This is a genomic window from Micromonospora sp. WMMD737, from assembly GCF_049179055.1.
GTDB lineage: Bacteria > Actinomycetota > Actinomycetes > Mycobacteriales > Micromonosporaceae > Micromonospora > Micromonospora reichwaldensis.
The window spans coordinates 1,201,073-1,316,415 of the sequence record NZ_JBMHMH010000001.1 but is presented as its reverse complement, the minus strand read 5'-3'; the positions used below and the strand labels follow the sequence as shown (position 1 = coordinate 1,316,415).

Genomic DNA, 115,343 nt, shown 5'->3' with positions numbered 1-115,343 from the left:
CCGGCGTGATCTCCTGGCGCAGCGACATCGAGCAGATCCCGCCCACGCTGACGCCGCACAGGTACACCGCGGTCAGCAGGGTGACGCCGCGTACGCTCCCGACGACGCCGATGCCCACGATGGCGAGACCGCACACCGCGTGCGCCCCGATCCAGGTGATGCCGAAGCCACGCCTGCGGCGCAGCGGCGCCACCAGCAGCGCCCCGACGACCGTGCCGAGGGCCGCCAACCCCAGCACCGTGCCGACCGTGCCGTCGGAGCCGCCGAGGTCGTGCTTGACGTGGTAGACGAGGACGTCGGTGAAGCCGTACGTCAGGAAGATGAAGACCGACAGCAGGACGGTCAGCGAGCGGAGCACGGGCTGCCGCCAGAGGAACCGCGCACCGGCGAGGAACTCGGCCAGCCGGCCCTCGCGCGCCGCCGCGCCGCCGGCCGTCGCACCCTCGTCGGACCGCCGCAGCCGCACCAGCCAGAGACCGAAGGCCGACAGGGCGAAGCTGGCCGCGTTGATGGCGATGGCCGCCGTGGGGCCGAAGCGGGCCGACACCACGCCGGCGAGCAGCGGCCCGAGCACGGCCGCCGCCGCGTACGTCGCCTGTAGGCGACCGTTGGCCTCGGTGATCCTGGGCCGGTCGACGAGGTTGCGCACCGCCGTCACCGCGGCGACCTGGAACACCATGCCCGCGGCCTCGCAGATCGGCAGCACGACGAAGAGCAGCCAGACCTGCGGACCACCGAGCCAGGCCAGGGGGATGAGGCCGTAGAGCACCAGCCGGGCCAGGTCGGCGGTGATCATCAGTTTGCGTCTGTCGTACCGGTCGACCAGGACGCCGCCGAAGATCCCCGCGCCGACGGACGCGGCACCGGCCGCGGCCGTGAGCAGACCCATCTGGGCGACCGACCCGGTCGCGTGGAGCACGAGCAGCGGCACCGCGATGTAGGCGAACGAGTCGCCGGCGGCGGAAAGCGACTGCGCAGCCCAGTAGGCGCCGAAGTGGCGATCGCGCCACAGGGGACGCCGAACCGGATCGGTGCGTCGGCTCATACCGGCGAGGGTAATCCGATCCATCCTGCGAGCGTTGTCCCTGGCAAGCCGGACGGGCGTCGGCCGGCCGGGAATCAGGGTGAGGATGGCCGTGGCCGCGCCGTATGATCCTTCCCGCGGTGGGCGGCTCCCCGCGGTGCTTCCTTCTCACCCTGTCCTGGCAACTAGCGTCGCGACTCTCCGCCCACCGCTTCGCACGGGGAGGGCGCGAGCATGGATCCGCTGGCGGTGGTGCTGCTGCGACGCGCCGGCCGGGTCGCGGTGGTGGGCACGGGCGCCGCCCCTGCGGACGGTGTCGCCTGGGTGGCCGCGCTCGAGGCCGACCTGGCCGGTCGTGGCTGGCTGCTCCAGGCGGACCTGCGCGCGGCGGCGGTGCGGGTCCGGTGGGCCGACTGGCTGCTGGCGACCATCGACGAGATGGTCGGCGCGGACCGCCCGATGCTGCCGCTCTACCGTTCGTTCCCCGACACCCCGCGCGACGTCGAGGCGGTCTACGTACGGCGGCTGCTGACCCACCTGTTCGCCGTGCCCGGCGCGCCCTGCGTGCTGTGCGGACGCGAGGACGGTGGCGCGCCGCTGGACCCGTGCGGCCATTCCGTCTGCCCGACGTGCTTCCCGCCGGAGCAGGTCACCGCCTGCCCGATCTGTGGTCGCCGGCTGGCGGCGGGCGACACCTACCTCCCCATCGTCGCGCCCTCGGCCCCGGTGCGCCGCCCGCCGCGGCGAGCCGGTGCGTCGGCCGGGGACGCCGACGGGCACCCCGTCCCGGTCGCGCCGCCGCTGCCGGTGCGCCTCGCGGGCTCGAGGCCGACCCGGTCGGCGCCGCGGTCCGGCTCCGGGACGAGCTGGTCGCCCGGCCCGCCGCGCTCAGCGAGTCCGACCGGGCCGACCTCGCGGTGCTGGTGGACGCCACCGCGCCGGGCCGCCTCGACTGGTTGCCCGAGGTGGTGCCCGCCCGGGAGACCCTCGCGCTGGTCGTCGCCCGGGCGCTGCACGCCGCGACGGGCACCCCCGGCCACCGCGACGTGGTCGCCGCGGCCCGGCGGCGGTGGTCGACCGCGACGGACGTGGCGCGGACCCTGTGGGCGTACTCGGGTGGGGACCCGGGGCTGGTCCTGCCGCGGCGCGACGACGAGTCCCCGGCTCCGGGCGTGGCCTGGCGTCCGTCCCACAAGCCCGCCGCCGTCGTGCCGGTCACCCGGGTGCGGGCCCTGCCCCGGCCGCTGCGGCGCGCGGCTCTCGCGCAGCTCGATTCCTGCGGTGCCGCGGGCGCGGCCGAGGATCTGCGCCGGCACCCGACCGTCTGGAAGCGCCTCGGCGAGCGGCTGCACCCGTACGAGAACGTGGCCGCGCACCCGGCGGCGGCCGTCGCCTTCGCCGCGCTGCGCGGCACCCGCACGGTCCGCGCCGGTGTCCTCGGCGCGGCCATCGTGGCGGCCTGCGCCCGCGAGCCCCGGCGGCTCGTGCCGACCTGGCACCCCGACGGCACGCTCACGGTCCGCGTGCGGACCCACGCGTCCCTGGTGGAGGAGGCCCTGACCGGCGACGACGCGGCGGAGGCCGCCCGCCTGCTCACCGAACGTCCGGGCGAGCTGTGGCGCCGGCTCGACCACCTGCTGCGGGTCGCCGGGGACGATCCGGCGGCGTACGCGGCCGTCGAGGCTGCCATGCGCCGGACCGTGGCCCGGGTGGCGCCCGGCGTGCTCGCCGCGGCGGCGGCTCAACTGACCGGCCGCGACCGGACGGTACGGGCGACGGCCGCCGAGCTGGCGGCGACCGCGCGGGCGCGGGCGGCGGCGCGGGCCCGCCGCTGCGAGCAGGTTGGTGCCGCCCCGGCGCTCACCGTCGGCCTGGGCGACGTCCTGCGCGCCGTCGCGCGGGGCGTGCGCGGCGCCGGCCCCGCCTCCCTGCGGGGGGTGCTCCGGCCGGCCGGCGAGGCAATCCCTCCCGCCGAGGCGCCGCCCGGAGGCGGCACCGTCGAGGAGCCCGGCACCGTCGGAGGGTCCGGGATCGTCGGTGGCCGTCCCGGCCCCGGTATGCCCCGGCGGGTGTTCCATCCCCGCGGCAGCGTCGTGACCACCTGGACCGAGCCCGAGCGCCGTCCGCCGGTGCCCGCGCCGGCGATCACCGCGGTACGCGGACTGGTCGACGCCGAGTTGACCGCCCGCGCCGCCCGGCTCGGCCGGTTCGACGTGGCCGTCCTCGACGCCGCCCTGGCCGAGGTGCCCGCGCCGACGCGGGAGCGGGCCGCCTCGGCGCAGCTGGCGGGGTGGCCGCGGGGCAGTGTGCGGGCCCTGCCCGGCGCGCAGGTGTTGCGGTTCTTCCTGCACTGGGAGGACCCGGGCGCCACGCGGGTCGACCTCGACCTGTCCTGCGTGTTCTTCGACCGGGACTGGCAGCGGGTGGGCCACTGCGACTTCACCCGGTTGCGTTTCGCCGGCGACGGCGCGATCCACTCCGGCGACCTCACCTCCGCCCCGGCTCCGCTCGGGGCCACCGAGTTCCTCGACCTCCACCTGGCCCGTCTCGCCGAGCGCGGCGCGCACTACGCGGTGCCGACCGTCCTCAGCTACAACGCCGTGCCGTTCGAGGCCCTCACGGAGGCGCTCGCCGGCGTCATGCTGCCCCTGCCCAGGGGCGGGCAGTTCGACGGGGCCCGCGTCGCGCAGCGGTTCGACCTGCGCGGCAACGCCCGGATGCTGCTGCCGATGGTCGTGGACCTGCGTTCCCGGCGGCTGCTCTGGACCGACCTGACCCTGACCGGCCGTGGCTACGGCCACAGCGTCGACCGCCACGGTGACCAGCTCGCCCGGGCGGCCGCCGACCAGTGGGAGCACTTCCTGGGCGGCCACCACGCCACGGTCCTCGACCTGTTGGCGTGGCACGCGGTCGGGCGTGCCGACCGGATCCTGGTCGGCCACGCGGACCGCACCTACACCGAGGTGCCGGCCGACGTGGCCGCCGTCCGCGCGGCGGCGTCGACGGACACCGGCGGGATCCGCGTACCGCCCGACCTGGCCGGCCGCACGGTCCTGGCCGGCGCCGCCGACCCCGATGCCCTCGACCGCCTGGTTCCCGCGCCCGCCCCGGTCGCGCCGGGCTCGACGGTGGTGACGGTGACCGGCACGCCCGGTCGCCCGTGGACGGTGCTGCGCGCCGGCGACGTGCTCGCCGGGCTGGGCACCGGCTGAGTCGACCGATCCGCGCGGTGCGTGGGGCGGGTATGTAGGCTCGCTTCGATCTTCGCGGGAGGCCAGTCAGTGATCGAACTTCACGTCGAGCCGGAGTTGCTGGAGAAGGCGTCGCGGGTGTGCGGCGACCTGCGCGACGACCTGCGGCGCGGTGTGTCCGACGTCGGAGACGAGACGCGGGCCGCGGTCGCCGGTCTGCCCGGCTGGCGGACCCGGGCGGCGCTGGAGCAGCTGCGCTGGTCGTGGTCGGACGACCTGGCGGGGTTGGACCGCTATCTGTCCCAGGTCGGCGACGCTCTGCAGGGCTGCGCGATGGACTACCGCTACAGCGACGAGGCCAGCGCGGCCCGTTTCGACATCCCCGAGCGGTGACCGCGCGGTGGTGACGTACGCGGACCTGCGCGAGGCGCGCGTCGCCCCGCTGCGGGACGCCGCGCAGGCCTGGACGGACCTGTCGCGGGCCTGCGCGGAGCTGGAGGCGCGGTGCGGGGCCGAGCTGACCGGGCCGCTGCGCTCCTCGGGCTGGCAGGGGCCGGCCGCCGACGCCGCGATGGGTCGGCTCGGCGCGCTCGACGACGAGTTCGAGGTCGCGAGCCTGCAGACGCGGACCGCCGCGAGCGTGTTGCGGGAAGCGGCGGAGGAGTTCGGCGACCTGCAGCGGCGGTTGGAGTCGGCCGTCGGCGCCGCCCGATCCCTCGGACTGACCGTGGACGAGGCCGGGCGGGTGTCCGCGCCGGCGACGGCGGCGGGGGACAGACACGACCCGGACGCGGAGGCGCTGCACCGTAGACATGTCCGGAACGCCGCGATCCACACCGACCTCATCACGCGGATCGTCGCCGAGGCCACCGAGGCCGACAGCCGGATCGCCCGCGCCCTGACCCAGTTGACGGCCGGCGCGCCGGGGCAGTTCGCCTGGGAGTACGACAGGGCCAACGACGGCGCCCTCGCCGCCGCCGCGGCGCTCCAGCTCAGCGAGGACGGCATTCCGGCGCCGGGCAGCAGCCCCGCCGACGCGCACGCCTGGTGGAGCGGCCTGTCCGACGACGAGCGACAGGTCTACCTCACCGCCTACCCGGAGCGGATCGGCGCACTCGACGGGCTGCCCGCCACGGACCGCGACGCGGCGAACCGACTGGCGCTGCGTACGTTCGTCGGTGACGACGTGGGCCGGCACCGCGACCGGGACGACCCACGGCACGCCGCCGCGCTCATGCTGCTGGACAAGCTGGAGGGCGCGGAGAACGCGGCTCCGCACGAACGGCTCTACCTGCTCTCGTTCGATCCGGCGGGTGACGGGAAGGCGGCGGTCGCGATCGGCAACCCGGACACCGCCGCCCACACCGCGGTCCTCGTTCCCGGCGTCGGCACCGAACTCGACGACATCCGTGGCCTGATCGGTCGGGCCGACGACCTGCGGGAGGCCTCGGTCGAGCTTGCTCCCGCCGGCAGCGACGTCTCCGTCGTGGCCTGGCTCGGCTACGACACCCCGTCGGTGGACCTCGACATCGTCAGCGCCGTGTTCGGCGCCAAATCCGAGGCCGGCGCCCGCGCGCTCGACGGCTTCGTCGACGGGCTCCGCGCCTCCCACGACGACGGCCCGTCCCACCTCACCGCCATCGGGCACAGCTACGGGTCGACCGTCCTCGGCGAGGCCGCCAGCAACGGCGACGGCCTCGCCGTCGACGACATGATCGCCGTCGGCAGTCCCGGCATGCGCGTCGAGCACGCCAGCGAGTTCACCATCGACCCGAGACACGTGTGGGCCGGTGCCGCGGCCGACGACACCGTCGTCGCGCGACCGGAGGAGACGATCGGCTGGCTCGACGGCGTACCCGTCGTCGGGGAATGGTTGGTCGACGGCCTCGTCGGCATCCACGGCCCCGCCCCGCACGACCCGGAGTTCGGCGGCAACGTCCTGCACGTCGACACGTCCGGCCACAGCGGATACTGGGCGCAGAACAGTCAGATGCTGCGCTCCCAGGCGGCCGTCATCGTCGGCGACTACGAGGCGGCCGCCCTCGACCACGGCACGGCCCCATGACCCCGCGTCACCGCCCGCCCCGGTGGCGCGCCGTGGCGGTGGCGGCCGTGCTGGTGCCCGCCACCGCCTGCGCGGGCGGGGGACCCGGCCCCTCGTCAGGAAAGGACGATTCGTTGCAGACCAAGGCAGCCGCCGAGGTGAGCACCCTGGCCGAGGCTCGCGCCCGGGCCGTCGCCACCACCGCCGGCGTCACGCTCGACGCCTGGCGGACCAACACCTCGCCCTGCCAGGGCCAGCGGGGCGAGATCGCCGACGACGGACGGTGGACGTTGAGCGGCTTCGCCGGACTCCCGGTCCCGCCCGCCGACCAGATCGCCACGCTGCGGCGCATCCGGGACATGTGGCGGCAGCAGGGCTACGAGATCACCGAGGACCGCACCTTCGCCGACGGCACCCGGGGCGCCGTGTCGATGCGTGACCCCGGCACCGGGATCACGATCAGCCTCACGACGACCGCGAGCCGGGACCGCGTCGCCCTGATCCTGGCGACTGGCTGCTACCGGCCCGCGGCAGGGGAGGACCCGGCCAACGCCTAGGCCGGCTCCCGGCGCCCTCCGCGGGCCGCCCGGGCACGCACGACCACTGGAGCTCAGTGCGCGGTGACCTTCCAGTAGCCGCCGAAGTACACGCGCTCCTTGGCGATGCCGCGCTCGGCGCACAGGTGCCGCCGGACGGTCGTGACCATGGCGGACTCGCCCGCGACGAAGGCGTACGGCGTGCCGGCCGGCAACGCCAGGTCCCGCAGCGTGCGGATCACCACGTCACTGCCGCCCGCCGGTGCGCCGCCCCGGTGCAGCCAGGTCAGCGTGACGCCGGGCGGCGTGCGTACCGCGATCTCGTGGTCTGCCGAACCCACCTCGATCAGCGCGATCGCCCGCGCCTGCGGCGGCAGCGCCTCGACGGCCGCGGTGATCGCCGGCATGGCGGTCTCGTCGCCGACGAACAGCTGCCAGTCGGTGTCGGCGGGCGGGGCGTACGCGGCGCCGTCGCTGAGCACGCCGATCCGGTCGCCCGGGGCGGCCCTGAGCGCCCAGGCGGAGGCCGGTCCGCCGTCGCCGTGGAGCACGAAGTCGATGTCCAGCTCGCGTCGGCCGGCGTCCAGGCGCCGGACCGTGTAGTTGCGGACCAACGGCCGTCGCTCCGCCGGCATGGCCTGCAGTGCGGGCCACCACTGCGCGGAGTCCGGCAGGTGCAGGTCGGCGTCGGGCGTGGGGGCGAGGAAGATGCGCGCCAGGTGGTCCGGCCCGTCGTAGCCGAAGCGGTCGATCTCGGCGCCAGTCAGGGTGATGCGCCGCAGATGAGGCGTGAGTGGCCGGTTCGCGACGACCTCGGCGAGCATCGGGCGCCTGATCACCTCGGTCTCGACCAGTGTGCTGCCGACGGTCATGGTGTCGCTCCTTGGAGGATCGTGAGCTGCTCCTGGCTGCGGAGTTAGGTTAGCCTGACCTTAGCCCGGCCGATCTCCTGCCCCTAACGATCGAAGGCGGAGAATCGAGCCGGGTGTGGAGGCCCGCCCCTTGGTCCGGAGGTCGTCCCGCGCCCCGTCCGGCCGTCGTCGATCCGGTTCGTGTTCCGGCTGCGCCCGTCCGCCCGGTGCCCGTCGCGCTCGCTGGACAGCGGGGGGCGCGCTCCTCGGCGCGGACCGCGTCGCCCCGGTAACCCCAGGTGAGGTGGCCTGCGGGTGCGGTGTCTGGCGGGCTGCGGTAGATCAAGACCGCCCCGGAACGTGTGTTAGGTTAGCCTCCCCTTACCTGCATTGAGGTGTACTTTCATGCGCTCAAACCGCTTCCTGACCGGGATCGTCGCCCTGGCGGCCACGGTGGTGCTCACCGCGTGTGGCGGCACGTCGAAGGCCGACGACGCCTCGGCCGACGGCAGCTCCGCGACGTTCCCCGTCACGATCACGCACGCGCTCGGTACGACGACGATCAAGGAGAAGCCGAAGCGGGTCGCGACCGTCGCCTGGGCGAACCACGAGGTTCCGCTGGCCCTCGGCATCGTCCCCGTGGGCATGGCGAAGGCCAACTTCGGCGACGACGACAACGACGGCGTCCTGCCGTGGGTCACCGAGAAGCTCAAGACACTCGGCGGGACAGCGCCGGTGCTGTTCGACGAGAACGACGGCATCAACTTCGAGGCGGTCGCGGACACCAGGCCCGACGTCATCCTCGCCGCGTACTCGGGCCTGACCCGGCAGGACTACGACACCCTCAGCAAGATCGCCCCGGTGGTCGCCTACCCCAAGGCGCCCTGGGCCACGGCCTGGCGCGACACGATCAAGCTGGAGAGTCAGGCCCTCGGCCTCGCGAAGGAGGGCGACGCGCTGATCGCCGACATCGAGAAGCGGATGGCCGACGCCGCCGGGAAGCACCCGCAACTGGCAGGGAAGTCGGCCATGTTCATGACGCACGTCGACCCGACCGACCTGAGCAAGATCGGCTTCTACACGACGCACGACACCCGGGCCCAGTTCTTCACGGACCTCGGGATGAAGGCTCCGGCAAGCATCGCCGGGCTCTCCGCCGGCACCGACAAGTTCACGCTCGACCAGAGTGCCGAGCAGATCCAGGTCTTCGACGACGTGGACGTCATCGTCGCGTACGGAGACGAGAAGCTGCTCGCCGCCGCGCAGGCCGACCCGCTGCTGTCGAAGATCCCCGCCGTCAAGCGCGGTTCGGTCGTCATGCTCTCCGGCAGCACGCCGCTGGGCACCGCGGCGAACCCGACCCCGCTGGCCATCCCGTTCGTGCTGGACGACTACGTCGCGATGCTCGCCAAGGCCGCCGACAAGGTGTCATGACCACGCTCGACTCGCGCGCCCTGCCGGACGTCGCCGTGGCGCGGCGTCCGGCCCGGGTGCGGCTGCTGTGGTTCCTCGTCGCGGTCGCGGCGCTGCTGACGGTCATGGTGGCGTCGGTCGCGCTGGGCTCCCGCACCGTCGGATGGTCCGACATCCTCGCCGCGTTGCAGGGCGCGGACGGCACCATGGAGCAGGCCGCCGTCACCAAGCGGATCCCGCGGACCCTGCTCGCCGTGGTCGTCGGCGCGGCCCTCGGCCTGTCCGGGGCGGTCATGCAGGGCGTGACCCGCAACCCGCTGGCCGACCCCGGCATCCTGGGCGTGAACATGGGGGCGTCGCTCGCCGTGGTCACCGCGATGGTCACCTTCGGCCTCTCCTCGGCGACCGGCTACCTCTGGGCGGCGATCCTCGGGGCCGGCCTCGCGGCCGTCTTCGTGTACGCCGTCGGCTCCCTGGGGCGCGGTGGCCCGACGCCACTCAAGCTCGCCCTCGCCGGTGCCGCCACGTCCGCCGCGCTCGCGTCGCTGATCAGCGCCTTCGTGCTGCCCCGCAACGACGTGGCCGGTGGCTTCCGCTCGTGGCAGATCGGCGGGGTCGGCGGTGCGACCTACGACAGCATCCGGCAGGCACTGCCGTTCCTCGCCGTGGGTTTCGCGATCTGCCTCCTGTCGGCCCGGGCCCTGAACTCGCTCGCTCTCGGCGACGAACTCGCGGCGGGGCTCGGCGAACGGGTGGCCGTCGTGCGGGCCGTCGCGGCGATCGGTGCCGTGCTGCTCTGCGGCGCCGCCACGGCGGTCGCCGGACCCATCGGGTTCGTCGGCCTGGTCGTCCCGCACGTGTGCCGCCTGCTGGTCGGGCTCGACCACCGGTGGCTGCTGCCGTACTCCGCGCTCCTCGGCGCGTCGTTGCTGACCGCCGCGGACGTCGTCGGCCGGGTGGTGGCGCGCCCGACGGAGATCGACGTGGGTATCGTGACGGCGCTGATCGGCGCCCCCTTCTTTATCTACATCGTCCGCCGGCAGAAAGTGCGCGAGCTGTGAGCGCCACGACTCTCGAGGCCGTCACCCACGGCCGGGTCCGCCGTACGCTCCGGCGCCGCGGCGTGCTCGTCGTGCTGTCCGCCCTCGCCGTCGCCGCGTTCGCCGTCTCGCTGATGGCGGGGCGCACCTTCTACCCGCCGGCGGACGTGCTGGCGGTGATCGCCGGCGAGGACGTCCCCGGGGCCTCCTTCACGGTGGGCACGCTCCGCCTGCCCCGGGCGGTCCTCGCGATCCTGGCCGGGGCTTGCTTCGGGCTCGGCGGCGTCACCTTCCAGACGATGCTGCGCAACCCGCTGGCCAGCCCCGACATCATCGGCATCAGCTCCGGAGCGAGCGCCGCGGCCGCCTTCGCGATCGTGACGCTGCACCTCGGGGAGGCCGGGGTGTCCGCCTTCGCGATCGTCGTCGGGTTGGCCGTGGCGCTGGTCGTCTACACGCTGTCGTTCAAGGACGGCGTCGCGGGCACCCGCCTCGTCCTGATCGGCATCGGCATCGCCGCGATGCTCGACAGCATCACCGCGTACGTCCTGACCCAGGCCGCCGAATGGGACCTGCAGGAGGCGATGCGCTGGCTGACCGGCAGTCTCAACGGCGCCACCTGGGCGGAGACCGTCCCGGTGGCGGTCGCCGTGGCCGTCCTGGCGCCGGTGCTGCTGGGCCAGGCCCGCAACCTCTCCATGATGCAGCTGGGCGACGACACCGCGGCGGCGCTCGGCGTACGCCTGGAGCGCACCCGGATCCTGGTCATCGTCGCGGCCGTCGGTCTCATCGCCTTCGCCACGGCGGCGACCGGGCCGATCGCCTTCGTCGCCTTCCTCTCCGGGCCGATCGCCGCCCGGATCGTCGGCCCGGCCGGCTCGCTGCTGCTGCCCTCCGCCCTCGTCGGCGCCCTGCTGGTGCTCGTCGCGGACTTCGCCGGTCAGTTCGCCTTCGACACGCGCTTCCCCGTGGGTGTCGTCACCGGCGTGCTCGGCGCCCCCTACCTCATCTACCTGCTCATCCGTACGAACCGCGCGGGAGGCTCGCTGTGACCACCACCCACACCTCGTGGTCGAGAGCCTGACGCTCGGCTACGCCGACCGCGTCGTCATCGACTCGCTCGACCTCCTCGTGCCGCCCGGAAAGATCACGGCGATCGTCGGCGCGAACGCGTGCGGCAAGTCGACCCTGCTGCGGTCGATGTCGCGCCTGCTGGCGCCCCGCGCCGGCCACGTCCTGCTCGACGGCGAGCAGGTGCACCGGCTGCCGGCCAGGCAACTGGCCCGTACCCTCGGCCTGCTTCCCCAGTCGCCGACGGCGCCCGAGGGGATCACCGTGGCCGACCTCGTCGGTCGTGGCCGCAACCCGCACCAGCGTGTGTTCTCGCGCTGGAGCCGCGAGGACGACGCCGCCGTGGCGGCGGCCCTGGACGCGACGCAGACGGCGGACCTCGCCGACCGTCCGGTCGACGAGCTCTCCGGCGGCCAGCGGCAACGGGTCTGGATCGCGATGGCCCTGGCCCAGCAGACGGACCTGTTGCTGCTCGACGAACCGACGACGTTCCTGGACGTCAGCCATCAGGTCGAGGTCCTCGACCTGCTCACGGACCTCAACCTGACGCGCGGCACGACGATCGTCATGGTGCTGCACGACCTCAACCTCGCCGCCCGGTACGCGGACCACCTCATCGCGCTGGCCGCCGGCAGGCTGCACGCCGCGGGGGAGCCGGCGCGGGTCCTGACGCGGGAGTGCGTCCGCGCGGTGTTCGGCCTCGAAAGTCAGGTGATCGTCGATCCGACGTCGCAGAAGCCGCTGATGCTGCCGGTCGGCCGCCACCACGTGGCGACCAGCCGGGCCCCCGGCGCGCCGGACGGTCGCCGAGCCCCCGTTCACCGGAGCCATTAGGTGAGGCTAACCTGGCCCTCGATCGCTGGGAGGGCGCAGCTCGTGCACACATCGTCGTTTCTCGTCGGGGCCTGACGCCCCGTGGCAGCCGAGAAGACCAGTGGCGGGACGGTCCTGCGCCGCGCCCTGCGCCGCCAGCGCGGCCGCGTGGTGGCCGGCACCGCACTGCTCTGCACCCACCAGGCCACCGAGGCCCTCGTCCCGGTCGCGATCGGCGTGATCATCGACCGCGCGGTCGCCACCGGGGACGTACGGGCGCTGCTGCTCTCCCTCGCCGGTCTCGCCGTCCTGTTCACCGTCCTCGCCTTCGCCTACCGCACCGGCGCCCGCCTGGGGTACGCCGCCCTGGAACAGGAGGCCCACCTCCTGCGCGTCGAGATCGCCCGCAGCGCCCTCGACCCGCGCGGGAACCGCTCCGGCATGCGCGACGGCGAGCTGCTGTCCGTCACCGCCTCCGACGCCGAGTTGACCGCGCTCGTCGTACGGGTCGCGGGGCTCTGCGCCGCCGCGCTCACCGCCATCGCGGTCTCCGCCGTCGCGCTGCTCGTCATCGACGTCCCCCTCGGGCTGGGCGTGCTCGTCGGCGTGCCGCTGGTGGTCGTCGCCCTGCAACGGATGGCGCCGCTGCTCAGCCGGCGCAGCGCCGCGCAGCAGGAGGCCCTCGCCGCCACGACCTCACTCGCCGTCGACCTCGTCACCGGCCTGCGCGTGCTGCGCGGCATCGGCGCGCAGGACCACGCCGCCCGCCGGTACGCGGCCGCCAGCCGCCACGCCCTCGACGTCACCCTGCGCGCCGCCACCACCAAGGGCCTGCACCTCGGGCTCACCACCACCGTCAACGGCCTCTTCCTCGCGGTGGTCGCCGGGGTCGCCGGCTGGCTCGCGATCCAGGGCCGGCTCACCGTCGGCGAACTCGTCGCCGTCGTCGGGCTGGCCCAGTTCGTCGCGGAGCCCGTGCAGACGCTGGGCTGGTCCGTGCAGCTGTTCGCCATGGCCCGCGCCAGCGCCGGGCGGGTCGCCCGGGTCCTCGGCGCGGAGCCGCTCACCCGGCCGGGTACCGCCGGAGCACCCGCCCCGGCCCCGGCGCGGCTCACCCTCGACACGGTCGGGTACGCCGGACTCGACGGGCTGTGCCTGCGGGTCGGCGCCGGTGAGGTCCTGGGTGTGCTCGCCCACGACCCGAGCGAGGCCGAGGCGCTGGTGACGCTGCTGTCCGGCCGCGTGCCCCGGGAGGACTACCGGGGCACGCTGTACGTCGACGGCGTGCCCGCCGAGGAGCTGCACGTCGACGCCGCACGCGGCATCCTCCTGGTCGAGCAGCACGACGTGGCGTTGTTCGAGGGGACGCTGCGCGCCAACCTCGCCGCCGGCGCCGACGCCGACGAGGCGGTCCTGCGCGCCGCCGTACGCGCCGCGGCGGCCGAGGACGTGCTCGCCGCGCACCCGCACGGCCTCGACCGGCTGCTCACCGAGCGGGGCGCCAACCTCTCCGGCGGGCAGCGGCAGCGGATCGGGCTGGCCAGGGCGCTCGTCGCCGACCCGCCGGTGCTGGTGCTGCACAACCCCACCACGGCGGTCGACGCGGTGACCGAGGCGCTGCTCGCCGAGGGGTTGACCTCGGCCCGCGCGGCGGCGGCCCGCGGCACGGTGCTGATCACCAACAGCCCGGTCCTGCTGCGCAGCACCCACCGGGTGGTCGTGATCGACCGCGGGCGGGTCGTCGCCGAGGGGCCGCACGAGGACCTGCTCGCCAGCGACGCCCGCTACCGGGAGGAGGTCCTGCGATGACCGACGAGTCCGCAGTCGGCGCGGCGCCGAGGCAGCTGCTGCCCACGGCCACCGCCGGGCAGACCTGGGCGGCTCTGCGCGCCGAGTTCGCCCGGCTGCCCGCGCTCAGCGCCGCCGCCATCGTTCTGCTGGTCGCCGCCGCCGCGACCGGGCTGGTCGCCCCCTGGGTGCTCGGCCGCCTGGTCGACGACGTCGTCGCCGGTACCGACACACCCCGCATCGTGGCCTGGGCAGGGGTGATCGCGGTCGCCGCGGTGCTCGCTGGCGTGCTCACCGCGATCGGCGCCGCGCTCACCGCACGCCTCGGCGAGACCGTGCTGGCGCGGCTGCGGGAGCGGGTCCTCGACCGCGCCCTGCACCTGCCGTCGGCCACGCTGGAGCGGACCGGCACCGGGGACCTGGTGGCCCGCGCCGGCGACGACGTGGCCGTGGTGACGAACGTGATCGCCACCAGCGGCCCCGCCTTCCTCGGCGCGCTGCTGTCCATCGTGCTGACCGCGTTGGGGCTCTTCGCGCTGGACTGGCGCCTCGGCCTCGCCGGGCTGGCAGCGGCCCCCGCGTACGCGTTGGCGCTGCGCTGGTACCTGAGGCGCTCGGTGCCGTACTACGCGCGCGAGCGGGTCGCGACGGGCGAGCGGACGCAGGCGATGGCCGGGGCGCTGCGCGGCGCGGCGACCGTGCGCGCCTACCGGCTGGAGGACGCGCACGTCGGCGGGATCGCCGACCGCTCCGCCGCCGCCCGCGACCTGTCGTTGGAGATCTTCAACCTGCACACCCGGTTCGGGCTGCGGATGAACCGGTCGGAGTTCGTCGGCCTCGCCGCCGTCCTGCTCGCCGGGTTCCTGCTGGTGCGCGACGACCTGGCCACCGTGGGCGCGGCGACGACTGCGGCCCTCTACTTCCACCGGCTGTTCAACCCGATCGGCCTGCTGCTCTTCCAGGTCGACGCGGTGCTGCAGGCCGGGGCGAGCCTCGCCCGGCTCGTCGGCGTCACCGCGCTGCCCGCCGCCGTGCCCGCCGGCTCCGCGCCCGCCGCCGCGTCGTCGGGCGGCTCAGCGTCCGTCGCCCCCGCGCCCGACGTCGCGTCGCCCGGCGGGTCCGGGGCTGGGCGGTCCCGCCGGTCCGCAGGCCGGGCCGATACGGCACCCGCTGCGCTGAAGGTGGTCGTCGACCGGCACCGCTACGACGACGGGCCCGTCGTGCTGAGGGACGTCGCCCTCAGCCTGGCGCCGGGCGAACGCGTCGCACTCGTCGGCGCGAGCGGGGCAGGCAAGAGCACGCTCGCCGGTGTCGCCGCCGGAATCATCGCACCGACCCGGGGCGCGGTCAGCCTGCGCGGCGTGCCGCTGGGTGACCTGAACGAGCACCGCGTCCGCCGCGAGATCGCCCTGATCAGCCAGGAGGTGCACGTCTTCGCCGGGACGCTCGGCGACGACCTGCGCCTGGCCGACCCGGAGGCCACCGACGCCGAGGTGAACGCCGCCCTCGACCTCGTCGGCGTCACCGACTGGCTGCGTACTCTGCCGGACGGGTTGGACACGTGCGTGGGGGAGGGCGGGCGGCAGCTCACCGCCGCCCAGGCCCAGCAGCTCGCCCTGGCCCGCCTCGTCCTCGCCGACCCCGCCGTCGCGATCCTCGACGAGGCCACCGCGGAGGCCGGCAGCGCCGGCGCGCGCGACCTCGAGCGCGCCGCCGCGGCGGCCACCGAGGGCCGCACCACGCTGATCGTCGCGCACCGCCTCAGCCAGGCGGCCACCGCGGACCGCATCGTCGTCCTGGAGCGCGGGCGCATCGTCGAACACGGTACGCACGAGCAGCTGCTGGCGGCCGGAGGCGGCTACAGCCGGCTGTGGCGGTCGTGGCGCACGCCCGTTCCCGTACTGCCGTAGGAGCGCGCCGGCGAAGAGGGCGGCTGGCGCGGCTGGACTCGGCGCCGCACCGGGGCGTCGGCGCTACCCACGCCCCGGCGTGAGCCGGGCGAAGTGAGCGTCGATCTCCCTACGGGCGTCGGCGGGATCCAGGCCCGTGGTGAGGACCCGTACGGTGATGCCGTCCAACAGGCTGGTCAGCGCGGCGGCCTCGGCGCGCGCGTCCACGTGCGCGCCGATCCCGCCCTGCGCCCTGCCGAGCGTGAGCAGCCGTTCGAGGTTGCCCCGAAGAACGGTCTCGCTCTCGGTGAGGATCGCCGCGATTCCCTCGTCGACCAGGGCCTCCGCCGTGAGGACCAGCCACACCCGCGCCTCGAAGGCGCGCTCGGCGTCCAGCGGTACGAGTTGCCACGCCGCCTGGCGGATGACGTCCAGGGTGATCGAGCCGGCGGGGATCGTGCGTGCCCGCCGCACCACGCGGGCCGTCAGGTGGTCGATGGCCGCCCGGACCATGAGTTCGCGGGTCGGCAGGTAGTGCTGGGCGGTCGCCAGGGCCATCCCGGCCTCGCTGGCGACGGCCCGGACCGTCATCCCGACGGAACCCGCGCGTCCCAGTACGACGCAGGCGGCTGCGCCGAGATGCCGGCGTCGCTCCTCGTGATCCACAAGCTTGGGCACAGGCCGATCATAGATGATCGGTCATTTGACCGATATAGGTCGGGCGACCTAATCTCGACGGCATGAGCGACCTCCACCCGGATCCCGCCCTCAGGGTCGACACCCCCCGGTTCAGCTACGTCGACATGGCCCTCGTGTTCGCCGTCGGCATCGGGCTGGCCAACTCGGCGGTGGCGGACTTCCTGGCCCAAGGGCCGGCCCGGCTGGGCATGTCGGAGATGACCGCGTCGAGCATCGCCTGGATCCTGATCAACGGTACGCAGTTGGCGGTCGGCCTCGCCGTCGTCCGCCACCGCTTCGGCGCCGTCGCCCGGCCTCTCCGGCTCCTGCGCCCCGAGCGCCGTCAGGTCGGCGCCGCGATCGGCTGGGGCCTGGCCAAGGCCGCCCTCACCCTCGGTCTCGTGCTGGCCCTGCCCGCGGCGCTCGTCGAGGGTGGCGGCGGCGAGGGCGGGTATCCCGTCGGCAGCCTGCTGGCGCAGTTCACCTTCGCGCTGGCCTTCGGCGCCGTCGCCTCCCCGCTGTACGAGGAAATCCTCTACCGGGGCGTCTTCTACCAGGGGCTCGCCGGTCGGCTGCCCGCCGTGGCCGCCATCGTCCTGTCGGCGTTCTTATTCGCCGCGGTCCACCTGCCCCGCGTCTTCAACACCATCAGCGCGCTGCTAGCCGGCCTGCTCTTCGCCTGGCTCCTGCACCGTCACCGCAACCTCTGGGTGCCGATCCTCGCCCACGCCGTAAGCAACGGAACCCTGGTCGCCCTGGCCTTCGCCGCCGAGGCCGCCTGAGCGGCCGCCGCCCGCGTGACGCCGCCCGCCGACGTGGGGGCAGGATGGGGTACGTGCACATCGAGCCGGTCGACGCCGCGCCCGAGCAGGCGTTCCGGCGGGGGATCCTGCGGCAGCGCTGGGAAGACCTGACGTTCCTGCACTGGGCGGTCGCGCCGGAACTCGTCGCGCCGCTGCTGCCCGAGGGCACCCGCCCCGACACCCTCGACGGGGTCAGCCACGTCGGTCTGATCGGCTTCCGGATGGTGGGGCTGGGCCTCGGGAGGGGGCCGGGGATCCCGTACTTCGGCAGCTTCTGGGAGACCAACGTCCGGCTCTACTCGGTGGACGACACCGGCCGGCGCGCCGTGGTGTTCCGTTCGCTCGACGCGTCGCGGCTGGTCCCGGTGCTGGTCGCCCGGGTGACCCTGGGACTGCCGTACATGTGGTCGGCGATGCGGCTGGACCGGGACGGCGACCGCTACACCTACCGGTGCCGGCGCCGCTGGCCCGGCCCGGTGGGCGCGACGAGCCGCATGGTGGTGCGGGTGGGGGAGCCGGTCGCCGAGCCGACCCCGCTGGAGCACTTCGTCACCGCCCGCTGGGGGCTGCACACCCGGGCGTACGGGCGGACGCTGCACCTGCCGAACTGGCATCCGCGCTGGCCGCTGCACCGGGCGGAGCTGCTGCACCTGGACGACGACCTGGTCGCCGCCGCCGGGCTGCCGCCGCCCGCCGGGGCGCCGGTGAGCGTGCTGTATTCCCCCGGCGTACCGGTCCGGTTCGGCCCCCCGGTCGCGCGGGGCCGGGCCCGGACTGCCCAAGTCAGGCAGTCATCCTGAACCGCTGACCTTCGGCTGCTGATGGTCGGTCAGCCGGAACCCGACGCCGCGCACCGCGTCGATGGCCACCCCGGTGCCGAGTTCGTGGAGCTTGCGGCGCAGCCGCTTGACCAGGGACTGCACGTCCGCCCTGCGTTCCCGGCCCTCGTCACGCCAGACCGAGCGGTGCAGCTCGGCGTAGCTCCACACCCGGATCGGCTCGGTGGTCAGGCAGGCCAGCAGGTCGTGCTCGAGGCGCGTCAGGCCGATCTCGCGGCCCCGGCTGCGGGCCGTCGACCGGGCCGAGTCGATCAGCAGCGCGTCGTCGTCGGCGCCCGGCGGGCGCGCGGACGGCGTCGGGGCGGGCCCCGGCGGAACCGCGATCAGTCGGCGCAGCTCGTCGAGGTCGGCGACCAGCAGCAGCGGCGCGACCCCGTCCAGCCGTTCCGCGAGTCGTATCCGCTCGGCCGCCGACGGCGTCACCGCGATCACCAGCGGAAATGGTTCGTCGGCCGGATCTGGTCCGCCCGACGCAGTGCTTTCGTCGCGTGCCCCCACAGCACCCACCCGGAAACTATGGACAGCCTCTGCCCATCTTCGTCAGGACCGTGACAATCGTTGGCAAGCTCCCCATTCGCCGGCCAACGGCTAGTGACAAATTGCTTACGGCAAGTCCTTGATCGTCCATTCTTGTCGATCATAGTGTCCAGACGGGCAGCCGGCGTGACCCGCGCGGTGCCTTGGGGGGCATGGAGGGGCCGGATCCCGCTCATCCGAACGGAGACGAGCCCCTGCACCCTCCATCATGGCTCGTTCCACTCTGGGTCGTTCTGGAGGAGGCACCACCGAATGTTCACACGTCCACCCACGAGGCGCTGGGCCAGATCACTGGTCAGCGCCGGCGCGGCGATGATCCTCGCCGCGACAGGCCTGGCCGCGACAGGGTCAGGCGCACAGGCCTCCCCGTCCGACAAGATCCGGCCGGAGCTCACGAAGGCTCTCCAGGGCAAGACGGAGGGCGACTTCTGGATCCGCTTCAAGGACAAGGCGGACCTCAGCCAGGCCGCCGCCATCAAGGACTGGGCCAAGCGCGGCACCGCCGTCGCGGACGCCCTGAAGAAGACCGCCGCCGGCAGCCAGTCCAAGATCCGGGCCGAGCTCGACGGTACGGGCACGAAGTACGAGACCTTCTGGGCGACCAACGCGATCAAGGTCAGCGGCGGCTCCCTGACGATGGCGCAGAGCTTCGCCGCGCACGCCGAGGTCGAGGGCCTGTACGCCCCGGTCGCCTACAAGGTGCCCGAGGTCTCCGAGGGCACCGACGAGAAGACGGTGAACGCCCTCGAGTGGGGCATCGCGAACATCAACGCCGACGACGTCTGGTCCCAGTACGGTGCCAAGGGCGCCGGCATCACGGTGGCGAACATCGACACCGGGGTCCAGTTCGACCACCCCGCGCTGGTGAACTCCTACCGGGGCAACAACGGCGACGGCACGTTCGACCACAACTACAACTGGTACCGCGCCACCGGCTCCTGCGCCGCGCCCTGTGACACCAACGGCCACGGCACGCACACCATGGGCACGATGGCCGGCTCCGCCGGCGCGAACCAGATCGGCGTCGCACCCGACGTGAAGTGGATCGCGGCCAACGGCTGCTGCCCGAGCGACGCGGCGCTGGTCACCTCCGGCCAGTGGATGCTCGAGCCGACTGACCTCAACGGCCAGAACCCGGACGCGAGCAAGCGCCCGAACATCATCAACAACTCGTGGGGAACCACGCTGCCCTCCAACGACCCGTTCATGGAGGACGTCACGCTGGCCTGGACCGCGTCGGGCATCTTCGGCGTCTGGTCCAACGGCAACAGCGGATCGGCCTGCCAGACCAGCGGCTCACCGGGCAGCCTGGTCAGCAACTACTCCGCCGGCGCCTACGACGTCAACAACAACATCGCCAGCTTCTCCGCCCGCGGCGCCGGCCAGAACGGCGAGATCAAGCCCAACATCGCGGCGCCCGGCGTGAACGTCCGGTCGAGCATTCCGGGCGGCGGCTACGCCAGCTACAACGGCACCTCGATGGCCGCCCCGCACCTCGCGGGCGCGATCGCGCTGCTGTGGTCCGCCGCACCGGCGCTCGTCGGCGACGTCAACGCCACCCGCGCGCTGCTGGACAACTCGGCGATCGACAAGGCCGACACCCAGTGCGGCGGCACCACCGACGACAACAACGTGTTCGGCGAGGGCCGCCTGGACGCGCTCGCGCTGCTCGGCGCCGCCCCGATCGGCGACACCGGCACCCTGGCCGGCAAGGTCACGGACGCGACCACCGGCGCCCCGATCGCCGGCGCCACGGTGACCCTGACCGGCGCGGCTGACCGCGAGCTGACCACCGGGGCCGACGGGACGTACTCGTCCCTGCTCCCGGCCGGCGACTACCAGGTCGCCGTGGCGGCGTTCGGCTACCAGGCGAAGACCACGCCGGCCACGGTCGCCCGCAACGCGACCACGACCGTCGACGTGGCGCTGACGGCGGTGCCGAGCGTCACCGTCAGCGGAACCGTCACCGACGGCTCCGGGCACGGCTGGCCGCTCTACGCGAAGGTGACCGTGCAGGGTCCGTCGGGCGTGTCCGACTACACCACCCCCGTCAACGGCCGCTACAGCCTCAAGCTGCCGGCCGGCGCCACCTACGACCTGAAGGTCGAGTCGCAGTACCCGGGCTACCAGACGGTGACCAAGCAGGTCGTGGTCGGCACGGGTAACGCCACGGCCAACGTGGCGGTGCCGGTGCAGACCAACGCCTGCACGACCGCACCCGGCTACCGCTTCGGCTCCGACGGCGAGTACGAGACCTTCGACGGCAGCACCGTGCCGGCCGGCTGGTCCGTGGTGGACCACGCCGCCAGCGGCCAGGTCTGGAAGTTCACGGACGACGGCGCCCGGGGCAACCTGACCGGCGGCACCGGCAACTTCGCGATCGTCGACAGCGACGAGTACGGCTCCGGCGGCAAGCAGGACACCTCGCTCGTCAGCCCGGTCGTCGACCTGACCGGCGTCACCGCACCGGTCATCCGGTTCAACCAGGACTACAACTGGCTGGGCAGCGACCGCGCCGACGTCGACCTCAGCCTCGACGGCGGGACCACGTGGACCAACGTGCTCCGGCAGGCGGCCGACGTCCGTGGCCCGAAGGTGACCGAGATCGCCATCCCGCAGGCTGCGGGCCAGGCCCAGGCGCGGGTGCGGTTCCGCTACTACGACGCCTCGTACGAGTGGTGGTGGTCGATCGACAACGTCCTGATCGGCAGCCAGCTCACCTGCACGCCGATCGACGGCGGCCTGGTGCTCGGCCACGTCCGCGACAAGAACGACAACGGCTACGTCAACGGCGCCACCGTCACCAGCGACGACCGGCCGGCGGAGAAGGCCACCACCGTGGCGACCCCGGGCGACCCGGGGCTGGCGGACGGCTTCTACTGGCTGTTCTCGACGCTGACGGACACCCACACGTTCACCGCCCGGGCCGGCAACTACGTCAGCCAGAGCAAGCAGGTCGACGTCCAGGCCGACTGGGCCACGGCGGCGAACTTCCAGCTCGCGGCCGGCCGCCTGTCGGTCAAGCCGGCCCAGGTCACCGGTACGGCCCGGATGCCCAGTGGCAAGGTCACCAAGGCGTTCACGGTGACGAACACCGGCGGGGCCCCGGTCTCCGTCGAGTTCAGTGAGCGCCCCGGCGGGTTCGAGCTGCTGCGGGCCGACGGGTCCCGGATGAGCGAGCAGGAGGTGCTCGGCTCCCAGGGCGCGCCGGTGCAGCGGCTCGAGGTCCCGACCTCGTTCGCGGCGAAGACGTCCGGCAAGTCGACGGCGGCGGCGTCGCCCGAGGCCGGCCCGCAGGCCGCGCCCTGGACCGACATCGCCAACTACCCGGCCGTGGTGATGGACAACCGGGTGGTCAACCTGGGCGGCAAGGTGTACTCCATCGCCGGCGGCACCGGCTCGGCGTCCTCGGCGAAGAACTACGCCTACGACCCGGTCGCGCAGACCTGGACCGCGATCGCCGATCTGCCCGGCGCGCGTACCGCCATGACGGTGGGTGTCCTGGACGGCAAGATCATCGCGACCGGCGGCTGGGCGGCGGCCGGCCCGGACGGCACCACCTGGTCGTACGACCCGGCGGCCAACACCTGGACGGAGAAGGCCGACAACCCGGCGCCGCGCTCCGCCGCGGGTCAGGCGGTCGCGGGCGGCAAGCTGTACGCCGTCGGTGGCTGCACCACGGCGTCCTGCACGCCGATGTCGAACGACGTCGTGCGGTACGACCCGGCCAGCGACAGCTGGGAGACCCTGGCGGACTACCCGAAGTCGGTGGCCTTCCTCTCCTGCGGCGGGATCGACGGCATCGTCTACTGCACCGGAGGCAACGACGGCTCCGCGGCGCAGAAGGCGAGCTACGCCTTCGACCCGGGCGCCAACACCTGGACGGCCATCGCCGACGCGCCGGCCGACAACTGGGCCAGCTCGTTCGCCGTGGCCAACGGGAAGTTCCTGGTCGTCGGCGGCTCGCAGGGTGGCGCCATCACCAACGTGGGCTTCGCCTACGACCCGGCCACCTCCTCGTGGTCGAGCCTGCCGAACGCCAACACGGCGCGCTACCGCGGCGGCGCGGCGTGCGGCTTCTACAAGGTCGGCGGCTCCTCCGGCGGCTTCACCGCGACGCGGGACAGCGAGGCGCTGCCCGGCTTCGAGGAGTGCGCCGTCAGCACCGCCGACGTCAGCTGGATGACGATCGACAAGACGGCGGCCACCCTGGCGCCGGGCGAGGCCGTCACGGTCAACGTCGGCATGACGGCGAACGTGGACCAGCCCGGCACCTACACCGCCTCGGTCGCCATCAAGGAGAACACCCCGTACACGGTGGAGCCGGTCGCGGTCACGATGAACGTGCTGCAGCCGACCACCTGGGGCAAGCTGACGGGCACGGTCACCGGGACGAGCTGCCAGGGTGCCAGCTCGCCGCTCCCCGGTGCCACCGTCCAGGTCGACTCGTGGGCGATGTCCTGGAGGTTCTCCACGGACGCCGAGGGCAAGTACGCCTACTGGCTGGACCGGCGGAACAACCCGTTGACGATGATCGTCGCCAAGGACGGCTGGAAGCCCCAGACCCGGCAGACGAGGATCAACACCACCACCCCCACGGTGGAGGACTTCGCGTTGTCTCCCGTGCGCTGCTGACGCCGACCGTCAGCTGACAGATCCGGCCCGCCTGGTTGCGACCAGGCGGGCCGGACCGCGTCGGAGGGCCTCGATGAGGCGGGACTGGTCAGATCGACGCGAGCCGGAAGCCGACCCCGCGGACCGCGTGGATCGACGCCGAGGCGCCCAGCCGGGCGAGCTTGCGCCGCACCCGGCGCACCACCGAGTGCATGTCGGAGCCCCGCCCGAGGTGCACGTTGCCCCAGACCTCGAGGTGCAGCCGCTCGTAGGTCCAGACCTGACCGGGCGCGCCGACCAGGCACCGCAGGAAGTCGTGCTCCAGGCGGGTCAGCTCGACCTCGCGGTCCAGCCAGCGCAGCACCCGGCGGTCGGAGTCGACGCTCAGGTCGGCCGGCGGCGTCCCGACACGCTGCCCGGCCCCGGCCGTCACGACAGGTCCGACTGCCACTGGTCCGGCCGTCACGACCGGTCCGGCCGTCACGACAGGTCCGGCTGCCACTGGTCCGGCCGTCACGACCGATTCGGTCGTCACGACGCGTGGGGTCGTCACGACGGGCACGGGCGGCAGCGCCGGTGTGCCGGGCACGCCCAGGAACGTGCGCGCCTGGTCGACGCTCGAGACGATCAGGAACGCCTCGGTCCCACCGAGCAGACGCGCGAGCTGCCTGCGTTCGGCCGGCGAGGAGGCGATGCCGATGACCAGCGGAGCCACCCCCCTCATTCCCACCCCTTCCGGTTCCCCACCCACCCGGGGACAGATTCAGCCACGACGCTGATCAATAGGTTCACTGACCCTAGTGGTGGCTCGTCTCGCTCCGGTTAAGAACGGTGACGCGTAGGCGTCGATAAATTGACTGCATTCGGCGGGCCGAGTCGGGTCGTGGCCCTTCATGGTGGCTTGACCCTGTTCGGCGCGATGTGTTCTCCGCATGCGCGGGTTTCGGCGACCGACAATGGCCCGGCAGGTGCGGTCGGAAACCCCGCGTCGGTCCGGCGAATCGGCACGCCTCGGCCGGTGCCGCCGGCGATTTCGAGACTCCGGCCGACGCCGCGGCACCGGGCCGGGCGGTGAGCTTCTGGTGCCGGCGCTGGTGGCCCGGTCGACGCGGGCCGGGGCGCGCGCCGTGGCCCGGTCAGGCGCGGGCAGGCGACCAGCCGACGGGGACGAGCCGGGCGGCGTCGGCGCCCTCGCCCTGGAAGAGCAACCCGTCGCGGTCCGCCGCCACGATCCGGTCGACGTAGACGCCCCGACCCTGGCTGGAGGCGTCGGTGGTGCTGCTGAAGCGCAGGTGGGTCGCCCGGTCGGGCAACTCGACCGAGACCTGCCACCAGACCCGGCCGCCGTGGCCGGTGACCGTGCCGTCGCTGCTCCACCGCCGGTCGGCGTGGCGCAGCAGCAGGCGTCCCGGAGCCCACGTCGCTCCGCCGTCGGTGGAGACCTCGAAGCGGGCGCTGTCGAAGCGGGGCTCGGTGTCGTACCAGAGCAGGAAGCTCGCCGTGCCGCCCTGCGCCGGCCGGCGCAGCGGGGCCGTGAGGGTGGCGGTCGCGAGGTCGCGCGGGTCGGCCCGCCACGCCTCGCGGGACCGGGGTCGCACCGGCATCGCCTCGGCGAGATCCCGCGCGACGGCGCGCCGGGCGACATTGTTGCTGCCCCAGCCGCGATCGGGGTGTACCCGGTTGCTGAGCAGGATGACGAACGAGTGCGCGAGCGGGTCGACGACGATCGACGTTCCGGTGAAGCCGGTGTGCCCGAACGCCACCGGGGAGGAGAGCCCCATCATGTACCAGTGCTTGTCGAGCTCGAAGCCCAGCCCGCGATCGCTCTCGGGGTAGGCCTGCTCCAGCGGGGCGTTGTAGTTGACCAGCATCGCGCGCACCGTGTCCGCCCGCAGGATGCGGCGCCCCCGGTACTCGCCGCCGTTGAGCAGGGACTGGCAGAGCACGGCCAGGTCCGCCGCCGTGGAGAACACCCCCGCGTGCCCGGCGACGCCGCCGAGCGACCACGCGTTCTCGTCGTGCACCTCACCCCAGACCATGCCCCGTCCGGCGTACGGCTGGTACTCGGTGGCGGCGATCCGCGACCGTCGCTGCGGTCCCGGGTTGTAGCCGGTGTCGGTCATGCCCAGCGGGGCGGTGACGCCGTCGGCGACGAGCGCGTCCAGTGGGCGGCCGGTCACCCGTTGCACCAGCACGCCCAGCGCGATCAGCCCGAGGTCGGAGTACACGTACCGGGTACCGGGCTCCGCGCCGGGCGTGAGCGGCGTGGCGAGCGCGGCGGCGAACCGCTCCGCCGGCGTCGGGTACCTGCTCCACAGGGGGACGAAGGCGGGCAGACCCGAGGTGTGGGTGAGCAGCATCCGTACGGTGACCGCCGCCTTGCCGCCGGCGGCGAACTCCGGGACGTAGCGGGCGACCGGCGCGTCGAGGTCCACCCGTCCCCGCTCGACCTGCTGCATGACCACGATGGTCGTGAACAGCTTCGACACCGACGCCAGGTCGAAGATGGTGTCGGGCCGCATCGGGAGCTGCTCGTCGGCGGGGAGTTCCACCCCTGCCAGCCCGGGCGGCGGGCCGACGGCGGCGTACTTCACCGCGGCACCCACCGCGGCGTGCTGCACGACCACGCCGTCCTTGGCCGCCAGGACCACGGCGCCCGCGTACGCGGGATGGCCGGGGTGGTCCGGCGTCGGCGCGAGATACGTCGCCAGGTCGGCGGGCATGCGGTCCACGTGCTCGGGGAGCAGGCCGACCTGGCGGGCGTGGCCGGGCCGCAGCGTGTCGTCCCGGAAGTGGATGTCGGCGGGCGTGACGACAGGCGGCGCCGAGCCGGCCGGCGGCGGCGTGGCCCCGGCCGCCGTGGCCGGCAGCGCCGCGCCCAGGACGGCCACGGTCAGGCCGATCGCGAGTGGTCGGAGCGCGGGTGGGCGGAGCGACGACATGGTGGGTTGCCTCCTACCAGCTCATGCCGTGGCCGTAGGGATAGAGCACGGTGCCCGCGCCCTCGGCCGTGGGGATCGTGACGGGAAGCCGCCCACGGGGGGACAACTCGCCGTGCAGCGCGCGGACGAGGGCGTCCATCGCCGCCCGCGTGTACGAGTAGGTCGCCAGGTAGGTGGTCACGCCCGGCAGGTAGGCGACGTCGTAGGGGTCCCGCACCGCGACCACCACCACGGGCTTCCCCGTGCCGAGCAGCGCGGCGACGAGCCGCCGCTGGGTGCCGCGCGGATCGGTGACGGTCGTGTCCCACGCCTTGTTGGTCAGCACGACGGTGAGGTCGTGCCCGGCCGCCAGCGCGGCCGTCGCGGCGATCGTCTGATCCGAGGGCAGGGTCGCGGGCCGGGCGGTGGCCCGGGCGCCACGGGCGGTGAACCCGTCGGCGACGGTCTCGACCGGCGCGAAGGCGGCGCTGTTCCAGCCGGTGACCAGCACCGAGCGCTGTGCGGGGTCCAGCGGCAGCAGCCCCGCGTCGTTGCGGACGGCGGTGAGGGTCGGGTCGGTGACCCGCGCGACGGCGGCGAGGTGCTCGGACGCCCCGACCGTGCGTACGGCCTGCTCGACGTCGACCAGCGGCGACCGGGCGAGGCCCTGCCGGTACTTCATGGCGAGGATGCGCCGGACCGACTCGTCGACCCGCCGCTCGGTCAGCTCGCCGGTGGCGACGGCCCGCAGCACCGCGTCCCGGGCCAGCCGCAGGTCCGGCGGCATCAGGAGCTGGTCGGCGCCGGCCTTGAGCGCCAGCACGGGCACCCGGTCGTCGCCGTACTTGCGCCGCACGGCGGCCATGTTCAGCGCGTCGGTGACGATGACGCCCCGGAAGCCGAGCTCGCCGCGCAGCACGCCGGTGAGGATCGACGGCGACAGCGTGGCCGGGTCGCCGGAGGGGTCGAGCGCGGGTACCACGATGTGCGCCGTCATGATCGATTCGACGCCGGCGCTGATCGCCCGCCGGAAGGGCGGCGCGTCGATCCGGTCCCACTCCTGTCGGGTGTGGTCGATGACCGGCAGGTCGGTGTGGCTGTCCGTGGCCGTGTCGCCGTGGCCGGGGAAGTGCTTCGCCACCGCGGTCACGCCGGCGCCGTCCTGGAACCCGGCGACCTGGGCGGCGGTCAGCTCGGACACCAGGTGGGGGTCGGCGCCGAAGGACCGTACGCCGATCACCGGGTTGCCGGGGTCGACGTTGACGTCGGCGATCGGCGCGTACGGCTGGTGGATGCCGACCGCGCGCAGCTCGCGTCCGGTGATCTTCGCCGCCTCGTGGGCGGCCCGGGGCGACCGCCCGGCGCCCAGGGCCATCGACCCGGGGAACTGCGCGGCGGGGGCGGGCATGCGCAGCACCACGCCCTGCTCCTGGTCGGTGGAGACGAGCAGGGGCACCCGCCCCTTCGCGCCGTCGCCGACGGCGGCTCGCTGCAACCCGTTGGAGAGGGTGGCGATCTGGCGCGGGCTGTCCAGGTTGTGCGACCACGAGAAGTAGCAGACGCCGCCGAGGTGGAACTCGTCGACGACCTCGGCGGGCGTCTCGACGCCGAAGGCCGCGCGGTTGGCGGCGCGGTCGGCGGCCGAGGGTGCGGTGGCGTCGGCGCCGTAGACGTAGGTGGCGAAGAGCTGGCCGACCTTCTGCACCAGGCTCATGTGCCGCAGCGTCGAGGTGACCCAGCCGTGTTCGCCGCCAGGCGGGCGCGCGGGTGTGGCGGAGGCCTGGACGGGCAGCGGTGCGAGGGTGGTCGACAGGGTGACCACCAGGACGGTCGCGGTAACGAGTCGGGCCTTCATCGACGACGACCTCTCAGTCCGGATGGCTGAAACTTAGCTACGCATCGATGAATCGTCAAGAAGGATTGCTACAGACCGGGCCGGACTCCGGCGCGGCCGGCGGCACGGCGAAGGACGCGACCGGACACCTTTTTCGCGACGCGGCGGAACCCGCAGGGCGCCGGTGGTGTCATCAACGTGTCCCCATCGGAGGTACCCCTGAACGACGAAGACCTGGTCACCCGCGCCCGGGCGGGCGACCTGGAGGCGTACGAACTCCTGGTCGCCCGGCACACCGCGTCCGCGTACCGGACGGCGGTGCTGCTCGGCGCGGGTCCGGACGCGGAGGACGTCATCCAGGAGGCGTTCGTGAAGGGCCATCGCAAGATCTCCCGCTACCGGGGAGAGGCGTCGTTCCGGTCGTGGCTGCTGGCGATCGTGGCCAACGAGACCCGCAACCTGCACCGGTCGCGCGGCCGGCGCGACGGGCTCGCCCTGCGCGCGGCCGTCGCGAACCCGCCCGCGGAGATCGGCGAGGACGCCGCCGTCGAGGCCGTCCTCGCCGGGGAGCGCCGGGCCACCCTGGTGCGGGCCCTGCGCTCGCTGCCGGTGAAGGACCGTGAGGTGATCGTGTGCCGGTTCTTCCTCGACCTCAGCGAGGACGAGACCGTGACCATGCTGGGCTGGCCGCGCGGCACGGTGAAGTCGCGGACCTCCCGGGCACTGGCGAAGCTCCGCGCCCTGCTCGACGTCGCGGAGGTGCGCCGTGGATGACCTCGAACGCGAACTGCGCGACCTCGCCGCCTGGCTGGAGACGCCCGACCCGCCCGACGTGACCGCCCGGGTACGCGCACGCCTCGCCGCGCCCCCGCCGAGGCGACGGCGGTGGCGCCACCTCGTCGCCGCGGCACTCGCCGCCCTGGTCGTGGCGGCGCTGCCGCCGGGGCGCGCCGCCCTCGCCGACGCCGCCGCCGGGCTGCTGCGCTTCGCCGGGATCACGATCGCCACGACGCCCGACCCGGCGCGTCCCACCGGCGCGGCCTCGCCACTGCCGACGCAGCGGCCCGCCACCGTGGCCGAGGCGCAGCGGAAGGTGCGCTTCCCCGTCCGCACCCCGACGAGGCTGGGCCCGCCCGAGCAGGTGCTGGTCGCCGACCCCGACGGCGCGGGCTACTGCCGGGTGGCGACGCTGCTCTACCGCGGGGGAGCGCTGCGCATCGACGCCTTCGACGGCCGCCTCGACCTGGCCTTCCACAAGGAGAGCAGCGCGGCGGGTGCCAGCTGGGTCCAGGTCGACGGCGGCTTCGCCGTCTGGATCGGCGCCCCGCACCCCGTCTCCTACGTGGATCGCACCGGCGTCGTCCGGGTGGAGACCGCGCGGCTCGCCGCCGCCACCCTGATCTGGCAGGGGCGCGACGTCAGCTACCGCATCGAGGGCGACCTCACCCGCTCCGAGGCGATCGAGATCGCCAGGTCGCTGGGTTAGGGCGGTCGTGCCGACCCGGGCCCACCACCCGGGGGCCGGGGTCGGGAACCCGGGGGCGCCGGCCGGTGTCCCGACAGTGGGAAAGCACGAGCAGGTCGTCGGGAGGGCGTGAGATGGGTTCAGCGCGCAGGGTGTTGCTGGGGGCAGTGCTCCTGGTGGCCGGGTGTACGACAGCGGGACGGCCCGCCCCGCAGGCCGCCTCCCCGGCTGGTCCGCAGGCCACCTCTACGGCCGCCCCGCAGGCCGCCTCACCGGCCGTGACGGCGTCGGCCGGCGCGGTCGCGGGCGCCACCACCGGCTGCGGTTCCCGGGTCGAGACGGGGCCGCTGCCCGACTGGGCGGACGCCGGGTTCAGTGGGAGCACCCGGACGCCGCACGTCCTCGGCGCGCGCGGCGAGATCGTCGCGGTGCTGTTCGGACACCCGCTGAGCCGGTCCAGGAAGCACGGGACGAACAACAAGATCCTCTGGGTCGCCCGTCCCGCCGCGACGCCCCCCGCCGCGACCACCCCGGACGCCCTGCGGATCACCGCGACCCTGGACGGCGCCGGAACCCGGGTGACCCGGGAGGTCGCCGGCGGTCCGGGGCCGTCGATCGTCGACCTGCCGCAGGCGGGCTGCTGGCACCTCGAACTGCGCTGGTCCGGGCGCACCGACGTGCTGGACCTCGTCTACGCGGACAGCTAGGCCGACGTGCCGGGGGCGTCGGCCGCGGCCGCTCCCGCTCCTCCGCGATCGCCAGTTCCACGGTCGGGCCGGCGACGTACGCCGACGCCACGGCGAGGGCGGCCGGGTCGACCGGAGGGGGCGGTGGCGTCGCCACCACCGGCCCGGGTCGACGCAGGTCGCCCTCGCCGTGGCGCGGTACGTGCGGGAGGGGCTCAGGTCAGGGGGCGCAGCCGGTCAGCTCGGGGCTGGACGGGGTGCCGGTGGAGGGTCCGAAGAAGAGCAACGCGCAGGCGCTGAAGAAGGTCGGGTTCTCCTCGGCGATCCAGTGGCCGGTGTCGGGGGCCACGACGGTGCGGACGTCGTCGGCCACCTGCTGGTAGGAGGCGGCCACGGCGGGTCCGAACACGGACTGGGCGCCCATGGCCATCACGGGAATGGTCAGGCGCTTCGACTGCGCGTGGGCCTGGTTGTCGGCGGCGTCGGCCTTGAACGCCCGGTAGTACTCGTATCCCGCCGTGCGCTTCGCCGGGTCGGAATACGCGCGGTAGTAGACGTTGCGGTCGATCGCCGCCGGATGTTGCGCGCGGTCGAAGAGCATTCCCAGATAGGTGGGGACGTCCTCGTTGTCCATGATGCGCTCGGGGATGGGCGCGGGTGAGGCGTTGAAGAGGAAGTGCCAGCTGATTCCGTAGAAGTTCTCCAGTCCGAATCCCGACAGCGGGCTCTCGACGACGCCGATCCGGGTGACCTCGGTGGGGAAGTCGCGGGCGTAGTTGTAGGCGACCATGGCGCCGAGGTCGTGACCGATCAGGGCCACCTGGGTGAAGCCGAGCTGGTTGACCGCCTGCCGGATCCGGCGCGCCGTGGTGGCCTTGTCGTAGCCGCCGGCCGGGGCGGTGGAGGCGCCCAGGCCGGGCAGGTCGAACGTGATCACGGTGTGCTGCTGGGCGAGGCTGGGCAGCACCTTGTGCCACACCCACGACGTCTGCGGCCAGCCGTGCAGCAGCACCAGCGGCGAGCCGCTTCCGCTTGTGGTGTAACGCAGGGTCGCGCCGTCGACCGTGACGTTGCCCTGGCGTACGCCGTGGCCGCCGACGGGCGCCGTGGCCGGCTCCGGCGGCGGCGCGGGGGCCACGGCCGCGGCACCCGCGCCCGCCCCGCCCACGAGCGCCACCCCGAGCGCGGCCGCGACGGCGATCCGCCTGCCCCGACGACGCGAATCACTGCCGAAAGCTGTCTTCACCGCAGAACTCAACGCAGACAATTGCATGGACACTTCGCTTTCCGTGAGTTGGCGACCGCATCGGGCGGTCGGATCAAACAAAGCGGAAACGGCGGCGTTCACAAGCGCGCCACGGATGCCGATCGAGCGGCTTCGGAAATGTTACAACGGATGTCAAGACGTCGATCGATTGTGGCGTTTCGGCAAAACTCTCCGGCGGGTGCCGTGGACACAAACGTCGATACCCGCTTGCGCGCCGGACGCCCGGCGGTGACGACCGCGACCACGCCTGCCGCCGGGGCGCTCCACGGGCCACAGTCGAGGGTCGCGGCAGCTTTGCCGTGGCTCCGCGGCGCGTGGCAGGATATCGGCCATGACAAGCGACGAGCAGGTGAAAGCCAGCCACCGTAACACCCCGACGAGCGACGCGTTCCGCGCATTCATCGCCTCCGGCTGGGCCAGTACGGATGCGGCACCTGTCCCGCGCGCGGAGGTCGCCGAGCACGCGGCCCGCCGCCGGGCGGCCTTGTCACGCCGGTTCCCGGGCGAGCGCCTCATCATCCCCGCCGGCGGCCTCAAGGTGCGCAGCAACGACACCGACTACACGTTCCGCCCGCACACGGCCTTCGCCTGGCTGACCGGTCTCGGGTTCGACACCGAGCCCGACAGCGTCCTGGTGCTGGACCCCAGGCCCGACGGCCACGAGGCGATCCTGTTCTTCCGGCCGCTCGCGCCGCGCGACAGCGAGGAGTTCTTCGCGGACTCCCGGTTCGGCGAGTTCTGGGTCGGACCCCGCCCGACGATGCGCGAGATCGAGCAGCGGCTGGGCATCGGCACCCGGCACATCGACTCGCTCCCGGACGTCCTGGCCAAGGACGCCGGCGCGACCGTGGTGCGCGTGGTGCGGGGGGCCGACGGCGAGCTCGCCCGGCTCGTCGACGAGACCCGGGCCCAGGCGGAGACGCCCGCGTCGGTCACCCAGCAGCACGAGGCGGACGAGGAGCTGGCCCGCCACCTGTCGGGGATGCGACTGTGCAAGGACGAGTGGGAGGTGGGCGAGATGCGCAAGGCGATCGCCGCCACCCACCGGGGCTTCGAGGCCATCATCGCCGGGCTGCCCGAGGCCGTCGGCAAGGAGCGCGGCGAGCGGTGGGTCGAGGGTCTCTTCGGCCTGTACGCCCGCCACGACGGCAACGGCATCGGCTACGAGACCATCTGCGCCTCCGGCGACCACGCCAACACCATCCACTGGACGAAGAACACCGGTCCGGTCCGCGAGGGCGACCTCATCCTGGTGGACGCCGGCGTCGAGGTCGACTCCCTCTACACCGCCGACATCACGCGCACCCTCCCGGTGACCGGCCGCTTCACCGACGTGCAGCGCAAGATCTACGAGGCGGTCCTGGAGGCGCAGGAGGCCGGCCTGGCGGCGGTCAAGCCGGGCAACAAGTTCAGCGACATCCACGCCGCCGCTAACGTGGTCATCGCCCGGCGGCTGCACGAGTGGGGGCTGCTGCCCGAGGGCGTGACCCTCGAGCAGACGCTGGACCGGGAGAGCGGCGGCTGGCACCGGCGGTGGATGGTCCACGGCACCTCCCACCACCTCGGCATGGACGTGCACGACTGCCAGATGCTGCTGCGTCAGGAGTACAACGACGGCGAGCTGAAGCCCGGGATGATCCTGACCGTCGAGCCCGGCCTGTACTTCAAGGCCGACGACCTGCTGGCGCCGGCGGAGTTCCGCGGCATCGGCGTCCGGATCGAGGACAACGTGCTGGTCACCGAGGACGGTCACGAGAACCTGTCGTCGGCCATGCCGCGTACCGCCGACGACGTCGAGGCCTGGATCGACCGGGTGCGCTCCGGCGCGGGTGCCTGAGCACCCCGCGACCGACCGACCGAGCGACCGGCACGTGCGGGCGCGCAGCGCCCGGTCGTGCCGGCCCCACCGGCCGTCGCGCACCGCTGAGCCCGCCGGGCACCGCGATCCGGTGCCCGGCGGGCGGCGGTACGCGCGCGCCGGCCGCACCCGGCCGGCGACGGGCGCTCAGCCGCCGTGGAAGGTGCAGCCGATCTTCGCGCCGCCGGCCATGCTGACCACCCCGACACCCGGGTCGGTGCTGCCACGGACGAGGCAGCCGGCGTAGCCGTCCTCGCCCACGACGTCGCGGTCGGCCAGGTAGACCCCCCAGTTGAGATAGAGGTCCCGCACGCCGCCCGCGCCGTCGGCGAACGGCTCGGCGGCGGGTCGGACCCGGCGTTGCAGCACGTACGGGCCGTCCAGCGCGGCGTCGAGCCGGGCCTGCCACTCGTCGCCGCCCACCGTCCACCCGGCCAGTACGCCGTTGCCCCCGTGCAGCAGCGTCGGCTTCAGGATCAGCTCGTCCTGCCGGGCCCGGGCGTAGGCGAGCAGGTCGACCTCGGCCCCCTCGGGATCGGTGCCGCGCGGGCGTACGTGCCGGGTCCACGGCAGGAGCCGGTCGAGGCAGGCCAGCTCGTCGGCGTCGAACAGGTGCCGGTGCCGGTCGTCGGAGAGCATGGCCAGGGTGCCCTTGTTGCCGTACAGCTCGGCGTCCAGGCGGCTGAACAGGCCGACCTTCTCCTGCTCCGCGGCGACCAGCAGCGGCTCCACCTGGGCGGCCGCCGCCGGGTCGGCCAGGTCCTCGGGCAGGAAGTAGCGCACGACGACGTCGACGGCGCGGCCCGCCACGGTCGGCCGGCCCTGCGGGTACGTGAACTCGCCGAGGTGGCAGCCGATCCCCTCGATCCCGTACCCGGCGAGCAGCTCGGCGAACACCTCGAGCCGGCCGCCCACGACGGCATAGTTCTCCGTCGTGTCCACCACGGCGACGACGGGCGGCCGGTCCGTGGGGATCATCGGGGCGCACTCGGCGTACATCATCCGCACGATGCAGCCCAGCGTGTCCGGGTAGCGGAGCCCGTGCCGGTCCACGAACTCCCGCAGCGGCGGGTACGCCAGCATCGCCCGGTTGATGTCGGCGGACTCGAAGCCGCCGAGGGCGCTGGTGAGGTTGAACTCGAGCAGCCGGAACCCCGCGCCGTCGTGGTAGAGGTCGGCGCGGCCCAGCGGGACGAGCGACCCGACGCGGGCGCCGCGCGTGATCAGCGCCGTCTGCCGGGGATCCATGCCGACGGCCTCGGCCAGTGCGGTGAGGTCCCCGTCGAACACCCGCTCCGGCAGGGCGCGCAGCAGGTCGTAGACGGTGCGCAGGTCCCGGGCGACGGCCCGGCACTCGCTCTCCGCCAGGAAGGCGGGGGCGCTCATGAACCGCTCCCGGTACGGCTCGAGGATGACCGAGTCCAGGGCGGCGGCCGTCGGGTCGTCCGTCGACGCGCTCCGGGCGACGTGCTCGGCGTACGCGCGGCCCAGTGGCGACCTGCTCACTGCGGGCGGCCGGGTGGTCGTCATGGTGTGTCCTCTCGGGGCGGGTGGCGCGTCCGGTTCGGGGCGGGCGGGACCGGCAGTGGGCGCGGCGGCGATGGTCGTCCGGCGCCGGTCGAGCTTCGTCGGCGGGTGGGCGGACGTGCCATTCCCTCCCCCTTTCGATCTGCCGATACACCGCCGTCGACAATTCGGCCGGACCGTCCGAAATTGCCGGCACGGTGGAGCTGACGAGGATAGTCGCAAATGGTCGTGGCGGCGTCGAGGGCGAAGTGCCGTCGGCGCCGCGCGACGATCGGTGACCCGCCGGGCGACCGCGCGGGCAGCTCTGGCGTACGACCTGCCCGGAGGCCCTCCGAAGTGCCGCGGGTGAATCGGGTGGCTGCCGCCGCACGTGGCCCGTTCGCGGGCTCTGTGACGGTTCACACTCCAGCCTGGACTGTCGCGAGAGTGACGTAACAGCCGGGTCCACTCGGCGTGGCCATCTGATAGCTTCGATGCCGACGGAACGCTGCGGCTGACTGAGCGCAACGGCCGCATTGGTTGTCGTGCAGGTAAACGGGGGCTTCTTCGGTTGATACGTCGAGACTTCTGAGATCAAGGTATATGTCCGATTGTTGTTCGACTCGGCAATTCCGGCCGAACGGATTCCGCCGAACGACTCCCGGTCACGACGTGTTCCGACATCCGCCCGGCGCACCCGTATCCCGACCATCCACCGACCGCGACGCCCCGAGGGCGGCCGCGCCGCCGTGGACGTCGCGCGGGTCGTCCGGGCACCCGCATCCCATCCCTCGCCCGGCGGTCGTGGACCGGCCGGCTCCGGCGCCCTGGAGGCACGCCTTGAGTCTCACCGCGGACGTGACCGACGCCGAGGTCCGCGTCGTCGAACCCGCCACCGTCGCCGTCATCGGCACCGGGGCGATCGGCCAGGACCTGATCAGCAAGGTCCACCGATCCGCCCTGCTGGACTGCCGCCTGGTGGCCGGGCGTAATCCGGACTCGGCGGGCCTGCGGCACGCCGAGCGGTTCGGCTACCCCGTCAGCGCCGCCGGGATCGACGCCGTGCTGGCGGCGGGGGACGCGTTCGACGTCGTCTTCGACGCCACCAACGCGGCGTCGCACCTGCGCCACTGGTCGCTGCTGGAGCCGCTCGGCACGCTTGTGGTCGACATGACGCCCAGCAGGGTGGGCCGGATGGTGGTGCCGACCGTGACCGGAGTGGAGGCGACGACCGGGCGCAACATCAACCTGATCAGCTGCGGCGGTCAGGCGTCCATCCCGGTCGCGCACGCGCTCGCCGCCCGCTTCCCGGTGAGCTACATCGAGGTCGTCTCGACGGTGGCCAGTGACGTCGCGGGCCGCGGCACCCGGCTCAACCTCGACGAGTACGTGGCGACGACCCGGCACGCCGTCACGACGTTCTCCGGCGTACGCGACGTCAAGGCCATCCTCAACATCAGCCCGGCGGTGCCGCCGGCGACGTTCCGGACGGCCGTGCACGCGCGGATCCCCGGCGCCGACGTCGCCGCGGTGCGCGCGGCGGTCGACCCGGTGGCCGAGCAGGTGCGGTCGTTCGCCCCCGGCTACGCGGTGACCGCCTGCACCGTGGTCGACGACCGGGTGACGGTCGCCCTCCAGGTCACCGCCCACAGCGACGTGCTGCCCCGGTACGCGGGCAACCTCGACATCATCAACTCGGCCGCCATCCTGGTCGCCGAGCAGCACGCGGCCCGGCTGGGCCGCAGCGCCCGGACGGAGGCGGCCCGATGAGGAACGTCGTGATCCACGACCCGACGCTGCGCGACGGCCAGCACGCGGTCCGCCACCAGCTCGGGGCCGTCGCCCTGCGCCGGTACGCGGAGGCCGCGGACGCGGCGCGGATCCCGGTGGTCGAGGTCGGCCACGGCAACGGTCTCGGCGCGTCGTCCCTACAGGTCGGTCAGGCCGCGGTCAGCGACGACGAGATGCTGTCGACGGTCCGGGAGGCGCTGCGGCACAGCCGGATGGGCGTGTTCATGCTGCCGGGCTGGGGCACCTCCGACGACCTGCGGCGCGCGATCGGCCACGGCGCCGACGTCGTCCGCATCGGCGTGCACGCCACCGAGACGTCGCTGGCCGAGCGCCACCTCGACGTCCTGCGCGAGGCCGGCGCCGAGGCGCACTGCGTGCTGATGATGAGCCACATGGCGTCCCCCGCCGAGCTGGCCGAGCACGCCGCGCAGGCCGTCGCGTACGGCGCGCAGGCGGTCGGGATCATGGACTCGGCGGGGCACTTCCTGCCCGACGACGTCACCGCGCGGATCGGCGCGATCGCCGCGGCGGTCGACACGCCGGTGATCTTCCACGGCCACGACAACCTCGGCATGGCCGTCGCCAACTCGGTGGCCGCGGCGCGGGCCGGCGCCCTGATCATCGACGGTTGCGCGCGGGGCTTCGGCGCCGGGGCGGGCAACACCCAGCTCGAAGTGCTCGTCCCCGTGCTGGAGCGCAGCGGCTTCGCGACCGGCATCGACCTGTACGCGCTCCTCGACGCCGCCGACCTCGCGGAACGCGAGCTCATGCCCGCACCTCCGGTCACCGCCTCGATGTCCATCGTGAGCGGCCTGGCCGGGGTGTTCTCCGGGTTCAAGCACCGGGTGGTCGAGCTGTCCGGCCGCGCCGGCGTCGACGCGCGCGACGTGTTCTTCGAGCTCGGCAGGCGGCAGGCCATCGCCGGCCAGGAGGACCTGATCGTGGACGTGGTGGCGGAGTTGAGCGCCCGCAGGGCCAACGCGTGACCGGCCGCGCACCGCGGCCCTCAGCAGTGAGGAAAGGCGACATGGGAGTTCCGGACGCAGTGTCCAACGCGAACGGGTCGGCGGGTGTCCCCGTGGCCCGCATGACCTTCGACGAGTTCATGGCCGTCGGCCCCGGCGGCCTGTTCAAGGCCGACGTGCCCGTGGTGATCGCGCTGCCGCCCGACGTGCAGGGGCTCGGCCGCGACGGCGTGGCGAGCCGGCTGGCCGACATGACCGTCACCCTGTTCACCGAGCCGGGCGACAAGAACCACCCGGGGCGCTGGGAGACCCGCGACATCAAGCTGCGCGACTTCTTCGCCGACGAGCGGCACCTGAAGACCCCGGGCACGTGGCACCGGGTGGTGTCGAACATCCGCAACAGCCCGGCCGACGTGAACGCCGTCATCGGCTTCGACGCGGACAAGTTCTTCGGCTACGGCGACTCGCTGTACGCGGCGAACCTGTGGATCAGCCACCGCGGCGTGTTCACCAAGAACCACTTCGACGAGTTCGAGAACTTCAACATCGCGCTGGAGGGCCGCAAGCGGTTCATCATCGCCCCGCCCGGTTCCCGCGAGTACTATCCGCGTTCGGTGCTGCGCGGCTTCGGGGACAAGTCCCAGGTCTTCGACCTGGACAACGTCGACCTGGCGCGCTTCCCGAGGGTGGCGCCCAAGTTGGCCCAGCGCCGTGACTTCGTCCTCGAACCGGGCCACATGCTCTACCTGCCGCTCGGCTGGTGGCACCAGGCCGAGTCGCTGGACGAGATGAACATCAACGTCAATTTCTGGCTGAAGTCGAAGAAGATCCTCCGCAGGCCGCACGCGCTCGGCGTCGCGCTGTACACGTACGCCTACCGGAGGGTCAAGGGTGTCTACAGCTACAAGCCCACCGAGGTGAACTCCTGATGAGCGAGCGCAAGTCCATCACCCCCACCCACCGCTACCGCAACAACGACAAGCTCATCGGTGTGGGGAACACCTTCTGGAACATGTCCGAGGAGCACGGGGTCGCGGGCATCGTCGGCGACCTCTCCGACGGCGTGTTCCGGATGGCCGACGGCCACGAGTTCGTCAACTTCACCGTCTGCTCCTACCTGGACCTCGACACCCATCCCAAGGTGATCGACGGGGCGGTCGCCGCGCTGCGCCGCTTCGGCGTGCTGGACCACTGCATCCCGCGCACCCGCGTGCAGACGACGGTGCTGCTGGAGCTGGAGGAGTCGCTGGGCGAGCTGTTCGACGCCATGGTGATCAGCGCGATCTCCACGGCGGCGGCCAGCACCGGCCTGCTGCCGCTGATCGCGTCGGGGCACCTCGGCAACGGCACCCGGCCGCTGATGGTCTTCGACAAGAACGCGCACGTGTCGATGGCCAACGCCAAGCCGAACTGCGCCGACGAGTCCGAGGTCGTCACCTGCCGCCACCACGACCTCGACTACCTCGAGGACATGTGCCGCACCTACGAACGCGTCTGCTACGTCGTGGACGGCTCGGACAGCCTCGGCGGCTACGCGCCCGTCGAGGAACTGGCCGTGCTGCAGGACAAGTACAACATGATGGTCTTCTACGACGACTCGCACTCGCTGTCGGCGTACGGCGAGCGCGGCATCGGCTACGTCCGGTCGCACTGCCCGGTGCGCGACGACCGCACCATCACCGTCGCGACCCTGAGCAAGGGCTTCGGGGCGGGCGGCACGGCGATCCTGCTCGACGGCTTCCCCAAGGAGACGCGGCGGATCGTCGAACGCTTCGCGGGACCCCTGGGCTACTCGCAGAAGATGAACGCCGCCGCCGTGGGCGCCGCGCTCGCCTCGGCGGAGATCCACCGCACCGAGGAGCTCACCCGGTTGCAGGGGCGGCTGCGGGCCAACATCGCGCTGTTCGATTCCCTGCTGGCCACCGAGCAGTCCGGCAGCACGTACCCGATCCGGGTCGTGCCGATGAGCGACGAGACCGTCGTCGAGGCGGCCCAGCGGGTCTTCGCGGCCGGGTTCTACACCTCGCCGGTGTTCTTCCCGATCGTCGCCCGCGGCACCGCCGGGCTGCGGGTCATGCTGCGCGCGGGCCAGACCGAGGAGCAGATCACCCGGCTGTGCTCCGTGCTCGTCGAGGCGGGCGCCCGCCCGGCCGACGCGCGACCCGAGCCGGTGACCCGGTGACCGGGGCCGCGCGGGCGATCCCGCGCAGCATCCTCTACACCCCGGCGCTGTCGCTGGACCGGGTCGTCAAGGCGTGGTCCTACGACGCGGACGTGCACCTGATCGACCTGGAGGACTCCGTACCGGCGGCCGAGAAGCCGGCCGCGCGCACCGTGTGCCGGGCCGCCCTGGAGAAGGCGCCCCGGCCGGAGAACGTCGCGGTGCGCATCAACCAGCTGGGCAGCGTCGCGGCGGTGCAGGACCTGGTGGCCCTCACGGAGTGTTCGGTGCGGCCCGGCATCGTCATGATGACGATGGTGACGTCGGCGGCCGAGGTGGCCCTGCTGCGGCAGATCCTGGCCAGCGCGGACGCCCACCCGGAGATCTACGTGACGGTGGAGACCGTGGAGGCGGTCACGGAGATCGACGCGATCGCCGGGGCGAGTGACGGGCTGGTCCTCGGCTCGGCCGATCTGGCCGCCACGCTCGGGGTCGAGATCACCTGGGAGGCCATGCTCGCCGCCCGGCAGGCGATGGCGCTGGCCTGCGCCCGCCACGGCACCGCCTGCATCGACACCGCCAACTTCCGGCTCGCCGAGCCGGCCGTCCTGGCGCAGGAGACCGCCCGCGTGCGGGCGCTCGGCTTTCACGGCAAGGCGACGGTGCACCCGGGCGAGCTCGACGAGATCAACCGGGTGCTGCGCCCCCAGGCCGACGACCTGCGCCTGGCGCGCAGGGTGGCCGACGCCGTACGGGCGGCCAACGGCGGGATCGCCGTGCTGGACGGCAACATGGTCGGCCCGCCGTTCGCCCGGATGGCCCGCGCCACCGTGTCGCGCGAGGACGCCTGGGCCGCCCGCTTCGGCACCGAGGGAGCTGCCGGATGACCGGGCCGGTGACGGTCGACGCCGCACAGATGGCGGGCACGCCCCAGCTCGTGCGGGTGATCGACGCGCTGGGCGAGATGTTCGCGGACCTGGTCGCCGGCCGGACCGACTCCCCGGCGCGCACCGTCATCGAGCACGGCCCCCAGCGGGTCCTGCTGGTCAGCCCCGCGGTCTGGGAGCGGCGCGGGGTGGGCAGTGTCAAGATCACCACGCTCACCCCCGACAACCCCGGCCGGGGCCTGCCGCTGATCCACGGGGTCGTCGCGCTGACGGACCTGGCCACCGGGCAGATCACGGCCCTGCTCGACGGCGCGGAGCTGACCGCCGTGCGCACCGGTGCGGTCGCCGCCCTGGCGGCCCGCTGGTGCGCCGCCGAGGACGCCGAGGACCTCGCGGTCATCGGGGCCGGGGTGCAGGCGCGGTCGCTGGTGCGCGCCGTGTCGGCGGTGCGCCGGATCCGCAGCGTACGGGTGTTCTCGCGGACCCGGGACCGGGCGGAGCAGTTCGCCGACTGGGTGCGCGACGCCGTGCCCCACCCGGTGCACGCGAGCGTCTGCGACAGCGCCAAGGCCGCCGTCGCCGACGCGGCGATCATCTGCACGGCGACCTCCACCAGCGACAACACGCCGCTGGTGGAGGCGGACTGGGTGGCGCCCGGGGCGCACGTCAACGTCATCGGCGGCACCCACCCGGACGCGATCGAACTCGACCCCGCCCTGCTGGCCGACGCCGTGGCGGTCGTCGAGGAGCGCACCGCCGCGCTGGACGGCGCCGGTGAGGTGCGCGCCGCCCTGGCCGCCGGCCTGATCGGCGTGGACGACCTGCACGAGCTGGGCACGCTGGTCACCGGCGGGGTGCGCGTCGGCGGGCGGACATCGGTCCTGCGTACGGTCGGGATGGCCATCGAGGACACCGCCGCCGCCGTGGCGCTGCACGAGGGGGCGGCGTCCGTGGCGTAGGTCAGGAGGCGCTCTCCCGGCAGCGGACCATGAAGGAGCGCTCGAAGACGATGACCGTCTCGCCGGTGGACTTCGTGCCCGTCGTCTCCACCGTGACGATGCCCTGGCCGGGCCGGGACCGGCTCAGGCGCTTGTCGAGGATGCGGCTGGTGGCGTACAACGTGTCCCCTACGAACACCGGCTCCCGCAGGCGGACCTTGTCCCAGCCGAGGTTCGCCACCGCCCGCGCGGACAGGGCCTGCACGGTCATGCCGCCGATCAGGCACAGGGTGATCCCGCTGTTGACGAGCACCCGCCCGTACTCGCTGCCCGCGCCGTAGTGCTCGTCGAAGTGCAGCGGGTGCTGGTTCATGGTGAGCAGGGTCAGCCAGGTGTTGTCGGTCTCGGAGATGGTGCGGCCGGGCCAGTGCCGGATCACCATGCCGGGCTCGAAGTCCTCGTAGTCCCCGCCGTGCTCTTCGCGGTACTCGTTGCCCTGAACGTGACGCAAGGTCATCGGCGGTTCTCCCGTGTCGGAGGTGGACGAACCGACGCGGTCCCCGTCGGACGTGAATGTTAGTCTATGTCGATCATCGTTTCGGAGATACCGGCCCCGCGGCGAGCACGCACCGGCGCCGGCCCGACGTGCGATTCCGGGGAGCGTCAGATGACCGTGCGCGAGCATGTCGGCAGTGCGGGGCCGGCCGGGCATCCGTGGTTCGGCACCCACCGCGTGGCGCCGGCCGCGCCGGCGGAGACGATCCGCGGGATGCTCCGCCACGAGCTGCGGGACACGGGCTGGCCCTACCAGCGGCTGCTGCCGGCGGCACCGATCGCCATCCCGCGCGCGTCCTACGCCGAGATCTTCCGGGCGGCCGCCGCGCTGGTCGACCTGCTCCGCCGCACCGCCCTCGAGACGGCCCCCACCACGCAGGGCCGGCTGGCGGCCTACCGCATGCCGCAGAGCGAGGACCAGCTGTTCGTGCGGGACCCGTTCGTCGAGGAGCGCTATCCGGACTGCGTCGTGCGGCCGGACGTGGTCATCGGGCCGGACGGGCCCCAGTTCCTGGAGTTCAACGTCAGCGGCGCGCTCGGCGGCGTGGTGGAGACGCGCAGCCGCCTCGAGGTGTGGCGCAGGCTGCACGCCGACGCGGAGGGCAGGACCCCGTTCAGCTCCCCGGACCCGTTCGCCGTACGCGCCGAGATGTACCGCTCGCTCTGCGCCGAGCTGGGGCTGGCGCCCCGGGTGGCCATCGTCGGCAGCGCCCGGGTCTACGGCGTGCAGAGCCGTTACTTCCAGCTGGAGGCCGACTACCTCAACAACCACGGCCTCACCGCCCGCTTCTTCGAGCCCGAGGAGCTGCCGGAGGCGTGGGACTGCCCGCCCCACCTGCGCTACCCGATCGGGCTGCGCAACTTCACCATCCCGGACTGGCTCGACGCCGGTCTCGACACCAGCTACGTGCAGGACGCGCTCGACAACGGCTGCCTGCTCGTGGGCACCCAGACGTCGACCTTCATGCACAGCAAGCTGACCATGGGCCTGCTCTCGGAGGGCCGGCCGTGGATGAGCGCGGCCGACCGGAGCCTCGTCGACAGGTACGTGCCGTGGACGCGGATCCTCGCGGACCGCCGCACCAGCCGCGCGGGTCGGGAGGTCGAGCTGCTCCCGTTCGTCGTGGCGAACCGGGACCTGCTGGTGCTCAAGGCGGGCCTGGGGGAGAGCGGCAAGCAGGTGGTCATCGGCGGCGAGGTCGACCAGGCGACGTGGGAGTCCGCCGTCGCCGAGGCCGCCGCCGACGGCACCAGCGTGGTGCAGGACTTCGTGGCGCCACGCACGTGCCGGGTCTCGCTCGTCGCCGACGGCGCCGACGAGCCCCACGACGTCGAGGTCGCCCCGGTGATCGGGCCGCTGCTGTTCGGCGGCCGCGCGGCGGGCCTGTTCTGCCGCTACTACGGCGACGGCTCCGCCGGGATCGTCAGCGCCCGGGGGCGCGACAGCGGCTCCGACAACTGCATGGTGGCCGTCTGACCACACCGGACGCGTCGTCGTCCGCCGCGCGGCCCCGACGATAGGGGGTCCGCGGCACGAATGAGGTGTTGTCGCGGTGCGGCCCCCGTGTCACGATCGCTGCCACCGCAAGCCCGTGCCGCGCGGCCCCACGGTCGACCGGCGACCTGTCGGCCCGCCGCCGTCGAACCGAAGGGACCTGCCATGCCCGCCGATCCCGAGGTGCCCGGACCGCCGACCGGGTGGCACCCCGACCGGGCGGTGCCCGCGCTGATCTGGGCGGCCGCGCAACGGCACGGTCACCGTACGGCCGTCGTCGGCGCGGACGCGACGCTGAGCTACGCCGAGCTGCGCCACGCCGTCGCGGGTCTCGCCGACGTGTTGCGGCGCCACGGTGCGACAGCCGCCCCCGTGGCCGTCCTGGCCGACCGGGGCGCCGCCCAGCTGGTGGCGTGCCTGGCCGCGCTGCACGCCGGGGCCGGCTACGCCTGCGTGGACGTCAACCAGCCCCGGGCCCGCGTCGAGAGCCAGCTGCGCGGCTGCGGGGCCGCCGTCGTGGTGACGGATCGCGACGACCCGCCGGTGTCCGGGCAGGTGGTGCTCGCCGTCGACCTGGCCGGCTGGACCGGCGCGGGGGCGGCGGCGGAGCGCGCCGGGGCGCTGGGCGGACCGCCGCCGGTCGCGGGGGACCAGCTCGCCTACACCGTGTTCACGTCCGGCTCCACCGGCGTACCCAAGGTCGTCGAGATCCCGCACGCGGCCCTGGCCAACTACGCGGCCTTCGTCGCCCGGCTGGTCGAGCCGGAACGGGCCGACGGCGAACGGCTGCGCTTCGCGTCGGTGACCAGCCTCGCCACGGACCTCGGGCACACCGCGGTCTTCCCGGCGCTCACCGGGGGAGACACGGTCCACCTGGTGCCCACCGAGACCGCGACGGACCCGGACGACTTCGCCGACTACCAGGACGAGCACCGCGTCGACGTCCTGAAGATCACCCCGTCCCACCTGGCGGCGCTGCTCGACGAGGCGGCGGAGCGGGCCCTGCCCCGCCGCCTGCTCATCTTCGGTGGTGAGGTGTGCCGGTGGGAGCTGGTGGACCAGGTCCGCGAGCTGTCGGACGTGCGGATGGTCAACCACTACGGCCCGACCGAGACCACCGTCGGCGCGCTCACCTTCGAGGTGCCGACCGACCCGGCGGCACGCCCGGGCACCGCCACCGTGCCGATCGGCCGCCCGATCGACAACGCGCGGGTCGCCGTCGTCGACGCCGACCTGCGCCCGGTCGCGGCGGGCGTCGAGGGGGAGCTGGTGATCTTCGGCGCGGGGCTCGCCCGCGGCTACCGCGACGACCCCGCGACGACCGGCGAGATGTTCCCGACCGACCATCCCGAAGGCCGGTGCTACCGCACGGGCGACCTGGTGACCCGCCACCCCGACGGGCTGGTGGAGTTCCACGGCCGCCGCGACGGCCAGGTCAAGATCCGGGGCCACCGCGTCGAGCTGGGCGAGGTGGAACAGGCGGTACGCCGGTGCGCCGGGGTGCGCCGGGCGGCGGTGGTGCCGGTCGCCGGGGCCGGCTCCGTCCCGCGCCTCGTCGCGTACGTCGTGCCGAGCGAGCCGCCCGGGCCGACCGCCCGCGAGCTGCGCGACCAGCTCCGCGAGACGCTGCCCGACTACCTGCTGCCCGGTGCCGTGGTGTGCCTCGACGAGCTGCCCCGGACGCCGAGCGGGAAGCTGGACGTGCGCGCGTTGCCGGCACCCGGCAGGCCCGCCGCGCGACGGTAGCTCCCGACCCGGCCGCCCCGGCTCGGCAGGACGGGTCGGTGGCACCCGCCACGGCGACCGGGTGTCCGTCGGCCTCAGTCGGCGTGCGGGTCGAGTCCGAGCGCGACCCGCCCGATGTACGGGTAGCCGTCGAGCGCTCCGAACGGCTGCATGAAGCCGCCCGCGCGGGCGTCGCGGTACAGCCGGGACAGGGGGTGCCGGCTGCTGAAGGACGCCCCGCCGCAGATCGTCATGGCCCGGTCGACAGTGCTCACCGCCGTCCGGTTCGCCAGCAGCTTCGCGGTCTGCCACCCCCGTACGACGTCGCGGACGGCGGCCTCGGACCGCTGCGCCGGGCCCTCGGCGGCGAACAGGGCGTCCACCAGACGCCCGGAGCGCTCCAGCACCCCCCGGGTGGCCGCCAGGTCGAGTTCCATGGTGGCGATCTCCCGCTGCACGGACGGGTGGTGTGCCGGCGCCGCCCGTCCGGGCTGCCGGGGCACGCGGGTGGCGTGTTCCACGGCGATCTGGAAGGCCGCCTCGGCGATCCCCAGTGAGGCGCCCAGGAGGGGGAAGTTGATCGCGCAGGAACGCGCCAGGTCCTCCGGCGTCGGCGGGCCGAACGGCTCCCCGACGGTGACCCGGTCGGCGGGCACGACGCAGTCCTCCAGCAGGAGCCCGTGGCTGCCGGAGCCCCGCATGCCCAGCGCGTCCCAGTCGCCGAGCACGGTCAGCCCGGGCGTGCCGGCCAGGACGACGGCCTCGGCGTGCCGCCACCCGCCGTCGGGATCGGCGACCCGGACCGCGACGTTGAACGAGTCCGCGACCGCCGAGTTGGTGACGAAGGTCTTGCGGCCGGTGATGACGTACTCGTCGTCCTTGCGGACGGCCTCGGTGAGCGCGCCGTTCCACGTCGCGCCCGGTTCGGTGGAGGCCCCGGCCATGATCAGGTCGGAGCCGCCCAACGCCTCCAGGATCGCGTCGAGCTGCGCCGCCCGGACCCGGTCGCCGTCCGCCTCGGCCCGCTCCCACCGGCGGACCTGCCCCCACACCGAGGCCATGTGCATGTTCGCGCAGATGGCCGTCGACCCGCAGCCCCGGGCCAGCCGGGAGACGGCCACCAGCACGTCGTGCAGGGAGCGGACCCCCAGCCCGCCGTGCCGGGTCGGGGCGCACGCGGCGAGCACCCCGCTGTCGCGCAGGTCGGCGAAGTTGTCGGCGACGAACGTGTTGTCCCGGTCGTGCCGGCCGGCCCGTTCGGCGAGGGTGCCGACGTGGCCCTCGGCGAGGGAGACCAGCTCCCGGCCGGCGGCGGTCGTGGCGGTGAGTTCTCCGAACACCTACAGCATCCTCAGGATGGTGAGGAACTCCTCCGCCCGCTCGGCGTGGGGTTGCTGCGGGCCGTCGAAGCGGGCGCCGGTCTCCGTCGGCACCGGCGTCGGCAGCACCCTCGGGAACAGCGGACCCCCGATGGGGTCACCGGGCCGCAGGCCGTGTTCCCACAGCAGCGGCAGGACGGCGTGCTGCGGCTGGAAGGTGACGCCGTCGCCCACCCACCGGGAGACGAACGCCCGACGCTGCCGCTCGGGGCCGGTGCCGGTGGCGCCGTGCAACGCGGCCGGGTGGAACAGCACGATGTCGCCGGGCGTGAGGTCCCAACTCAGGATCTCGTGGTCGGACACGTCCGGCACCGCCTCGAGTTCCTCGCGCCGGCCGAGGTGGGTGGCCCCCGGGGTGATCGGCACGTAGCGCCGGCCCCAGCGGTGCGAGCCGCGCACCACCTGGAGCGCGGCGGTGTCGGGGGTGCACGGGTCGAGGGGGATCCACATCGCGCACACCTGCTCGCCCGCGATCGGCCAGGAGCTGACGTCCTCGTGGAACGGCGTCGGGGCACCCGATCCGGCCGGCTTGGCGAAGATCTGGTCGTAGAAGGCGGTGATCGTGGCGGAGCCGAACAGCTGCTGGGCGATGCGCGCGGCGGGGGAGAAGAACATGAAGTCGCGGAAGCCGTCGTGGGTCTTCCACATGAAGGCGTCCCCGGCGAACCCGCCGCCACCCAGCAACGCGGTCGCCTGCGCCAGCACGGTCGGGTTGGCGAGCAGGTACTCGACGCCTTCGGCGATCCGGCCGAGCCACCTGTCGTCGATCATGCCGGTGAGCCGGACCACGCCGTCGGTGTGGAACGCGTCGATCTCGGCCTGGGTCAGGTCGCGCGGTGGCGCCTCGGGAGGGCTGATGTCCATGTGCGGGGTCTCCGTCAGGGAAGGCGTCGCCAGTGGGCGCCGAAGAGGGTCTCCTCGTCCGGCAGGCTGACCGGCAGGGGATGTGAGACGTAGGTGTAGTTGAGGAAGTCGCGCCAGGTCACGTTCTCCGACCGGGAGCAACCGCCCCAGCTGCCGCTGGCGATGACCTGGGTGAACGGCATCCCGTTGTCGAAGCTGCCGCTGTTGCCCACGGCGGTCGACTGGTTGACCATCACCCGTCCGGCGCGGGCCCGCTCGGCCAGCCTGACCACCCGGTCGGGCCGGTCGGTGTGGATGCCGCAGCTGTGGCCCTGCCCGATCCGGCCCAGCAGCGTCTCCACCGCGGCCAGCGCGTCGTCGAAGGCGCGGTACGTCGACACGGTGAAGACCGGCGCCAGCTTCTCGCCGAGCATCGGATCGTCGAGCGCCGGGACACCGCCGGGCGCCAGGGGCGGCAGCGGGGCCACCAGGGCGGTGGTCTTGGTCGGCTCGGCCAGGTCGATCCCGGCGGCGGCGGCGAGCGCCGCGGCGGGTCGACCGACCGCGTCGCGGTTGAGCCCCCGCCCGTCCGGCCAGAGCAGCGTACGCAGTCGTGCCGTCTCGGCCGGGTCGCACAGGTGGGCGCCCTGCCGGGCCAACTGGTCGAGGAAGGCGGCCGCGATCCCGGCGTCCACCAGCACGTTGCTCTCCGACGAGCAGGAGGTGCCGTTGTTGAAGCTGCCGCCCAGCACGATCAGCTCGGCCGCGGCGGCCACGTCGGCCGAGTCGTCCACGATCACCGCCGGGTTGCCGACGCCCGCGCTGATCGCCGGGGTGCCGCTGCGGTACGCCCGGCGTACCGTGCCGGGCCCGCCGGCCGCGATCACCAGGTCGGCGGCGGACATCAGGGCCTCGGTGGTCTGCCGGTCGGTGACCGGCAGGCACTGGACGAGGTCCGGCGGGGCGCCGACCGTCTCCAGGGCCCGACGCAGCAGCTCGACGGTGCGGGCCGCGGAGTGCCGGGCCCGGGGGTTGGGGGTGATGACCACCGCGTTGCGGGTCTTCAGCATGGGCAGGGCGTTGCCGACCACCCCGGAGCAGGGCGCGGTGGCGGGGCTGGCCACCGCGATCACCCCGATGGGCTTGGCCAGCTTGCGCAGGCCACGCTCCGGCAGCTCCTCGATGATCCCGCTGGTGACGACGCCGTGCAGGTCACGCAGCGTGCCGAGGACCCGGCGCCGGTAGAGCGTGAACAGGTGCTCCGGGTCACCGAGGCCGGTCTCCCGGTAGGCGAGGTCGGCCAGCGACCGGGCGGTGTCCTCCTGGTAGGCCGCCCAGCCGAGGGCCGCGACCAGGTCGTCGACGCGCTCCTGTGGCCAGAACTCGACCTCCGCCTGGGCGCGCCGGGCGCGGGCCATGGTGGCCCCGACGTCGGGCCGGGCCTCCTCTGTGGACACCGTCGCGTTCCGGCCGCCCGGGGCCGGCGCGCCCGGCGCCGCGGTGAGCGTCGCGGCCGCGTGGGCCTCGCGGAGGTCACCGCTGGACACTGGCGTGCTCCCGGGTCGAGGGCCGCGCCGAGCGCAGCCGGCCGATGGTCTCCTCCAGCATGTCGTCGGTGACGGTGAGGGAGAGCCGCAGGTAGCCCGGCGCGCCCATCACCGAGGCCGGCAGCACCAGCAGGCCGCGCTGCTCGAGCAGGGCCGCGTGTGCCCAGTCGTCCGCGTCCGGCACCCGGGCCAGCAGGTAGAACGTTCCCTCGCTCGGCTGGACCTCGTATCCGGCCTCGCGCAGGGCGTCGACCAGCAGGTCGCGGCGCTGCTCGATCGGCTTGACCTGGAGCGCGTGCTGTTCCAGCTCGGGCAGGGCGAACAGCAGCGAGTTGTTGGGGAACGCCCAGCCGGTGGTGAGGCGGGCCACGGTCAGGGCCCGGCGGAGCACCGCCGGGTCGGGCATGGTCGGCGGGATCGCCACGTAGCCGACGCGCTCGCCGGGCAGCAGCAGCGTCTTGGTGTAGGTGTGCACCAGGAACGTGAACGGGTAGTGCGTCGCCGGGCTGGGACACGACCGGCCGTCGAACACGATGCGCCGGTACGCCTCGTCGGACAGCAGGTAGATCGGCCGGCCGTTGCGGGCCGACGCCTCCCGCAGCACCTCGGCGAGGGCGGCGAACTCCTCGTCGGTGTAGACCGCGCCGGTCGGGTTGTTCGGGCTGTTGACGATGACGGCACTGGTCCGGGGCGTGATCGCCGCCGCGACGAGTTCCGCGTCGGGTCGCCAGGAACCGGGGGTCAACGCCACCGGCCGGGGGACCGCGCCGACCGAGGCGATGATCGGCTCGTAGTAGAACCAGGCGGGGTCGAGGTAGATCACCTCGTCGCCCGGGTCGCAGACGCTGCGCAGGCAGATGGTCAGCCCCGCGAACGCCCCGTTGGTCAGGGCGACGTCGTCGGCGGTGAACGGCAGGGCGAGTTCCCGGCCGAGGGTGGCCGCCACCGACTCCTGGGCCGGCGGGTGGTCGCGGGTGTAGGCGAACCAGTCGGTGTGCTGCGGGCTCAGGTGCCGTTGCAGGACCTCGACCAGGGCCGGCGCGGGAAACTCGTGCGGATCGCCGAAGGCGAGGTCGATCACGCCCGGGCCGCCGCGCAGCCGCGAGTAGGAGGACTGCTCGAGGTAGGCCCCCAAGCGCCGCCCGTACGCGTCGGTCGCGTCGGTCATCTGCCGACTTATCCGGTGCTCCATCCTGCTCCGATCTCCACCCTGATCCGTGGCCGGCGAGGTCGCCGGATTCACACCTTGGCGGGTTGTGCGGCGGGGACTTTTGCGGGCAGCTGACGCACCGACCGCGCGGAGAAGGTCGCGACGGTCACCAGACCGAGCACCCCGCCCGCGATGAGCAGCGTCTGGGCGACGCCGATCCGCTCGGCGACCGGGCCGACGACGGCCAGGCAGAGCGGGCCGAGCACGAACGAGCCCATGGCGTCGTACGAGCTGATCCGCGACAGCGCCTCGTTGGGCACGTGGTTCTGCAGGGCGGTGTCCCACAGGACCTCGAAGATGTCGACGCAGACGCCGTTGACGAGCATCGAGGCCGCGATCAGCCAGACCGGCGCGCCGGCCGCGATCAGCGCGAACGGCGGAAGGAAACCGAAGGTCGCCAGCACCGCCACCCGCATCGGTCGGCGGGGGCGGATCCGCATCGCCACCAGGCTGCCGCCGACCAGGCCCACGGCCTGCGCGGTGACGATCACCGACCAGGCGGTGACGCCGCCCAGCTGCTCCTTCGCGGTCAGCGGGCCGAGCACGTAGATCGCCGAGAAGCAGCCGTTGACGAACGCGAACTGCACGACCACCAGCCAGACCCAGGACCGGGAGCTGAACTCCCGCCAGCCCTCCCGCAGGTCGGCGAGGATGGTGCTGGCGGCGGCCCGGGCGGGGTGCGACACCCGGACACCGGCCAGCAGCAGCGCCGAGCCGAGGAAGGTGGCGGCGGGGACCGCCAGCGCCCAGCCGGCGCCGAGGGCGGCCACGAGCACTCCGGCCAGGGCCGCGCCGCCGATGGTGGTGCTGTTGCGCGACAGCCGCAGCAGCGCGTTGGCCGACTGGAGCTGCTCCTGGGCCACCACCTGCGGCACGACGCCGCGGGAGGCCGGCAGGAAGAGCGCGGCGGCGGCGCCGTTGACGGCGGACAGGGCGATCACGACCGGCAGCGAGGGCCGGCCGCTGACGAACACCACGGTCAGGGTCGCCTGCGCGGCGAAGGCCAGCAGGTCGGAGCCCACCATCAGGCGGAAGCGGTTCATCCGGTCGGCGAGGACACCGCCGAACAGCAGCAGCGCGACCTGCGCCAGCGACCGGGCGGCGAGCACGAGGCCCAGGTCGGTGGCGGAGCCGCCCGGCGCGTCGAGGACGGCGAAGGCGAGCGCCACCGGGATCACGGCGCTGCCCAGCAGCGACAGCGTGCGGGCCAGGAACAGCATCCGGTACGACCGGTCGGCCAGGATCCGGAGGTCGTCGCGCACCTGGCATCACCTCCGGTCGGCCGGTCGGACGGGCTGCGTGCTGGCGCGCCGGTGGCGTCACAAGCGTGCCCATCATGTGGCAGGGAAACGGGTTGCCCAACCCCTAGGAGTCGGAACAGATGTCGTGAATTGTGAGGTCAAACCCCTATAACCGCTCCTCGTGCTGACTAAGCGCTCAGCCGGCCTGGTAGAGATCGAGGATCGGCACCCGCATCGGTGTGACGCTCGCATCCGGTGGAGGCCCCGGACCGCGGCCGGATCACCGACGGACAACGGAGGACCAGTGGGACGGCAGGAGCATCCGGTCGCGAGTGACGTCACGCAACGCGTCGCGCGGCTGTCCAGTTCGGCGCGGGCGCTGCTCGACGAGCGGCTGCGCGCCAGCCGCTCCGATCCGGCACCCGCCAGCGCCACCATCCCCCGCCTGGACGCCGCCGAGGCCCCCCTGTCCTTCGCGCAGGAGCGGCTCTGGTTCATCGAGCACCTGGAGGACGACGCCGTCCACCACAACGACGCCACCCTGCTGATCCTGACCGGCGTGCTGGACCAGGACGCGCTGCGCCGTGGCATCGAGGAGGTCGTCCGCCGGCACGAGATCCTCCGTACCGCCTTCCGCAAGGTCGGCGACCGGGTCGTGCAGACCGTCACGCCGCCCGCCCCGCTGACCATCGACGTGGTCGACCTGCCCGGCGCCGCCGCGCACCCCGACGACCCGGTCCTGCGGGCCGCCGTGCTGCAGGAGATGCGGGTCCCGCTCGACCTCGCCGCGGGGCAGAGCCTGCGGACCGTGCTCTACCGGATCGCCCCCGAGCTGCACGTGCTCGGGGTCACCGTGCACCACCTCGTCTGCGACCTCTGGTCGTTCGCCATCTTCTGCCGCGAGTTGGCCGTCACGTACGCCGCGTTCGTCACCGGCGACGCGACGCCGGACCTGCCCGACCTGCCCGTCCAGTACGCCGACTACGCCGCCTGGCAGCGCACCGCGGTCAGCGAGCAGCGGATGGCCGCGCACCTGCGCGAGCGGGTCGCCGAACTCGCCGGGGTGCCACCCCTGCTCAGCCTGCCCACCCGGGGCGCGCGGCCGGCGGTCCAGCAGTTCGTCGGCGCCTCCGAGTGGTTCCGGATCGGCGCGGCCGACGCGGAACGGATCCGCTCCCTCGGCCAGCGCCAGGGCGCCACCACCTACATGACCCTGCTCGCCGCCTTCACCGTCCTGCTGGCACGGCACAGCGGCCAGCGGGACATGGTCGTCGCCAGCCCCATCGCCACCCGTGAGCAGCACGAGCTGGAACACCTGATCGGCTGCTTCCTGAACATGATCGTGGTGCGGGCCGACCTCTCCGGCGAGCCGACCTTCGCCGAGCTGGTGACCCGGGTCAAGGCCGCCTCCCTGGACGCGTTCCGCCACCGCGACGTGCAGTTCGAGCGGCTCGTCGCCGAGTTGCAGCCGGAGCGCAGCCGCAGCCACCAGCCCCTCGCGCAGGTCGCCTTCGTGCTCCAGAACGTGCCGCCGGGGCGGCTCGACCTGCCCGGGCTGCGGGTCGACGTGCACCAGATGGACACCGGCCGGTCCCGGATGGACCTGACGATGAAGGTCACCGAGACGGCCGACGGGCTGACCGGCGAGATCGAGTACGACACCAGCCTGTTCACGGCCGAGGCGATGCGCGCCCTGGCCCGGCAGTTCGAGCTGCTGCTGGTGGCGGCGGCGCGGGAGCCCGACACGAGCGTGTGGCGGCTGCCGCTGCTCGACGACGCGCAGCGGCACCGGATCCTGCACGAGTGGAACGACACCGCCGCCGACCTCGGCCCCGAGGCGCTCGTCCACCGCCTCGTGGAGGCGCAGGCGCGGCGTACGCCGGACGCGGTGGCGGTCGTCGAGGGCAACGTCCGCACGACGTACCGCGAACTCGACGAACGGGCCAACCGCCTGGCGCACCACCTGCGCGACCTCGGCGTCGGCGTGGAGGACCCGGTGGCGGTGTGCCTGCCCCGCAGCGCCGCCGAGGTGGTGGCGATCCTGGCGGTGCTGAAGGCCGGCGGCTACCACCTGCCGGTCAACCCGCGCGACCCGCAGGCCCGCCGGGACGCGCTGCTCGGGCAGGTCCGCCCGGCGGTCGCGATCTCCGCCGGGGACCTGTGCGACGAGGTGTGGAGCCCGGGCCGGCGGATCATCGACCTGGACGGCGAGTCGTCGCTGACCGCCACGTGTCCCGCCACCGACCCCGCCGTGCCGCTGCACCCGGACAACCTGGCCTACACCCTGTTCACCTCCGGCTCGACCGGGCAGCCCAAGGGCGTGCAGGTGACCCACCGCGGGTTCACCAACCGGATGCTGTGGGCACAGCGCAACTTCCCGCTCGGCGCGCACGACCGGGTGCTGCGCAAGGCGGCCTGCACCTTCGACGTCTCCCTGGACGAGCTGTTCCGGGCCCTGTTCAACGGCGCGGCCAGCGTGCTGATGCCCGAGACGGCGACCTTCGACCCGCGCCGACTGGCGGCGGTGATCGCCCAGCACGGGGTGACCGACGCCGACTTCGCGCCGACCGCCCTGCGCGAGGTGCTGCTCACCGCCGACGCCGCGGACCTGAAGTCGCTGCGGCGGATCGTCTCGGGCGTGGAGGAACTCACCCCCGAGACGCAACGGCTGGTCTTCGACCGGCTCGACGTCACCATGTTCAACCTGTACGGCCCGACCGAGGTGTCGGTCTCCTGCACCGCCTGGCCGTGCGACCCCGACGACGAGCGGTCCTTCGTCCCGATCGGCCGGCCGATGGCCAACGTCCGGGTGTACGTGCTGGACGACGCGATGCAGCCCGTGCCGCCGGGCGTGGCCGGGGAGGTGTACGTCGGCGGGGCCGGGCTGGCCCGGGGCTACCTCGGCAACGCGGCCCTGACCGCGGAGCGGTTCCTGCCCGACCCGTTCGCCGACGCGCCCGGCGCCCGCGTCTACCGCACCGGCGACCTGGCCCGCTTCGGGCCGGACGGCGTCCTGGAGTTCCTCGGCCGGGGCGACGGGCAGCTGAACCTGCGCGGCTACCGCATCGAGCCGGGCGAGGTGGAGTCCGCGCTGCGCCGCCACCCGGCGGTGCGCGAGGCCGCCGTCGTCGTACGCCGGGACCCGCCCGGCGGGGACGCCCGGCTGGTCGGCTACGTCGTCGGCGACGACCTGCCGGGCACCGCGGACCTGCGCGCGCACCTGCGCCGGCGGCTGCCGGACTACCTGGTGCCGGCGGCCTTCGTCAGCCTGCCCCGGCTGCCGCTGACCAACCACGGGAAGCTCGACGTCGCGGCGCTGCCGCCGCCGGGCCAGGACGAGCCCGGCGCCGCCGGGGCCGACGGGCCGCGTGACGAGCGTGAGCGGGTGCTCCTGGACATCTGGTGCGACGTGCTCGGACGCGAGGGCATCGGCATCCACGACGACTTCTTCGACCTCGGCGGGGACTCCCTCACGGCCACCCGGATCGTGGCCATGGCCGGCGCGAAGCTGGGGGTGGACGTCGAGGTGGCGGTCATCTTCGACGCGCCGACGGTCGCGGAGCTGGCCGCCCGGCTCGCGCCCGGGCAGCCGTGACCCCCGGTCCGACCCCTGTGCAGCGAGTGGAGAGCCAGATGACCGAGCACCCCGGCGCCCTGATCCACGAGGCGACCGACGTCGTCAACCTGGGCGCCGCCCTGGCGCACCAGGCGCGGGTCCAGCCCGACAGCCCCGCCCTGCACCTGGTGGCCGAGGACGGCTCCGCCGACACGGTGGACTACGCCACCCTCGACGCCCGGGCCCGCCGGGTCGGCGCGGCCCTGGCCGGGCACTGCCGTCCCGGTGACCGGGTGCTGATGCTCGTCGGGGCGGGTGTCGACTTCCTCGCCGGCTTCTTCGGCTGCCTCTACGCCGGCACCGTGCCGGTGCCGCTGGCCGCCCGGCTCAACCGGGCCAGTGCCCCGGTCGTCGGGCGGATCCTCGACGACGCGCAGGCCACCGCGGTGCTGGCCGCCCGCTCGGTCACGAGCGCCGTCGACCTGACCACGCTCATGCCCGGTCGCCGGCTGCCGGTCCTGGAGCTGGAGTCGCTCGACGCCGCGCCCGCCGGCTGGCAGCCGGCGGTGGCCGAGGGCGGACTGGCGTTCCTCCAGTACACCTCGGGCACCACCAGCACCCCCAAGGGCGTGATGGTCAGCCACGCGAACCTGCTGGAGAACCTGCGGGCCATCCGCCGCTCCTTCGCCTTCGACGACGCGACGGTGATGGCCTCCTGGCTGCCCCCGCACCACGACATGGGGCTGATCGGCACCCTGCTCACCCCCGTCTACCTCGGCGTGCCGACGGTGCTGATGGACCCGGCGACGTTCATCCGCACCCCGGTGCGGTGGCTCCAGGCGATCAGCCGGTACCGGGCCACCATCAGCGGCGGGCCCAACTTCGCCTACGACCTGTGCGTGCGCAAGGTCGCCGAGGCCGACCGTGCCGCCCTGGACCTCAGCTCCTGGCGGGTGGCGTTCAACGGCGCCGAGCCCGTACGCGCGGCGACCCTGCGCGCGTTCGCCGAGGCGTTCGCCCCGCACGGTTTCGACGAGCGGGCCTTCCTGCCCTGCTACGGGCTGGCCGAGGCGACGCTGCTGGTCGCCGGGCGGGCGCGGGCGCAGCGGCCCGTCGTGACCACGGTGGCCGACCCGGACCCCGCCGGACCCGCCCACCGCCCCGGCACGGAGGTGGTCGGCTGCGAGATCCTGCCCGAGGCGGAGGTCCGGATCGTCGACCCGACCGGCCACCCCGTCCCCGACGGCTCCGCCGGCGAGATCTGGGTCCGGGGCGGCAGCGTCGTCGACGGGTACTGGAACCGGCCGGAGGAGTCCGCGCGGACCCTGCACGCCACCCTCGGCGGCGACCCCGACGACGGCCCCTGGCTGCGCACCGGCGACCTCGGCTTCCGCCAGGACGGCCACCTGTACGTGCGCGGCCGGATCAAGGAGACGGTGGTCATCCGCGGCCAGAACCACTACCCGGACGACATCGAGCAGACCGTCCGCGCCGCCTGCCCCCGCCTCGGCGGGCGGATCGCCGCGTTCGGCGTGGACGTCGCCGACGACGGCCACGGCGTGGGCGAGGCCGTGGTCCTGTGGTACGAGACCCGCTCCGACACCGCGTCGGACGACGCGCCGGCCATCGCCGAGGCGGCCCGCCGGGCCGTGGTGACCGTCCACGGCCTGGACCTGCACCGGGTGCTGGCCGTACCGCCCGGCACCATCCCCGTCACCACCAGCGGCAAGACCCGTCGCGGCGACTGCGCGCGGGCGTACGCGGCGGGCAGCGCCACGATCGTCGCGGACGACCCCCTGCGCCCGGCGGCGCGCCCCGCCCCGGCCGCCGCGCCGGCGCAGGCGCAGCGGCTGCGCGCCCTGGCCGGCGGGCTGCTCGACGTCGACCCGGAGCGGATCGACCCGGACCGTTCCCTGCCGGAACTCGGGTTCGACTCGCTGCGGGCCGTGGAGCTGCAACACCTCATCGAGGGGGAGTGGGGCGTCCGCCCCGCCCTGACCGACCTGCTGGGCGACAGCACGGTGGCCGAACTGGCCGCCGCGCTGCCGTCCGCGCCCGCGCCGGCCGACCCGCCGGCCACCCCGGCCGCCGCCGACGGGCCCTACCCGCTGTCGTACGGCCAGCGGGCGATCTGGTTCCAGGGCGCCCTCGCCGAGGACCCGGCCAACCTCAACCTGTGCCGCGCGGTCACCGTCGACGGCGAGCTGGACGCCGCGGCGCTGGCCCGCGCCGTGCGCGACCTCGGCGTGCGGCACCCGGCCCTGCTCACCCGCTACGACGACGCCGGCGCCGAGGTGACCCAGCGGGTGGCCGACGACGCCGAGGTCACGCTGGAGGTGCGCGACGCGGCGGGCTGGCCGGCGGGCCGGCTCGACGAGGAGATCGAGGCGGAACTCGGGGTCGCCTTCGCCGGCCCGCCCCTGCTGCGCGCCGTGCTGTTCCGGCACGCGACGGACCGCCACACGCTGCTGCTCTGCACCCACCACAGCGTCATGGACGTGTGGTCGCTGGCGGTGCTGGTCGAGGACCTGGCGACCGGCTACGGCCGGCACGCCGCCGGGGACGACGCGGTGCCGCCCGCACCCGCCGCCCACCCGGCCGAGTTCGTGGCCTGGCAGCGGTCCTTCCTGGACGGCCCCGCCGGCCGGGAGCTGACCGCGACGTGCCAGGCCCAGGTCGCTGACCTCGTGCCGTTGGACCTGCCGACCGACCGGCCCCGCCCGTCGGTGCGCACCTTCCGGGGCGCCGCCCACGCGTTCCGGCTCGACGCCGACCTGCGCGCCGGGATCGACGCGCTCGCCGCCGCGCAGGGGGTCAGCCGCACCGCCGTGCTGTTCGCCGGCTACGCGGCGGTGCTGTCGCGCTACGCCGGCCAGGCGACGTTCCCGCTCGGCTTCGTGCACGCCGGCCGGGTCCGCGGCCGCTTCGCCGACCTGGTCGCCTACCTGGTCAACCCGCTGCCGGTGCCGGTGGACCTGTCCGCCGACCCGGAGTTCGGCGCCCTGGCCCGGGCGGCCCACGACGCGGTGCTGGCCGCCTCCGACCGCGCCGAGGTGCCGTTCGGGCGGATCGTCGAGGGGCTCGGGCAGGCCGCCGACGCCAGCCGCGGCGCGCTGCTCAGCGCGGCCTTCGCCTACCAGCACGGGCGCGGCACCGACCGGCTCGGCCTCACGCCGATGGTGCTCAACCACGAGGGGGCGCTGGGGGACTGGGCCGGGCTGCGGGTACGGAGCCGGCCGGTGCGGCAGCGGGCCACCTACTACGACCTCTCCCTCTACCTGGGCGAGCACGACGGCGAACTGCTGGGCACCTTCGACTACAGCACCGACCTGTTCGACGCCGACACCATGGGCGTGCTGGCCGAGGCGCTGACCGCGCTGCTGTCCGCGGCCGTCGCGGCGCCGGCGACCCCCGTCGGCGCCCTGCCCCTGCTCGGCGCCGAGCGGCACCGGCAGGTGCTGGTGGAGTGGAACGACACCACGGCCGACTACGACACCGACCGGTGCGCGCCGGAGATCGTCGCCGAGCAGGCCCGCCGGACCCCGGACGCGCCGGCCGCCGTCGACGGCACCACCCGGCTCACCTACGCCGAACTCAACGCGGCGGCGAACCGGCTGGCCCACCGGCTGATCGGGCTGGGCGCCGGCCGGGGCACCCGGGTCGGCCTGCTGGTGCCCCGCTCCACGGTCAGCCTCACGGCCGTGCTGGCGATCCTCAAGACCGGCGCCGCCTACGTGCCGCTCGACCCGTCGTACCCGGTGGAGCGGCTGCGGTTCATGCTCGCCGACTCCGGGGCCCGGCTGCTCGTCGCCGCCCCCGGCGCGGCCGTCGGCCTCCCGGACGTCGAGGTGGTCGACCCGGCCGAGGCGTCCCTCGCGACCGAGGACGACCGCGATCCGCGGCCGACGGCCCACCCCGACGACGTGGCCTACGTCGTCTACACCTCCGGCTCCACCGGCACCCCGCAGGGCGTACTCGGCCTGCACCGGGGCATCGTCAACCGACAACGCTGGATCATGGACCGCTTCCCGGTGGGGCCGGACGAGGTGGGCAGCCACAAGACCTCGCTGAGCTTCTTCGACTCCGGCGGCGAGATGTTCCTGCCGCTCTTCGCCGGCGCCCCGGTCGTCGTGGTGCCCGAGGACGTCGGACGCGACCCGGTACGCCTGGTCGACCTGCTCGCCCGGCACCGGGTCACCCGCCTGGTGGCCGTACCGTCGTTGCTGCGGGCCATCCTCGACGGCGTCGCCGACGTCGGCGGACGCCTGGCGGCGCTGCGCTACTGCCACTCCAGCGGGGAGGCGCTCACCCCCGACCTGGCCGCGCGCTGGCTGGCGGCCCTGCCCGGCTGCGTCCTGGTCGACCTCTACGGCTCGTCGGAGATCTCCGCCGACGTGACCCTGGACGTGGTCACCGGACCGGAGCGGGTCGGCAGCGTCGGGCGGCCCATCGGCAACACCCGGATCTACGTCCTGGACGAGGCCATGCGGCCGGTGCCGCCCCGCTTCGCCGGCGAGGTGTACGTCGGCGGGGCCGGCCTGGCCCGTGGCTACCTCGACCAGCCGGCGTTGACGGCGACGCGGTTCGTCCCCGACCCGTACGGCGACGGCGGGCGGCTGTTCCGCACCGGCGACCGGGGCCGGTTCAGCCACGACGGGCGGCTGGAGTTCCTGGGCCGGGCCGACCACCAGGTGAAGGTCCGCGGGTTCCGGATCGAGCTGGGCGAGATCGAGGCGACGCTGCGGGCCCACCCCGGGGTGGCCGCCGCCGTGGCCGCGCTCGCCCAGGCGCCGGGCGGCGGCGAGCAGCGGATCGTGGCGGCGGTCGTGCCCCGGCAGCGCGGCGGATCGTCGGCGCCGGCCGGAGCCGATCGGGGCGGGGCGCCGGCCACCACCCGGGTGTCGGACTGGCGGCTGCTCTACGACCGGATGTACACCGAGGCCGGTCCCGCCGAGGAGGCCCAGCAGGCGATCTGGACCAGCAGCTACACGGGCGCGCCGTTCACCGACGTCGAGATGGGCGAGTGGATCGACCAGGCGGTCCGGCGGATCCGGGAGCTGCGCCCCCGCCGGCTGCTGGAACTCGGCTGCGGCACGGGCAACCTGACGCTGGCGCTGGCGCCGGACTGCGAGGCGTACGTCGGCACCGACTTCTCCGCCGCCGGCCTGAAGGTGCTCGAACAGCGGCTCGACGCCGAGGGCGTGGACCGGGACTCGGTCACGCTGCTGCTGCGGGAGGCCGACGACATCACCGGCATCGAGGCCGGCAGCTTCGACACCGTGGTGCTGCACTCGGTGACCCAGTACTTCCCGCACCACGACTACCTGCGCGGGGTGCTGCGCGCGGCCGTCACCGCGGCCTCGCCCGGCGGGCGGATCTACCTCGGCGACGTCCGCGACCTCGACCTGCTGGAGGTGTTCCACGCCTCGGTGGAGCTGGGCGCCGAGCCGGAAGCCGGGCTGACCGTCGCCGAGCTGCGCCGCCGCGTCGCCGCCCGGGTGCTCGCCGACGACGAGCTGGTGCTGGCCCCCGACCTGTTCCTCACCGCGCCGGACTGGCTGCCGGGGGTGACCGGGGTGGAGCTGCACCTCAAGCGCGGCCGGCAGGCCAACGAGCTGAGCGCGTTCCGCTACGACGTCGTCCTGCACGTGGGCACCGCCCCCGACGGCGACGCCGCCGGGCCGGTCGAGCCGGTGCGGCTGGACTGGACGCGCGACGGGCTGGACGTCGCCCGGCTGCGGAGCCTGCTGCGCGGCAACCGCAACCGCCCGGTGGAGGTACGCGACGTGCCCAACGCGCGGCTGGTCACGGTCGCCGGCCCCGTACGCCGGCTGGCCGGTCTCGCCGACGCCGACCCGGTGACCCGCCCGACCGGAGAGCTGCCGCCCGGGGTCGACCCGGAGGACTGCTGGAGCATCGGCGAGGCGCTGGGCCGACGGACCGCCGTGGTGCCGTCGACCGCGCGCGACCCGTACACGATGGACCTGCGGTTCTGGCCCGCGTCCCGCCCGGACGACACGGTCGGCTGGACCCCGCCGCGGGCCCGACGCGCCGACTGGCCGGAGCTGGCCAACGACCCGCTGGGCGCCACCGCGCGGCGGGACCTGCTGCACGACCTGCGCACCCACCTGCGGCAGCGGCTGCCGGAGTTCATGGTGCCGCTGCTGCACCTGGTCGACGAGCTGCCCACCACGGCGACCGGCAAGGTGAGCCGGCGCGCCGTCGCGGCCGAGGCCACCGAGGCGCTGGCCCGGCTGGGCGCGGGCGCCACGGCCCGGCCGCTCGCCCCGGCGGCCGGCGGGCTCCAGGCCCAGGTCACCGAGATCTGGCTGGACGTCCTCGGCGCCGGCGCCGTCGGGCTCGACGACAACTTCTTCGACGTCGGCGGCAACTCGCTGAGCCTGGTCCAGGTGCACATCCGGCTCCAGGAACTCCTCGGCCGGCAGTTCCCGCTCGTCGACCTGTACGAGCACACCACCGTGCGCAAGCTCGCCGAGCACCTCGGCGAGCCCGCGCGCCCGGCGACGGACCCGTCCGTCGACCCGGGGCCCGACCGCAACGAGCAGGTGGCGAACCGCCGCCGGTTGATGCGCCAGCGTATTCAGGAAGTGGGAAGTCGATGAGCAGCGAGATGGACATCGCCGTCGTGGGGATGAGCGGACGGTTTCCGGGCGCGGCGAACGTCGCCGAGTTCTGGGAGCTCCTCCGCAACGGCGTCGACGCCGGCCGCGAGCTGACCGCCGCCGAGCTGGACGCCGTCCCGGCCGAGGAACGCGCCGACCCGGCGTACGTGCCGGTGTGGTCGGGCATCGAGGGCGCCGACCGGTTCGACGCCCAGTTCTTCGGCTACTCGCCGACGGACGCGACGCTTATCGACCCGCAGCACCGGATCCTGCTGGAGTGCGCCTGGGAGGCGTTGGAGGACGCCGGCTACGACAGCCGCCGCTTCCCCGGCGACATCGCCGTGTACGCCGGCTGCGGCCTGAACCAGTACCTGCTCTACCACCTGCTGCCCCAGCAGGAGCTCGTCGACTCCGCCGGCCGGCTGGGCATGGCCGTCGCCAGCGACAAGGACAACCTGGCCACCCGCATCTCGTACAAGCTCGACCTGACCGGGCCCAGCATGACGGTGCAGACCAACTGCTCCTCGGCCCTGGTCGGGCTGCACCACGCCATCAGCAGCCTGCTCGACTACCAGTGCGACATGGCCATCGTGGGCGCGGTCAGCGTCAAGAACCCGGTCCCGCGCGGCTACCGGCACGAGGCCGACGGCATCAACTCGCCCGACGGCCGCTGCCGGGCCTTCGACGCCGAGGCCGCCGGCTACCACCTGGGCGACGGCGCCGGCGTGGTGGTGCTGCGCCGCCGGGAGGACGCCGAGGACGCCGGCGACCGGATCTACGCCCTGGTCAAGGGCTCGGCGGTGAACAACGACGGCGCCGGCAAGGTCAGCTTCGTGGCCCCCGGCCGGTCGGGCCAGGTGCGGGTGATCCGCCGGGCGCTGCGGGTCGCCGACGTCGAGGCGGGCTCCATCCAGTACGTCGAGGCCAACGGCAGCGGCACCCTGATGGGCGACTCGATCGAGGTGTCCGCCCTGGAGGAGGCGTACGGCGCGGCCGGCGCGTCGGGCGCCGGATGGGTGATCGGCTCGGTCAAGCCGAACGTCGGCAACCTCGACACGGCCTCCGGCGTGACCTCGCTGATCAAGGCGGTCCTCGCCATCCACCACGGCGAACTGCCGCCGTCGATCCACTTCCGCAAGCCCAACCCGCAGACCTCCCTCGACCGGGGGCCGTTCCGCGTCAACGACATGCTGCGGGACTGGCCCGAGGCCACCGGGCCGCGCCGGGCGGCGGTCAGCTCGTTCGGCGTCGGCGGCACCAACGCGCACGTCATCCTCGAACAGGCGCCGCCGCCCGCGCCGCCGGGGCCGAATCCGCCGGCCGTGCTGCTCGCCGTCTCCGCGGCCGGCGGCGAGGCGCTGGCCGCCGCCGCCGGCCGGCTCGCCGAGCACCTCGGGCGCCACCCCGAGCAGGCCCTCGCCGACGTCGCGTACACCAGCCAGGTCGGCCGTCGCGCGCTGCGCCACCGGGCCTTCGTGGTGGCGACCGACGCCGGCGAGGCGGCCCGCGCGCTGTCCGCCGTCGGCGCGGGCGGGGCGTCGCCGGAGACCGCCACGGTGGCGTACGCGTTCCCCGCCACCTGCCCCGACCTGGCCGCACTGTGCGACGCCCTGCCCCGGCTGCGGGCGGAGGTCGACCGGGTGGCCGGTGAGCTGGGCGTCGACCCGGCCGCCGGCGGGGCGGGCTCCGACGCGGCCACGGTCACCGGGCAGCTCGCGCTCGCCCGGCTGCTGGGCGCCTGCGGCGTGTCCCCGGTCGCCGCCCACGGCGAGGGTCCGGGCGCCGTGACGGCCGCCGTCGTCGACGGCCGCTGGACGGTGGCGGAGGCCGGGCGCGCCCTGCGCGCCGGCGGCCACCCGCCCGCGCCGCCCGCGCCGGCCGAGGCCGACCTGACGCTGGCCGTCGGCCCGGCCGAGGCGTCGACGCTGGCCCTGACCGACGACGCCGGGAGCCTCCGTGGGCTGCTCGGCGCGCTCGGCGAGCTGTGGTGCCGGGGCGTCGAGGTGGACTGGGCCGCCCTGCACGAGGGCGCGTCGCGGCGTCGCGTCGGCCTGCCGACGTACCCGTTCCAGCGGTCGCGGCACTGGGTCGACCCGGTGGCCGTGGCGCCCGTGACCGGCCCGACGCCGGCGGCCCCGGCCGCCGACGCCCAGCCGGCCGCCGGCTCGGTCCTGGAGGAGGCGGTGGCCGCCGTGTGGCGCCGCCGGCTCGGGGTGGACCGGATCGGGTTGCACGACTCGCTGCTGATGCTCGGCGCGGACTCGCTCAGCGCCGCCCGGACGCTGCGGGACCTCGCCCAGGCCTTTCACGTCGACCTGCAACTCGGCGTCTTCCTGCAGACCCCCACCGTCGCCGCGCTCGTCGAGGTGATCGACGGCAAGCTGCGCGAGGCGCAGGAGATCCGGGCCGCGCTCGCCGCGGTCACCGAAGAGGGAGCGTGAGGCCGTGCCCGACGTCAGCTTCATCACCGTGGTGCCCCGGGTCCGGGACCTGACCGCGTACGCGGACACGGCGATGTCCGTCATCCGCCGCACCGACGCGGCGGACCTCGACGGGGTGCTCATCTTCACCGGCAGCGGCGCGGTGCTCGACCCCTGGGTCCTGGCGACCGCCGCGGCGGCCGGCACCACCCGGCTCAGCCCGCTGGTCGCGGTGAACCCCGTCTACCAGCACCCGTTCACCGCGGCCCGGATGGTCGCCTCGCTCGGCCTGCTCTACCAGCGGCGCATCGACCTCAACCTGATCACCGGCACCGCCGTGAGCGACCTGGACGCGCTCGGCGACCGGCTGGACCACGACGACCGGTACGCGCGCCTCGCCGAGTACGTCGAGATCATGATGGGGGTGCTGGGCAGCCGCCGCCCGTTCAGCTTCGACGGGCGGTTCTACCAGGTGTCCCGGTTGCAGCTCACCCCCGGCCTCCCCGCGCACCTGCTGCCCCGGCTGTTCGTCGCGGGGCAGTCCCCGGCCGCCCGGGAGGTGGCCGAGCGGGTGGGCGCCACCGGCATCCAGATGCTCACGGCGGCCCGGCCCGACGCCGACGGGGCGCCGGGCGCGCTGAACTTCGGGCTGCTGACCCGGGAGACGGCGGAGGAGACCGAGCGGGTCGCCGAGGCCCGCTTCCCGGAGGACCCGGACGGCGCGAAGATCACTGCGGTCACCATGGCCAACACCGACTCCGTCTGGAAGCAGCGGCTCTTCGCCGAGGCGGAGGCCGGCCACGGCGCCGTCACCGTCGACCCGGCGTACCGGCTCGCGCCGTTCCGCTCCGGCCAGGCGGACGGGCCGTACCTGGTGGCCGACCACGCCGGTGCCGTCGAGCGGCTGCTGGCGATGGTCCGGGCCGGGGTGCACACCTTCGTGCTGGACACCCCCACCGACGACGAAGACTTCCACCACCTCGCAGCGGTCGTCCGGAGCGTCCGTGACCGCCTGCGGGTCGACCCGACCGGGGGAGAACGATGAACCAGCCCTTCGCCAGCCACGACCTGGTGCACGCCCGGCCCAACCTGGCGCTGGAACCGCTGATCCACCGCTACTACGCCTGGCTGAACCTGGTGTCGCCGGTGCCGGCGGCGATGAACTTCGCCAAGCTGCACGTGCCGCTGCTGCGCTCGTTCCTCGACGCGCCGGCGCTGCACCGCCGCTCGGCCCGCGACCCGAAGCTGCGCGGCGGCATGTTCGTCGACCTCGAGGACGACCAGCTCGACGGGGTGTCCGACCTGGCGACCCGGCTCGCCGACGGGCCGATGCCGGAGCTGTCGGCGGCGATGGACGAGCTGACGGTCAACCTGGAGAAGCTCGCCGACGGCTTCGACCTGACGCCCCGCTACGGCGAGATCCCGCCGGCCCTGCGCGGCTACGTCGAGCTGGTCTACGACCTCAACGACCACGCCCGGATCCGGCTCGCCGAGCGGATGCTCTACCGCTCGCGGCACTTCGACGAGACCGCCCACTCGGTGGACCTGTCGCTGGCCACCGGCGACGAGCGGCCCTTCGCGATGACCACCCCGCGGTTCCCCGGCAACGGGCACGTGCAGGCCACCATGCCGCTGCGGGACCCCCGCATCGACCTGCTCTTCTCCACCATGACCACGGCCCGGCCCTTCGGCGAGCTGCGGGAGGCGTTCGACGTCTCCGACGCCGACCTGGCGACCTTCAGCGGGTTGTTCTCCGCCGAGCCCGGCGGCAGCCCGGACCGCAACCTGGACGGCCCGGGGCTGCGGGTGCGCTACTTCGGGCACGCCTGCGTGGTCGTGCAGTCCGGCCCGGTCACCGTGATGACCGACCCGTTCCTGTCCGACGCCCTCGGCGACGGCGACCGGTACGCCTACGCCGACCTGCCCGACGTCATCGACTACGTGCTGATCACGCACGGGCACCAGGACCACCTCGAACTGGCCAGCCTGCTGAAGCTGCGGCACCGCATCGGCACGGTGGTGGTGCCGAAGACCGCCGCCGGGGCGTTGCAGGACCCGTCGCTGCGGCTGTGCCTGGAGGCGCTCGGCTTCCCCAACGTGGTCGACGTGGAGCCGGGCGAGACCATCGAGCTGCCCGACGGGCAGATCGTGGTGTGCCCGTTCGTCGGCGAGCACTGCGACCTCGACATCGCCGCGAAGGTCACCTACTCGGTGCGTACCGGCGGGAAGAACCTCTACTTCGGCGCGGACAACCGCTGCGTCGACCCGGCCCTGTTCGGCCACATCCACGACATGATCGGCGACGTCGACATGGCGTTCCTCGGCATGGAGTGCGACGGCGCCCCGCTGTCCTGGATGTACGGTCCGCTCTTCTCCCGCCGCATCGACCAGAAGATGAGCCGCAGCCGCAAGCTCAACGGCTCCGACGCCGTCGAGGCGATGGGCATCGTGCGGCGGCTGCGGGCCCGGCAGGCGTACGTGTACGCGATGGGCCGCGAGCCGTGGCTGGTGTTCGTCATGGCGACGAACTACACCGACGAGTCGTACCAGCTCAAGCAGATGGCGGAGTTCTTCCAGCGCTGCGCCGACGTCGGGGTGCCGGCGCGGGAACTCTACGGACGGGCCGACCTGGCATGAGCCGCACCTGGACCTGCCGTTCGCAGTACGTGGCCACCCGCGACGGGACCCGGCTGGCGGCGTACGTCTTCCGGCCGGTCGGCCAGCGTGACCCCGCGCCCGCCGTCTGGGCCCACGACCGCTACCACCAGGTGTCGCCGCGCCCCGGGCGCGACGACTTCCTGGCGGTGGTCCGCGCCGAACTGGCGGACGTCGACCTCACCGACATCGACGACCTCGGCGTGGCCGAGGTGGCCCCCGGGGAGGTGACGCTGCGGGCCTTCCCGGTCGCGCAGCGCCTGCTGGCCCGCGGCTACGTCGTGGTGGTGGTGGACAGCCGGGGCAGCGGCGCGTCGTTCGGCACCAGCGACGGCCCGTTCGCCACGGCCGAGGCGACCGACACGTACGACGTCACCGAGTGGATCGCCGCCCAGCCCTGGTGCGACGGCCGCGTCGGCATGTTCGGCCGCTCCTACCTCGGGGTCTCGCAGTACCTGGCGGCGAGCACCGCCCCGCCGCACCTGGCGGCGATCTTCCCGCAGATGGCGCTGTTCGACCTGCACCGATTCGCCTGGGACGGCGGGGTGTTCCGGGACGACTTCGCCCGCGCCTGGGGCGAGGACGTGCGCGAACTCGATCTGCGTGGTCCGGTCGCGCCCCTCGACGACGACCCCGACGGCCTCCTGCTGGCCGCCGCCCGCGAGCAGCACGTGGCGAACCGGGACGTCCGGACGATGTTCGCCGGCCTGCCCGGGCGCGAGTCGCGGCTGGTCGACACCGGCGAGGCGGCGTACCTGACCCGCAGCCCGTCGGCGCTGCTGGAGGCGATCAACGCCTCCGGGGTCGCCGTCTACCACCTGGGCGGCTGGCACGACGTCTGGGCGCGCGACGCGACCGAGTGGGCCCGCCGGCTGACCGTGCCGCACCGGGTGGTCATCGGCCCCTGGCCGCACACCGGCGGGGTGCTGGGCGGCGCCGGCTACAACCTGGCCGACGAGCACGTGCGCTGGTTCGACCACTGGCTGCGGGGCCGCGACACCGGGATCATGGACGGCCCGGCCGTCCGGTACCACGTGCTGGGCGCCGACGCGTGGCGTACCGCCCGGTCCTGGCCGCCGGAGCCGGCGACGACCGGCACCTGGCACCTCGGCCCGGCCGGCGAGCTGGGACCGGAACCCCGGGCCGGCGAGGCCCGGCGGTACGAGGTCGACTACGCCACCACGTCCGGCAAGACCAGCCGGTGGGCCAGCGGCTACGGCTCGCCCTTCCAGCGGCCGGACCTGACGGACAACGACACCCGGGCGCTGTGCTGGACCTCCGACCCGCTGACCGAGGCGGTCGAGCTGGTCGGCGCCCCGGTGCTGCGCCTGGCGGCCCGGGTCACCGACGGCCCGGCGGACGTCTTCGCCTACCTGGAGTCGGTCGCCCCCGACGGCACCTCCCTCTACGTCACCGAGGGCTGCGGCCAGGTCGACGGCGCTCCCGGCGACTCCCGCCTGGAGATCGAGCTGCACCCGATCGCGTACCGGTTCGCGGCGGGCGACCGGATCCGTCTGGCGGTCACCGGGGCGGACGCGGACAACGCGCTGACCGTGCCCCGGGACGTCGCGCCGGTGCTGACGGTGCGCCACGACGCCGAGGCCGCCCCGACGCTGGAACTGCCCCGCGCGGCAACCCTCGAACGGCGCGACGACGCCGGGGCGGACGACGTGACGGCTCCGCTCTCCGTGGCGCAGCGGGCGATCTGGCTGGCCGAGCAGGCCGGCACGAGCGGAGCGGCGTACCACCTCGACGCGGCGGTCGAGCTGACCGGGCCGGTGGAGGCCGGCGCGCTGCACGCGGCGGTCGACGAGATCGTCCGGCGGCACGAGGCGCTGCGGACCACCATCGTCGAGGTCGACGAGGAACCGGTCCAGCGCATCCACCCGGCGGCGCCGCTCACCATCGCGCGGCTCGACCTCACCGACGCGCCGGCCGACGGCTGGGCGGGCGACGAGCGGGTGACCGGATTCCGCGACCGCCGGTGGGACCTCGCCCGGGAGTGGCCGATCCGGGTGGCGACCGTGCTGCTGCCCGCCGGCCGGACGGCGTTGCTGCTGGTGGTGCACCACGTCGCCGCCGACCCGACCGCGGCGGAGATCTTCTTCGCGGAGCTGGCCCAGCTCTACCCCTCGTACGCGCGGGGGGAGCCGCTCCGGCTGCCGGACGTGCCGTGCCGGTACGCGGACGTGGCCCGCCGCCAGCAGGCCGAACTCGCCGGGCCGGGCGCGGCCGACCAGCTCGCCCGGTGGCGGCGCTACCTGGACGGCGCCCCGCAGGTGATCGCCCTGCCGACGGACCGGCCCCGGCCGCCGGTCCTGGACCACCGGGGCGGGTCGGTGCGCTTCACCGTCGACGACGACCTCGCCGCCCGGCTGGTGGCGGCGGCCGCCGCCGCGCGGACCAGCCCGTTCACCCTGCTGACCGCCGCGTTCGCCCGCACCCTGAACGCGTACGGCGCGGGCGACGACCTGCTGATCGGCACGCCGAGCCTGCAACGCGACGACGAGTCGACCCGCGACCTGATCGGCTGCCTGGTCAACCTGCTGCCGCTGCGGATCCGGGTCGACTCCGACGCCACCGTGGCCCAGTTCCTGCACGACGTACGCGGCAGCGTGCTGACCGCGCTGGAGCTGCGCCGGGTGCCCTTCGACACGCTGGTCGGCGAGCTGCGCCCGCGCCGGGACCCGGCGGTCTCCGCGCTGGTGCAGGTCTGCGTCCGGTACGGCCGGGCGGTGCCGGACCGGTTCCGGCTGGGCGCGGTCGAGGCGCTGCGGCTGGAACCGCCGGAGTGGACCTCGGCGAAGTACGACCTGGCGCTGGCCGTGAACCAGGTCGGCGAGGACCGGATGGTGGGCAGCCTCGACTTCCGCCTCGCCCTGTTCGACCGGGCCACCGTCCAGCGGATCCTCGACTCGATGCTGACCGTGCTCGACCAGCTCGTCGCCGACCAGGAGCGGCCGGTGGGGGAGCTGTCCGCCATGCCCCGCCGGGAGCTGCGGGCCGTGCTCGACGGCTGGAACCCGGCGCGGTTGCCGGACGCGCTGGTCGGCCAGGACGACCTGCCGGCCGTGGCCCGCTGCTACGTCCTCGACGACCGCGCGCGGCCCGTGCCGGTGAACACCCCGGGGCGGCTGTGGGTCAGCGGCGTCGGCGAGGTCGACGACCCGTACGCCGGGACGCCGGGGGCGCGGATGCGGGACACCGGGGCCACCGTGCGGTGGACCACGGCGGGACGGCTGGAACTGGTGCCCGCCGCCCCCGGGCGGCCGACCGCCGCGCCGGAGGCCGCCCCGGACACGGCGCAGCCGACCGCCGCGCCGTCCGGCCCGGCGACCGACGACGGCCGCTCCGAGGTGCTGGACCAGCTCGGGCAGATCTGGGCCGCCCTGCTCAAGGTCGACGGCGTCGAGCCCGGGGACGACTTCTTCGACCTGGGCGGCGACTCGCTCTTCGCGATCCGCCTGATCAGTCGGATCCGCAAGGCGTACCAGGTCCGGCTCTCTTTGCAGGACGTGTTCGCGGCGCCGACGCTGGCCGAGCAGGTCGACCTGGTCCGCGAACGGCAGGCGTCGTGACCGGGCCGGTCTTCTATCCCTGGTCCGCGCAGGAGGAGATCGATCCGGTGCGCGTGGCCGGCGGCGCGGGCAGCTGGTTCTGGGACGAGCAGGGCAACCGGTGGCTCGACCTGCACGCCCAGATGGGCAACCTGCACCTGGGTCACCAGCATCCGGCCCTGGTGGCGGCGCTGCGCGAGCAGGCCGGACGGATGTGCACGATCGCGCCGTCGTTCGCCGTCGACGTCCGCGACGAGGCGGCCCGGGCGATCGTCGAGGTGGCACCGGGGGACCTGGAGACGGTCCTGTTCACCACCGGCGGCGCGGAGGCCGTGGAGCACGCGGTGCGGATGGCGCGGGTGGTCACGGGGCGGCCGAAGGTGCTCGCCGCCTACCGGTCCTACCACGGGGCGACGGCGGGGGCGCTGGCGTTGACCGGTGACCCCCGCCGCTGGCCGGTGGACACGGCCAGCGGCGGCGCCGTGCACTTCACGGGCCCGTACCCGTACCGCAGCGAGTTCCACGCCGAGAACGCCGCGCAGGAGGGCGAACGGGCGCTGGAGCACCTGCGCCGGCTCGTCGGGTACGAGGGCCCGGAGACGATCGCCGCGATCCTCGTCGAGCCGGTGGTCGGCAGCAACGGCGTGCTGGTGCCGCCGGACGGCTACCTGGCCGGCGTCCGCCGGCTCTGCGACGAGCACGGCATCCTGCTGATCGCCGACGAGGTGATGACCGGCTTCGGCCGCTGCGGCAGGTGGTTCGCCGGCGACCTCTGGGACGTGGTGCCCGACCTGATGACCTTCGCCAAGGGGGTCAACTCCGGCTACGTGCCGGTGGGCGGGGTGCTGCTGTCCCGGGCGGTGGCGGCCCACTTCGCACACCGCCGCTACCCCGGCGGGCTCACCTACTCGGGGCACCCGCTGGCCTGCGCCTCCATCGTGGCGGCGCTGCGGGTGCTGCGGGAGGAGAACCTGGTCGACCGGGCGGCCGCACTCGGCCGCGACGTGGTGGGCCCGGCGCTGGCCGAGCTGGCCGGGCGGCACCCGATCGTCGGCGACGTCCGCGGCGTCGGCCTGGCCTGGGCCGTCGAGCTGGTCCGGGACCGCGCGACCCGCGAGCCGCTGGCACCGTACGCGGCCCCCGGGACGCTGGCGCCCGAGATGGCCGCCGTCATGGCGGCGTGCAAGCGGCAGGGCGTCTGGCCGCTGGCGGCGGGCAACCGGCTGCACCTGTTCCCTCCGTTGACCATCACGGCGGAGGAGTTGACCGCCGGGATCGCCGGGATCGACCGGGCCCTGACCGAGGTGTCCGAGCTGTGAGGAGAAGAAGATGACGGTGGAGCAGACGGAGACGGCCGACATCTGCCGGGTCGTGGTCAACGACGAGGAGCAGTACTCGATCTGGCCGGACGGGCGGGAGATCCCGGCGGGCTGGCGGGAGGAGGGCTTCGTCGGGCCGCGCGCCCGGTGCCTGGAGCACATCGACTCGGTGTGGACGGACATGCGCCCGCTCAGCCTGCGCCGGGCGATGGCGGGCGAGGCGCGGTAGGCGACGTCAGGGTCCCGGCCGCGCGGCGCGCGTCGTCCGGTCGGGCCCGCCTCCCGTCCGCGCCACGATTACTTCCCGCGAGCGCAAAGCGGCGGGCGGTAATTGTGCGCGTGGGTACCGCCTATCGCAGGAAGAACTTCGGGTTGCGGAGCCGGGATCGAGACATTAACGTCTATCCACAGTGGACCCCGGCGGTTCCGGATGGGAGTCAGGATGCGTGCTCACTGCTACACGGCAACGACTCTGGTGGACATCGACCTCGTGGTTCGGCCCCGCAAGAGCCGGCTCGCCTGACAGCTGGAAAACAGGGGACCACGGTCTCCGAGGCAATTCTGGTACGACCCTCTGAAATGCGTCTTCCGGAACGTCGGTAGGCGATCTCGTCAGTTCGCAGATCAGTTGATATTTGGTCCGCCGGGGCCATCTATTCTTCCGGGGGATTCAGGGTGCGGGACCATTTCGAGACGAGCGAACACCAGGAATACCTGTGCCGTCTCGACGGCCGGGTCGGTCCCGCGACCCTGATGACCCAGGTGTGCCACCGCCTGGACGGCGACGTCGACGTCGAGGCGTTGCGACGGGCCGTCGGGCGGCTGGCCGAGGCGCATCCGTTGCTGCGCCGGGCGTTCGCCGAGCGCGACGGCTACGTGGTCCTGTGCGACGGCCGAGATCGGGCCGACCTGGAGGTCGTCGAGGTGCCCGACGACCGGGCCGCCGTCGGCTGGTGCCAGGCCGCCCTGCGGCGGCCGGTGGACCTGTGGACCGGGCCGTGCTGGGCGGTCTCGCTGGCCCGGACCGCCACGGGCAGCTCCTACCTGCTGCTGCGCGCGCACATGGCGCTTCTCGACCACCACTCCCTCGACCTGCTGGTCGACGACCTGGCCGTCCTCTACGGAGCCGAGCTGGGCGCCGGCACGGGCCAGCCACCCGCCGCCGAGCCGATCGACGACGTCCTCGACCGGCTCTTCGAGCTGGGCGAGGAGCAGGCGGAGGAGGACCTCGACTGGTGGCTCGACACGTTCGGCCGGCTCGGCCCGGTGGAGACCGGGGCCGACCTGACCGACCCGTTCGACGCGGCACCGGACGGGCCACCCCCGGCCCCCGGTGGCCACCTTGCGCAGGCGCACGTCCCCTCCGGCGGGATCGTGCCGGCCGTGCGCCGCCTGCGGGTCTCCCCGTTCGCCGCGTACACCGCGGCCCTGCTGGGCGCGCTGGGCGGGCCCGCGGCCACCCGGTCGTTCCGGGTGGCGTTCGTCGTCGACATGCGGTCGTTCCTCGACTGCGAACGCGTCGTCGGCCAGCTGAGCCAGGCCGCGGTCCTGCGGGTCGACGTGCCGCCGGGGATCGGCTTCGCCGACCTCAGCCGCCGGGTCGCCCACCAGGCCGCCGAGTCGCTCGGCCACCAGGCCGTCCCCTTCGAGCGGGTCGTCGTGGAACTGAAGCGGCGCGGGGTGCCGGTGCACCTGCTGGCCCCGGTCTCGGTCAACTACTCCCTGCTGCGGGCGATCGACTGGCCCGGCGCCACCGCCGAGGCGATCGAGCTGGACAGCACCTCGGCGCTGGACGACACCGCCGGTCTGGGCGGCTACTTCGACCAGCTCGACGGCCAGGAGCAGCTACGCATCAAGCTGTACGCCGCTGCCTCCTCCTACAGCGCCGGACGCACCGACGAGCTGCTGGCGGAGACCCGGCGGTGCCTGGAGACCGGGCTGGCCTCGCCGGACCAGCCCCTCGCGGCCGGCGCCCCCACCGCCTGACGGCACCCGCCCTCCGCGGGGCCGCCCGGAACTCCCGCCGAGGGCCGGGCGCCGGGCGCCGTCGCTCACCGGTCGTCCAGCGCCCGGGCCAGCCAACCGGCGATCCGTTGCACAGTGGGCCGGCGCAGCAAGGAGTAGTGGTCGCCCTCGTACTCGTGGACGGTGGTCCGGGCGCCGACGTAGCGCTCCCAGCGCGGCTGCCAGCGCGGCGACGCGGAGGCCTGCACGACGGTCAGCGGCAGCTCCGCGCCCTCCGGCCGGTACCCGGCCACGGCGGTGACGTGCCGGGCGAAGGTCTCCACCCGGCGGCGCACCTCGCGCACCGGCAGCGCCACCGGGGTCACCCCGGCGTCCACCAGCCACTGGCGCAGCAGCATCGTCTGCTCCTCGACCGGCAGCGCGGCGAGCGTCGCCGCCGCCGGCGCCGGGTGGCCCCGGCCGAGGGACGCGGCGAGGTCCGCGGCGAACCGGGCCGCCGTCGCGGCGTCGTCGGTCCCCTCGCCGGCCGGGCGCGCCTGCCCGGGCGCGGTGTCCAGGACCACCAGCAGGTCGACGGAGCGTCCGGTCCGCACCAGCCGGCGGGCCATCTCGTACGCGAGCAGGCCCCCCATCGACCAGCCGCACAGCCGGTACGGGCCGGCCGGCCAGCGGGCGAGGACCTCGTCCAGGTACGCCTCGGCGAGCGCGTCGATGGAGTCGCCGGTGGCGTCGGCGGCCGACTCGATGCCGACCAGGTGGTACGCGGGCAGCAGCCGGGCGAGTTCGGCGTATGCGCCGACCGTGCCGCTGACGGGGTGCGGCAGGATCAGCGGCGGCCGGTCGGTCGGCCCGCCGAGGTGCACCAGCGTGCCGGAGCCCGTCCCGCCCGGCCGGGCACGCGCCGCGGGCGGCGGGGTCGCCGCCCGGACGCCCGGCGCGGGCCGGCGCACCGGCAGCGCGTCGACGGTGGCGTGCGGGTCGGCGACGACCGCGTCCAGCAGCGCCACGAAGTCGTCGGCGACGGCGGCCATGTCCGCCGGGTCGAACAGCCCGTCGCGCCAGGTCCAGGCCGCCACGAGCCCGCCCGAGTCGTCGGTCAGGACGTCCAACTGCACGTCGAACTTCGCCGTGCCGGTGTCGACGTCGACCCAGGCGGTGCTCAGGCCGGCGAGCCGGGGCGGGGGCGCGGGCCGGCCCTCCACGCTGAACGCGAACTGCGAGAACGGCATCCGGCCCGGCACCCGCGCCGGGCGCACCTCGTCCACGATCCGTTCGAACGGCACCGCCATGTGGGCGTACGCCCCGAGGGTCAGCTCCCGGACCCGGTCCACCACCTCGGCGAAGGTCGGGTTGCCCGCCAGGTCGCCGCGTAGCACCACGGTGTTGACGAAGTACCCGATCCGGCTCTCGTCCGCCTCGCTCGTCCTGCCCGTCGTCGGCGACAGCACGGCGACGTCGCTGCTGCCGGTGCGCACGGACAGCAGCACCAGGTACGCCGCCAGCAGCGTCATGAACGAGGTGGCCCGCCGGGACCGACCCAGCCGGGTGAGGGCGGTCGTCACGCCGCGGTCCAGCGGCACGTCCAGCCGCCGCCCGGCGGCCAACGCCCCGGGCACCCGGTCGCGGACGCCGGGCAGGTCCAGGTCGGGCAGGCCGGCCAGCCGCTCGCGCCAGTAGGCCAGTGCCGCGTCCGGGTCCTCCGGGTCGTCGGCGAAGTCGTCCTCGTCGTCCTCGTCGTCGGGCACCGGCGGATCGAGGTCCGGCGTCCTCCCCGCCCGCAGCGCGCCGTACGCCGTGGCGAGGTGGTTCCAGAAGACCGGGCGGGACCCACCGTCGAAGACGATGTGGTGCACGGTGACCGCGAGCAGGTGCTCGTCGGCCCCGCACCGGATCAGCACCGCCCGCAGCAGCGGGCCGTCGGCCAGGTCGAACAGCTCGTCGTGGGCCCTCTCCAGCTCCTGCCGGACCCGCTGCTCGCGGGTCGCGGCGTCCGTCGTACCGAGGTCGACGACCGGCACCGGCACCGGCGCGCAGGGACCGATCCGCACGACCACCTCGTCGTCGACCATCGCGAAGGTGGCCCGGAGCAGGTCGTGCCGGTCCGTGACGGCGGCGAGCGCGCCGCGCAGTGCCGGCAGGTCCAGCTCGCCGGTCATCCGCACCACGGTCAGGATGTGGTACGCGGTGCTTGTCGGCTCCAGCTGTTGCAGGAACCAGAGCTGCCGCTGGGCCACGGTGGCGGGACCGGCCGGCGTGGTGTCCAGCCGCTCGCGCAGCAGCCGTACCAGCAGCTGCCGGTGCTCCTCCGCCGGCCAGCCGGGCGGCGGTCGAAGCAGCGTGGCTACCGGGTCGGGCGACGGGCCGCTCATCGGGGCGCTCCTGTCTCGTCGTACGGTGGGCCGGGCCGGGTGGCGGCGGCCAGCGCTCGTCGGGCCTGGTCCTCGGTGAGCGCGGCGACGGCCTCGCGCAGGCCGGCCACGGTGTCCACCCAGCCGGGCCGGCGCTCGACGCGGCGCAGCTCGTCGGCCAGCCCCGCGATCGTCGGGTCCCGGAACAGCGCCGCGACCGGCAGGTCGACCTCGAACGCGGCGCCGGCCTGCGCGGTGACCTGGGTGGCCAGCAGGGAGTGCCCGCCGACGGCGAAGAAGTCGTCGCGGACTCCGATGCCCGCGACGGGGGTGCCCAGCACCGTCGCCCAGATCCCGGCGAGCTGCCGCTGCACGGCGTCGCCGGGCGGCGCGGAGCGGACGGTGGCGGAATCCGGTGCGGGGAGTGCGTTGCGGTCGATCTTGCCGTTGCGGGTGAGGGGGAAGTGGGGCAGGGCGATGATGGCGTGGGGTACGAGGTGGCGGGGGAGGGTGTGGTGGAGGGTGTCGCGGAGTTGGTGGGTGTCGATGGTGCTGGTGCTGGTGACGTAGGCGATGAGGTGGCGGCCGGTGGGGAGGGTGCGGGTGGTGACGAGGGCGGCTTCGATGTGGGGTTGGGTGCGTAGGGCGGTTTCGATTTCGCCGGGTTCGATGCGGTAGCCGTTGATGGCGATTTGTTCGTCGGTGCGGCCGAGGAATTCGAGGGTGCCGTCGGTGCGGAGTCGGCAGAGGTCGCCGGTGCGGTAGAGGCGGCTGCCGGGTGGTCCGTAGGGGTCGGGCAGGAACCGCTCCGCCGTCTGCCCCGGACGGCCGAGGTATCCCCGGGCCAGCCCGTCGCCGGCGATGCAGAGTTCGCCGGGCGCCCCGGGCGGCACCAGCTGCAGCTCGGCGTCGAGGAGGTGGACGCGGGCGCCGTCGATCGGGGTGCCGAGGTCCGGCCGGTGGGTCCCGTCCGGGCGCACCGGCCCGGCGGTGGCGACGACCGCGGCCTCCGTGGGCCCGTAGTGGTTGACCAGGGCGTAGGGGGTGCGCGCGGAGGGCCGGGTGGTCAGGGCGTCCCCACCCGTGAGCAGCGTGCGCAGCGTGGAGGTGGGCGGCGTCGGCAGCCGCAGGACGGCCTCGGCGATCGGGGTGGGCACGAAGGCCTCGGTGAGACCCTGCCGGTGCATCCAGTCGTGCAGCGCGGCGGGGTCGAGGCGGTGGGCCGGGTCGGCGATGTGCAGGGTGGCGCCGCTGACCAGCGCCGGCCAGATCTCCCACACCGCCGCGTCGAAGCCGAGGCTGGCGATCTGCCCGTGGTGCTCGCCGGGCCCGCTGGGGTAGGTGTCGAGGTGCCACCGGACGAGGTTGGCCAGGGCGTGGTGGGCGACCATGACGCCCTTGGGTATGCCCGTCGAGCCGGAGGTGTGGATCACGTACGCCAGCTGCTCGGGGTGGATGTCGACCCGGGGCGCCGCCGGGGAGGCCGAGCGGGACGGGGCGAGGGCGACGACGCCGGGTGGTGTGTCGGTGTCGTGGGGGTCTTCGGTGATGAGGATGGTGGCGGCGGAGTTGGTGATGAGGTGGTGTCGGCGTGCGGGTGGGGCGGTGGGGTCGATGGGGAGGTAGGCGGCGCCGGCTTTGAGGACGGCGAGCATGGCGGTGATGGCGGGTGTGCCGGGTGGGAGGCTGACGGCGATGGGGTGGTCGGGTCGGGCGCCGTGGTGCAGGAGTTGGTGGGCGAGGTGGTTGGACCGCTCGTCGAGTTGGCGGTAGGTGATCGCGCCGGTCCCGTCGACGACGGCGAGCGCGTCGGGTTGGCGTCGGGCCGTCTCCGTCACCAGCAGGGGCACGCACCCGCGAGCGCCGCCCGACCCGCGCCGCCGCCCCGTGGACACCGCCGCGAGCCGCCGGCGCTGGTCGTCGGTGACGGCCTCCACGGTGGACAGGCGCCGGTCGGGATCGGCCAGCACGGCGGCGACGAGGGCGCGGTAGCTGTCGGCCAGGTCGGCCATCGTGCCGGGCTCGTACAGGTCGCGGGCGTAGCTGAAGTACACGTCGACGGAGTCGGTCCCCACCTCCGCGTGGACCGTCAGGTCGAACTTCGCGGTTCCCGGCTCGATCGACACCGGCCGCATCGTGGCGGTGTGCAACGGCATGGGTTCGTCGGCGATGCCCGTGGCGTTCCCGCCGGTGAAGACGGTCTGGATGAGGGGTGGGGTGTGGCGGTCGCGGGTGGGTCGGGTGTGTTCGACGAGTTTGTCGAAGGGGATGTCCTGGTGGGTGACGGCGTGCATGAGGACGGTGCGGGAGTGGTGCAGGAGTTGGCGAAAGGTGTGGTGGGGGTTGATGTCGAGGGCGAGGGGGAGGGTGTTGACGAAGAAGCCGATGAGTTTTTCGGCGTCGGGGTCGGTGCGTCCGGTGAGTGGGGTGCCGATGACGATGGGGTTCTGGTGGGTGTGGCGGTGGATGAGGAGTTGGAAGGCGGCGAGCAGGACGCCGAAGGGGGTGGAACCGGTCTGGGCGGCGAGGGCGGTCAGGGTGCCGGCGGGTAGCTGGGTGTGATGGACGGCCGTGGGCCCGGATTCGGTGTCGGGACGGGGCCGGTCGGTGGGCGGGTGGCACACGGGTGGGGCGTCGCGTAGTCGTGCGGCGAATTCGTGGAGATGCTGTTGGGCGTCGTCGCTCTGCCAGTGGTGACGTTGGCGTTCGGCGATGTCGGCGTACTGGGTGGTGAGCGGCGGCAGCGAGGGGGCGCGACCGTGGGTGAGGTCGGTGTAGAGGTGGTCGAGTTCGGTGTGGAACACGCCGACGGACCAGCCGTCGAGGACGATGTGGTGCCAGGTGAGGCAGAGCACGTGGGCGGTGTCGGAGAGTCGCAGGGTCCGGCAGCGTAGGAGTGGGCCGGTGGTGAGGTCGAACGGTGTGTCGAGTTCGGCGCGCAGGATGTCGCGGACGTGGCGGTCGTGGTGCTCCGGCTGGATCTGGGTGAGGTCGTGGCGGGTGCGGTGATGCGTGGGCTCGGGGTGGATGAGCTGGACGGGGACGCCGTCGTGCTCGGCGAAGGTGGTGCGCAGGATCTCGTGCCGGCGGGCGATCTCGTCGATGGCGGTGTCGAGGTGGTCGAGGTCGAGTTGGCCGTCGATGTGCCAGGCGGTCTGGGTGTTGTAGGCGGTGGACTTCGGGTCGAGGGTGTGCAGGAACCACAGGCGTTGCTGCGCGAACGACAGGACCCGACCCGCCGACGAGGCCTCGCCGCCCGGCGAGGCGAGGGCCGGCTCGCGCGGTTCCCGGGTGCCGGTCACGACCGGGTCGTCCTCGCCGCCGGCGGTCGACGGATCGGTTGGCACCTCGTCCCGCAGCCGGTCGGCCATCGCGGCCACGGTCTGCGCCTCGAACACGATCGCCGCCGGCACCGCCACGCCGAGGCTCTCGCGTAGCCGGGCGGCGATCATGGTGGCCTGCATGGAGTGCCCACCGAAGGCGAAGAAGTTGTCGTCGCGGCCCGGCCTCCGGCCGATCACGTCGGCCCACACCTGCGCCACCCGCCGCTCCAGGCCGTCGCGGGGCGGCTCGCCCCGCGCGGACAGGTCCGGTGCGGGGAGTGCGTTGCGGTCGATCTTGCCGTTGCGGGTGAGGGGGAAGTGGGGCAGGGCGATGATGGCGTGGGGTACGAGGTGGCGGGGGAGGGTGTGGTGGAGGGTGTCGCGGAGTTGGTGGGTGTCGATGGTGCTGGTGCTGGTGACGTAGGCGATGAGGTGGCGGCCGGTGGGGAGGGTGCGGGTGGTGACGAGGGCGGCTTCGATGTGGGGTTGGGTGCGTAGGGCGGTTTCGATTTCGCCGGGTTCGATGCGGTAGCCGTTGATGGCGATTTGTTCGTCGGTGCGGCCGAGGAATTCGAGGGTGCCGTCGGTGCGGAGTCGGCAGAGGTCGCCGGTGCGGTAGAGGCGGCTGCCGGGTGGTCCGTAGGGGTCGGGCAGGAACCGCTCCGCCGTCTGCCCGGGCTTGTTCAGGTAGCCGCGGCTGACCACGTCGCCGGCGACGCAGACCTCGCCGGGCGCCCCGGGCGGGACCAGTTGGAGGTCGGCGTCCAGCAGGTATATGCGGGCGCCGGCGATCGGCGTGCCGAGGTCCGGCCGGTGGACCCCGTCCGGGCGGACGGGCCCGACGGTGACGGCGACGGTGGTCTCGGTCGGCCCGTAGATGTTGAACAGGGTGTACGGCGCCTGCGCGGACGGCCGGGTGGTGAGGGCGTCCCCGCCGGTGAAGATCGTCCGCAGGCGGCTGGTGGACGGGGTCGGCAACCGGAGGACGGCCTCCGCGATCGGCGTCGGCAGGAACGTCCTCGTGACGTCCTCCCGGACCAGCCAGTCGTGCAGCGCGGTGGGGTCGAGGCGGTCGGCGGGGTCGGCGATGTGCAGGGTGGCGCCGCTGACCAGCGCGGGCCAGATCTCCCAGATCGCGGCGTCGAAGCCGAGGCTGGCCACCTGGCCGTGGCGTTGGCCGGGACCGGTGGGGTGCGCGTCCAGGTGCCAGTGGACCAGGTTGCTCAGCGCCCGGTGGGGGACCATGACGCCCTTGGGCGTGCCGGTGGACCCGGAGGTGTGGATGACGTACGCCACCTGCTCCGGGTGCACGTCGAGCGGGGGCGGCGCGGACGCGGCCGTGGCGGTGTCCGGGTGCGGGGCGAGGGCGACGACGCCGGGTGGTGTGTCGGTGTCGTGGGGGTCTTCGGTGATGAGGATGGTGGCGGCGGAGTTGGTGATGAGGTGGTGTCGGCGTGCGGGTGGGGCGGTGGGGTCGATGGGGAGGTAGGCGGCGCCGGCTTTGAGGACGGCGAGCATGGCGGTGATGGCGGGTGTGCCGGGTGGGAGGCTGACGGCGATGGGGTGGTCGGGTCGGGCGCCGTGGTGCAGGAGTTGGTGGGCGAGGTGGTTGGACCGCTCGTCGAGTTGGCGGTAGGTGATCGCGCCGGTCCCGTCGACGACGGCGAGCGCGTCGGGTTGGCGTCGGGCCGTCTCCGTCACCAGCAGGGGCACGCACCCCAGGTCACCGGGCGGGACCGGAACCGGGCTGGCGATCAACGCGTCCGCGAGCCGCTCCCGCTGGGCGGCCGTGACCGCCACCACGGTGGACAGCGGCCGGTCCGGCTCGGCCAGTACGGCGGCCACCAGGGCCCGGTAGCTGTCGGCCAGCTCGGCCATCGTCGCGGGCTCGTACAGATCGCAGGCGTAGTCGAAGAGCACCCGGACGGCGTCCGGCTCCACCTGCACCTGGACGGTCAGGTCGAACTTCGCGACCCCCTCGTCGATCGGCAGCGGCCGCATCGTGGCGGTGTGCAGCGGTGCCGGACCGGTGCCTTCCATGGTGGTGAAGACGGTCTGGATGAGGGGTGGGGTGTGGCGGTCGCGGGTGGGTCGGGTGTGTTCGACGAGTTTGTCGAAGGGGATGTCCTGGTGGGTGACGGCGTGCATGAGGACGGTGCGGGAGTGGTGCAGGAGTTGGCGAAAGGTGTGGTGGGGGTTGATGTCGAGGGCGAGGGGGAGGGTGTTGACGAAGAAGCCGATGAGTTTTTCGGCGTCGGGGTCGGTGCGTCCGGTGAGTGGGGTGCCGATGACGATGGGGTTCTGGTGGGTGTGGCGGTGGATGAGGAGTTGGAAGGCGGCGAGCAGGACGCCGAAGGGGGTGGAACCCGTCTGGGCGGCGAGGGCGGTCAGGGGGGCCAGGCTGCCGGGGGCCAGTTGGCTGTGGTGGACGGCGGTGGGGCCGGGTGCGGTGTCAGGGCGGGGCCGGTCGGTGGGCGGGTGACAGACGGGCGGGGCGTCGCGTAGCCGTGCGGCGAGTTGTTCGAGCTGTCGTTGGGCGTCGGCGCTCTGCCAGTGGTGGCGTTGGCGTTCGGCGATGTCGGCGTACTGGGTGGTGAGCGGCGGCAGCGAGGGGGCGCGACCGTGGGTGAGGTCGGTGTAGAGGTGGTCGAGTTCGGTGTGGAACACGCCGACGGACCAGCCGTCGAGGACGATGTGGTGCCAGGTGAGGCAGAGCACGTGCGCGGTGGGGGTGAGTTGGAGGACGTGGCTGCGCAGTAACGGGCCGGTGGCGAGGTCGAACGGTGTGTCGAGCTCGGCGCGCAGGATGTCACGGACGTGGCGGTCGTGGTGCTCCGGGTCGATGTGGGTGAGGTCGTGGCGGGTGCTGTGGTGGGTGCTCGGCGGGTGGACGATCTGGACGGGGACGCCGTCGTGCTCGGCGAAGGTGGTGCGCAGGACTTCGTGCCGGCGGACGATCTCGTCGATGGCGGTGTCGAGGTGGTCGAGGTCGAGTTCGCCGTCGATGTGCCAGGCGGTCTGGGTGTTGTAGGCGGTGGACTTCGGGTCGAGGGTGTGCAGGAACCACAGGCGTTGCTGCGCGAACGACAGGACCCGACCCGCCGACGAGGCCTCGCCGCCCGGCGAGGCGAGGGCCGGATCGTTCGGTTGCCCGGTGCCGGTCACGACCGAATCGCCGCCGCCGACGACGGCCGGCACCTCGTCCCGCAGCCGGTCGGCCATCGCGGCCACGGTCTGCGCCTCGAACACGATCGCCGCCGAGATCGGCAGCCCGAACCGCTCGCGCAGGCGGACGGCGACCATCGTGGCCCGCAGCGAGTGCCCGCCCAGGGAGAAGAAGTTGTCGTCGCGGCCCGGCGACCTGCCGAGCACCTCCGCCCACACCTGCGCTACCCGTCGCTCCAGGTCGTCGCGGGGCGCCTCGCCGACCCGCTCCGCCGGCGCGGGCAGCGCGGCCCGGTCCAGCTTGCCGTGCGGCGTGAGCGGCAGGGCGGCGAGCCGGACCCACGCGGCGGGAACCATGGTCGCCGGCAGGTACCGGGCCGCGTGCTCGGCCAGCGCCACGTCGTCCGGGCCGGCCTCGGGCACGACGTAGCCGACGAGCCGGGGGCCGGCCGTGCCCTGGTGCAGCCCGACGGCGGCGGCCCGTACGTCCGGATGACGCAGCAGCACGCTCTCGATCTCGCCCAGCTCGATCCGGTGGCCGTGCAGCTTCACCTGGTCGTCGACCCGGCCGGCGAAGTGGTAGGTGCCGTCCGGAAGCTGACGGGCCAGGTCACCGGTGCGGTAGAGGCGGCTGCCCGGCGGCCCGTACGGGTCGGGCGGGAAGCGCTCGGCGGTCAGGGCGGGCCGGTCGTGGTACCCCCGGGCCACGCCCGGCCCACCGATGAACACCTCGCCCAGGCTGCCGGCGGGCACCGGGCGCAGGTCGTCGGTGAGCAGCCGGATGGCGGCGCCCGCGGCCGGATGCCCGAGCGACGGCGGGCCGTCGCCCTCGACCGCCACCTCCCCGGCCATCGCCAGCACGGTGGCCTCGGTGGGCCCGTACAGGTTGACGGTGGTGAACGTGTGCTCGGGGCGGGGGCGGGCCAGCAGCTGCTGGCCCCCCGCGCCGAGGATGCGCAGTGCCCCGTGGGGCGGCGCCGGCCGGGTCAGCACGGCCTCGGCGAGCGGGGTGGGCAGCGTCGCCGAGGTGATCACGTGCGTGGCGAGCCAGTCCACCAGCCGGTCGGGGTCGACCCGGGTCGCGTCGTCGGGCATCCAGAGGCTGGCGCCCGCCACCAGCGGTGCCCAGATGTCCCACACCGAGGCGTCGAAGCCGGGGGAGAACAGGTGCAGGCAGCGGTCGTCGGGACCGAGACGCTCCGCGTCGGCCCGCCACCGGGCCAGCCCGCGCAGCGAGCCGTGCTCGACCATGACCCCCTTCGGCAGGCCGGTGGATCCGGAGGTGTAGATCACGTACGCCAGGTCACCCGGGCCGACCGGCACGGCCGGCGGGCGGTCGGGGTACGCGGCGAGCGTGGCCCGGTCGTCGTCGAGCAGGACGACCGGGGTGCCCGGAACCACCAGGTCGGGCCGGACCAGCGACCGTACGGTGACGAGCACCCGCGCCCGGGAGTCGGTGAGCATGTGCCGGACCCGCTGCGGCGGGTAGCCGGCGTCGACGGGCAGGTACGCGGCGCCGGCGGTGAGCGCCGCCAGCACGCTGACGATCCCGTCGACACCGCGGGGCAGCAGGACGGCGACGAGGTCGCCTCGGCGTACCCCGGTGGCCCGCAGGTGCCGGGCCAGCCGGTTGCTGCGTGCGCGCAACTCCCCGTAGGTGACGAGGGCGTCGTCCGTGCCGAGCGCCAACGCGTCGGCGGGATGCCGGACGATCGCCTCATGGACGAGGTCCGCGTGGTGTGGCTCGCCCCCGGCGGGCTGGCCGGACGGCCGGGCGGGGACGGGGGGCGCTGACCAACCGCTTTCCTTGATCATGATGCGCCGGATGCTGCCAGCGCGGCACGCCCGTCGTCAATGGAAACGGGCCGGGCTAGGGGCTGTGCGGGCAGTTGTCGGGGCTGGCCGGCCGCCCGCCGGAGCGGCCCGGCCGGGTGACGGGCCGCCCGGCCCGACGGCTCACCTCGACAGGCGCTCGACGGCCTCGGCGGTGGTGACCACCTCGCCGAGTTGCCCCAGCGTCTCCAGGCTGGCCCGGTGCGCCTCGTCGGTCGCGGCGGTGCACGCGTCGGAGACCACCACCGGCCGGTAGCCGAGGTTGACCGCCTCGAACACGGTGCCGGTGACGGAGAGGTTGGTGGCGACCCCGGTGAACAGGACGCTGTCCACGCCCCGGCGCCGCAGCACGGTGTCGAGTTCGCTGCCGAAGAAGCCGGTGAGCCGGACGTTGGTGATGACGACGTCGCCGGCCTCCGGCGCGAGTTCGTCGACGATCCGGGTCTTGGGCGCGCCCTCGAGGTAGGCCTGCCGCTCCCGCACCAGGGCGAAGCTGGGCGTGTTGGGGATGAGGTCCGGGTATCCGGGTCGGTACGCGACCCGCGTGTAGACGACGAGGCCGCCACCGGCGCGTACCGCCGCGGTGACCTGCGCCGCGTACGAGGCGACGCGGTGCCGGGAGACCTGCGCGGCGAAGAACGGACCGAACACCCCGTCGGGGCTGACGACCTCGTGCTGCCAGTGGACGCCGACGACGGCGGTCCGCATCGGGTCGAGTTCTCGCATCGTCCTCCCGTCACGGGGCGGAGAGCTGCTGCGGCGCAGGCTGGTGGCCGCGTCCGCCCGCGCCGGCCGGCCCTCTGCCGTACGCGTCGAGTCGCCCCCACCGCCCGGGAATGTCGAGCAGCGCCACGAAGTCGAGACTAGCGGGCAGAGCGGGCCTGATCACGAGGTCTTCGCCGACCGGTTGCAGCCCGAGCATCGTGCGCAACAGCAGCAGGGTGGCCCCGGCGGACCACGCCTGCGGGCTGCACGCGGTGGGATAGTTGACCGGATAGTTGGTCTCGGCCCGGCGGTAGCCGGCGAACGCCTCGGGCAGCCGGCCGTCGTAGAAGACCGCCGCGTCCAGGATCCCGGCGGCGATCCGCGCCGCCTCGTCGGCGTAGCCGTAGCGGCGCAGGCCCCAGGCGATGAACGAGTTGTCGAACGGCCAGATCGTCCCGACGTGATACCCGATCGGGTTGTAGCGGCTCGCGCTCTCGGCCAGCGTGCGCACCCCCCAGCCGCTGAACAGCGCGGGCGACATCAGGTGTCGCGCCAGGGCGGCGGCCTTCGGCTCGTCGACGATGCCGCTCCACAGCAGGTGGCCGATGTTGGACGACAGGGCGTCCACCTGCCGGCCGTCACCGTCGAGCGCGAGGGCCATGTACTCGCCGTCGGCGACCCAGAAGTCGCGGTTGAAGCGCTGCCTGAGCTCGGCGGCGTCCCGTTCCAGCCGGTCCGCGTACGCCGGGTCGTCCCAGATCGTCCGGGCGAGCCGGGCGGTGCGCATCTTCGCGTCGTACGCGTACCCCTGCAACTCGCAGGTAGCTCTGGGGAAGCCGGGCAGCCGCCCGTCCTGGTACGAGATGCCGTCCCAGGAGTCCTTCCAGCACTGGTTCTCCAGGCCGTTGCGGGTGTTGCGCCGCTCGTAGGAGATGTAGCCGCTGCCCGTCAGGTCGGCGTAGTGGTCGATCCAGTCGATCGCCGCCCGCGCCTCCTGTTCGACCGAGTGGACGAGCGCGGTGTCGCCGGTCCAGCGTTCGTACTCGTCGAGCAGCACCAGGAACAGGGGAGTGGCGTCGGCGCTGCCGAAGTAGGGCGTGTGCGGCGTCTCCTCGAACACGCTCATCTCCCCGTACCGCATCTCGTGCAGGATCCGGCCGGGCTCCTCCTCCCGGAAGTCGTCGACCCGGCTGCCCTGCCGCAGCGCGAGCACCCTGAGCGTGGTGGCGGCGAGATCGGGCGCGAACGGCAGCGCCTGGAGGCTGGTGAGGATGCTGTCCCGGCCGAACAGGCTCATGAACCAGGGCAGGCCGGCGGCCGGCACGCTCCGGTCCTCGGCGAGGAACGGGCTGAACCGCAGCGCGGCCAGGTCGATGAGGCTGCGCCGGTACGCGCCGTGCAGGGGCTCGAAGCCGGATTCCAGCCGGGGCGCCTCCGCCAGCCAGTCCTTGAGTCGGCGCTCCTTGTCCCGGCTGCGCGCCCGTCCCGGAATCGTGAGCCGTTCCAGCCCTCGCGGCATCGGCAGGTCCGGCTCCGCGGTCAGCCTGGTCCGCCACCTGCCGTGCGGTTCGAGGTGGACCGCGAACGTCAGCCCGTTCTCGTCCAGTTCTGCCGGCGTCGTCGCGGAGACGATCGTCTCCCGCCGGAACCGTTCCCGCGCGTAGCCTAGGACGAGGCGCCCGTCGTCGACGCGCCGGTAGTGCCGCCCCTTCTTCCGCGCCGTCGCGTCCTTGACCTCGAAGACGTCCGCGAAGTCGGCGTCCACCTCGACCCGGACGGTCAAATCGACCGGCTGGCCGGCGTGGTTGGTGATGCTCAGCTCCTCGTGCAGGCCGGCGTCGAGCGTGTGCACCCGTCGCACGGAGAGCGTGCTGTTGACGTAGACGTCCTGGTGGCCGGGGACCAGGTAGAACCGGTTCTCGAAGTAGTGGATGTCGTCGATGGCGAGGGTGCTCAACCGCTCCCCGTCGATCGTGAGCACCCACTTCGACAGCAGGCGCGTGTCGTGGGCGAACAGGCCGAGCGGGGTGTCGGGCGACGGGAAGATGTCGCCGGCCCGGTCGCAGACCAGGAAGGTGGTGCCGTCCAGGATGCCCACCTGGTCGTCACTCATGGCCGCCTCCCCGGCGGCGCGTCGCCCGGGACGTGGGCGGCGGCGGAAAGAGCTTACGGACGGTCGCGAAGAGCCGTGGGCTGCCCGCCACGGCCGCCTCGCCACGCAGCACCGTGGTCAGGAAGTACGCCTCCCCGCTGGCGATGCGGTCGAACACCGCCCGGTCCGCCTCGACGACCGCGTCCCCGCCGGTCTCCTCCTCCGAGACCCTGACGTCGCCCTTCTCGATGGAGACCAGCCAGTGGTCGGTCCGGCCGTCGCGGCTGATGTCGAAGCGCACGCTGCCCTCGTCGATCGCCCTCAGCCGGCGGTCGTGCCCACGGCGCGCGAGGCCGTGGAAGAAATCCTCGGTGGCATCCGCCATCGCGACCCTCCTCACCGGCCACCATTCCCCGCAAACGCCGCCACCGCCTCACCCGGAGAAGGTGAACTTCGCGCGGCCCCGCCGGGGGTCGCGCCCACCGCCGGCCGGCCCCGAGCCGTCCCGCGCCCGGCGGGCCGGGCCGCCCGGCGGGCCGGGCGGCCCGGCCGACACCCGCCCCGCCGCCGGGCATCGCCACTAGCCTGGGACCCGATGGATCCCATCCAGGCGACGCTGCTCGTCGCCGCCGGTGTCGCCACGGGCGCCTTCAACGCGGTCGCGGGCGGCGGTTCCCTGATCGCCTTCTCGGCGCTGATCGCTGCCGGCATCCCGCCGCTCACCGCCAAGCTGACCAGCACCGTAGCCGTCTTCCCGGGCAACGTGGCGAGCGTCGCCGGAGGATACCGGGACCTGCCGCCCCGCGGCGACGTGCGACGCGTCCTGCCCGCGGCGGTCGTCGGCGGCGTCGCCGGGTCGGTGCTGCTGCTGGTGACGCCCACCCGCGTCTTCGACATGATCGTGCCGTTCCTGGTGCTCGCCGCGTCGGGCGTCCTCGGTCTGCGGGGCTGGTTGGACGGCCTGGTCCGGCGCTCCGCGCCGCGGGACCGGCGGGCACACCCGGCGGCCCTGCAACTCTCCATCGCCCTGGGCGGCCTCTACGGCGGTTACGTCGGCGCCGGGTTCGGCATCGTCCTGGTCGCCAGCCTGGCGCTCCTCCAGCACGAGCCGCTCACCAGGACGATCGCCCTGAAGAACCTGCTGTCGGCCGTCATCTCGTTCACGGCGGTGGTGCTCTACGTCCTCTTCGGCACCGTCAACTGGGCGGGGGTGGCAGTCGTCGCCCCGGCGACCGTCGTCGGCGGCTACGTGGGCGCCCGACTGCTCCGCAGACTCCCCGAGGGCCCGCTCAGGGCGGTGGTCGTCGCGTTCGGGGTGCTCTTCGGGCTGTTCCTGCTGCGGCGCAACGTCCTGTAGACCGCGCTGCCGCCGCGGAGTCCCGGCCCCGACGACGGGACGGGCCCCTGCCGTCCGCTCGGATGGCAGGGGCCCGTCGCGCGCCGGTCAGGCCAGCGGGACCTGGCGGGCGAGCGCGGCGCCGCCGGCCTCGAAGGCCGCCAGGACCGAGGTGGGCGTGCCACCGGTCGCCGGGACCACGACGGTCACCGGGCGGCCGGAGGGCACCTGCACCGAACGCTCACCGAGCGACCGGTCGCCGTCGGCGGTGTGCAGGTACACCGTGCCGGCGCGGTCGGCCCGGACGGTCACCCGCACGCCGCCGGCCACCTGCCGCTGGTCGGTCAGCCGCAGCGCCCGCTCGGGCAGCCGGGTGACGGCGGCCGGAGCGACGCCGTCCACCGCCGACTGCGCGATGGTCTGCGGGCTGTGCACGCTACGGGCGGCGGTGTCCGGGAAGACCGGGGCGCTGGGCTGCCGCGCGGCCGGGGTGAGGCCGGGCAGGGTGACCAGGCCGTAGCGGTACGGGTCGGCCCGCACGCCGGTGAAGGTGGACCAGCCCAGCCGGGACTGGGAGCTGAGGTCCTGGGTGTCCGAGTCGTACACCAGCACGTTGAAGCCCATCCGCGTCGGGTCGATGGCGTCGGGCAGCACCGCGAACGGGATGCGCGCCTCGATGGTGTAGCCGGTGTACGGCGCGGTGACCTTGCTGACCACGGTCATCCCCGGGGCGGTCGTGGCGCCCGGTCCCTGCCGGTTGTCGGCGTCGCGCTGCCAGCACGGCGGGTCGCCGTTGGCGGGGTCGTCGGTGACCGGGAAGATGCCCGCCTTGAACACGGTGGAGGTGTCCGTCGAGTTCCCCTTCGGGTCGACGATGATCTCCACGCTGTCGGTGCGCCGCTGCCGCTTGCAGTCCTGCGGCACCACCTTCTTGCCGAGCACGTCGTCGGTGACCTGTACGAACACGACGAGCGCGTCCTCGGTGAAGGCGATCCGGCCGGTGGCCGAGGCGTCCTGTGGCGTGGTGGCCTGCCCCTCCCAGATGCGGGACAGGTCCAGCTCCTCGCCGGGGTACTCGCCCGGGGAGGCCACCCCGTCGACGGCGTGGTCTCCCCCGGCGTGCGGCACCTCGCTGGTCGGCACGATCTCCAGGGCGCCGGTCTCCACGGTGCTGCCGGCGGCGCTGGTGGTGGTGATGGTGATGCCGTAGTCGCCGCCGTCGCCGCCCTCGTTGGCGGTCGGCAGGCTGGCGTCGCTGTTGGTGACGGTGAAGGTGACCGCCCCGGTCGCGCCCGGCGCCAGGGAGGCGTAGCTCTTGGTCGGCGCGTCGGCGGTGAAGCCGGTCGGCAGGCCGAGGGCGACGGTGCCGCTCTGGGCGGTCTCGCCGTGGTTGCGCAGGTCGACCCGGACCGTCCGGCTCTTGCCGGAGCCGAGGGTGAGCACCGGCTTGATCAGGGTGTCCAGCTGCGGGTAGCCGCTGTCGCCGGCCCAGGTGCGGAACAGCCCGACCTCGGGCAGCGGCTCCAGGGTGCCGCGCACGTCGGCGACCACCCGGACCGCGCGGTCCGTACGGCCGGTGCCCTGCCTGGTGGTGAGGGACGCGCCGACGAGGTGCTGCTCGTTGGTGTCGGCGCCGGCGGGGACGGTCACGGTGAAGGTGACGGTCCGCTCCTTGCCGGCAGGTACGGCGCCGCGCACCGCGCCGGAGCCGCTGGCGGTCCAGCCCTGCGGCAGCCGCAGTGAGACCCGGGGCGAGGTGAGGGCCCGGTTGCCGGGCGCCCGCACGTGTGCGGTGACCTCGACGCTCTGCCCGGGGGCGAGGTCGAACCGGTCGGCGGTCAGGTAGAGCTCGGTGCCCCTGGGCAGCCCGCCGGCGGCCGGGGGCAGGACCGAGCCGCGCAGGATCGCCTCGGGGGAGGTGTCCGCCGGGTCGTACGGGACGCGGCTGTCGACCAGGGTGTAGAAGTCGCAGCGGATCTTCGCGGGGTCGGTGGGGGCGGCGGCGGTGTTGGCCCAGCCCTGGGTCACGTAGTCCCGGCGGGCGTCGACCTCCACCTCGGCCCAGGTCTTGCCGCCGGCGCTGCGGGCGCCCTCCCAGACGCCGAACACCTGGTCGGTCGGGACGGCCGGCACGAAGCCGGTGGCGCACTGCGGCCCGGTCGTCGAGCTGCCGCTGCCGCCCGTACGCAGGAACTTCGCCGCCCGGAACGGCTTGAGCCCCTCCTTGGTGACCTGCTCCGGGAACGCCTTCGGGTCGGCGGCGGCGTGGAACGCCTCGGCGGCGAAGCGGGCGGCCTGCTGGTGGTTGCCGTGGTTGCCGGGCGTGGGCGACGGGTTCATCGTCATGACGATCTCGGGCCGGGTCTGCCGGATCACCCGGACGATCTGGGCGAGGGTGTCGTCGTGCCCCCAGATCTGCTCGGACAGGGGCGCGGACGCGGTGTACCAGAAGTCGACCCGGTCGAGGTTGTAGAGGTTCTCCACCCCGGCGCGGCCGATCGCGGTGCGTTCCTCGCGCTCGCGGATGATGCCCAGCGGCGGGCCCTCCTCCAGGCCGACGGCGTTGCCGCCGCCCTCGCCGCGGGTGATGGTGACGACGCCGGCCTTGGCGCCGTGCTTCTCCTTCCACTGGCCGAGGGTGGCGAGGCTGCCGGCCTCGTCGTCGGGGTGCGCGCTGACGAAGAGGACGTCCAGGTCGACGGCGTCGGTCGGCCGGGCGTCGGGGGGTGCGGCGAGGGCCACGGCCGGTGTCCCGGACAGGGCCAGGGCGAGCGCCGTGGGTAGCAGAAACGCCTTGAGACGCATGCGGATCCTTTCGCGTGACGCGAGGTCCGGGCAGCGGCCGGCGACGTCGGACGCGGGGCGTCGACGTGGGGTCGCGGTCGGACGGTGAGAGGGCGGGCAGGGGCGCCGGGGCACGAGGGAGCGCCGGCGTCACCTCAGGTACGCAGCGGCACGGGGGTCCGTACACACTGGAAGGCCTTCGCCCGGTGACGCTAGGGACCGGCGCGGCGGCCCGTCAATGCTTTGCAAGGTCTTTCTTTATTTGCGAAAGAAACTAACCCCTCGCCGTTTGAGACGTTGCGGGTGGTGAGTGCGCCCGCCCGACGGCCTCCCCGGGGCCCAAGGAAGGGCGTTTCTGCTGCTCACAAAGGATGCCGCAAGGTAACGAGACGGTTTCGTTACTTGACTCGATAGTTCGTTCGCCGTAGGAAGGAAGTGTGACTGACGTGGTGACGCCACCAACGAGCCCGGTGAGCCGGGAGCGGTCGAAGGAGATCAAGCGGTTGTCCGTGATCTCCACCGCCCGCCAGGTGCGGGTGCTCTCCCGCGCCGAGCTGACCGAGCTCACCGGGCTGAGCCCCGCCACGCTCACCCCGCTCGTACGCGAGCTGATCGCCGAGGGGTACCTCATCGAGCGCGGTCCGGGGACCTCCCGCACCGGCCGGCCGCGGGCGATGCTGGAGTTCAACCCGCGGGCCGAACTGGTCGCCGCCGTCTCCCTGGAGCCGTCCCGGATCAGCTGCGAGATCGCCGACAGCGACGGCGCCGTCATCGCCCACCGGGCGGTCCGGCTCGCCGGCGACATCGTCGACACCATCTGCCGCTCGATCCCCGAACTCGCCGGCGACGGGCTGCCGGCGCTGCGCGGGGTGGCCATCGCGGCGCCCGGCATCTCCACCGGCGGCGCCGTGCGCCTGGCCCCCTCGGTCGGCCTCGTCGAGGGCCGGCCGGTGGGGGAGTCGGTGCAGCGGCGGCTCGGGGTGCCGGTGGTGGTGGACAACGACGTGAACCTGATGGCGGCCGGCGAGCACGCCGCCGGCGCGGGCAGCGACGTCGCCGACCTGCTGCTGCTGCACGTGGCCGACGGCATCGGCGCCGGCCTGGTGCTCGACGGGCAGGTCCGCCGGGGCGCCGGCGGAGCCGCCGGCGAGGTCGGCTTCCTGCCCCTCGACCCGACCGACCGGGGCCACGACGGGATCGGTCCGTTCGAGGCCCGCTGGTCGGAGAACGCCATCGCCGAGCGGATGGTGGCGCTGGCCCCCGGGCGGCGGCCGGACTCGCCCGTGGCCGACCTGGTGGCGCTGGCGGCCATCGACGACCGGGCCGCCGCCTACCTGGACGACGTGCTCGCGGCCTGGTCGCGGCTCATCGTCTCCTGCGTCTGCGTCGTCGACCCCGGGCGGGTGCTGCTCAGCGGGGCCGCCGCCCACCTCGACGACGCCGCCGTCGACCGGCTCCAGACGCTGGTCACCGCCGCCGCGCCGAGCAGCACCGAGGTGCGCCGGGCCGTGCTCGGCGACCGGGCGGTGCTGCACGGGGCGGTCAGCTACGCCCTCTCCGCGGCTGCCGCCGGCATGCCGACCCTGCTGCCGACCCCTTGACCACACACCACGCACACCGCAGTCCCCCCACACCCCTCGGAGGTACCCCATGAGACGTCGACTTCTCCTCGCCGGTGCGCTCGCCACCGTGCTCGCCGCCGGCACCGCCTGCGGCGGCGGTGGTGGTGACGACGCGGCCGGCGGCGCGAGCGCCGAGAAGCTGACCATCTACACGGCCCGCGACAAGAAGGTCTCCACCTACGTGGTGGACCAGTTCACCGCCAAGTACCCCGAGTACAAGGGCAAGGTCGAGATCCTCAACCTGGGCGCCCAGGAGATCCTGGAGCGGGTCCGGGCCGAGAAGGCCAACCCGCAGGCCGACGTCTGGTGGGGCGGCACCCAGCAGGGGCTCTCGGCCGGCGCCGGCGAGGACCTGCTGACCTCCTGGCAGCCGGCGTTCGCCGAGAAGATGGACCCGAAGTACAAGGACGCCGAGGGCCGCTGGTTCGGGGAGATCCTGCTCCCCGAGGTCATCATGTACAACAACAAGGCGCTCACCCCGGAGCAGGCCCCGAAGGACTGGGACGACCTGCTGAAGCCGGAGTGGAAGGACAAGATCATCATCCGGGACGTGGCCGCGTCCGGCACGATGCGGTCGATCTACGCCGCCATGATCATGCGGCAGTCCCCGGACGGCAGCAACCCGCAGCCCGGCTACGACTGGCTCAAGAAGCTCGACGCCAACACCGGCGCGTACGCGGCCAACCCGACCGACCTCTACCTGAAGCTCTCCCGCCAGCAGGGCGTGCTCAGCGCCTGGAACCTCCAGGACGTCCTGCTCCAGGCCAACCAGTCGAACATGCCGTTCGGCTACGTGATGCCCGCCTCCGGCGCCCCGGTGCTGGTCGACGGCATCGCCGCGGTCAAGGGCGGCAACACCACCGGCGCCCAGAAGTTCATGGAGTTCCTCTTCGACGACAAGCTCCGCGCCGACCTGGCCAAGGACTACTACCAGATCCCGGCCGTGGACATCGCCGAGAAGCCGGAGTGGCTGGCCCAGCTCGGCCTCAAGCCGCTGGACGTCGACTGGGACGTCATCGGCAAGAACGAGACCGAGTGGATCAACCACTGGAACGGCCAGATCAAGAACAAGGGCTGACCGCCCGGGCGTCCCGGGGGCGGGCCCGTCCCGCCCCCGCGCCCCCACCTGACGACCGTCCAGGTCCGGTACCGCACGAAGGAGAGGACCTCATGATCGATGTCACGCTCGAGTCGGTGAGCAAGCGCTTCGCGCGCGGCGGCGACACCGCGGCCGTGGACGACGTCGACATCACCATCGCCGCCGGGGAGTTCTTCACGCTGCTCGGCCCGAGCGGCTGCGGCAAGACCACCACCCTGCGCATGGTGGCCGGGTTCTACTTCCCCACCTCCGGCCGGATCCGGTTCGGCACCGAGGACGTCACCCGCCGGCCGCCCAACAAGCGCGACACCGGCATGGTGTTCCAGAACTACGCCCTCTTCCCGCACATGAGCGTCGCGCAGAACGTCGCGTACGGCCTGAAGATCCGCAAGGTCGGGCGGGTCGAGGCGCGGCGGCGGGTCGAGGAGGCGCTCGGCCAGGTGCACCTCGCCGGCTACGGCGACCGGCGCATCGACGAGCTCTCCGGCGGCCAGCAGCAGCGCGTCGCCCTGGCCCGGGCGCTGGTGATCCGGCCCCGCACCCTGCTGCTCGACGAGCCGCTGTCGAACCTCGACGCCAAGCTGCGCGAGGAGACCCGGGTCGAGATCCGCCGCATCCAGCGCGAGGCCGGCACCACCTCCATCTACGTCACCCACGACCAGGCCGAGGCGATGGCCATGTCGGACCGGATCGCGGTCATGCAGTCCGGCCGGGTGCAGCAGATCGGCGCTCCGCAGGAGATCTACCACCGCCCGGCGACCAGCTTCGTGGCCCGCTTCATCGGCCGCAGCAACGTGCTCACCCTGCCGGTGGTCGCCGCCGACGCGCAGAGCGTCACCGTGGGGCTGCCCGCCGGCGGCGAGATCGCCGCGCCCGCCCCGGCCGACCACGGCCTGCGCCAGGGCGACACCGCGTCGGTCTCCGTCCGGCCCGAGCACATCGGGCTGACCTCGGCCACCGAGGCGGGCGCGCTGCCCGGCCGGGTCACCGAGGTGGAGTTCACCGGCATGGCGACCAACCTCGTGGTCGACGTGGCCGGCGAGCCCGTGCAGGTCGCCGCGATCGACGTGCCGGCCGGGATCGCCGCCGGCGACCAGGTCGGGCTGCGGCTGAACCGGGAGCGGATGTGGGTGGTGCGCCCGTGAGCACCCTCCCCGCCACCCCCAGCCCGGCGACCGTCGCCCCGGCCACCCGGGAGCCCGCCCCGCCGTCCGGCCCGCGCCGCCGGTTCGCCGACCGGTTCGCCGGCGGCACCGGCTCGCGCTGGTTCCCGTACGTCCTGGTCTTCCCGCTCGCCCTGATCCTCTTCGGGTACGTGGTGCAGCCGATGTTCGCCACCTTCGCCGAGAGCGTCGGCGTGGACGGCGTGGAGAACTACGGCAGCTTCGTCACCGGCGGCGGGGTCGCCCGGTCCTCCCTGGTCACCTCGCTGATCATCTCCGCGGCCAGCGTGCTGCTCTGCGGCGTCGTCGGCGTGGCGATGGCCTTCCTGCTCAAGCGCTTCTCGTTCCCCGGCCGCAAGCTGATCGAGGCGATCATCCTGGTGCCGGCGGCGCTGCCGCCGCTGATCGGGGCGATCTCGTTCCAGCTGCTCTACAGCGAGACCGGCATCCTGCCGCGCGGCCTCCAGCAGCTCTTCGGCGCCGAGAACCCGGTGCTGCCGTTCAGCGGCATCGCCGGCGTGCTGGTCGTGCACACGTTCACCATGTACCCGTACTTCTACCTGTCCGCCTCGGCCGCGCTGTCGGGCATGGACCCGTCGGTGGAGGAGGCGGCGTACAACCTCGGCGCCGGCCGGGTCCGCGTGTGGCGCACGGTGCTGCTGCCGATGCTCACCCCGGCGCTGGTCTCCGCCTCGCTGCTGGTCTTCATGACCTCGCTGGCGTCGTACACCGCCCCGCTGCTGTTCGGGGTGGACCAGACGATGACCATGCAGATCTACATCAACCGCACCAACGGCGACCTGCCGATGGCCTCCACGTACGCCTCGGTGCTCGGCGTGGTCTCGGTGCTGTTCCTGCTCGGCATGCGCTGGTACGAGGGGCGGCGCAGCTACCGCTCCCAGTCCAAGGGCGTCGCCGCGCACCGCCGCGAGATCACCAACCCGCTGGGCAAGTGGCTCGCCCTGGTCGCCTCGGTCCTGGCCACCGCGGTCCTGCTCGCGCCGGTGGCGACCATCGCCCTGGTCGCGTTCTCCGAGGACGGCTCCTGGACCACCGAGGTCATCCCGGCGGCGTACACCACGCAGAACTTCGTCACGATCTTCTCCGACCCGGCGGCGTTCCAGCCGATCCTCAACTCGTTGCAGATGAGCCTCATCGCCACCGTCGCCTGCGTCGTCGTCGGCGTGCTCATCGCGTACGCGGTGCGCCGGCTGGACTTCCGCGGCCGGGGACTGCTGGACGTGGCGGTCATGCTGGCCTGGGCGCTGCCCGGCACGGTGGTCGCGATCAACCTGATCTCGGCGTTCAGCACGGGCAACGCGTTCAGCTTCGGACAAGTGCTGATCGGCACCTTCTGGATCATGCCGCTGGCGTACTTCGTGCGGTTCCTGCCGCTGGTGTTCCGGTCCAGCTCGGCCACCCTGGCGCAGATCGACCCGTCGCTGGAGGAGGCCGCGCGCAACCTGGGCGCGTCCTGGTGGCGGGCGTTCGGCACGGTCACCCTGCGGCTGATGCTGCCCGGTGTGGTGGCCGGCGCGCTGCTCGCCTTCGTGCACGGCGTCGGCGAGTTCGTCGCCTCCGTGCTGATCTACACCTCCGAGACCGCGCCGATCTCCGTCGAGATCAACAACCGGATGTACTCGTTCGAGGTCGGCACCGCCGCCGCGTACGGCATGCTCCAGGTTGTCCTGATCTTCGTGGTGATGGTGGTCTCCGGCCGGCTTGAAGGCGGCCGGCGCTCCAGTCGGGAGGCGGCCCGGTGGACGGCGTGAGCGCGGCCTGGCCGACGGGCGGCGGGCTGGTCCCCGCCGCCCGGATCCCCGGCGGGGAACTGGCGGCGGTCGCCGGGGCGGCGGACTTCGCGGTGCTCCCGGTCGGCGCGGTCGAGTGGCACGGCCCGCACCTGCCGCTCGGCACCGACCTGATCCTCGCCGAGGGCTTCGCCGCCGAGAGCGCCCTCAGCGGCGACGAGGCGGCGGCGCCCGGCGACGACGGCGCGACTCCGGCCGGCGACCGGGCGACGGCGGCGGGCCCGCGCGGGGTGCTCTTTCCCGCCGTGCCGTACGCCGCCTGCCCCGGCCAGACCCGGCCGTGGCCCGGCACGGTGTCGATCCGGCCCGAGATCGCGGTCGGCTACCTCGCCGACGTGATCGAGGGGATCGTGGCCGCCGGCTTCCCCCGCCTGCTGATCGTCAACGGACACGACGCCAACATGTCGACCGTCCGCGCCGCCATGGAGTGGGTCTCCGGGCGGCGCACGGCGAGCCTGCTGCTGGTCAACTGGTTCCAGCTGGTCACCCCGGCCGAGACCACCGAGCTGTACGGGCCGCTGCCGGCGCGGGGGCACGGCGGCGCGTACGAGACCTCCGGGGTGCTCGGCTTCGACCCCGGCGCGGTCCGCCTCGACGCGGTCGCCGACCTGCCGCCGAAGCCGAAGCTGCCGGTGACCCACCCGTACGTGCTGGTGGAGTCCCGGCCCGACCCGTGGCAAGGCTGGTCCGGGCACATCTCGCTGGCCGGCGAGGAGGTGGGCCGCCGCGTCCGGCAGCTGGCCGGCGCCCGGCTGCGCGAGGTGATCGCCGCCTGGGTGGCCGCCCCGCCGCCCGCCCCGCCCACCGACGCCCCGCTGCCCACCGACGCCCCGTCGGCCGCCGACGCGCCACCGACCGCGCCGGCCGGCGGGCCCGAGCCCGAGGAGGCGCCGTGACCGTCGACCGTGGACTGGACGTCGTCGACTTCCACCTGCACTTCCGCATCGGCGCCGACGAGACGATCCGGGCCTGCGAGCACGCCGCCGACATGCACCCCGGCGGCGAGCACGAGCGGGCGGTCCGCGCCGCCGGCTCCGCCCCGTACGCGCGGCAGTGGCGGCAGGCGTGGGGCTTCCCCGACCCGGAGCCGCCCGCCGAGCGCTGGCAGGACGAGGCGGACCGCTGGGCCGAGGAGCTGCGCGCGGTGAACGTGCGCCGGGCGGTCTTCGTCACCGGCGGCGGCAACGACACCGTCGCCGACGTGGTGGACCGCCACCCCGACCTGCTGCTCGGCTTCGCCCACCACGACCCGTACGCACCGGACGCCGCCGCCGAGCTGGAACGCGCCGTCACCGAGCGCGGCCTGCGCGGGCTGAAGCTCTTCGCCCCGCTGCTGCGCGGCCCGCTCGACGACGAGGCCCTCGACCCGCTCTGGGGCGCCGCCCAGCGCCTCGGCGTCCCGGTGCTGATCCACATCGGACACTACGGCAGCGCCGGCGGCCTGTCCCACGGCCGGTACGGCGGCCCGGACGAGCTGGCCCGGATGGCCCGCCGCTTCCCCGAGCTGGCCGTGGTGGTGCCGCACTTCGGCGTCCAGCACGTGCAGGACCTGCTCTTCGCCGCGTGGGGCTGCCCGAACATCCACGTCGACACCTCCGGGTCGAACCAGTGGGTGCGCTGGATGCCGTACAAGCTGACGCTGGACGAGCTGTTCCGGCGCTGCTACGAGACCATCGGCCCGCACCGGATCGTGTTCGGCAGCGACTCGTCGTGGTTCCCGCGCGGGTACGTCACCCGCTACCTCGACGACCAGCTGCGGATCTGCCGCGAGCTGGGGCTGCCCGACGACCACCTACGCGCGATCTTCGCCGGGAACGCCGAGCGCCTGCTCGGCCTGGACGACTGATCGGCTGACGCCCGGGCGCGGCGCACGACGCCGAGCCCGGCACGGAAGGAAGTAGAGACCGTCATGAGCACACCCGCGCTGACCACCTATCAGCGGCACCACCTCCGGCCGACCTACGACCACCACGTCGGGTACCTCTTCCCGGCGATGGTGCGGGCCAGCCAGGCCCACGTGGTGATGCTGGTCGAGCAGGGGCTGGTGCCCGCCGAGCGGGGCGCCCGGCTGCTGCGCGGGCTGGCCGAACTGCGCGCCGACACCGCCGGCGCGCCCGAGTTCGACGGCACCTTCGAGGACACCTACTACCTGATGGAGAAGCGGCTGGCGCAGGCGTGCGGCATCCCCACCTCCGAGCTCGACGTGCAGATGGCCCGCAGCCGCAACGACCTCGACGCCGGGGTGTTCCGGATGCTGCTGCGCGAGCAGCTCCTCGGCGTCCTCGACCGGGTGCTCGCCGCCGGCGCGACCGCCCTGGACGCCGCGCACCGGTACGCCGACGTGGTGATCACCGGCTACACCCACCGCCGGCCGGCGCAGCCCACCACCATCGGGCACGCCCTCGCCGGCTACGCCGAGGCACTCGCCGGGGAGGCCGTCGCCTACGCCGAGCTGATCGACCAGCTCAACGTGTCGCCGCTGGGCTCCTGCGCCTTCGCGGGTACCGACCTCGACATCGCCCCCGCCCGGGTGGCCGAGCTGCTCGGCTTCGACGGCCTGGTCACCAACTCGTACGAGGCGGTGGCCGGCGCCGACCACCTCGTGCGGGTCGGCACCCTCAACGCCCAGGCCCTCGCGACCGGCGCCCGGCTGGCCCGCACCCTCATGGACTGGCTGAGCTGGCGCTGGGTGAGCACGCCCGGGGACTTCACCCAGGGCAGCAGCATCATGCCGCAGAAGCGCAACCCGGTGGTGCTGGAGCACCTCGTCTCGATGGCCGGCGCCACCGCCGCCGACGCCGCCAGCGTGCTCAACAACGTCGGCGCCGCCTGGTGGGAGGACTCCAACAACGCCACCACCGACGTGCAGGTGCGGCTCTGGGAGAGCAACGACCGCACCGACCGGTTCTTCGCCCTGCTCGGCGGCTTCCTCGCCGAGATCGAGCCGCTGGAGCCGCCGTCGGCCGAGGAGATCGTCGCCTCCGGCGCCACCACCACCGCCGCGGCCGACGCGCTGACCCGGCACGGGGTGCCGTTCCGGGCCGCCCACTCGGTGGTCGGCCGGCTGGTCCGGGGCGGGGCCCCGGCGACCTGGACCGCGCAGACCGTACGGGCGGCGGCGGAGGGGATCGCCGACGGGCTCGACGACGACGCCGTCGCCGACCTGATCGCCGCCGCCGTACGCCCGGAACTGGTGCTCGACCGCGCCCAGGTCGACGGTCCCGGCGCGGACGCGGTGCGCGCCCAGGTGGCGGTGCTGCGCGGCACGTTCGACGCCGTCGCCGGCCGGCTGGCCGCCGTGCGCGACCGCCTCGCCGCCGCCGACGAGGCGCTGGACGCGGTCGCCGCGCAGGGTGCGGCCCGATGAGCGCGCGGGACGCGGCGGCCGGGGGCGCGGAGGTGCTCCGGTGAGCGTGCGACTCGCCGGCCGCGCCGCCCAGTCCGCGCCGCCGGCCGGCGACGCGGGCGTGCTGCTCGGCATCGACTTCGGCGGCACCAAGATGGCGGTCGGGGTGGCTGACGGCGAGGGCCGGCTGCTGGCCCGCGAGCGGGTGCCGACGTACGCCGAGCGGGGTGCCCCGCAGGCCCTGGACCGCGCCCTGGAGCTGGCCGCGAAGCTGGTGGGGGAGGTCGGCGCGCCGGTCGCGGCGGCCGGGATCGCCTCGCCCGGCGTGGTCCGCTCCGACGGCATCGACCTGGCGCCGAACGTGCCCGGCTGGGACGGGCTGCGCCTGGCCGACGCGGTCCGGGACCGGCTGGCGGTGCCGGCGGTGGCGGTCGACAACGACCTGAACGCCGCCGCCCTGGCCGAGCTGCGGCTCGGCGCGCTCCGCGACGCCGACCCCGGCCTGGTGGTGGGCCTGGGCACCGGCGTGGCGGCGGCGGTCACGGTCCGTGGGTCGGTGCTGGCCGGCCACCACGGGGCGGCCGGCGAGATCGGGTACGCCGTGGCCGGTGGCCCGTGGCCGGGCACGATGCTGGAGCTGGGCTTCTCCGGCCGGGCGCTGGACCGGCTCGCCGAGTCGCTCGGCGTGGCGGGCGGGGCGCGGGGGCTGGCCGCCGCCGCCGAGCGGCCCGGCCCGGCCCGGGAGGCGCTGACCGCCCGCGCCGACGAGCTGGCCCGGCACCTGGTCACCTGCTGCCTGCTGCTCGACCCGCAGCGGGTGGTGCTGGTCGGCGGGGTGGCCGGCAACGCGTTGATCCGCGGCCTGCTGGGGGAGCGGATGGCGGCGGTCCTGCCGTACCCGCCGGAGGTGGTGCTGTCGCGGTTCGCCGACGACGCCGCGTTGCTCGGCGCGGTCATCCTCGCCCGCGAGGCGGTGCCGACCCCCCGCTGACCGGCGGATGTGTGTGTAAGGAAGGGCCCCTTGTCGACGCGGAACGTTGGCAAGGGGCCCTTCCTTACACCGGTGCCAGCTCTTGCAAGGAGTTTCAGTTCGTGAAGCCGGCGATCCATCGTGGAACGCCGGCTTCAGGGTGTTTGCGGGTGATGTGCCAACTTTCAAAGCGACGATCGCGGCAATGTTGCCATGAAATTTCGAGAAGTTTGCTGCAAGGTATTGCAGAGCCTGCCGTGGATCGAGCATTGTCTTTGCTACCCGGACGGCCGTCCCTCTCGTCAGTGCCTCTTCGTCCCCGGAAGTAGGTCCTTCTGTCATGGCACGATCCACACCGCCCCCGCGCGCCCGCATCCCCCGCCTGCTCCTCGCCGCCGCGCTCGTCGCGTCCGGCGCCACCCCGCTCGTGGCGACCGCCGCCGCGCCCGCCCACGCCGCCGTCGCCCTCAACGCCAGCGAGGTGACGGCCAACCTGTGGGAGTGGAACTGGAACTCGGTCGCCGCGGCCTGCACCGACCACCTCGGCCCGGCGGGCTACGGCGCGGTCCAGGTCGCGCCGCCCCAGGAGTCGGTCAGCCTGCCCAACAGCGCCGACGGGGCGCACCCCTGGTACGAGGTGTACCAGCCCGTGTCCTACAAGCTGGAGAGCCGGTTCGGCAACCGCCAGCAGTTCGCCGCCATGGTCACCGCGTGCCACGCCGCCGGCGTGCGCGTCTACGTCGACGCGGTCGTCAACCACATGGCCGGCGTCAACAACGCGGCCGGCACCGTCGGCTACGCCGGCACCACCTTCACCGGCTACGGCTACCCGGCCGTGCCCTACGGCCACGGCGACTTCCACCACCCCGGCGACAACTGCCCGACCTCCGGCGGCATCACCGACTGGAACAACGAGTCCCAGGTGACCAGCTGCGAGCTGCTCTCCCTGTCCGACCTGTACACCGAGAAGGAGCAGGTCCGCAACAAGATCGCCGCCTACCTCAACGACCTCATCGGGCTGGGCGTGGACGGGTTCCGCGTCGACGCGGTCAAGCACGTCAAGAAGGACGACTTCGCGGCCATCCTCGGCAAGCTGAACAACACCGTCGCGGAGAACAAGCGCCCGTACGTCGCCCAGGAGATCTTCGACGGGGCCTCCAACGACGCGCTCAAGGCGCGGGCGTTCATCGGCAACGGCGACGTCCTCGACTTCGGGTACGCCAAGGGCCTGCGCTCCAGCTTCCAGGGCTCCATCGCGAACCTCGCCAACGTTGCCAACTGGAACCTCGACGCGCCCAGCGCCAACGTCTTCGCCATGGTCACCAACCACGACCTCGAACGCGACGGGGTGGTGCTGTCCTACAAGAACGGCAGCGACTACACCCTGGCCAACTACTTCGCGCTGGCGTACCCGCACGGCAAGCCCTCGGTCTACGACAGCTTCACCTGGTCGAACCGCAACCAGTCGCCGCCGGCCACCGGCAGCGGCCACGTGACCGACACCGTCTGCGGCGGCAACTGGACCTGCCTGACCCGGTCCACCGGGATCAAGGGCATGGTCGGCTGGGCCAACACCGCCCGCAACGTCAAGACCGTCTCGGACTTCACGGTCGTCAACAGCAACGTCATCGGCTTCCACCGGGGCGACCGCGGGTGGATCGGCATCAACGACTCCGCCGCCGCCAGCACCGCCCAGTTCGTCACCGGCCTCGCCGACGGCGCGTACTGCGACGTCATCTCCGGCGCCGCCTCGGCCGCCGGGTGCACCGGCGCCACGGTCACCGTGACCGGCGGCCGGGCCACCGTCACCATCCCCGCCAACGGCGCGGTCGCCATCCACGCCAACGCCCGGGGCGGCCCCGCCGCGAAGGTGGCCACCACGTTCACGTTCACGGCCACCGCCTCGCTGCCCGCCGACCGGACGCTGCACCTCGTGGGCGACACCCCCGCGCTCGGCAACGGCGACCCGGCCACCTCCGTGCCGCTCACCCGCACCGCCTCCGGCGCGTGGACCACGACGGTCGACCTGCCGGCGGCCACCGCCGTCTCCTACCGGTACCTGGTCAGGAGCGGGTCCACCGTGGTCGAGCAGGAGGCCGCCAGCCGCACCTTCACCACCCCCGCAGGCGGGACGACGACCCGGACCGACACCTACGTGCCGGGGCCCGTGGGGGACACCGTCGCCACGACCTTCACCGTCACCGCCACCGTGGCCGCCGGCCAGGAGGTCTACGTCGTCGGCGGCGTCCCGGCGCTGGGCAACTGGGCGCCGGCGAACGCGGTGCGGCTGCCCGCCGCCGGTGGCGTGTTCCGCGGCGTGGTCGACCTGCCCCGGTCCGCCACCGTCGAGTACAAGTTCATCAAGAAGACCGCGGCCGGGGTCGTCACCTGGGAGTCCGGCGCGAACCGGAGCCTCACCACCCCGGCGGGCGGCACCCACACCGTCACCGAGACCTTCCGCGGCGACACCGCCGGACCGGTCGCCACCGCCTTCCACGCCACCGCCACCACCTCCTTCGGCCAGAACGTGTACGTCGTCGGCAACCTGCCCGCCCTCGGCGGCTGGAACCCGGCGAACGCCGTCGCGCTCTCCCCGGCCGACTACCCGGTCTGGCGGGCCACCGTCAGCCTGCCGCCGAACACCGCCGTCGAGTACAAGTACCTGAAGAAGAACGCCGACGGCTCCGTCAGCTGGGAGTCCGGCGGCAACCGGAGCTTCACCACTCCGGCGGGCGGCACCCACACCCGCACCGACACCTGGCGCTGACGCCACCGGTGGCCGGCCCCGCCGGGGCCGGCCACCCGGCCGTCCGGGCCGCGCGTCGCCGCTCGCGGGTCGGGCGCCGCCCCCGCGGTGGCTACCATGGCTGCCCATGGACGAGACCTGGCACGCGCTGTGCGCCACCCCGATCGACGAGGTACGCCGGCGCGCGGCGATCGTCAGCGAACTCACCTTCCACGCGCCGACCACCGTCGACGGGGCGCAACGGTTCGCCTGGGACGACGGCGGTGGGCAGTCGACCGTGTGGCACTTCGTCCCGGACGGGCGCGCGCTGCTGCTGACCTTCGGCCCCGAGGCGGATCTCAGCGTGGGCTGGGACGAGTACGCCGCCCAGGAGGCGCTCTACGACGACGTCCCCGAGGACCTGGTCCGCCTGGTGCGCGACCGCCCGGCGAACAAGCGGTACGGCAGCGTCGTCGACGTGCCGACCGGCCGCACGATCCACTGGGCCTGCGGCGTGTTCTGGTTCGACGGCGAGCAGTGGCGGGTCGCCGAAGGCCTGCTGGACCACTGCGACCAGACCGGCATCGACCCGATGATCGGATCCGAGTTCGCCTACTGCCTGGGCGTCTACCGCTTCGGCCGGGACTTCCACACCCCGGAGGCCGTCGTCGCGGACACGGAGCACCGCTGGTACGTCGACGCCGACGAGGGCGACGAACTGCCCGCCGTCCGCGAGATCTTCGCTCGGCACGCCGCAGCGCGCGCGGTCACCCGTCCGGACACGGTCCGTGATCTATCGTGAGTACCGGGTGCCGGATCGAACACCAACTCACCGGGGGTAGGACGTGGGCCTGATCCACATCGAACTGTTCGCGACCCTCGACCTCGTCGCCCAGGCGCCCGGCGGCCCCGACGAGGACCCGGTGGGGTTTCCGTTCGGCGGCTGGCAGGCGCCGCTGCTGGACGCGGCCTCCGGGGCGCAGGTCGCTGCCGCCTACGAGGGCACCGACGCCCTCCTGCTCGGCCGGCGGACGTACGACATCTTCGCCGCCTACTGGCCGCACCAGGAGGGCGGCGAGGACGACGAGATCGCCACGCTCTTCAACCGCGTCCCGAAGTACGTGGCCTCCCGCGGCCGGCCCGACCTCTCGTGGGCCGGGTCCACCCAGCTCGGCCCGGACCTGGCCGCCGCGGTGCGCGAGATCCGCGACCGGCACGAGCACGTGAAGGTCGTCGGGAGCCTGAACCTGGTGCAGACCCTCCTGCGCGAGAAGCTCTTCGACCGTCTCGACCTCTGGGTGCACCCGATCGTGCTCGGCGTCGGGAAGAAGGTGTTCGACGGTGGCGCGGTGCCCACGAACGTCACCCTGCTCGAACCGCCGGTGGCCGGCCCGAAGGGCACCGTCTACCTGCGCTACGGGCTCGCCGACGGCACGCCCGCGACGGGGGACATGAACGCGCCCGATCGCGGCGCCGGAGGCGACGACTGAATCCGCCCGACAGGTGGCCCGGACGGGCCGCCGGATTGTCGGGCCCCCGTCTCATACTGGGCCACCTGACTGCTGACGGTCGCACGAGCCGACCCGACACCGAGGCGGAGAGATGGCCAAGCTGATCAATACCGACATCGTGTCCCTCGACGGCTACGTCAACGACGAGAACGGCAAGTTCGGCTGGAGCGAGCCGGTCGAAGAGGTGCACCGCTTCCTCAACGACCTGGACCGGGGCATCGGCACCCACCTGTACGGCCGCCGGCTCTACGACGTGATGTCCTACTGGGAGACCGCCCACGAGCAGCCCGGCCACCCCGACTACATCCTCGACTACAGCGAGATCTGGCGCTCCGCCGACAAGATCGTGTATTCGTCCACGCTGGCGGAGCCGCGCAGCGCCCGCACCCGCATCGAGCGCACGTTCGACCCGGAGGCGGTCCGCGCGCTCAAGGGGTCCGCCACGCGCGACCTGGCGATCGGCGGCGCCAACCTGGCCGCCCAGGCCCACCGGGCCGGCCTGGTCGACGAGATCTGCCTCATCATCTGTCCGGTGCTCGTCGGCGGTGGCACGCGCGCCCTTCCCGACGGCGTCCGCCGTAACCTGACCCTGCTCGACCAGCACACCTTCTCGCAGGGCACGATCTTCGCGCGTTACCGCGTGGACGGCTGATACGGCGCCCGGCCTGCCGGCACCACGACGACACGGCCAAGGCTGCCAGCACTGCTACGACGCGGCCTAGGCGGCCGACGCCGCCCGCGGGTCGTTCGGCCGGATGCGCTGCGCCAATCCGGGCACCGAGATATCGGGGCGGCCCTGGCCGCCAGTCGGCCGCGTCGCGTGCGGCGCCGGCTGCCCGGAGTCGGAGCGGGCCATGCGCAGGGCGCGCTGGGCGTTGTTCCAGGCCGGGCAGGGCCAGGCCTGGCCCGCGCAGAGCAGGTTGCGGCAACCACCGTCCCCGTCCGGCTCGTGGGCGTCGGCCACGTCCAGGGCGAGCTTCCACAGCAGCGGGTCGGTCACCTCGGCGGGACGGTCTGCCTGACGGTCGGACCGGGCGGTGGTGTCGGACACGAGTTGATCCCCCTTGAACGCAGGTGTGATCTTCACCTTCTCCAGTTTGCCTGCCGGCGAAACCTCGGCACCCCTTCCAGGCTGCGCAACAGGGCGCCGGACGGCGGGCCGGGTGAGCCGGCTCACCGAGCAGTCGCGCCGGGACGGGCTACTGCGGCGTCCGGTTCCGGCGCATCCGCAGCGCCGCGACTGCGGCGACGACCAGCAGGACCGCCAGGGCCGGTCCACCCGCGATGACCATGAGCCCCGCTCCGATGTTGGCGCCGATCCCGCCGGCGGTCAGCACCCGCCAGGCGAGGCCGAGGAGTACGCCGGCCGCGACGAGCGGCGCCAGCACCCACCACCACCGGCGATCGAGACGGCGGCGTGCGGTGGCCCGGATCAACCAGGCGAGCGCGAGGGCGACGCCGACGCACGCCAGGACGCCGACGATCCGGTCTCCCGCCGTACCGAGGCTCACCGGCCGGATCGCGTAGTCCAACTCGACGCCCTCGGCGGCGAGCCGTCGGGCCTCGTCGCCGGTCACGTCCCCGATGAGCCACCAGGCGGCCACCGGGGTGCACAGCACCAGGACGAGCGCGGTGATCGGAGACGTCGGTCGGTGCTGCTTCGTCATGCCTGTGGCCTTCTTCCGGCGATCTTGTCCAACCAGCTCGGCCAAGTATGTGGGTGGCCTCCGTGCGGGGCGTGAGCCCACCTACTCAGGGCGGCCCCGAACGGCGGCCCGTGGGTCGGCCGGCGGTGCGGACGGGACATCGACGGGTGTTGACAGATCACTTTGTGTGCGCTGAGGATGACTCAATCCACCGACTTCGACCGGAACGGCTCTCGTCCACCAGCCTGACGACGCTTCCGCGCCCGGCGGCGTCGGTCCGTCGCCACCGGACACTCCATCTCTGCACCGCCGGTCGCGATCCCGCGGCCGTGGCGCGCGACCGGCGGGGCGCAGCCGCGCAACCGGGCGACCCCTCGGCCATCCCGTCCGGTCACCCTGCCGACACCAGAAGGGCGGACACATGCGTGATCCCCTAGCTCCCCGGTGGCGACGCCGCCTACCCGTCCCGGCCGCGCTGGCCGCCGCCACGGCGGTGGTGCTGCTGGTCAGCCCCGCCTCGGCCGTCGTGCCCGCCGCAGAACCCGCCGTCGAGCTGGTCCGCGTCGCCGACGAGGAGGCGAACGTCGTCGAGGTGCTGCTCGCCGGCACCGCCCAACTGGACGCCCTCGTCGCCACCGGCGTCGACCTCGACCACCACGTCACCCGTACCGGGAACGGGGTCGTCGCGCACGCGGTCGTCACCGCGAGCGAGGCCGCGGCACTGGCCAGGGCCGGTTTCACCCTCGGCAAGGTGCTGCACCGGCCCGCCGACGCCCGCGCCCGGGTGGCCGAACGCGAGGCGACCATCGCCGGGCACGTCGCCCAGAACCGTCAGTTCGCCGCCGCGACGGGCGGCCCGAGCGCGTCCGCCGCCTCCGACGTCAGGATCATCCGGGCGGACTACTACACCTCCGGCACGAGCCAGATCCTCTCCGTCGAGGCGAAGTGGGCGCAGGGCCAGACCGCCGCCGACGCGCTCACCGTCGAGCGGGACAGCGGCCCGGGCACCGAGATCGGCTCCGGCGGTACGCAGACGATCTCCCGCTTCGTCGACGCCGGCGTCTACCTCTACCACCGCGGCGCCGCGCCCGTGACGAGCCGGCCCGACCGGATCCGGATCACCAGCCCGACCGGCGACGTGGCCGTCGCGCAGGTGCGGGAGTGGCTGCCGACGCCCGGCGACGGCCCCGAGGGGCCCGGCTACCAGAAGGACTTCGTCACCAGCTACCTGACGCCCACCGAGCTGTACGCGCGGATCCACCAGATGGCGGCCGAGTTCCCCCGGCTGGCCGAGATCGTCGAACTGCCGCACAAGACCAACGGCTACCGGCGGCACGCCCAGGCGGTCCTGGGCACCGCCACCGACAGCCGGGTCGCCGTGGACTCGCTGGCCTGGGGGCACGAGGGCGGCAACGACGTCTCCGTGGAACTGGCCGACCCGGGTGCCGCGGACGTGCCGCTGTCGGTGACCGTCGCCGGCGCGGCCGTACGGGTCACGCTCGGCACCGACGGCGGGGGCGCGGTGACCAGCACGGCCGCCCAGGTCGTCGCGGCGCTCAACGCCGGAGCCGGGACGCTCGTACGGGCGTACACCTATCGGGGAAGCTCGGGCGGCGGCGTGGTCGCGCCGGCAGCGCGGACCCCGCTCAGCGACGGCCTGAGCGCGCCGGCGAGCGTCTCGCGCGACCCGCATCCGGTGTACGCCATCCGCATCGGCAAGCACCGGGACGGCTCGAAGCTCGGCGTGCTCGCCTACGCGCAGGAACACGCCCGCGAGTGGGTCCCCCCGCTGGTCACCGTCGAGACCGCCGAGCGGCTGCTGCGCAACTACGCCCACGACGGGCGGACCCGGCAGCTGCTGGACAGCCTCGACATCTGGATCGCCCCCTCGATCAACCCCGACGGCGGCCACTACTCGTTCCACGACTTCAACTCCCAGCGCAAGAACATGACCAACCACTGCCCGACGACCGGGGCGGCCGACTTCCTGGCCCGCAACTCCTGGGGCGTGGACAACAACCGCAACTACACCGAGTACAGCCTCTTCGACGGCTACTCGGGGGCGTCGACGAGCTGCACCAGCGGCACGTACGCCGGGCCGGGCGAGCTCTCCGAGCCGGAGAACCGCAACCTCGACTGGCTGGCGTCCCGCCCCAACATCCGGTTCTCGATGAACCTGCACTCCTCGGGCAACTACTTCATGTGGTCGCCGGGGGCGTACGCGCTGCCCGACCGCGTCTCCGCGCCCCGCCCGACGCTCGCCGAGGAGTCGGCCTTCTGGGGCGCGTCCTCGCGGATCCTGGCCGCCATCAAGCGGCACCGCAACATGGCGGTCACCCCGGCGCGCACCGGCCCGATCTCCGACGTGCTCTACTCGGCGGCCGGCAACTCCGGCGACATGCTCTGGTACAGGTACGGCATCTACGCCTGGAACTTCGAGGTCGGCACCTCCTTCCAGCCCGAGTGGGACGAGGCGCACGCCGAGACGATGGAGTTCGCCAACGGCCTGGTCGAGCTGATGCGGGTGGCCCGGGACTTCGCCAGGGACCGGACCAGGCCGAGCAGCACGCTGGCGGTCGCGCCCAGCGCGACGCCGGGCATGGTGGAGGTGACCTTCTCCACCAGCGAGCCGGCCGCCGTCTTCTACACCCTCGACCGGGCCGCCCCCACGTACGCGTCGAAGCTCTACGGCTCGGCCGGCATCCGGGAGGGCGGCGAGACGCTGACCGTCCCGGCGGGGACGCGGATCCACTGGTTCTCCGTGGACTCGGCGGGCAACGTCGAGAACAACTACCGCCCCGACGGCAACGGCCGCAACTACCGCAAGGGCACCGCCGTACCGCCGACGCGCTGACGACCGGGTCGCTGACGGGGTGCGTCGGGGTCCCACCCGGCGCGCCCCCGCCGCCTGCCGCCCCCGCCCCGGCCGAGGGGAGGCGCGCTGCCCGGCCACCGCCGCAGGACCGGGTTACGGTGGTGCCCGGGGCGGAGGCCGACAGCGGGAGGGACCGGCGGGATGGGCGAGCTGGTGGCGTTGGCCCTCGGCGGCCTGGTCGTGGTCGTCCTGACCAACGCCCTGGCCCGCCGCACCCACCTGCCGGCGGCGGTGCTGCTGGTGCTCGCCGGGATCGGCTACGGCTACCTGCCCGGCCCGAACCTGGAACTCGATCCCGAGGTCGTGCTCTACCTCGTCATCCCCCCGCTGCTCTACGGCGCCGCCCTCCAGTCGAGCCTGACCGCGCTGCGCCGCAACGCCCGCACGGTGATCGGCCTGTCGGTGGCGCTCGTCCTGGTCACGGCGCTCGCGGTGGGATTCGGGCTCCACGCGGTGGTGGCCGTTGTCCCGCTGAGCTTCGCCATCGCCGTGGGCGCGGCGGTCTCCCCGCCGGACCCGGTGGCGGCGCTGTCGATCGGCCGGCGTGCCGGCATGTCGCCCCGGCTGACCACGCTGGTCGAGGGGGAGGGGCTGCTCAACGACGCGACCGCCCTGACGATCCTGCAGGTCGCCGTGGCGACGGCGATCGGCGGCAGGTTCTCCGTCGGGCACGCCGTGGGCGACTTCCTGTTCGTCGCCGCCGGTGGGCTGGCCGTCGGCATGGCCGTCGCGTGGGTCATCGCGTACCTGCGGAAGATGGCCTCCGATCCGTTGACCGACAACGCCCTGTCCCTGGGCACCCCGTTCGCCGCCTACGTGGCGGCCGAGAGCCTGCACGTCTCCGGCGTCCTGGCGGTCGTCGTGGCCGGCCTCTGGCTGGGCCACCGCAGCGCGTCCCTGCAGTCCAGCGGCGCGCGGTTGCAGACCCGTTCGGTCTGGCACCTGGTGGAGTACCTTCTCGAGGGCTACGTGTTCCTGCTCATCGGCCAGCAGTTGCCCGCCGTCGTACGCGGGCTGGCCGCCTACGACCCCGGCACCGTCGTCGCGGCGGGGGCCGTCACCGTCGGCATCGTGCTGCTGGTGCGTCCGTTGTGGCTGCTGGCCTCCGCGCACCTGCCCGCCCGGATGCACGCCCGCCTCGGCGGCGACCCCCGTCCCGACAACCCGCCGTTGTCCGGTCGGGAACTGCTCGCGCTGAGCTGGGCGGGCACCCGGGGCGTCATCACCCTCGCGGCGGCGTTCACGCTGCCCGCGAGCACGCCCGCCCGGGACCTGCTGCTGTTCTGCGCGTACCTGGTCGTGCTGGTCACGCTCGTCGGTCAGGGCCTGACCTTCGCGCCGCTGCTGCGCCGGCTGCGGCTGCCGGGCACCGCCGTCAGCCGGGCGCTGACCCGCAACGAGGCCCGCGCCGCGGCGGTGCAGGCCGCCCTCGACCGGCTGACCGCCCTGGCCGAGGCCGACCCGGGCGTACGCGACGTCGCCGCCCCGCTGCGCCGGGCCGCCGAGGGTCGGCACAAGCGCTACACCGAACGGGTGGCACTGCTCTCCCACGTCGAGGACCAGGTGCTGCCGGTGGACGACCGCTACCGGGCGGCCCTGCTGGCCCGCCGGCAGATGATCGCCGCCGAGCGGGACGAACTGCTCGCCTGGCGCGACGCGGGTCGCCTCGCCGACGCCGACATGCGCATCCTGGAGCGGGAGCTGGACCACGAGGAGAGCGTCCTGCCGTCGCTGCCGCCGTCGTGACTCGCCGCCCGGGGCTCAGTCCGGCAGCAGCGGCATCTCCAGACCGGGGTCCCGGCCGAGCAGCACCGCCCGGGTGAGCGCCCCCGACCCGAACCGGTCGCGCACGGCGTCCACGGCCGCGTCCAGGTCCGCCCCCGGATCGCGGTCGAACGGCAGCGGCGGCTGGACGGGGGAGTCGTCCAGGTTCCCGACCGAGACGCCGAGCAGGGTCACGCCCCGCCGTTCGATCTCGGGCAGCGCGGCCCGCAGCAGCGCCCGCGCCGCGGCGAGCAGCGGGGCCGTGTCGGCGGTCGCCTTGGCCACCGTGTGGGAGCGGGTCGCGCGGGTGTAGTCACCGAACCGCAGGCGCAGCGTCACCGTCCGGCCGGCCCGCGTCGCCGCCCGCATCCGCCGGGTCACCCGGTCGACCAGGCCGGCGAGGACCGCCTCCAGCTCGGCGGGGGAGTGCGGCACGGCGGCGAGGGCGTGCTGCGCGCCCATCGAGGAGCGCCGGCGGCCGACCTGCACCGGCCGGGGGTCGCGGTTGTGCGCCAGGGCGTGCAGGTGCCGACCGGCGCCCGCGCCGAGCAGCGAGACCAGCGTCGCCTCGCCGAGGCGGGCGACCTGCCCGACCGTACGGATGCGACGCTCGCGCAGCTTCGTCGCGGTCACCGGCCCGACGCCCCACAGCCGCTCCACCGGCAGCGGGTGCAGGAACGCCAGCTCCCCGTCCGGCGGGACGACCAGCAGGCCGTCGGGCTTGGCGACGCCGCTGGCCACCTTGGCGAGGAACTTCGTGCGGGCCACGCCCACCGTGATCGGCAGGCCGACCCCCGCGCGTACGTCCCGGCGCAGCCGGGCGGCGATGTCGGCGGGCGGCCCGGCCAGCCGGCGCAGTCCGCCCACGTCGAGGAACGCCTCGTCGATGGAGAGCCCCTCGACGACCGGGGTGGTCCGCCGGAAGATCTCGAACACCGCGCGGCTCGCCGCCGTGTAGGCCGCCATCCTCGGCGGCACGACGATCGCCTCGGGGCAGAGTCGCCGGGCCTGCCGGCCGCCCATCGCGCTGCGGACGCCGCGGGCCTTCGCCTCGTAGCTGCACGCGAGGACCACGCCCCCGCCGACGATGACCGGCCGGCCGCGCAGGCGCGGATCGTCCCGCTGCTCGACCGACGCGTAGAACGCGTCCAGGTCGGCGTGCAGGATGCTGGCCTCGGGCGACACGAACACATGTTCGCACGGAAGGTCGCTACGGCGGCACTGACCTGCCCGAACGTCGCCGGAGAGAACCGTTCGGCCGTCGGTCGGGTCGCTGGCGGCTCGCCTACAACTCGTCGAACGGGCGGGCGTAGCGGAACCCGCCGCGGATCGACGACCGCCACGCGCTCAGCGGGCGGGCCATGAAGTACTGCGGCCTCCACGGCTGCGGCGGGGTGACGCCGAGGTCGACCGCCGGGCGGAACCCGAAGCGCGGGTAGTAGTCGGGGTGCCCGAGCAGCACCACCAGGGCCTCCTCGCGCGCGTCGGCCGCGCCGAGCACGGCGTGCATCAGCGCGGAGCCGACCCCGCGCCGCTGCCAGGCCGGCAGCACGCCGAGCGGACCCAACCCCAGCGCGACCGGCTCGCCGGCGACCCGGCCACGGGTGCACACCACGTGCCCGACCACCCGTCCGGCGTCGTCGGCCACGACGAGGGAGAGAGCCGGCAGCCACCCGTCGTCCGCCCGCAGCGCGTCCACCAACCCCGCCTCGACGGGTACGGCGTCCGGCTTCTCCGGGTCGGCGAAGGCGGCGAGGTGCACTGCCCGGATCGCGTCGACGTCGGCGGGGGTCTCGCGTCTGATCAGCACCCGGCCACGGTAGGCGGCGCGAGTGCGGGGCGCGCGCCATTATCGGGTGCGGTCCGGTCGCCACGGCCGGGACGCGACCGACCATGCGGCCGTCGTGATGGCCGCGACCAGCCCGCTGAACACGAACGGTGCTTCGATTCCGATCGTCGACGTGAGCACGCCGCCGAGCAGCGCCCCCGCGGCGGCGGCACTGAAGCTCAGGGTGCGGCCAGCCGCCACCACACGGCCGAGCAGTTCGCGGGGCACCAGGCGCTGCCGCAGCGACACGGCCGTCACGTTGAGCACGGCGAACGAGCCACTCGTGACGACGATGACGAGTACCGCGGCCCACAACTGGGAGGTCACCGCCAGCAGCGCGGGAATACCGGCGGTGATGGCCAGGGACCAGGCGAGGACCACGCGATGGCGGCGGCCCGCGACGAGCCGGTCGGCGACGAGCGAGCCGAGCAGGCCGCCGAGGGCGCCGACGGCGAGCATGATGCCGAAGCCGACCGTCCCGGTGCCGAGCCGGTTCGTCGCGTACAGCACCAGGATCGCGAACCAGGCACTGTCCGCTGCGGCGACCGCCGCGGTGACCACCGCCAGCGTCCGCAGCACGCGGTGGCGTACCAGCCATCGCAGACCAGCCGCCACGCCCCGGTCGACAGGCGTCGCCGCCGGCGGGCGGGCGGCCAGGCTCAGCGGCAGGGTCAGTACGAGCATCACTGCCAGGGCGAGGGACGCCCCGTTCGCCGCGAACGGCAGCGCCGCACCCATCACGAACAGCGCCGCGCCGACCGGCGGGCCGACGAACTCGTTTCCGACGATCTCGCCAGCCGCCAGTCTCCCGTTGGCGCGTTCGAGCAGTCGGTCGGGCACCAGGCCGGGAAGTGCCGTCTGCGCGGCCGTGTCGCGCACGGTCTCCCCGACACCGAGCAGTAAGCTGGCCAGCAGGACGAGCGGTAGCGACGCCCGGCCCGTCGCCACGGCCACCACCAGGACGGCCAGGACGATCACCCGGGCGACGTCCGCCTGGGCGAGCAGGGTACGGGCGCCGCGGCGGTCGGCCAACGATCCGGCGAGTAGACCGGTCACCAGCCACGGCAACGCCTGGGCCGCCGTGACCGCGGCCACCCCGACCGGACTGGTCGTGAGCGACGCGGCGAGCAGGGGAAACGCGGCCAGCCGGATACCGTCACCGACATTGGCGAGAGCCGCGGCGCTCCAGAACGTCCAGAACGGCCGCCCCAGCGACATTGAGCCAGTGACCACGTAGGGGATCCTGGCAGACGACGCATGCCCAAGGAAGGTCCTCGTCGACCGCCTCGGCCAGAGGACCCGGGCGATGGCCGGTAGCCGGGTCCCGTCCGGCACGTCACCGGCGGGTCGGCGGGCACGTGCCCGGTGGGTGGGTCAGGACATCGCGGTCGGCGAGGGCGGGGCGGTGCCGCCCTGCGGGGCCTCCGCCGACATCAGTCGGGCGATCTGCGCCCGGTCGGCGGCGGACGGCAGGCCCCACCCCGGGCGGTAGCCGTACACCTCGTGCAGGGGGTGCGAGGCGGTCCGGCCGTCGAGGATCTCGATCGCGTCGGTGTCGATGAGGCCCGGATGCTCGACGCCGCACGCCTCGGCGACCTTGACCAGGTCGCGGCGCAGCGTCCGGACGTAGTTGGCCGCGCGGACCGACTTCGAGCCCGGGTCCACGCCCCGGGCGAGCCACTGGTTCTGGGTGGCGACGCCGGTGGGGCAGGTGTCGGTGTGGCACTTCTGGGCCTGGATGCAGCCGATCGCCAGCATCGCCTCCCGGCCGACGTTGACCATGTCGCAGCCGAGCGCGAACGCCACCACCGCGTTGTCGGGCAGGCCGAGCTTGCCGGCGCCGACGAACACCACCTGCTCGTGCAGGTCGCGCTCGGCGAAGACCTTGTAGACCCGG

At 73.9% G+C, this 115,343-nt stretch carries 76 protein-coding genes and 1 pseudogene (2 of these 77 running past the window's edge); 50 read left to right on the top strand and 27 right to left on the bottom strand.

Annotated elements, in window-relative coordinates; translation table 11 throughout:
* Positions 1-1,045: the 5' portion of an MFS transporter gene (locus ACN27A_RS05050; protein ID WP_421450107.1), read on the bottom strand. Its footprint begins 245 nt before the window's first position; 1,045 of the gene's 1,290 nt are visible here — the first part of the coding sequence; the start codon lies at positions 1,043-1,045; its stop codon lies off the left edge, out of view.
* Positions 1,046-1,258: 213 nt separating this feature from the next.
* On the opposite strand from ACN27A_RS05050, the pseudogene ACN27A_RS05045 reads away from it, so the two are divergent.
* The 5 genes and pseudogenes from ACN27A_RS05045 to ACN27A_RS05025 all read left to right on the top strand — a co-directional run.
* Positions 1,259-1,660: pseudogene (locus tag ACN27A_RS05045) on the top strand (RING finger family 4 domain-containing protein); the annotation flags it as partial.
* Positions 1,594-4,236, top strand: a complete 2,643-nt coding sequence (locus tag ACN27A_RS05040) for an MXAN_6230/SCO0854 family RING domain-containing protein (RefSeq protein ID WP_421450106.1) — start codon at positions 1,594-1,596, stop codon at positions 4,234-4,236. The pseudogene ACN27A_RS05045 and the gene ACN27A_RS05040, both read left to right, overlap by 67 nt.
* Positions 4,237-4,305: 69 nt before the next feature.
* Positions 4,306-4,608: a WXG100 family type VII secretion target gene (locus ACN27A_RS05035; protein WP_421450105.1), complete on the top strand. Its 303-nt coding sequence runs from the start codon at positions 4,306-4,308 to the stop codon at positions 4,606-4,608.
* A 10-nt stretch (positions 4,609-4,618) separates the two neighbouring features.
* The gene (locus ACN27A_RS05030) at positions 4,619-6,280 is read left to right on the top strand and encodes an alpha/beta hydrolase (protein ID WP_421450104.1); all 1,662 of its coding nucleotides are present in this window, start codon (positions 4,619-4,621) and stop codon (positions 6,278-6,280) included.
* Positions 6,281-6,393: 113 nt separating this feature from the next.
* Entirely contained in the window at positions 6,394-6,816 is a 423-nt protein-coding gene (locus tag ACN27A_RS05025; RefSeq protein WP_421450103.1) for a hypothetical protein, read from the top strand.
* Positions 6,817-6,869: 53 nt separating this feature from the next.
* Here ACN27A_RS05025 and ACN27A_RS05020 read toward each other — a convergent pair whose 3' ends face one another.
* Entirely contained in the window at positions 6,870-7,667 is a 798-nt protein-coding gene (locus tag ACN27A_RS05020; protein WP_421450102.1) for a siderophore-interacting protein, read from the bottom strand.
* Positions 7,668-8,051: 384 nt separating this feature from the next.
* On the opposite strand from ACN27A_RS05020, the gene ACN27A_RS05015 reads away from it, so the two are divergent.
* The 6 genes from ACN27A_RS05015 to ACN27A_RS04990 all read left to right on the top strand — a co-directional run bounded on the left by ACN27A_RS05015 (position 8,052) and on the right by ACN27A_RS04990 (position 15,681).
* Positions 8,052-9,080, top strand: coding sequence for an iron-siderophore ABC transporter substrate-binding protein (locus tag ACN27A_RS05015; RefSeq protein ID WP_421450101.1), 1,029 nt, complete (start codon positions 8,052-8,054; stop codon positions 9,078-9,080).
* Positions 9,077-10,120 carry a FecCD family ABC transporter permease gene (locus tag ACN27A_RS05010; protein ID WP_421450100.1) on the top strand — a complete coding sequence of 348 codons (1,044 nt, stop codon included), beginning with the start codon at positions 9,077-9,079 and terminating at the stop codon, positions 10,118-10,120. Before ACN27A_RS05015 ends, ACN27A_RS05010 begins: the two co-directional genes overlap by 4 nt.
* A complete protein-coding gene (locus ACN27A_RS05005) occupies positions 10,117-11,151 on the top strand; it encodes a FecCD family ABC transporter permease (RefSeq protein WP_421450099.1) in 1,035 nt (344 codons plus the stop codon). Before ACN27A_RS05010 ends, ACN27A_RS05005 begins: the two co-directional genes overlap by 4 nt.
* 16 nt (positions 11,152-11,167) lie before the next feature.
* Positions 11,168-12,004 carry an ABC transporter ATP-binding protein gene (locus ACN27A_RS05000; RefSeq protein ID WP_421450098.1) on the top strand — a complete coding sequence of 279 codons (837 nt, stop codon included), beginning with the start codon at positions 11,168-11,170 and terminating at the stop codon, positions 12,002-12,004.
* An 81-nt stretch (positions 12,005-12,085) separates the two neighbouring features.
* Positions 12,086-13,792, top strand: a complete 1,707-nt coding sequence (locus ACN27A_RS04995) for an ABC transporter transmembrane domain-containing protein (RefSeq protein WP_421450097.1) — start codon at positions 12,086-12,088, stop codon at positions 13,790-13,792.
* Positions 13,789-15,681 carry an ABC transporter ATP-binding protein gene (locus ACN27A_RS04990; protein WP_421450096.1) on the top strand — a complete coding sequence of 631 codons (1,893 nt, stop codon included), beginning with the start codon at positions 13,789-13,791 and terminating at the stop codon, positions 15,679-15,681. The genes ACN27A_RS04995 and ACN27A_RS04990 overlap by 4 nt, the downstream gene beginning before the upstream one ends.
* A 63-nt stretch (positions 15,682-15,744) precedes the next feature.
* Here ACN27A_RS04990 and ACN27A_RS04985 read toward each other — a convergent pair whose 3' ends face one another.
* Positions 15,745-16,338, bottom strand: a complete 594-nt coding sequence (locus tag ACN27A_RS04985; protein WP_421450095.1) for a TetR/AcrR family transcriptional regulator — start codon at positions 16,336-16,338, stop codon at positions 15,745-15,747.
* Positions 16,339-16,400: 62 nt separating this feature from the next.
* On the opposite strand from ACN27A_RS04985, the gene ACN27A_RS04980 reads away from it, so the two are divergent.
* Both ACN27A_RS04980 and ACN27A_RS04975 read left to right on the top strand, forming a co-directional pair.
* The gene (locus ACN27A_RS04980) at positions 16,401-17,120 is read left to right on the top strand and encodes a CPBP family intramembrane glutamic endopeptidase (RefSeq protein ID WP_421450094.1); all 720 of its coding nucleotides are present in this window, start codon (positions 16,401-16,403) and stop codon (positions 17,118-17,120) included.
* A 53-nt stretch (positions 17,121-17,173) separates the two neighbouring features.
* Positions 17,174-17,941 carry a YqjF family protein gene (locus ACN27A_RS04975; RefSeq protein WP_421450093.1) on the top strand — a complete coding sequence of 256 codons (768 nt, stop codon included), beginning with the start codon at positions 17,174-17,176 and terminating at the stop codon, positions 17,939-17,941.
* Here ACN27A_RS04975 and ACN27A_RS04970 read toward each other — a convergent pair.
* A complete protein-coding gene (locus tag ACN27A_RS04970) occupies positions 17,933-18,412 on the bottom strand; it encodes a winged helix-turn-helix domain-containing protein (RefSeq protein WP_421450092.1) in 480 nt (159 codons plus the stop codon). The genes ACN27A_RS04975 and ACN27A_RS04970 overlap by 9 nt on opposite strands.
* Positions 18,413-18,769: 357 nt before the next feature.
* Here ACN27A_RS04970 and ACN27A_RS04965 point away from each other — a divergent pair, with 357 nt between their 5' ends.
* The gene (locus ACN27A_RS04965; protein ID WP_421450091.1) at positions 18,770-23,152 is read left to right on the top strand and encodes a S8 family serine peptidase; all 4,383 of its coding nucleotides are present in this window, start codon (positions 18,770-18,772) and stop codon (positions 23,150-23,152) included.
* 88 nt (positions 23,153-23,240) lie between these two features.
* On the opposite strand, the gene ACN27A_RS04960 is transcribed toward ACN27A_RS04965, so the two are convergent.
* From ACN27A_RS04960 to ACN27A_RS04950, 3 genes are all read right to left on the bottom strand, one after another.
* Entirely contained in the window at positions 23,241-23,855 is a 615-nt protein-coding gene (locus tag ACN27A_RS04960; protein ID WP_421450090.1) for a winged helix-turn-helix domain-containing protein, read from the bottom strand.
* Positions 23,856-24,267: 412 nt separating this feature from the next.
* Complete coding sequence (locus ACN27A_RS04955; RefSeq protein ID WP_421450089.1) at positions 24,268-26,073, bottom strand: serine hydrolase; 1,806 nt, start codon at positions 26,071-26,073, stop codon at positions 24,268-24,270.
* Positions 26,074-26,086: 13 nt separating this feature from the next.
* Complete coding sequence (locus ACN27A_RS04950; RefSeq protein ID WP_421450088.1) at positions 26,087-27,907, bottom strand: glycoside hydrolase family 3 protein; 1,821 nt, start codon at positions 27,905-27,907, stop codon at positions 26,087-26,089.
* Between the two features lie 177 nt (positions 27,908-28,084).
* On the opposite strand from ACN27A_RS04950, the gene ACN27A_RS04945 reads away from it, so the two are divergent.
* The 3 genes from ACN27A_RS04945 to ACN27A_RS04935 all read left to right on the top strand — a co-directional run bounded on the left by ACN27A_RS04945 (position 28,085) and on the right by ACN27A_RS04935 (position 30,058).
* The gene (locus ACN27A_RS04945) at positions 28,085-28,660 is read left to right on the top strand and encodes an RNA polymerase sigma factor (RefSeq protein WP_421450087.1); all 576 of its coding nucleotides are present in this window, start codon (positions 28,085-28,087) and stop codon (positions 28,658-28,660) included.
* A complete protein-coding gene (locus ACN27A_RS04940) occupies positions 28,653-29,372 on the top strand; it encodes a hypothetical protein (RefSeq protein WP_421450086.1) in 720 nt (239 codons plus the stop codon). The genes ACN27A_RS04945 and ACN27A_RS04940 overlap by 8 nt, the downstream gene beginning before the upstream one ends.
* 257 nt (positions 29,373-29,629) lie before the next feature.
* Positions 29,630-30,058, top strand: a complete 429-nt coding sequence (locus ACN27A_RS04935) for a hypothetical protein (RefSeq protein WP_421450085.1) — start codon at positions 29,630-29,632, stop codon at positions 30,056-30,058.
* A gap of 199 nt (positions 30,059-30,257) precedes the next feature.
* On the opposite strand, the gene ACN27A_RS04930 is transcribed toward ACN27A_RS04935, so the two are convergent.
* Positions 30,258-31,283, bottom strand: coding sequence for an alpha/beta fold hydrolase (locus tag ACN27A_RS04930; RefSeq protein WP_421450084.1), 1,026 nt, complete (start codon positions 31,281-31,283; stop codon positions 30,258-30,260).
* 352 nt (positions 31,284-31,635) lie between these two features.
* Between ACN27A_RS04930 and ACN27A_RS04925 the strand changes: the two genes are divergently transcribed.
* Entirely contained in the window at positions 31,636-33,141 is a 1,506-nt protein-coding gene (locus tag ACN27A_RS04925; protein WP_132239850.1) for an aminopeptidase P family protein, read from the top strand.
* Positions 33,142-33,309: 168 nt separating this feature from the next.
* On the opposite strand, the gene ACN27A_RS04920 is transcribed toward ACN27A_RS04925, so the two are convergent.
* Positions 33,310-34,692: a hypothetical protein gene (locus ACN27A_RS04920; protein WP_421450083.1), complete on the bottom strand. Its 1,383-nt coding sequence runs from the start codon at positions 34,690-34,692 to the stop codon at positions 33,310-33,312.
* An 816-nt stretch (positions 34,693-35,508) separates the two neighbouring features.
* Here ACN27A_RS04920 and ACN27A_RS04915 point away from each other — a divergent pair.
* From ACN27A_RS04915 to ACN27A_RS04890, 6 genes are all read left to right on the top strand, one after another.
* Complete coding sequence (locus tag ACN27A_RS04915) at positions 35,509-36,438, top strand: acetaldehyde dehydrogenase (acetylating) (RefSeq protein ID WP_421450082.1); 930 nt, start codon at positions 35,509-35,511, stop codon at positions 36,436-36,438.
* Complete coding sequence (gene dmpG / locus ACN27A_RS04910; protein ID WP_421450081.1) at positions 36,435-37,445, top strand: 4-hydroxy-2-oxovalerate aldolase; 1,011 nt, start codon at positions 36,435-36,437, stop codon at positions 37,443-37,445. Before ACN27A_RS04915 ends, dmpG begins: the two co-directional genes overlap by 4 nt.
* A 101-nt stretch (positions 37,446-37,546) precedes the next feature.
* A complete protein-coding gene (locus ACN27A_RS04905) occupies positions 37,547-38,353 on the top strand; it encodes a cupin-like domain-containing protein (RefSeq protein WP_421458371.1) in 807 nt (268 codons plus the stop codon).
* A complete protein-coding gene (locus ACN27A_RS04900) occupies positions 38,353-39,606 on the top strand; it encodes an aminotransferase class I/II-fold pyridoxal phosphate-dependent enzyme (RefSeq protein WP_421450080.1) in 1,254 nt (417 codons plus the stop codon). Before ACN27A_RS04905 ends, ACN27A_RS04900 begins: the two co-directional genes overlap by 1 nt.
* The gene (locus tag ACN27A_RS04895; RefSeq protein ID WP_421450079.1) at positions 39,603-40,472 is read left to right on the top strand and encodes an HpcH/HpaI aldolase/citrate lyase family protein; all 870 of its coding nucleotides are present in this window, start codon (positions 39,603-39,605) and stop codon (positions 40,470-40,472) included. Before ACN27A_RS04900 ends, ACN27A_RS04895 begins: the two co-directional genes overlap by 4 nt.
* Positions 40,469-41,431 carry an ornithine cyclodeaminase family protein gene (locus ACN27A_RS04890; RefSeq protein ID WP_421450078.1) on the top strand — a complete coding sequence of 321 codons (963 nt, stop codon included), beginning with the start codon at positions 40,469-40,471 and terminating at the stop codon, positions 41,429-41,431. The genes ACN27A_RS04895 and ACN27A_RS04890 overlap by 4 nt, the downstream gene beginning before the upstream one ends.
* A 1-nt stretch (position 41,432) precedes the next feature.
* Here ACN27A_RS04890 and ACN27A_RS04885 read toward each other — a convergent pair whose 3' ends face one another.
* Positions 41,433-41,927 carry a MaoC family dehydratase gene (locus tag ACN27A_RS04885; RefSeq protein WP_393165894.1) on the bottom strand — a complete coding sequence of 165 codons (495 nt, stop codon included), beginning with the start codon at positions 41,925-41,927 and terminating at the stop codon, positions 41,433-41,435.
* Positions 41,928-42,077: 150 nt separating this feature from the next.
* On the opposite strand from ACN27A_RS04885, the gene ACN27A_RS04880 reads away from it, so the two are divergent.
* Both ACN27A_RS04880 and ACN27A_RS04875 read left to right on the top strand, forming a co-directional pair.
* Positions 42,078-43,442 carry a hypothetical protein gene (locus ACN27A_RS04880; protein WP_421450077.1) on the top strand — a complete coding sequence of 455 codons (1,365 nt, stop codon included), beginning with the start codon at positions 42,078-42,080 and terminating at the stop codon, positions 43,440-43,442.
* 183 nt (positions 43,443-43,625) lie between these two features.
* A complete protein-coding gene (locus ACN27A_RS04875) occupies positions 43,626-45,206 on the top strand; it encodes an amino acid adenylation domain-containing protein (protein ID WP_421450076.1) in 1,581 nt (526 codons plus the stop codon).
* A gap of 74 nt (positions 45,207-45,280) precedes the next feature.
* On the opposite strand, the gene ACN27A_RS04870 is transcribed toward ACN27A_RS04875, so the two are convergent.
* The 5 genes from ACN27A_RS04870 to ACN27A_RS04850 all read right to left on the bottom strand — a co-directional run bounded on the left by ACN27A_RS04870 (position 45,281) and on the right by ACN27A_RS04850 (position 51,426).
* Complete coding sequence (locus tag ACN27A_RS04870; RefSeq protein ID WP_421450075.1) at positions 45,281-46,525, bottom strand: acyl-CoA dehydrogenase family protein; 1,245 nt, start codon at positions 46,523-46,525, stop codon at positions 45,281-45,283.
* Complete coding sequence (locus tag ACN27A_RS04865; RefSeq protein WP_421450074.1) at positions 46,526-47,428, bottom strand: phytanoyl-CoA dioxygenase family protein; 903 nt, start codon at positions 47,426-47,428, stop codon at positions 46,526-46,528.
* Between the two features lie 14 nt (positions 47,429-47,442).
* Positions 47,443-48,954, bottom strand: coding sequence for an aldehyde dehydrogenase family protein (locus ACN27A_RS04860; RefSeq protein ID WP_421450073.1), 1,512 nt, complete (start codon positions 48,952-48,954; stop codon positions 47,443-47,445).
* Positions 48,941-50,122, bottom strand: a complete 1,182-nt coding sequence (locus ACN27A_RS04855; protein ID WP_421450072.1) for an aminotransferase class I/II-fold pyridoxal phosphate-dependent enzyme — start codon at positions 50,120-50,122, stop codon at positions 48,941-48,943. Before ACN27A_RS04855 ends, ACN27A_RS04860 begins: the two co-directional genes overlap by 14 nt.
* Positions 50,123-50,193: 71 nt before the next feature.
* Entirely contained in the window at positions 50,194-51,426 is a 1,233-nt protein-coding gene (locus tag ACN27A_RS04850; protein WP_421450071.1) for an MFS transporter, read from the bottom strand.
* A gap of 283 nt (positions 51,427-51,709) precedes the next feature.
* Between ACN27A_RS04850 and ACN27A_RS04845 the strand changes: the two genes are divergently transcribed.
* The 9 genes from ACN27A_RS04845 (at position 51,710) to ACN27A_RS04805 (ending at position 73,521) form a co-directional block, all read left to right on the top strand.
* The gene (locus tag ACN27A_RS04845) at positions 51,710-55,000 is read left to right on the top strand and encodes a non-ribosomal peptide synthetase (protein WP_421450070.1); all 3,291 of its coding nucleotides are present in this window, start codon (positions 51,710-51,712) and stop codon (positions 54,998-55,000) included.
* A 38-nt stretch (positions 55,001-55,038) separates the two neighbouring features.
* A complete protein-coding gene (locus ACN27A_RS04840; protein ID WP_421450069.1) occupies positions 55,039-61,584 on the top strand; it encodes an amino acid adenylation domain-containing protein in 6,546 nt (2,181 codons plus the stop codon).
* Complete coding sequence (locus ACN27A_RS04835; RefSeq protein WP_421450068.1) at positions 61,581-64,025, top strand: beta-ketoacyl synthase N-terminal-like domain-containing protein; 2,445 nt, start codon at positions 61,581-61,583, stop codon at positions 64,023-64,025. Before ACN27A_RS04840 ends, ACN27A_RS04835 begins: the two co-directional genes overlap by 4 nt.
* Before the next feature lie 4 nt (positions 64,026-64,029).
* The gene (locus ACN27A_RS04830) at positions 64,030-65,049 is read left to right on the top strand and encodes an LLM class flavin-dependent oxidoreductase (RefSeq protein WP_421450067.1); all 1,020 of its coding nucleotides are present in this window, start codon (positions 64,030-64,032) and stop codon (positions 65,047-65,049) included.
* A complete protein-coding gene (locus ACN27A_RS04825) occupies positions 65,046-66,641 on the top strand; it encodes an MBL fold metallo-hydrolase (protein WP_311414506.1) in 1,596 nt (531 codons plus the stop codon). Before ACN27A_RS04830 ends, ACN27A_RS04825 begins: the two co-directional genes overlap by 4 nt.
* Positions 66,638-70,237, top strand: coding sequence for a CocE/NonD family hydrolase (locus tag ACN27A_RS04820; RefSeq protein WP_421450066.1), 3,600 nt, complete (start codon positions 66,638-66,640; stop codon positions 70,235-70,237). The genes ACN27A_RS04825 and ACN27A_RS04820 overlap by 4 nt, the downstream gene beginning before the upstream one ends.
* Positions 70,234-71,535: an aspartate aminotransferase family protein gene (locus ACN27A_RS04815; protein WP_421450065.1), complete on the top strand. Its 1,302-nt coding sequence runs from the start codon at positions 70,234-70,236 to the stop codon at positions 71,533-71,535. Before ACN27A_RS04820 ends, ACN27A_RS04815 begins: the two co-directional genes overlap by 4 nt.
* 16 nt (positions 71,536-71,551) lie before the next feature.
* Positions 71,552-71,764 (top strand): MbtH family protein, encoded by a 213-nt coding sequence (locus ACN27A_RS04810; protein WP_393145799.1) that lies wholly within the window; start codon positions 71,552-71,554, stop codon positions 71,762-71,764.
* 446 nt (positions 71,765-72,210) lie between these two features.
* Entirely contained in the window at positions 72,211-73,521 is a 1,311-nt protein-coding gene (locus tag ACN27A_RS04805; RefSeq protein ID WP_421450064.1) for a condensation domain-containing protein, read from the top strand.
* 65 nt (positions 73,522-73,586) lie between these two features.
* On the opposite strand, the gene ACN27A_RS04800 is transcribed toward ACN27A_RS04805, so the two are convergent.
* The 5 genes from ACN27A_RS04800 to ACN27A_RS04780 all read right to left on the bottom strand — a co-directional run bounded on the left by ACN27A_RS04800 (position 73,587) and on the right by ACN27A_RS04780 (position 87,351).
* Entirely contained in the window at positions 73,587-75,869 is a 2,283-nt protein-coding gene (locus ACN27A_RS04800; RefSeq protein ID WP_421450063.1) for a condensation domain-containing protein, read from the bottom strand.
* Positions 75,866-84,151, bottom strand: coding sequence for an amino acid adenylation domain-containing protein (locus ACN27A_RS04795; RefSeq protein ID WP_421450062.1), 8,286 nt, complete (start codon positions 84,149-84,151; stop codon positions 75,866-75,868). The genes ACN27A_RS04800 and ACN27A_RS04795 overlap by 4 nt, the downstream gene beginning before the upstream one ends.
* Positions 84,152-84,292: 141 nt before the next feature.
* Positions 84,293-84,895 carry a cysteine hydrolase gene (locus ACN27A_RS04790; protein WP_421450061.1) on the bottom strand — a complete coding sequence of 201 codons (603 nt, stop codon included), beginning with the start codon at positions 84,893-84,895 and terminating at the stop codon, positions 84,293-84,295.
* A 10-nt stretch (positions 84,896-84,905) separates the two neighbouring features.
* Positions 84,906-86,987: a glycogen debranching N-terminal domain-containing protein gene (locus tag ACN27A_RS04785; protein ID WP_421450060.1), complete on the bottom strand. Its 2,082-nt coding sequence runs from the start codon at positions 86,985-86,987 to the stop codon at positions 84,906-84,908.
* Complete coding sequence (locus tag ACN27A_RS04780) at positions 86,980-87,351, bottom strand: SCP2 sterol-binding domain-containing protein (RefSeq protein ID WP_421450059.1); 372 nt, start codon at positions 87,349-87,351, stop codon at positions 86,980-86,982. The genes ACN27A_RS04785 and ACN27A_RS04780 overlap by 8 nt, the downstream gene beginning before the upstream one ends.
* Positions 87,352-87,561: 210 nt before the next feature.
* Between ACN27A_RS04780 and ACN27A_RS04775 the strand changes: the two genes are divergently transcribed.
* Positions 87,562-88,323, top strand: coding sequence for a sulfite exporter TauE/SafE family protein (locus tag ACN27A_RS04775; protein ID WP_421450058.1), 762 nt, complete (start codon positions 87,562-87,564; stop codon positions 88,321-88,323).
* Between the two features lie 87 nt (positions 88,324-88,410).
* Here the strand turns inward: ACN27A_RS04775 and ACN27A_RS04770 are convergent, their stop codons facing one another.
* Positions 88,411-91,107, bottom strand: a complete 2,697-nt coding sequence (locus ACN27A_RS04770) for a sugar-binding protein (RefSeq protein ID WP_421450057.1) — start codon at positions 91,105-91,107, stop codon at positions 88,411-88,413.
* Positions 91,108-91,523: 416 nt separating this feature from the next.
* Here ACN27A_RS04770 and ACN27A_RS04765 point away from each other — a divergent pair, with 416 nt between their 5' ends.
* The 12 genes from ACN27A_RS04765 to ACN27A_RS04710 all read left to right on the top strand — a co-directional run bounded on the left by ACN27A_RS04765 (position 91,524) and on the right by ACN27A_RS04710 (position 105,985).
* Positions 91,524-92,687 (top strand): ROK family protein, encoded by a 1,164-nt coding sequence (locus ACN27A_RS04765; RefSeq protein ID WP_421450056.1) that lies wholly within the window; start codon positions 91,524-91,526, stop codon positions 92,685-92,687.
* 49 nt (positions 92,688-92,736) lie between these two features.
* On the top strand, positions 92,737-93,786 hold the full coding sequence (locus ACN27A_RS04760; protein ID WP_421450055.1) for an extracellular solute-binding protein: 1,050 nt from the start codon (positions 92,737-92,739) through the stop codon (positions 93,784-93,786).
* Between the two features lie 92 nt (positions 93,787-93,878).
* Positions 93,879-94,952, top strand: a complete 1,074-nt coding sequence (locus ACN27A_RS04755) for an ABC transporter ATP-binding protein (RefSeq protein WP_311413546.1) — start codon at positions 93,879-93,881, stop codon at positions 94,950-94,952.
* Positions 94,949-96,742, top strand: coding sequence for an ABC transporter permease (locus ACN27A_RS04750; protein ID WP_421450054.1), 1,794 nt, complete (start codon positions 94,949-94,951; stop codon positions 96,740-96,742). The genes ACN27A_RS04755 and ACN27A_RS04750 overlap by 4 nt, the downstream gene beginning before the upstream one ends.
* On the top strand, positions 96,730-97,677 hold the full coding sequence (locus ACN27A_RS04745; RefSeq protein WP_421450053.1) for a creatininase family protein: 948 nt from the start codon (positions 96,730-96,732) through the stop codon (positions 97,675-97,677). Before ACN27A_RS04750 ends, ACN27A_RS04745 begins: the two co-directional genes overlap by 13 nt.
* Positions 97,674-98,627 (top strand): amidohydrolase family protein, encoded by a 954-nt coding sequence (locus tag ACN27A_RS04740; RefSeq protein WP_421450052.1) that lies wholly within the window; start codon positions 97,674-97,676, stop codon positions 98,625-98,627. Before ACN27A_RS04745 ends, ACN27A_RS04740 begins: the two co-directional genes overlap by 4 nt.
* Before the next feature lie 63 nt (positions 98,628-98,690).
* A complete protein-coding gene (locus tag ACN27A_RS04735) occupies positions 98,691-100,148 on the top strand; it encodes an argininosuccinate lyase (RefSeq protein WP_421450051.1) in 1,458 nt (485 codons plus the stop codon).
* Between the two features lie 40 nt (positions 100,149-100,188).
* The gene (locus tag ACN27A_RS04730) at positions 100,189-101,118 is read left to right on the top strand and encodes an ROK family protein (RefSeq protein ID WP_421450050.1); all 930 of its coding nucleotides are present in this window, start codon (positions 100,189-100,191) and stop codon (positions 101,116-101,118) included.
* A 319-nt stretch (positions 101,119-101,437) separates the two neighbouring features.
* A complete protein-coding gene (locus ACN27A_RS04725) occupies positions 101,438-103,864 on the top strand; it encodes a carbohydrate-binding module family 20 domain-containing protein (RefSeq protein ID WP_421450049.1) in 2,427 nt (808 codons plus the stop codon).
* Between the two features lie 106 nt (positions 103,865-103,970).
* The gene (locus ACN27A_RS04720; RefSeq protein ID WP_421450048.1) at positions 103,971-104,624 is read left to right on the top strand and encodes a hypothetical protein; all 654 of its coding nucleotides are present in this window, start codon (positions 103,971-103,973) and stop codon (positions 104,622-104,624) included.
* A 43-nt stretch (positions 104,625-104,667) separates the two neighbouring features.
* A complete protein-coding gene (locus tag ACN27A_RS04715) occupies positions 104,668-105,312 on the top strand; it encodes a dihydrofolate reductase family protein (RefSeq protein WP_421450047.1) in 645 nt (214 codons plus the stop codon).
* Positions 105,313-105,424: 112 nt separating this feature from the next.
* Positions 105,425-105,985 carry a dihydrofolate reductase family protein gene (locus ACN27A_RS04710; RefSeq protein ID WP_421450046.1) on the top strand — a complete coding sequence of 187 codons (561 nt, stop codon included), beginning with the start codon at positions 105,425-105,427 and terminating at the stop codon, positions 105,983-105,985.
* 66 nt (positions 105,986-106,051) lie between these two features.
* Here the strand turns inward: ACN27A_RS04710 and ACN27A_RS04705 are convergent, their stop codons facing one another.
* Entirely contained in the window at positions 106,052-106,384 is a 333-nt protein-coding gene (locus ACN27A_RS04705) for a hypothetical protein (protein ID WP_421458370.1), read from the bottom strand.
* Positions 106,385-106,532: 148 nt separating this feature from the next.
* Positions 106,533-107,000 (bottom strand): hypothetical protein, encoded by a 468-nt coding sequence (locus ACN27A_RS04700; RefSeq protein ID WP_421450045.1) that lies wholly within the window; start codon positions 106,998-107,000, stop codon positions 106,533-106,535.
* Positions 107,001-107,400: 400 nt separating this feature from the next.
* Here ACN27A_RS04700 and ACN27A_RS04695 point away from each other — a divergent pair, with 400 nt between their 5' ends.
* Together ACN27A_RS04695 and ACN27A_RS04690 are read left to right on the top strand one after the other, a co-directional pair.
* Positions 107,401-109,833: a M14 family zinc carboxypeptidase gene (locus ACN27A_RS04695; RefSeq protein ID WP_421450044.1), complete on the top strand. Its 2,433-nt coding sequence runs from the start codon at positions 107,401-107,403 to the stop codon at positions 109,831-109,833.
* Positions 109,834-109,995: 162 nt separating this feature from the next.
* Positions 109,996-111,600, top strand: coding sequence for a Na+/H+ antiporter (locus ACN27A_RS04690; protein ID WP_421450043.1), 1,605 nt, complete (start codon positions 109,996-109,998; stop codon positions 111,598-111,600).
* Positions 111,601-111,615: 15 nt separating this feature from the next.
* On the opposite strand, the gene dinB is transcribed toward ACN27A_RS04690, so the two are convergent.
* The 4 genes from dinB to ACN27A_RS04670 all read right to left on the bottom strand — a co-directional run.
* Complete coding sequence (gene dinB, locus ACN27A_RS04685) at positions 111,616-112,803, bottom strand: DNA polymerase IV (RefSeq protein ID WP_421450042.1); 1,188 nt, start codon at positions 112,801-112,803, stop codon at positions 111,616-111,618.
* A 100-nt stretch (positions 112,804-112,903) separates the two neighbouring features.
* The gene (locus ACN27A_RS04680) at positions 112,904-113,428 is read right to left on the bottom strand and encodes a GNAT family N-acetyltransferase (RefSeq protein ID WP_421450041.1); all 525 of its coding nucleotides are present in this window, start codon (positions 113,426-113,428) and stop codon (positions 112,904-112,906) included.
* A 39-nt stretch (positions 113,429-113,467) separates the two neighbouring features.
* Positions 113,468-114,664, bottom strand: a complete 1,197-nt coding sequence (locus ACN27A_RS04675; RefSeq protein WP_421458369.1) for an MFS transporter — start codon at positions 114,662-114,664, stop codon at positions 113,468-113,470.
* Positions 114,665-114,820: 156 nt separating this feature from the next.
* Positions 114,821-115,343, bottom strand: partial view of an FMN-binding glutamate synthase family protein gene (locus tag ACN27A_RS04670; protein WP_421450040.1) — the 3' portion only. 1,052 nt of this gene lie beyond the right edge of the window; 523 of the gene's 1,575 nt are visible here — the last part of the coding sequence; the start codon falls outside the window, past its right edge — the gene reads right to left on this strand; its stop codon occupies positions 114,821-114,823.

Coding starts and splice junctions, on each gene's coding strand:
- ACN27A_RS05020 (WP_421450102.1), bottom strand. CDS start 7,667: ATGACCGTCGGCAGCACACTGGTCGAGACCGAGGTGATCAGGCGCCCG.
- ACN27A_RS05015 (WP_421450101.1), top strand. CDS start 8,052: ATGCGCTCAAACCGCTTCCTGACCGGGATCGTCGCCCTGGCGGCCACG.
- ACN27A_RS05010 (WP_421450100.1), top strand. CDS start 9,077: ATGACCACGCTCGACTCGCGCGCCCTGCCGGACGTCGCCGTGGCGCGG.
- ACN27A_RS04990 (WP_421450096.1), top strand. CDS start 13,789: ATGACCGACGAGTCCGCAGTCGGCGCGGCGCCGAGGCAGCTGCTGCCC.
- ACN27A_RS04980 (WP_421450094.1), top strand. CDS start 16,401: ATGAGCGACCTCCACCCGGATCCCGCCCTCAGGGTCGACACCCCCCGG.
- ACN27A_RS04965 (WP_421450091.1), top strand. CDS start 18,770: ATGTTCACACGTCCACCCACGAGGCGCTGGGCCAGATCACTGGTCAGC.
- ACN27A_RS04960 (WP_421450090.1), bottom strand. CDS start 23,855: ATGAGGGGGGTGGCTCCGCTGGTCATCGGCATCGCCTCCTCGCCGGCC.
- ACN27A_RS04955 (WP_421450089.1), bottom strand. CDS start 26,073: ATGTCGTCGCTCCGCCCACCCGCGCTCCGACCACTCGCGATCGGCCTG.
- ACN27A_RS04950 (WP_421450088.1), bottom strand. CDS start 27,907: ATGAAGGCCCGACTCGTTACCGCGACCGTCCTGGTGGTCACCCTGTCG.
- ACN27A_RS04925 (WP_132239850.1), top strand. CDS start 31,636: ATGACAAGCGACGAGCAGGTGAAAGCCAGCCACCGTAACACCCCGACG.
- ACN27A_RS04920 (WP_421450083.1), bottom strand. CDS start 34,692: ATGACGACCACCCGGCCGCCCGCAGTGAGCAGGTCGCCACTGGGCCGC.
- dmpG (WP_421450081.1), top strand. CDS start 36,435: ATGAGGAACGTCGTGATCCACGACCCGACGCTGCGCGACGGCCAGCAC.
- ACN27A_RS04905 (WP_421458371.1), top strand. CDS start 37,547: ATGACCTTCGACGAGTTCATGGCCGTCGGCCCCGGCGGCCTGTTCAAG.
- ACN27A_RS04900 (WP_421450080.1), top strand. CDS start 38,353: ATGAGCGAGCGCAAGTCCATCACCCCCACCCACCGCTACCGCAACAAC.
- ACN27A_RS04890 (WP_421450078.1), top strand. CDS start 40,469: ATGACCGGGCCGGTGACGGTCGACGCCGCACAGATGGCGGGCACGCCC.
- ACN27A_RS04885 (WP_393165894.1), bottom strand. CDS start 41,927: ATGACCTTGCGTCACGTTCAGGGCAACGAGTACCGCGAAGAGCACGGC.
- ACN27A_RS04880 (WP_421450077.1), top strand. CDS start 42,078: ATGACCGTGCGCGAGCATGTCGGCAGTGCGGGGCCGGCCGGGCATCCG.
- ACN27A_RS04875 (WP_421450076.1), top strand. CDS start 43,626: ATGCCCGCCGATCCCGAGGTGCCCGGACCGCCGACCGGGTGGCACCCC.
- ACN27A_RS04865 (WP_421450074.1), bottom strand. CDS start 47,428: ATGGACATCAGCCCTCCCGAGGCGCCACCGCGCGACCTGACCCAGGCC.
- ACN27A_RS04855 (WP_421450072.1), bottom strand. CDS start 50,122: ATGACCGACGCGACCGACGCGTACGGGCGGCGCTTGGGGGCCTACCTC.
- ACN27A_RS04840 (WP_421450069.1), top strand. CDS start 55,039: ATGACCGAGCACCCCGGCGCCCTGATCCACGAGGCGACCGACGTCGTC.
- ACN27A_RS04835 (WP_421450068.1), top strand. CDS start 61,581: ATGAGCAGCGAGATGGACATCGCCGTCGTGGGGATGAGCGGACGGTTT.
- ACN27A_RS04825 (WP_311414506.1), top strand. CDS start 65,046: ATGAACCAGCCCTTCGCCAGCCACGACCTGGTGCACGCCCGGCCCAAC.
- ACN27A_RS04820 (WP_421450066.1), top strand. CDS start 66,638: ATGAGCCGCACCTGGACCTGCCGTTCGCAGTACGTGGCCACCCGCGAC.
- ACN27A_RS04800 (WP_421450063.1), bottom strand. CDS start 75,869: ATGAGCGGCCCGTCGCCCGACCCGGTAGCCACGCTGCTTCGACCGCCG.
- ACN27A_RS04795 (WP_421450062.1), bottom strand. CDS start 84,151: ATGATCAAGGAAAGCGGTTGGTCAGCGCCCCCCGTCCCCGCCCGGCCG.
- ACN27A_RS04790 (WP_421450061.1), bottom strand. CDS start 84,895: ATGCGAGAACTCGACCCGATGCGGACCGCCGTCGTCGGCGTCCACTGG.
- ACN27A_RS04785 (WP_421450060.1), bottom strand. CDS start 86,987: ATGAGTGACGACCAGGTGGGCATCCTGGACGGCACCACCTTCCTGGTC.
- ACN27A_RS04780 (WP_421450059.1), bottom strand. CDS start 87,351: ATGGCGGATGCCACCGAGGATTTCTTCCACGGCCTCGCGCGCCGTGGG.
- ACN27A_RS04775 (WP_421450058.1), top strand. CDS start 87,562: ATGGATCCCATCCAGGCGACGCTGCTCGTCGCCGCCGGTGTCGCCACG.
- ACN27A_RS04770 (WP_421450057.1), bottom strand. CDS start 91,107: ATGCGTCTCAAGGCGTTTCTGCTACCCACGGCGCTCGCCCTGGCCCTG.
- ACN27A_RS04760 (WP_421450055.1), top strand. CDS start 92,737: ATGAGACGTCGACTTCTCCTCGCCGGTGCGCTCGCCACCGTGCTCGCC.
- ACN27A_RS04755 (WP_311413546.1), top strand. CDS start 93,879: ATGATCGATGTCACGCTCGAGTCGGTGAGCAAGCGCTTCGCGCGCGGC.
- ACN27A_RS04735 (WP_421450051.1), top strand. CDS start 98,691: ATGAGCACACCCGCGCTGACCACCTATCAGCGGCACCACCTCCGGCCG.
- ACN27A_RS04725 (WP_421450049.1), top strand. CDS start 101,438: ATGGCACGATCCACACCGCCCCCGCGCGCCCGCATCCCCCGCCTGCTC.
- ACN27A_RS04720 (WP_421450048.1), top strand. CDS start 103,971: ATGGACGAGACCTGGCACGCGCTGTGCGCCACCCCGATCGACGAGGTA.
- ACN27A_RS04710 (WP_421450046.1), top strand. CDS start 105,425: ATGGCCAAGCTGATCAATACCGACATCGTGTCCCTCGACGGCTACGTC.
- ACN27A_RS04700 (WP_421450045.1), bottom strand. CDS start 107,000: ATGACGAAGCAGCACCGACCGACGTCTCCGATCACCGCGCTCGTCCTG.
- ACN27A_RS04695 (WP_421450044.1), top strand. CDS start 107,401: ATGCGTGATCCCCTAGCTCCCCGGTGGCGACGCCGCCTACCCGTCCCG.
- ACN27A_RS04690 (WP_421450043.1), top strand. CDS start 109,996: ATGGGCGAGCTGGTGGCGTTGGCCCTCGGCGGCCTGGTCGTGGTCGTC.
- ACN27A_RS04675 (WP_421458369.1), bottom strand. CDS start 114,664: ATGTCGCTGGGGCGGCCGTTCTGGACGTTCTGGAGCGCCGCGGCTCTC.